Origin of the sequence: Butyrivibrio sp. AD3002 (assembly GCF_000420905.1) — a bacterium.
GTDB lineage: Bacteria > Bacillota > Clostridia > Lachnospirales > Lachnospiraceae > Butyrivibrio.
In genome coordinates, this window is the sequence record NZ_ATVV01000015.1 from 1 (window position 1) to 111,195 (window position 111,195).

The 111,195-nt window shown below is 39.7% G+C and carries 128 protein-coding genes, 10 tRNA genes and 7 pseudogenes; 130 read left to right on the top strand and 15 right to left on the bottom strand.

Annotated features, from left to right (window positions below):
• The first annotated feature begins 475 nt into the window (after positions 1-475).
• Together G596_RS24830 and G596_RS0111275 are read left to right on the top strand one after the other, a co-directional pair.
• Entirely contained in the window at positions 476-637 is a 162-nt protein-coding gene (locus G596_RS24830; RefSeq protein WP_022761954.1) for a hypothetical protein, read from the top strand.
• A 123-nt stretch (positions 638-760) separates the two neighbouring features.
• On the top strand, positions 761-1,321 hold the full coding sequence (locus G596_RS0111275) for an NUDIX hydrolase (RefSeq protein WP_022761955.1): 561 nt from the start codon (positions 761-763) through the stop codon (positions 1,319-1,321).
• Here the strand turns inward: G596_RS0111275 and G596_RS0111280 are convergent.
• Entirely contained in the window at positions 1,312-1,506 is a 195-nt protein-coding gene (locus tag G596_RS0111280; RefSeq protein WP_022761956.1) for a (2Fe-2S)-binding protein, read from the bottom strand. The genes G596_RS0111275 and G596_RS0111280 overlap by 10 nt on opposite strands.
• Before the next feature lie 97 nt (positions 1,507-1,603).
• On the opposite strand from G596_RS0111280, the gene G596_RS24835 reads away from it, so the two are divergent.
• The 3 genes from G596_RS24835 to G596_RS0111295 are packed head-to-tail and all read left to right on the top strand — an operon-like array spanning position 1,604 to position 2,554.
• The gene (locus tag G596_RS24835) at positions 1,604-1,747 is read left to right on the top strand and encodes a hypothetical protein (RefSeq protein WP_022761957.1); all 144 of its coding nucleotides are present in this window, start codon (positions 1,604-1,606) and stop codon (positions 1,745-1,747) included.
• Positions 1,747-2,292, top strand: a complete 546-nt coding sequence (locus tag G596_RS0111290; RefSeq protein ID WP_022761958.1) for an SF0329 family protein — start codon at positions 1,747-1,749, stop codon at positions 2,290-2,292. The genes G596_RS24835 and G596_RS0111290 overlap by 1 nt, the downstream gene beginning before the upstream one ends.
• A gap of 1 nt (position 2,293) precedes the next feature.
• Entirely contained in the window at positions 2,294-2,554 is a 261-nt protein-coding gene (locus G596_RS0111295; protein ID WP_022761959.1) for a hypothetical protein, read from the top strand.
• Positions 2,555-2,676: 122 nt separating this feature from the next.
• Here G596_RS0111295 and G596_RS21875 read toward each other — a convergent pair whose 3' ends face one another.
• Complete coding sequence (locus G596_RS21875; RefSeq protein WP_022761960.1) at positions 2,677-3,105, bottom strand: GNAT family N-acetyltransferase; 429 nt, start codon at positions 3,103-3,105, stop codon at positions 2,677-2,679.
• 259 nt (positions 3,106-3,364) lie between these two features.
• Between G596_RS21875 and G596_RS0111305 the strand changes: the two genes are divergently transcribed.
• Genes G596_RS0111305 through G596_RS0111335 form a run of 7 tightly spaced genes read left to right on the top strand, consistent with a single transcriptional unit; the run spans position 3,365 to position 11,316 of the window.
• Positions 3,365-6,103 (top strand): zinc-ribbon domain-containing protein, encoded by a 2,739-nt coding sequence (locus G596_RS0111305; RefSeq protein WP_022761961.1) that lies wholly within the window; start codon positions 3,365-3,367, stop codon positions 6,101-6,103.
• 46 nt (positions 6,104-6,149) lie between these two features.
• Complete coding sequence (locus G596_RS0111310; RefSeq protein ID WP_022761962.1) at positions 6,150-7,154, top strand: zinc ribbon domain-containing protein; 1,005 nt, start codon at positions 6,150-6,152, stop codon at positions 7,152-7,154.
• A 10-nt stretch (positions 7,155-7,164) separates the two neighbouring features.
• Complete coding sequence (locus G596_RS0111315) at positions 7,165-7,743, top strand: zinc ribbon domain-containing protein (protein WP_022761963.1); 579 nt, start codon at positions 7,165-7,167, stop codon at positions 7,741-7,743.
• A 19-nt stretch (positions 7,744-7,762) separates the two neighbouring features.
• Complete coding sequence (locus tag G596_RS0111320) at positions 7,763-8,455, top strand: hypothetical protein (protein WP_155829254.1); 693 nt, start codon at positions 7,763-7,765, stop codon at positions 8,453-8,455.
• A gap of 28 nt (positions 8,456-8,483) precedes the next feature.
• Complete coding sequence (locus G596_RS0111325) at positions 8,484-8,792, top strand: ribosomal protein L7/L12 (protein ID WP_022761965.1); 309 nt, start codon at positions 8,484-8,486, stop codon at positions 8,790-8,792.
• Between the two features lie 53 nt (positions 8,793-8,845).
• Positions 8,846-10,057: a zinc ribbon domain-containing protein gene (locus tag G596_RS0111330; protein ID WP_022761966.1), complete on the top strand. Its 1,212-nt coding sequence runs from the start codon at positions 8,846-8,848 to the stop codon at positions 10,055-10,057.
• Between the two features lie 32 nt (positions 10,058-10,089).
• Positions 10,090-11,316, top strand: coding sequence for a zinc ribbon domain-containing protein (locus G596_RS0111335; protein ID WP_022761967.1), 1,227 nt, complete (start codon positions 10,090-10,092; stop codon positions 11,314-11,316).
• A gap of 167 nt (positions 11,317-11,483) precedes the next feature.
• Here G596_RS0111335 and G596_RS0111340 read toward each other — a convergent pair whose 3' ends face one another.
• The 4 genes from G596_RS0111340 to G596_RS0111355 form a co-directional block, all read right to left on the bottom strand.
• Entirely contained in the window at positions 11,484-11,756 is a 273-nt protein-coding gene (locus G596_RS0111340; RefSeq protein ID WP_022761968.1) for a hypothetical protein, read from the bottom strand.
• Between the two features lie 337 nt (positions 11,757-12,093).
• Positions 12,094-12,804, bottom strand: coding sequence for a YbjQ family protein (locus tag G596_RS0111345; RefSeq protein WP_022761969.1), 711 nt, complete (start codon positions 12,802-12,804; stop codon positions 12,094-12,096).
• A 53-nt stretch (positions 12,805-12,857) separates the two neighbouring features.
• A complete protein-coding gene (locus G596_RS0111350; RefSeq protein WP_022761970.1) occupies positions 12,858-13,466 on the bottom strand; it encodes a hypothetical protein in 609 nt (202 codons plus the stop codon).
• A gap of 32 nt (positions 13,467-13,498) precedes the next feature.
• A complete protein-coding gene (locus tag G596_RS0111355; RefSeq protein ID WP_022761971.1) occupies positions 13,499-15,238 on the bottom strand; it encodes a hypothetical protein in 1,740 nt (579 codons plus the stop codon).
• A 196-nt stretch (positions 15,239-15,434) separates the two neighbouring features.
• Between G596_RS0111355 and G596_RS24840 the strand changes: the two genes are divergently transcribed.
• The 14 genes from G596_RS24840 to G596_RS0111420 all read left to right on the top strand — a co-directional run bounded on the left by G596_RS24840 (position 15,435) and on the right by G596_RS0111420 (position 20,333).
• Positions 15,435-15,513 (top strand) — tRNA-Tyr (locus G596_RS24840).
• Positions 15,514-15,626: 113 nt separating this feature from the next.
• The gene (locus G596_RS25755; RefSeq protein WP_022761972.1) at positions 15,627-15,755 is read left to right on the top strand and encodes a hypothetical protein; all 129 of its coding nucleotides are present in this window, start codon (positions 15,627-15,629) and stop codon (positions 15,753-15,755) included.
• 106 nt (positions 15,756-15,861) lie between these two features.
• Positions 15,862-16,083 (top strand): helix-turn-helix domain-containing protein, encoded by a 222-nt coding sequence (locus G596_RS0111365; RefSeq protein WP_022761973.1) that lies wholly within the window; start codon positions 15,862-15,864, stop codon positions 16,081-16,083.
• Between the two features lie 84 nt (positions 16,084-16,167).
• Positions 16,168-16,239 (top strand) — tRNA-Cys (locus G596_RS0111370).
• A gap of 6 nt (positions 16,240-16,245) precedes the next feature.
• Positions 16,246-16,317 (top strand) — tRNA-Phe (locus G596_RS0111375).
• Between the two features lie 4 nt (positions 16,318-16,321).
• Positions 16,322-16,393, top strand: a tRNA-Lys gene (locus tag G596_RS0111380).
• Positions 16,394-16,397: 4 nt separating this feature from the next.
• A tRNA-Lys gene (locus tag G596_RS0111385) sits at positions 16,398-16,470 on the top strand.
• 4 nt (positions 16,471-16,474) lie between these two features.
• A tRNA-Gln gene (locus tag G596_RS0111390) sits at positions 16,475-16,547 on the top strand.
• Between the two features lie 4 nt (positions 16,548-16,551).
• Positions 16,552-16,624: transfer RNA gene (locus tag G596_RS0111395), tRNA-Asn, on the top strand.
• A 4-nt stretch (positions 16,625-16,628) separates the two neighbouring features.
• A tRNA-Met gene (locus tag G596_RS0111400) sits at positions 16,629-16,702 on the top strand.
• Between the two features lie 292 nt (positions 16,703-16,994).
• A tRNA-Ile gene (locus G596_RS0111405) sits at positions 16,995-17,062 on the top strand.
• Positions 17,063-17,113: 51 nt separating this feature from the next.
• Positions 17,114-17,178 (top strand) — tRNA-Ile (locus G596_RS0111410).
• 235 nt (positions 17,179-17,413) lie between these two features.
• Entirely contained in the window at positions 17,414-17,581 is a 168-nt protein-coding gene (locus tag G596_RS0111415; RefSeq protein WP_022761974.1) for a hypothetical protein, read from the top strand.
• A 64-nt stretch (positions 17,582-17,645) separates the two neighbouring features.
• Positions 17,646-20,333, top strand: a complete 2,688-nt coding sequence (locus G596_RS0111420; RefSeq protein WP_022761975.1) for a hypothetical protein — start codon at positions 17,646-17,648, stop codon at positions 20,331-20,333.
• A gap of 136 nt (positions 20,334-20,469) precedes the next feature.
• On the opposite strand, the gene ftsZ is transcribed toward G596_RS0111420, so the two are convergent.
• Positions 20,470-21,675, bottom strand: a complete 1,206-nt coding sequence (gene ftsZ / locus G596_RS0111425) for a cell division protein FtsZ (RefSeq protein ID WP_022761976.1) — start codon at positions 21,673-21,675, stop codon at positions 20,470-20,472.
• Positions 21,676-21,847: 172 nt separating this feature from the next.
• On the opposite strand from ftsZ, the gene G596_RS23840 reads away from it, so the two are divergent.
• The 23 genes from G596_RS23840 to G596_RS0111540 all read left to right on the top strand — a co-directional run bounded on the left by G596_RS23840 (position 21,848) and on the right by G596_RS0111540 (position 48,223).
• The gene (locus G596_RS23840; RefSeq protein ID WP_022761977.1) at positions 21,848-22,291 is read left to right on the top strand and encodes a helix-turn-helix domain-containing protein; all 444 of its coding nucleotides are present in this window, start codon (positions 21,848-21,850) and stop codon (positions 22,289-22,291) included.
• Positions 22,269-22,694 (top strand): ImmA/IrrE family metallo-endopeptidase, encoded by a 426-nt coding sequence (locus G596_RS0111435; protein WP_022761978.1) that lies wholly within the window; start codon positions 22,269-22,271, stop codon positions 22,692-22,694. Before G596_RS23840 ends, G596_RS0111435 begins: the two co-directional genes overlap by 23 nt.
• A gap of 70 nt (positions 22,695-22,764) precedes the next feature.
• A complete protein-coding gene (locus G596_RS0111440) occupies positions 22,765-25,383 on the top strand; it encodes a PD-(D/E)XK nuclease family protein (RefSeq protein ID WP_022761979.1) in 2,619 nt (872 codons plus the stop codon).
• Complete coding sequence (locus G596_RS0111445) at positions 25,384-28,791, top strand: UvrD-helicase domain-containing protein (protein ID WP_022761980.1); 3,408 nt, start codon at positions 25,384-25,386, stop codon at positions 28,789-28,791.
• Positions 28,792-29,003: 212 nt separating this feature from the next.
• Positions 29,004-30,122, top strand: coding sequence for an HNH endonuclease (locus tag G596_RS23845; RefSeq protein WP_022761981.1), 1,119 nt, complete (start codon positions 29,004-29,006; stop codon positions 30,120-30,122).
• Between the two features lie 50 nt (positions 30,123-30,172).
• Positions 30,173-33,169: an AAA family ATPase gene (locus G596_RS25535; RefSeq protein ID WP_022761982.1), complete on the top strand. Its 2,997-nt coding sequence runs from the start codon at positions 30,173-30,175 to the stop codon at positions 33,167-33,169.
• A 13-nt stretch (positions 33,170-33,182) separates the two neighbouring features.
• Complete coding sequence (locus tag G596_RS0111460) at positions 33,183-34,505, top strand: McrC family protein (protein WP_022761983.1); 1,323 nt, start codon at positions 33,183-33,185, stop codon at positions 34,503-34,505.
• A 33-nt stretch (positions 34,506-34,538) separates the two neighbouring features.
• The gene (locus G596_RS0111465) at positions 34,539-35,525 is read left to right on the top strand and encodes a helix-turn-helix transcriptional regulator (RefSeq protein ID WP_022761984.1); all 987 of its coding nucleotides are present in this window, start codon (positions 34,539-34,541) and stop codon (positions 35,523-35,525) included.
• 215 nt (positions 35,526-35,740) lie between these two features.
• Entirely contained in the window at positions 35,741-36,049 is a 309-nt protein-coding gene (locus G596_RS0111470) for a hypothetical protein (RefSeq protein ID WP_022761985.1), read from the top strand.
• 51 nt (positions 36,050-36,100) lie between these two features.
• Positions 36,101-36,400: an HIRAN domain-containing protein gene (locus G596_RS0111475; protein WP_022761986.1), complete on the top strand. Its 300-nt coding sequence runs from the start codon at positions 36,101-36,103 to the stop codon at positions 36,398-36,400.
• A 340-nt stretch (positions 36,401-36,740) separates the two neighbouring features.
• Positions 36,741-38,849 (top strand): hypothetical protein, encoded by a 2,109-nt coding sequence (locus G596_RS21900; protein ID WP_022761987.1) that lies wholly within the window; start codon positions 36,741-36,743, stop codon positions 38,847-38,849.
• Positions 38,846-40,132 (top strand): HNH/ENDO VII family nuclease, encoded by a 1,287-nt coding sequence (locus G596_RS23855; RefSeq protein ID WP_022761988.1) that lies wholly within the window; start codon positions 38,846-38,848, stop codon positions 40,130-40,132. The genes G596_RS21900 and G596_RS23855 overlap by 4 nt, the downstream gene beginning before the upstream one ends.
• Before the next feature lie 11 nt (positions 40,133-40,143).
• Positions 40,144-40,518, top strand: coding sequence for an SMI1/KNR4 family protein (locus G596_RS21910; RefSeq protein ID WP_022761989.1), 375 nt, complete (start codon positions 40,144-40,146; stop codon positions 40,516-40,518).
• 149 nt (positions 40,519-40,667) lie between these two features.
• Positions 40,668-41,504, top strand: a complete 837-nt coding sequence (locus G596_RS0111495) for an EFR1 family ferrodoxin (RefSeq protein ID WP_196805219.1) — start codon at positions 40,668-40,670, stop codon at positions 41,502-41,504.
• Between the two features lie 251 nt (positions 41,505-41,755).
• The gene (locus G596_RS0111500) at positions 41,756-42,802 is read left to right on the top strand and encodes an outer membrane protein assembly factor BamB family protein (protein ID WP_022761991.1); all 1,047 of its coding nucleotides are present in this window, start codon (positions 41,756-41,758) and stop codon (positions 42,800-42,802) included.
• Positions 42,768-43,415, top strand: coding sequence for an HAD-IA family hydrolase (locus G596_RS0111505; protein ID WP_155829882.1), 648 nt, complete (start codon positions 42,768-42,770; stop codon positions 43,413-43,415). Before G596_RS0111500 ends, G596_RS0111505 begins: the two co-directional genes overlap by 35 nt.
• Positions 43,416-43,784: 369 nt before the next feature.
• Positions 43,785-44,147, top strand: a complete 363-nt coding sequence (locus G596_RS0111510; protein ID WP_022761993.1) for a hypothetical protein — start codon at positions 43,785-43,787, stop codon at positions 44,145-44,147.
• A gap of 70 nt (positions 44,148-44,217) precedes the next feature.
• Positions 44,218-44,832 carry a hypothetical protein gene (locus G596_RS0111515; RefSeq protein WP_022761994.1) on the top strand — a complete coding sequence of 205 codons (615 nt, stop codon included), beginning with the start codon at positions 44,218-44,220 and terminating at the stop codon, positions 44,830-44,832.
• Positions 44,833-44,982: 150 nt separating this feature from the next.
• Positions 44,983-45,195: a hypothetical protein gene (locus G596_RS0111520; RefSeq protein WP_022761995.1), complete on the top strand. Its 213-nt coding sequence runs from the start codon at positions 44,983-44,985 to the stop codon at positions 45,193-45,195.
• A 368-nt stretch (positions 45,196-45,563) separates the two neighbouring features.
• Positions 45,564-45,923 (top strand): helix-turn-helix domain-containing protein, encoded by a 360-nt coding sequence (locus G596_RS21915; RefSeq protein WP_022761996.1) that lies wholly within the window; start codon positions 45,564-45,566, stop codon positions 45,921-45,923.
• 159 nt (positions 45,924-46,082) lie between these two features.
• Positions 46,083-46,637: a hypothetical protein gene (locus G596_RS0111530; protein ID WP_022761997.1), complete on the top strand. Its 555-nt coding sequence runs from the start codon at positions 46,083-46,085 to the stop codon at positions 46,635-46,637.
• A gap of 14 nt (positions 46,638-46,651) precedes the next feature.
• Positions 46,652-46,855: a DUF6462 family protein gene (locus G596_RS0111535; RefSeq protein WP_022761998.1), complete on the top strand. Its 204-nt coding sequence runs from the start codon at positions 46,652-46,654 to the stop codon at positions 46,853-46,855.
• 129 nt (positions 46,856-46,984) lie between these two features.
• Positions 46,985-48,223 carry a site-specific integrase gene (locus tag G596_RS0111540; protein WP_022761999.1) on the top strand — a complete coding sequence of 413 codons (1,239 nt, stop codon included), beginning with the start codon at positions 46,985-46,987 and terminating at the stop codon, positions 48,221-48,223.
• Positions 48,224-49,099: 876 nt separating this feature from the next.
• On the opposite strand, the gene G596_RS0111555 is transcribed toward G596_RS0111540, so the two are convergent.
• Entirely contained in the window at positions 49,100-49,993 is an 894-nt protein-coding gene (locus G596_RS0111555) for a LysR family transcriptional regulator (protein WP_022762002.1), read from the bottom strand.
• Between the two features lie 127 nt (positions 49,994-50,120).
• Here G596_RS0111555 and G596_RS0111560 point away from each other — a divergent pair, with 127 nt between their 5' ends.
• The 10 genes from G596_RS0111560 to G596_RS0111605 all read left to right on the top strand — a co-directional run bounded on the left by G596_RS0111560 (position 50,121) and on the right by G596_RS0111605 (position 56,808).
• Positions 50,121-51,158 carry a YeiH family protein gene (locus tag G596_RS0111560; protein ID WP_022762003.1) on the top strand — a complete coding sequence of 346 codons (1,038 nt, stop codon included), beginning with the start codon at positions 50,121-50,123 and terminating at the stop codon, positions 51,156-51,158.
• Positions 51,159-51,342: 184 nt separating this feature from the next.
• Positions 51,343-51,993 (top strand): deoxyribose-phosphate aldolase, encoded by a 651-nt coding sequence (gene deoC, locus G596_RS0111565; protein WP_022762004.1) that lies wholly within the window; start codon positions 51,343-51,345, stop codon positions 51,991-51,993.
• 44 nt (positions 51,994-52,037) lie between these two features.
• Positions 52,038-52,805: an HD domain-containing protein gene (locus tag G596_RS0111570; RefSeq protein WP_022762005.1), complete on the top strand. Its 768-nt coding sequence runs from the start codon at positions 52,038-52,040 to the stop codon at positions 52,803-52,805.
• Positions 52,806-52,840: 35 nt separating this feature from the next.
• On the top strand, positions 52,841-53,203 hold the full coding sequence (locus G596_RS0111575; RefSeq protein WP_022762006.1) for a heavy-metal-associated domain-containing protein: 363 nt from the start codon (positions 52,841-52,843) through the stop codon (positions 53,201-53,203).
• A 53-nt stretch (positions 53,204-53,256) separates the two neighbouring features.
• A complete protein-coding gene (locus tag G596_RS0111580; protein ID WP_022762007.1) occupies positions 53,257-53,541 on the top strand; it encodes a metal-sensing transcriptional repressor in 285 nt (94 codons plus the stop codon).
• Positions 53,542-53,595: 54 nt separating this feature from the next.
• Positions 53,596-54,237, top strand: coding sequence for a YoaK family protein (locus G596_RS0111585; protein WP_022762008.1), 642 nt, complete (start codon positions 53,596-53,598; stop codon positions 54,235-54,237).
• A gap of 60 nt (positions 54,238-54,297) precedes the next feature.
• A complete protein-coding gene (locus G596_RS21920; protein ID WP_022762009.1) occupies positions 54,298-54,642 on the top strand; it encodes a hypothetical protein in 345 nt (114 codons plus the stop codon).
• A 134-nt stretch (positions 54,643-54,776) separates the two neighbouring features.
• Entirely contained in the window at positions 54,777-55,214 is a 438-nt protein-coding gene (locus tag G596_RS0111595) for a radical SAM mobile pair system MarR family transcriptional regulator (RefSeq protein WP_022762010.1), read from the top strand.
• Complete coding sequence (locus G596_RS0111600) at positions 55,211-55,909, top strand: radical SAM mobile pair protein A (protein WP_022762011.1); 699 nt, start codon at positions 55,211-55,213, stop codon at positions 55,907-55,909. The genes G596_RS0111595 and G596_RS0111600 overlap by 4 nt, the downstream gene beginning before the upstream one ends.
• Positions 55,885-56,808: a radical SAM mobile pair protein B gene (locus tag G596_RS0111605; protein ID WP_022762012.1), complete on the top strand. Its 924-nt coding sequence runs from the start codon at positions 55,885-55,887 to the stop codon at positions 56,806-56,808. Before G596_RS0111600 ends, G596_RS0111605 begins: the two co-directional genes overlap by 25 nt.
• 308 nt (positions 56,809-57,116) lie before the next feature.
• Here the strand turns inward: G596_RS0111605 and G596_RS0111615 are convergent, their stop codons facing one another.
• A complete protein-coding gene (locus G596_RS0111615) occupies positions 57,117-58,304 on the bottom strand; it encodes a cation:proton antiporter (RefSeq protein WP_022762014.1) in 1,188 nt (395 codons plus the stop codon).
• A 180-nt stretch (positions 58,305-58,484) separates the two neighbouring features.
• On the opposite strand from G596_RS0111615, the gene G596_RS0111620 reads away from it, so the two are divergent.
• The 7 genes from G596_RS0111620 to G596_RS0111650 are packed head-to-tail and all read left to right on the top strand — an operon-like array spanning position 58,485 to position 64,843.
• Positions 58,485-60,080, top strand: coding sequence for an ABC transporter substrate-binding protein (locus tag G596_RS0111620; RefSeq protein WP_022762015.1), 1,596 nt, complete (start codon positions 58,485-58,487; stop codon positions 60,078-60,080).
• On the top strand, positions 60,073-60,996 hold the full coding sequence (locus tag G596_RS0111625; protein ID WP_022762016.1) for an ABC transporter permease: 924 nt from the start codon (positions 60,073-60,075) through the stop codon (positions 60,994-60,996). Before G596_RS0111620 ends, G596_RS0111625 begins: the two co-directional genes overlap by 8 nt.
• A complete protein-coding gene (locus tag G596_RS0111630) occupies positions 60,996-61,814 on the top strand; it encodes an ABC transporter permease (protein WP_022762017.1) in 819 nt (272 codons plus the stop codon). The genes G596_RS0111625 and G596_RS0111630 overlap by 1 nt, the downstream gene beginning before the upstream one ends.
• Positions 61,815-61,817: 3 nt before the next feature.
• Positions 61,818-62,540: an ATP-binding cassette domain-containing protein gene (locus G596_RS0111635; protein ID WP_022762018.1), complete on the top strand. Its 723-nt coding sequence runs from the start codon at positions 61,818-61,820 to the stop codon at positions 62,538-62,540.
• A 1-nt stretch (position 62,541) separates the two neighbouring features.
• Positions 62,542-63,282, top strand: coding sequence for an ABC transporter ATP-binding protein (locus G596_RS0111640; protein ID WP_022762019.1), 741 nt, complete (start codon positions 62,542-62,544; stop codon positions 63,280-63,282).
• A gap of 38 nt (positions 63,283-63,320) precedes the next feature.
• Entirely contained in the window at positions 63,321-64,082 is a 762-nt protein-coding gene (locus G596_RS0111645; protein ID WP_022762020.1) for a class I SAM-dependent methyltransferase, read from the top strand.
• Between the two features lie 20 nt (positions 64,083-64,102).
• Positions 64,103-64,843, top strand: coding sequence for a DUF4198 domain-containing protein (locus tag G596_RS0111650; RefSeq protein WP_022762021.1), 741 nt, complete (start codon positions 64,103-64,105; stop codon positions 64,841-64,843).
• Positions 64,844-64,861: 18 nt separating this feature from the next.
• On the opposite strand, the gene G596_RS0111655 is transcribed toward G596_RS0111650, so the two are convergent.
• Positions 64,862-65,818 (bottom strand): succinylglutamate desuccinylase/aspartoacylase family protein, encoded by a 957-nt coding sequence (locus G596_RS0111655; RefSeq protein ID WP_022762022.1) that lies wholly within the window; start codon positions 65,816-65,818, stop codon positions 64,862-64,864.
• 584 nt (positions 65,819-66,402) lie between these two features.
• On the opposite strand from G596_RS0111655, the pseudogene G596_RS26085 reads away from it, so the two are divergent.
• The 15 genes and pseudogenes from G596_RS26085 to G596_RS0111740 form a co-directional block, all read left to right on the top strand.
• A pseudogene (locus tag G596_RS26085) lies at positions 66,403-66,486 on the top strand (type IV secretory system conjugative DNA transfer family protein); the annotation flags it as partial.
• A 435-nt stretch (positions 66,487-66,921) separates the two neighbouring features.
• Positions 66,922-67,062 (top strand): annotated as a pseudogene (locus G596_RS24430) (reverse transcriptase domain-containing protein); the annotation flags it as partial.
• A 25-nt stretch (positions 67,063-67,087) separates the two neighbouring features.
• A pseudogene (locus tag G596_RS24435) lies at positions 67,088-68,503 on the top strand (EcsC family protein); the annotation flags it as partial.
• Between the two features lie 235 nt (positions 68,504-68,738).
• Positions 68,739-69,281 carry a hypothetical protein gene (locus G596_RS0111675; protein WP_022762026.1) on the top strand — a complete coding sequence of 181 codons (543 nt, stop codon included), beginning with the start codon at positions 68,739-68,741 and terminating at the stop codon, positions 69,279-69,281.
• Position 69,282: 1 nt separating this feature from the next.
• Complete coding sequence (locus G596_RS0111680; protein WP_022762027.1) at positions 69,283-69,501, top strand: hypothetical protein; 219 nt, start codon at positions 69,283-69,285, stop codon at positions 69,499-69,501.
• Positions 69,502-69,765: 264 nt separating this feature from the next.
• Positions 69,766-69,936, top strand: a pseudogene (locus tag G596_RS0111685) (sugar O-acetyltransferase); the annotation flags it as partial.
• Between the two features lie 258 nt (positions 69,937-70,194).
• On the top strand, positions 70,195-72,519 hold the full coding sequence (locus G596_RS21930) for a glycoside hydrolase family 31 protein (protein WP_022762029.1): 2,325 nt from the start codon (positions 70,195-70,197) through the stop codon (positions 72,517-72,519).
• 238 nt (positions 72,520-72,757) lie between these two features.
• The gene (locus tag G596_RS0111700) at positions 72,758-73,723 is read left to right on the top strand and encodes a MarR family transcriptional regulator (RefSeq protein ID WP_081646732.1); all 966 of its coding nucleotides are present in this window, start codon (positions 72,758-72,760) and stop codon (positions 73,721-73,723) included.
• 349 nt (positions 73,724-74,072) lie between these two features.
• Positions 74,073-75,002, top strand: coding sequence for a substrate-binding domain-containing protein (locus tag G596_RS0111710; RefSeq protein WP_242829187.1), 930 nt, complete (start codon positions 74,073-74,075; stop codon positions 75,000-75,002).
• 60 nt (positions 75,003-75,062) lie between these two features.
• Positions 75,063-76,418, top strand: coding sequence for a sensor histidine kinase (locus G596_RS25545; protein ID WP_022762034.1), 1,356 nt, complete (start codon positions 75,063-75,065; stop codon positions 76,416-76,418).
• Complete coding sequence (locus G596_RS0111720) at positions 76,396-77,082, top strand: response regulator transcription factor (protein ID WP_022762035.1); 687 nt, start codon at positions 76,396-76,398, stop codon at positions 77,080-77,082. The genes G596_RS25545 and G596_RS0111720 overlap by 23 nt, the downstream gene beginning before the upstream one ends.
• Positions 77,083-77,085: 3 nt before the next feature.
• The gene (locus G596_RS0111725) at positions 77,086-78,420 is read left to right on the top strand and encodes an ABC transporter substrate-binding protein (protein WP_022762036.1); all 1,335 of its coding nucleotides are present in this window, start codon (positions 77,086-77,088) and stop codon (positions 78,418-78,420) included.
• 181 nt (positions 78,421-78,601) lie between these two features.
• Positions 78,602-79,561 (top strand): ABC transporter permease, encoded by a 960-nt coding sequence (locus G596_RS0111730; protein ID WP_022762037.1) that lies wholly within the window; start codon positions 78,602-78,604, stop codon positions 79,559-79,561.
• Positions 79,562-79,687: 126 nt separating this feature from the next.
• Positions 79,688-80,785, top strand: coding sequence for a substrate-binding domain-containing protein (locus G596_RS21940; protein ID WP_022762038.1), 1,098 nt, complete (start codon positions 79,688-79,690; stop codon positions 80,783-80,785).
• 34 nt (positions 80,786-80,819) lie between these two features.
• Entirely contained in the window at positions 80,820-82,286 is a 1,467-nt protein-coding gene (locus G596_RS0111740) for a sugar ABC transporter ATP-binding protein (protein ID WP_242829186.1), read from the top strand.
• A gap of 117 nt (positions 82,287-82,403) precedes the next feature.
• Here G596_RS0111740 and G596_RS24440 read toward each other — a convergent pair whose 3' ends face one another.
• Positions 82,404-82,526, bottom strand: coding sequence for a bacteriocin (locus tag G596_RS24440; RefSeq protein ID WP_196805220.1), 123 nt, complete (start codon positions 82,524-82,526; stop codon positions 82,404-82,406).
• A gap of 395 nt (positions 82,527-82,921) precedes the next feature.
• Positions 82,922-83,086: a hypothetical protein gene (locus G596_RS24860; protein ID WP_022762041.1), complete on the bottom strand. Its 165-nt coding sequence runs from the start codon at positions 83,084-83,086 to the stop codon at positions 82,922-82,924.
• Positions 83,087-83,478: 392 nt separating this feature from the next.
• On the opposite strand from G596_RS24860, the gene G596_RS25865 reads away from it, so the two are divergent.
• From G596_RS25865 to G596_RS24870, 15 genes and pseudogenes are all read left to right on the top strand, one after another.
• Complete coding sequence (locus tag G596_RS25865; protein WP_022762042.1) at positions 83,479-83,793, top strand: PspC domain-containing protein; 315 nt, start codon at positions 83,479-83,481, stop codon at positions 83,791-83,793.
• Between the two features lie 49 nt (positions 83,794-83,842).
• On the top strand, positions 83,843-84,082 hold the full coding sequence (locus tag G596_RS0111765) for a hypothetical protein (RefSeq protein WP_022762043.1): 240 nt from the start codon (positions 83,843-83,845) through the stop codon (positions 84,080-84,082).
• A gap of 66 nt (positions 84,083-84,148) precedes the next feature.
• Complete coding sequence (locus G596_RS0111770; RefSeq protein ID WP_022762044.1) at positions 84,149-84,538, top strand: DUF4342 domain-containing protein; 390 nt, start codon at positions 84,149-84,151, stop codon at positions 84,536-84,538.
• A 495-nt stretch (positions 84,539-85,033) separates the two neighbouring features.
• Entirely contained in the window at positions 85,034-85,645 is a 612-nt protein-coding gene (locus G596_RS0111775; RefSeq protein WP_022762045.1) for a DNA-3-methyladenine glycosylase I, read from the top strand.
• Positions 85,646-85,704: 59 nt separating this feature from the next.
• Positions 85,705-86,034, top strand: coding sequence for a flavodoxin (locus tag G596_RS21950; RefSeq protein ID WP_022762046.1), 330 nt, complete (start codon positions 85,705-85,707; stop codon positions 86,032-86,034).
• Positions 86,035-86,043: 9 nt separating this feature from the next.
• A complete protein-coding gene (locus G596_RS25255) occupies positions 86,044-86,631 on the top strand; it encodes a hypothetical protein (protein WP_022762047.1) in 588 nt (195 codons plus the stop codon).
• Positions 86,628-86,810 (top strand): hypothetical protein, encoded by a 183-nt coding sequence (locus G596_RS0111790; RefSeq protein WP_022762048.1) that lies wholly within the window; start codon positions 86,628-86,630, stop codon positions 86,808-86,810. The genes G596_RS25255 and G596_RS0111790 overlap by 4 nt, the downstream gene beginning before the upstream one ends.
• A pseudogene (locus G596_RS25960) lies at positions 86,771-86,887 on the top strand (arsenate reductase family protein); the annotation flags it as partial. The gene G596_RS0111790 and the pseudogene G596_RS25960, both read left to right, overlap by 40 nt.
• Positions 86,888-86,890: 3 nt before the next feature.
• Positions 86,891-87,478 carry an HD domain-containing protein gene (locus G596_RS0111795; RefSeq protein ID WP_022762049.1) on the top strand — a complete coding sequence of 196 codons (588 nt, stop codon included), beginning with the start codon at positions 86,891-86,893 and terminating at the stop codon, positions 87,476-87,478.
• 37 nt (positions 87,479-87,515) lie between these two features.
• Positions 87,516-87,764 (top strand): hypothetical protein, encoded by a 249-nt coding sequence (locus tag G596_RS0111800; protein ID WP_026671305.1) that lies wholly within the window; start codon positions 87,516-87,518, stop codon positions 87,762-87,764.
• A gap of 323 nt (positions 87,765-88,087) precedes the next feature.
• Positions 88,088-88,459 (top strand): hypothetical protein, encoded by a 372-nt coding sequence (locus G596_RS0111805; RefSeq protein ID WP_022762051.1) that lies wholly within the window; start codon positions 88,088-88,090, stop codon positions 88,457-88,459.
• Entirely contained in the window at positions 88,446-89,012 is a 567-nt protein-coding gene (locus tag G596_RS0111810; protein ID WP_022762052.1) for an NUDIX hydrolase, read from the top strand. Before G596_RS0111805 ends, G596_RS0111810 begins: the two co-directional genes overlap by 14 nt.
• Entirely contained in the window at positions 89,009-89,485 is a 477-nt protein-coding gene (locus tag G596_RS0111815) for a hypothetical protein (protein WP_022762053.1), read from the top strand. Before G596_RS0111810 ends, G596_RS0111815 begins: the two co-directional genes overlap by 4 nt.
• Positions 89,486-89,605: 120 nt before the next feature.
• Complete coding sequence (locus tag G596_RS0111820; protein WP_022762054.1) at positions 89,606-90,664, top strand: amidohydrolase family protein; 1,059 nt, start codon at positions 89,606-89,608, stop codon at positions 90,662-90,664.
• Positions 90,665-90,730: 66 nt separating this feature from the next.
• Positions 90,731-90,874 carry a hypothetical protein gene (locus G596_RS24870; RefSeq protein WP_022762055.1) on the top strand — a complete coding sequence of 48 codons (144 nt, stop codon included), beginning with the start codon at positions 90,731-90,733 and terminating at the stop codon, positions 90,872-90,874.
• Between the two features lie 21 nt (positions 90,875-90,895).
• Here the strand turns inward: G596_RS24870 and G596_RS0111830 are convergent, their stop codons facing one another.
• Both G596_RS0111830 and G596_RS0111835 read right to left on the bottom strand, forming a co-directional pair.
• Complete coding sequence (locus tag G596_RS0111830; protein WP_022762056.1) at positions 90,896-91,309, bottom strand: hypothetical protein; 414 nt, start codon at positions 91,307-91,309, stop codon at positions 90,896-90,898.
• Between the two features lie 12 nt (positions 91,310-91,321).
• On the bottom strand, positions 91,322-92,176 hold the full coding sequence (locus G596_RS0111835) for a Cof-type HAD-IIB family hydrolase (RefSeq protein ID WP_022762057.1): 855 nt from the start codon (positions 92,174-92,176) through the stop codon (positions 91,322-91,324).
• Between the two features lie 458 nt (positions 92,177-92,634).
• Between G596_RS0111835 and G596_RS24875 the strand changes: the two genes are divergently transcribed.
• The 9 genes from G596_RS24875 (at position 92,635) to G596_RS26090 (ending at position 97,147) form a co-directional block, all read left to right on the top strand.
• Positions 92,635-92,796 (top strand): hypothetical protein, encoded by a 162-nt coding sequence (locus G596_RS24875; RefSeq protein WP_022762058.1) that lies wholly within the window; start codon positions 92,635-92,637, stop codon positions 92,794-92,796.
• A gap of 71 nt (positions 92,797-92,867) precedes the next feature.
• Complete coding sequence (locus G596_RS21960; RefSeq protein WP_022762059.1) at positions 92,868-93,293, top strand: flavodoxin family protein; 426 nt, start codon at positions 92,868-92,870, stop codon at positions 93,291-93,293.
• A 125-nt stretch (positions 93,294-93,418) separates the two neighbouring features.
• Complete coding sequence (locus tag G596_RS0111850; RefSeq protein ID WP_026498964.1) at positions 93,419-93,976, top strand: GNAT family N-acetyltransferase; 558 nt, start codon at positions 93,419-93,421, stop codon at positions 93,974-93,976.
• Between the two features lie 27 nt (positions 93,977-94,003).
• Entirely contained in the window at positions 94,004-94,525 is a 522-nt protein-coding gene (locus G596_RS0111855) for a GNAT family N-acetyltransferase (protein ID WP_022762061.1), read from the top strand.
• Positions 94,526-94,635: 110 nt separating this feature from the next.
• Positions 94,636-94,893, top strand: a complete 258-nt coding sequence (locus tag G596_RS0111860; protein ID WP_022762062.1) for a hypothetical protein — start codon at positions 94,636-94,638, stop codon at positions 94,891-94,893.
• Between the two features lie 110 nt (positions 94,894-95,003).
• Complete coding sequence (locus G596_RS0111865) at positions 95,004-95,726, top strand: DUF554 domain-containing protein (protein ID WP_022762063.1); 723 nt, start codon at positions 95,004-95,006, stop codon at positions 95,724-95,726.
• A 57-nt stretch (positions 95,727-95,783) separates the two neighbouring features.
• Positions 95,784-96,530 carry a peroxide stress protein YaaA gene (gene yaaA / locus G596_RS0111870; protein ID WP_022762064.1) on the top strand — a complete coding sequence of 249 codons (747 nt, stop codon included), beginning with the start codon at positions 95,784-95,786 and terminating at the stop codon, positions 96,528-96,530.
• Positions 96,531-96,542: 12 nt separating this feature from the next.
• Positions 96,543-96,773, top strand: a complete 231-nt coding sequence (locus G596_RS0111875) for a hypothetical protein (RefSeq protein ID WP_022762065.1) — start codon at positions 96,543-96,545, stop codon at positions 96,771-96,773.
• Positions 96,774-96,895: 122 nt separating this feature from the next.
• Positions 96,896-97,147: a hypothetical protein gene (locus G596_RS26090; RefSeq protein WP_022762066.1), complete on the top strand. Its 252-nt coding sequence runs from the start codon at positions 96,896-96,898 to the stop codon at positions 97,145-97,147.
• On the opposite strand, the gene G596_RS0111885 is transcribed toward G596_RS26090, so the two are convergent.
• Complete coding sequence (locus G596_RS0111885; RefSeq protein WP_022762067.1) at positions 97,113-98,201, bottom strand: AraC family transcriptional regulator; 1,089 nt, start codon at positions 98,199-98,201, stop codon at positions 97,113-97,115. The two genes, G596_RS26090 and G596_RS0111885, sit on opposite strands and share 35 nt — an antisense overlap.
• 127 nt (positions 98,202-98,328) lie before the next feature.
• Here G596_RS0111885 and G596_RS25555 point away from each other — a divergent pair, with 127 nt between their 5' ends.
• The 25 genes and pseudogenes from G596_RS25555 to G596_RS24915 all read left to right on the top strand — a co-directional run bounded on the left by G596_RS25555 (position 98,329) and on the right by G596_RS24915 (position 110,579).
• Positions 98,329-99,108: an MFS transporter gene (locus tag G596_RS25555; protein WP_022762068.1), complete on the top strand. Its 780-nt coding sequence runs from the start codon at positions 98,329-98,331 to the stop codon at positions 99,106-99,108.
• Positions 99,024-99,635 carry a bifunctional 4-hydroxy-2-oxoglutarate aldolase/2-dehydro-3-deoxy-phosphogluconate aldolase gene (eda, locus tag G596_RS0111895; RefSeq protein ID WP_026498958.1) on the top strand — a complete coding sequence of 204 codons (612 nt, stop codon included), beginning with the start codon at positions 99,024-99,026 and terminating at the stop codon, positions 99,633-99,635. Before G596_RS25555 ends, eda begins: the two co-directional genes overlap by 85 nt.
• Before the next feature lie 227 nt (positions 99,636-99,862).
• Positions 99,863-100,480, top strand: a complete 618-nt coding sequence (locus G596_RS0111905; RefSeq protein WP_022762071.1) for a TetR family transcriptional regulator — start codon at positions 99,863-99,865, stop codon at positions 100,478-100,480.
• Between the two features lie 205 nt (positions 100,481-100,685).
• Positions 100,686-100,988: an aldo/keto reductase gene (locus G596_RS0111915; protein ID WP_022762073.1), complete on the top strand. Its 303-nt coding sequence runs from the start codon at positions 100,686-100,688 to the stop codon at positions 100,986-100,988.
• Position 100,989: 1 nt separating this feature from the next.
• Entirely contained in the window at positions 100,990-101,532 is a 543-nt protein-coding gene (locus G596_RS0111920) for a flavin reductase family protein (protein WP_022762074.1), read from the top strand.
• A gap of 63 nt (positions 101,533-101,595) precedes the next feature.
• Complete coding sequence (locus tag G596_RS24880; RefSeq protein ID WP_022762075.1) at positions 101,596-101,760, top strand: hypothetical protein; 165 nt, start codon at positions 101,596-101,598, stop codon at positions 101,758-101,760.
• Positions 101,761-101,778: 18 nt separating this feature from the next.
• The gene (locus tag G596_RS0111930) at positions 101,779-102,825 is read left to right on the top strand and encodes an aldo/keto reductase (protein ID WP_022762076.1); all 1,047 of its coding nucleotides are present in this window, start codon (positions 101,779-101,781) and stop codon (positions 102,823-102,825) included.
• A gap of 11 nt (positions 102,826-102,836) precedes the next feature.
• Positions 102,837-103,157: pseudogene (locus G596_RS0111935) on the top strand (carboxymuconolactone decarboxylase family protein); the annotation flags it as partial.
• Positions 103,158-103,181: 24 nt separating this feature from the next.
• Entirely contained in the window at positions 103,182-103,907 is a 726-nt protein-coding gene (locus G596_RS0111940; RefSeq protein WP_022762078.1) for a flavodoxin, read from the top strand.
• Between the two features lie 29 nt (positions 103,908-103,936).
• Positions 103,937-104,740, top strand: a complete 804-nt coding sequence (locus tag G596_RS21975) for a DUF4405 domain-containing protein (RefSeq protein WP_022762079.1) — start codon at positions 103,937-103,939, stop codon at positions 104,738-104,740.
• Positions 104,716-104,856 carry a hypothetical protein gene (locus G596_RS24885; protein ID WP_155829258.1) on the top strand — a complete coding sequence of 47 codons (141 nt, stop codon included), beginning with the start codon at positions 104,716-104,718 and terminating at the stop codon, positions 104,854-104,856. Before G596_RS21975 ends, G596_RS24885 begins: the two co-directional genes overlap by 25 nt.
• A gap of 18 nt (positions 104,857-104,874) precedes the next feature.
• Positions 104,875-105,408 (top strand): flavodoxin family protein, encoded by a 534-nt coding sequence (locus G596_RS0111955; protein WP_022762080.1) that lies wholly within the window; start codon positions 104,875-104,877, stop codon positions 105,406-105,408.
• A gap of 3 nt (positions 105,409-105,411) precedes the next feature.
• Positions 105,412-105,567, top strand: a complete 156-nt coding sequence (locus tag G596_RS25965) for an NAD(P)H-dependent oxidoreductase (protein WP_022762081.1) — start codon at positions 105,412-105,414, stop codon at positions 105,565-105,567.
• Positions 105,568-105,598: 31 nt separating this feature from the next.
• Positions 105,599-105,742, top strand: coding sequence for a hypothetical protein (locus G596_RS24895; protein WP_022762082.1), 144 nt, complete (start codon positions 105,599-105,601; stop codon positions 105,740-105,742).
• A gap of 40 nt (positions 105,743-105,782) precedes the next feature.
• Complete coding sequence (locus G596_RS21980) at positions 105,783-106,379, top strand: DUF1643 domain-containing protein (RefSeq protein ID WP_022762083.1); 597 nt, start codon at positions 105,783-105,785, stop codon at positions 106,377-106,379.
• The gene (locus tag G596_RS0111975) at positions 106,379-106,699 is read left to right on the top strand and encodes a hypothetical protein (protein WP_330361229.1); all 321 of its coding nucleotides are present in this window, start codon (positions 106,379-106,381) and stop codon (positions 106,697-106,699) included. Before G596_RS21980 ends, G596_RS0111975 begins: the two co-directional genes overlap by 1 nt.
• Before the next feature lie 45 nt (positions 106,700-106,744).
• Positions 106,745-106,972: pseudogene (locus tag G596_RS25970) on the top strand (DUF4298 domain-containing protein); the annotation flags it as partial.
• 27 nt (positions 106,973-106,999) lie between these two features.
• Entirely contained in the window at positions 107,000-107,302 is a 303-nt protein-coding gene (locus G596_RS25975) for a Dabb family protein (protein WP_026499182.1), read from the top strand.
• Position 107,303: 1 nt separating this feature from the next.
• The gene (locus tag G596_RS0111985) at positions 107,304-108,161 is read left to right on the top strand and encodes an AAA family ATPase (RefSeq protein ID WP_022762084.1); all 858 of its coding nucleotides are present in this window, start codon (positions 107,304-107,306) and stop codon (positions 108,159-108,161) included.
• 198 nt (positions 108,162-108,359) lie between these two features.
• Positions 108,360-108,497, top strand: coding sequence for a hypothetical protein (locus G596_RS24910; RefSeq protein WP_155829260.1), 138 nt, complete (start codon positions 108,360-108,362; stop codon positions 108,495-108,497).
• Between the two features lie 6 nt (positions 108,498-108,503).
• Complete coding sequence (locus G596_RS0111995) at positions 108,504-109,064, top strand: DUF5714 domain-containing protein (RefSeq protein ID WP_022762086.1); 561 nt, start codon at positions 108,504-108,506, stop codon at positions 109,062-109,064.
• A 23-nt stretch (positions 109,065-109,087) separates the two neighbouring features.
• Positions 109,088-109,531, top strand: a complete 444-nt coding sequence (locus tag G596_RS21985) for a GNAT family N-acetyltransferase (protein WP_022762087.1) — start codon at positions 109,088-109,090, stop codon at positions 109,529-109,531.
• Complete coding sequence (locus G596_RS0112005) at positions 109,528-109,893, top strand: hypothetical protein (protein ID WP_022762088.1); 366 nt, start codon at positions 109,528-109,530, stop codon at positions 109,891-109,893. Before G596_RS21985 ends, G596_RS0112005 begins: the two co-directional genes overlap by 4 nt.
• Positions 109,890-110,378 (top strand): hypothetical protein, encoded by a 489-nt coding sequence (locus G596_RS0112010; RefSeq protein ID WP_022762089.1) that lies wholly within the window; start codon positions 109,890-109,892, stop codon positions 110,376-110,378. The genes G596_RS0112005 and G596_RS0112010 overlap by 4 nt, the downstream gene beginning before the upstream one ends.
• A 39-nt stretch (positions 110,379-110,417) precedes the next feature.
• On the top strand, positions 110,418-110,579 hold the full coding sequence (locus G596_RS24915) for a DUF6462 family protein (RefSeq protein ID WP_044928545.1): 162 nt from the start codon (positions 110,418-110,420) through the stop codon (positions 110,577-110,579).
• Positions 110,580-111,195 lie beyond the last annotated feature (616 nt).

Sequence of the window (111,195 nt, forward strand, 5' to 3'; positions counted from 1 at the left end):
ATACTTTAAAACACCCTACAGCTGTATAATGAAAAAGGCTGTATCGTGGCAGTAAGGGCCTGGCTTATCGCTAATGCGAGTTCACCTCACCCTCTGACGGTACAGCTTTTTGATTGCCGGATAATCCTCTGGCTTATTTGTCATGGCTATATGTTAAATACCTGTTTCGGTTTGTCAAAAATACAAGCTGTCTACTGAAAGTTTATAACTGTCTTATGGAATTCCATATCTGTCATAATTGGTATATCAATTGTCTAATTTGATTCCACCAATTCCATAAATCTGTCTACAAAAAGTCCTTGATTTTTGAACCGGTTTATAATTACAGAGAGGACAACAAAACGAATAGATAGAAAAAGCGATGAATATTGTGTTTAAAAAACCTGGGAAATAATATCATAAGCTCAGAAAGAGAAAAGCAACAGCCAAACGGCTACACTAACATATACCACAACCAAGAAAGGGGTAAAATACTATGAGATTTAACGATGTTCAGGATACAAGAAAAGCAGAAGTTAAGAGAGAGCAGAGAAACGAAGCATTCCGCAAAATGTATGATGATTGCCTTGAGAAGCTTTCAGCATTCTACAATAAAGAGAAAATGACAGTTGCATTCGGAGCTACTCTCACACTGTGATTCTTCAAAATTAATAAATGTATAAAGGAAATAATCCCTGGAGTAGTAGATCGATTTTGGTCAATGCTCTGGGGATTTTTACGTTATAATATTGATACATTATGAAGCGAGGGGGATATTTTCGTGGAAGAGATTTTTGATGTAACAGATGATAATGGATTTCCTGTAGGCAAGACGATCACAAGATCAGAAGCACATGATAAGGGGATTTCTCATAGAACTGCCCATACATGGATAGTCCGTAAGGCTGGTGATTCATACCAGGTGCTGCTGCAGAAGAGAAGCGCTAATAAGGAATCGTTTCCTTCAATGTATGATACTTCTTCAGCCGGACACATCCAGGCAGGTGATGATCCGCTGGAATCAGCTCAGAGAGAATTGTTCGAGGAGCTGGGAATAAAAGCTCATGAGGGAGATTTTACCTTTGCAGGTAAGTTCCATATTAAATATGAGATGGAATTCCATGGCAAGATGTTTAGAGACAACGAGGTTGCTTTCGTATATGTCTATGAAAAGCCAGTGGATGAGACGAAGCTTGTTCTTCAGACCGAGGAAGTTGAAAGAGTTAAGTGGTTCGATATAGATGAAGTGCTTGAAGGCTGCAAACATCGTGACGGAACGTTCTGTGTTCCGATGGAAGGGCTTGAGACTGTTATGAAATATCTGGGATATGATCATGCGTAATCTTCGGGAAACATAATGATATCGCGGATCATTGTAGTGATGAAGTCACGGCATTTTCCGCAGCCGGTACCACATCCGGTTACTTCCTGGACTTTTTCATATGTATCTGCACCGTTTTTGACAGCATCGAGGATTTTGCCATAATTAACGTTTTTGCAGGAGCATGCGATTTTATCTCTTTTCATATCAGATATCCTTCCGAAGATTGATTGTGACAGTATAGATATCGGCAGTTGTTTGAAGGGATATTACGTGTATTATCAAAAAAGGTAGGGGTTATTGTTGCAAATAAGAGAATTAACAGAGGCTGAGCGAGAGGCCTACGATGAAATGACTAAGAACGCAAAACAGCTCACGATCTTCGGAACGGAAGAGGAGCTGGATGCAATGGACTATATATTTGAAAGAGAAGAAGGAGACGAGTGATGCCACAGTCTTGGAGCAGTATAAGGAAAAAACTTGAGCAGGATCTTTTATGTGAGACCTTAAAAAACAGAGTTCAGTATTTCAGGACAAATTATCATGGAGCACCGGATGATTACGGAAGATTTGCTGTAAGGATAGATGGGAAGGAAGTTTTTCAGGCAAATCCATATAATGAAATGGCAATATTCAGGTATGGAGCTGAAGTTAAAAGAGAGCAGAACATTCCTGGACGAGAGTGGACTGATGATGGGGAAATAATCAATCAGGAAGTAAATCTAGCTGCAGAAGAAGAGGGTAGGATCAGAGCAGCAGAAGATGGTATCGTTGATTCTTGTTTAGTTCCTTATTCCATAAAAAAGTATCTTAATCAGGATATAAAGGATAGCATTGCCGATGAGGATCCGGTTATAAGAATGCTGGCGATTTTTGATAGGAGAGTTGGAAAAAGAACTCTAAGGGATATTTCTAAGACAGTGCAGGAACAGCCTGAATGGTTGCAGGAGTTTTACAGATTGAGACTTGATGCTGAAGGGATAGTGTATTGATATGTCAGAAAAAATAAATGCGGAGATAAAAAGATTATTTGTAATTCGTGTGGGTTTATGGATTGTGGCTTTTGCTTCTACTGCCTACTGGATCTATTTTTCAATAAAATTGCATATGGATGGAATTTTTGAGGAAACGGAATATGCCACACTTCTCAGACCAGTTCTGTATACATGTCTGATTATTGCAGTTGCGGCAATCTGCATCAGTTTTGTGTTGTATCGTCGGAGTCAGAAGCTAAAAAAAGAGAATCCTGTTTAAAGGATCCTCCGGGGTGACTATTTAATTTACCAAAGAATCACCTGTGTCACAATGGCCACGGTGATTCTTTTATTTATAAGATCATTTTGATTTCTGTTGCACCAAGACTTTTGAGATCTTTTTCACTTCCATCTTTTTTTGAATCCATATTTCTCGTAAAAACGTATGGCTCTGGGGTTATCTTTTAGAACCCAAAGTTCTTTATGCGAATAATTTTTTAGTTTTTCTAAACCAACATCCATTAGCTTTTGAGCAACTCCTGTTCCATAGTATTCCGACAAAATATATATAGCGTTTATCTCGCCTACATCTGGATCATCATCGCCTTTCCCGAAGTAGCAGACAAATCCTATAACTGTGTCGTTGTCTAATGCAACATATGTATTTTCTGGCCATTGAAATGCCCATTCTTCACATTTTTCAGGCGTCAGTTTTTCTAAATAATCATGGCTGACAATCCCCTGGTAAGCTTCATGCCAAGATTGCCAATGAACATGTGCTTTTCCTCTTTTTTCATCATCCGTTTCCATAGGCTTGATTATGATCCCCATATCTCTTCTCCATCTGTAGGTAAGTTTTATTATGCAATTACTCTGCTATTATGCTGCTGAAACGTGCTTGCTAAAAACAATTACGTAAATTAGATTATTTTTATCTGTGCTTAAGATAATTTTAACTAATTTTTGTAATAATAAAAATAGCCGTATTATGCGCTGCTATGTACTTTTTTTGACTATATACATCTATTATATGTGAGGTTGAACATAATATTTTTACGATTTTCTTCAACTCATATGAACGGAGAAGAATATGCCACTTGTAAAATGTCCTGATTGTTTTAAGAGAGTTTCATCCAGAGCCCCACAATGCCCTTTTTGCGGCTGTCCTGCTGAATTTTTTGAGCCTTTGGATAATATAGAGACAGAAAATGATAGTTTGCGTGAAATGTCTATAAAGAATACTTCAACTGAAGAGCCAAATAATGACATAATTTCTCAAGTATCCGAATCTCCACATGTAGAACAGAACATATTTGTACCCTCTTCAGAGCCAGCTAAAACTCTATCGGTAGATACAAACATCAAAACACAGGTAAGTACTGAGATTATGTTTGGATTCCCAGATGAGCAATATCCTAATCCTGATAAATATTCTTTTATTGTCATACAGGATCCGGATAGGGAAAGTGATCATCATTCTACTGGTAAGACTCATGTTGCCTTTAAGTTAGCTGAAAACAAGTACGTTAAAGTCGCGAAAGCAGATTTGTTCTATTCACCTATTCTCGCAGATATACAAGATGTATTGGGCGATAATGCTGTAGAGTTTTCTTTATATCTCACAAAAGAGGCTGTTAGTTTAAACGATATCACAGATGGCGCAGATAGATTTGCTGCGCGGAAAATTGGAGAATACTGTACCTATTTAGTTAATAAACTAGTGTCATTTAAGATTTATGGATATGATTTTGATAATTTTGCCAGGGAATGCGGTTCAGGAATAATTTTACATAACCAGGATGCATATAAGCGCATTATGCAGCAAATAGGTCGTGTCGATGATTATGCAGACCAATTATCATATCAACGAAATGTTGAAAGAGCTTCTAGATCCTCATGGGAAGGTGGTGGATTTGGTTTACCAGGTGCTATAAAAGGAGCTATAACAGCAAGCGCATTAAATGCTGCAACTAACGCATGGAGAAGTGTTGGCGATAGCATTACAGATTCTGGAGACCAGAATGATATTAAATCAAAATACTCAGAAATAGTAAACAATGATAACAAAGCTGACCTCATAATGGCCTTTTATACTTGCCTTTCAATAGCTAAATATACCTTTATTGACATATTGGGAAAGAAAACTGGCTGGAATACAGCGGGGGTATTAGGTGAACATGATAGAGAAAGCAATGCAAAACTTAAGAACCTGGAATACATAAATGACATTAAAGAAAAAGAAAAAATTTTGTTGGAAATACTATCTGACTCACCGCTTAATGCAGATGTAATAAAATATGCGCTTCAAAACTACGAGCTTTACGACATCAATTTTGAAGATCTGATACATTTCGTACGCAGAGTTAATCAAAGTGCCCTTAATATTTGGTTAAATGAATCATTAAGCAACTCTCTTGAGGCTATTGAAAACAAGTTTTTCCAAAGCGGAGCAGACCGAATAAATGAAATAGTTGATTATGGAACAGCACTAGAACTTATTAACGATGATTACAGCCTTTCAGATGCTCGGTATGGACAGGAAGTCATTTTCAGCTTAATCCGGGCAGAGATGGAAAACTATGGTTTCTCAGTTAATAATCCGGATCTGATAAAAATGCCATTAGACCAGGTTGAAAGGTATGTTAGCAACTTATTTGATATCTGCGGAAAATATCGCGTATTAGAAGTATCAGCAAACACAACACAGATAATCTTTACCGAAATATACTACTCAAATGAAAAGTTCGCAGCTTTTCAAAAGATTATAAATAAAGAATTGGATCAGATATGTACTGTACGGAATTATCGTTGTAAGTCCATATCAGAAGCAAAAGTTTTATCAGAAGAATGGCAAACATTTGACTCCATTTATGTGGAATACAATTCATATGCAGACTATTTTTCAACTGAGATGGAGCGAGTTATTTCTGAACTTGAAAAATGTTCTTTCACAAGCACACATCTAAAGGATTTAATATACGGAAATGGAGGCTTAGTTGAGCGTAAGAATAGGCTAAAGGAAAGAGAATCCTCCGAAGATTTTAAGCGAGCAAAGATTATAATACAAAAAATGGCAAAATCAAGCAGTAGTTGCTTGTATATTTGGGGATCAAACAATTTTCTTTCAAAAGCTAAAGATATTCGGCAGCTAGATCTTATTAGAAAGACAGAAGTGGATCCATATCCATTAGTTATTTATGATGTTTCTGAGGGTAAGGGCTTTAAAGGGTACATCGTTACAGACAACTATTTTTATAATTTTAATTCCATGTTGGGAATAGGTTTTGGAGATAAAGCAATCCCACTTAAGGATGTAACTGAAATAACTGCAGTAGGTAAGAGCTGGTGGTTCAAACAGCTTACAGGGAAAACAGATAAAATTAAGATACTCGGAATGGACGCTGAAATAATTGAAACTTTGACCGAGGCATATAACTGGATAGATAGTTCGGCTAAAAAACCTTCCACCACAAGTATTCCGCAGCTACCGGTTAATGATTATACATCACAATCAAATACAACCAACCAGGTAATGTATTGTAACCAATGTGGCGCTAAAATAGCAGCTGATTCTGTATTTTGCAATCAATGCGGTGCAACTATATCAAACAGTATTCCAGTTTCGGAAGAACATGTATCAAGCACAATAGATGCAACTCCAATTTTTAAGGATGAGAGCTCTCCTGTAAGCATCAATGGACACAGATCATCAACTCTTGATGTAGAAAACAAGATCTATTGTAACCAATGTGGTGCAGAAATACGCAGAGATCTGCCTTATTGCAACCAATGCGGAGCTGCAAATTCCTCAAAGCTTATAATACGTTAACTTAGTTTTATTTTGAGAAAACAGTTTTTGTAATAGGAGATATCTTATGTATTGTACAAATTGTGGAAAGGACATTCCAGATAATTCTGTTTTTTGCCCCTGCTGTGGTGAAAAAATACTTAAGATAGATGCTGATTCTATTGAGAAAACTCCGCAGGAAGTTAATACTGCCCCAATAACCCCTACTAACATTCAAAATAGTGATGGCGCCAAAGGCAGTATAAAGAAAAAAATCATTATTATTGGTGCAATAACTGCCCTTGCCATTCTAATTGGCTTTATTGGTTTCATTATATGGAATAAAGACAATCCTATAATATTGGGAGAGCATAATATAGTCGATAATATAGATACCTTAAATTTCCCCCAAAGTATTCCTGATGACATAAGTATTTTGGATTTGGGAAAAGAGGATTTTGGCAATTATTATCTTATAGATACTTTTTACTTATCTCAATTAACTAATTGTAGAAATGGCTATACATCCATGTGCGTTAAGGACCCTGCTGTTTTTTATACTGTATTTACTTGTGTTAAGGATGAAACTCCTGAAAAAGCATTGCATTCTTTAAAGAATAATGAGCATGTGCTCCTCAAGGTACAGTATATAGGAATGGATGTTTATAACATAATTTCGCCTAGTGAAAAACACATATATCATCTGTTTCGGGCAGTAGAGAGTTACGGTGTTTTACGAGAAGAAGATTTGGTATACATCGAAAAAGAGGCCACGGGCATGGATCCTATTGATGTAGTAAAAAATTCCACATTTTTTAACTCATCAACATCCATTATAGAATTTGCAGATATGATCTTTTCAAATTATGAGTGGAGCATTAGTGATGACGAAAATTTGCCCGACAAATATTATGTATCTCTTAAAGGACATATTTCTGAGGACAAAGATGATGTTCAAATAGATTTTTACTGCAATACCGAAGAAAGCGATTACCGTATCACAATTAACAAACTGACTTATCTAGATAGTAATAAAAGTACATCAAATATTTATAGTATAAAGGATTTCTTTACTATTCATGATTATCAATAAGGAGCCAGATATGAGTATTGCAAGCATTATTACACTGATACTAGGAATAACGATATGGCTTATATTTAATTCCATGGTCACTCGATGGTATTTTGGCACTTCATGCCTTGGTATGATTGCCTCAATTATCGGAGAAATGATTGTATGCATTATGATAGCTGGATTTATAGTTGAGCTTGTAGGGCAATGGTTAGGTGGTGTTTTTGTATTTGTCGGTGGTCTTCTTGCATTTCTGATAAAGACTGCACTAATAATAATTGGCATATCTGCTTTTATAGGTGTTATTTATTTTATTTATTGCAAAGTAAAAGGCATAGATTTTAACCCTGAAGAAGTAAAGTCCAAAATAATAGATGGCGCGCAATCAATTTCTCATAAAGAAATCCACCAAAACACACAAAGCTCTTCTGGTAGTAATACAAATGTACCTTCAGTGGATGATGTGGCTTATAGACAACTACCAAATAATAACTCAGTTACTTCAACATCAACTGATTCTGACTATATTTTCTGTTCAAAATGCGGAAAAAAAATAGTAAAAGAATCAAAATTTTGTCCGTATTGCGGCAAAGATGTAATTCATCTATGACTATCTTGGAGGAAGCGAAATGTCATCATTAAGGTGCCCAGTATGTAAAAAAATCATTTCTATTGACGAACCTGCTTGCCCTATCTGCGGTTGTCCTCGAGAATTTTTAATTCTTGTCCAAGATAGCGCTACTACTCAGATAATAGAAAGCAATAGTCGCGTTCAATCTTCTTCAGAAGCAACATCGATTAATGAAAATCTATTTTGTAACCAATGCGGATCTCGAATGAAAAGGAACTTTGCTTTTTGTGTAAAATGCGGTACCCCCAATCCGTTCTATGATGAATCTGCAGAAGAAACATTTATCAATAAAAAAGATATTTCCGGAAGTTGGAAAGCTACTTATGCTAAAGCAGATTCCTGTTCTCTATTGGTAAGAGCAAATAATAATGATACCACTGATTTTGTAATACAAGTCACCACTGAAAACCTTGGAATTATGTTAGTTGCACGTTGCGTAAAGGAATCACTTGACGAAGGCGACAAATATCCTTACAGGCAAGGGACTCTATACTACTACGATTATGAAAAGCAAGATATAGACACAAGCAAAACAAAGACGGAACAATCCGGTTATTTCTATTTTTGTAATGGATCCTTACTATGGCATTACGACAATTTCGATGAAAATGAAGGAAATATAGCTTTCGAAAACGCTGATAGCTCATATGAGCACCTTTTAAACCTGATGCCTCCAATGGATCAGGAATGATTATTCGGATAAATATGGAGGAACATCTATGGCTTCAATACGTATAAAAGAAATTGGTCCAAATAAATCACATGTAATAAGGGTAGTGCGAGAGCTTTCTGGACTTGATTTAAGCGGTGCTAAAGATCTTGTTGATAATAAAGACACTGATGGAATCATCACTTTTGAGCTTTTACCTGGCATCACCATCATTCAGGCAACGGATATGTTGCATGAGTCAGGAGCATTATTAGACGATGATAATAGTTTCTATGCCAAATATTTATCAGATAATGTTTCACCAAAAGTAACATCTGATGTAGCGGCTGAAATAATAAGACTCGCAAAGGGACAGTAGTCTATATGTTAAGAATAAATCAACATAGTTATTACTAATATAAGGAGGATACTATGTTTTGTAATAATTGCGGAAAGGAAATCCCAGATAATTCAGTATTCTGTCCATTATGTGGAAACAAGATAAATCTCATTGCTGATAATAATATTGGGGGTGTTTCACAAAGTGTTTCTACTTCGAGTAACTCTTCTCCGAATGCTATGCCAATCAATCTTCCAGGAAGGGAATCACAACAAAATGGTAACTCACGGAAATTAGTAAGTATTATTGCCGCCGTTTGTGTCATCGTGATAGGACTCCTTGTTGTATTGGGAATAACCAATATGAATAATAGCGGTAAAAAAGTCGAAATTGACCAGGAGACTATGAATAATCCTATATATTTAGGTGTTGATGCAAGTATTCATAATCTATCTGATAGTGATATTGGAAAAGTGTATTTTATCGATGCCAGCTTTTGGTCCAAAACTGAATTCAAAGATTATCCTTATTTGTGTTTTGTTAAAGAGATTGGCGATGAATATGTAACCAATATTTACGTGAATTATTCCGCTGATGACAATATATTGGAAGCATGTAATAGAGATGATTTGTTATTTTTTAAGGCTGTATACAAGAAAAAGGCAAAAATCTCTGAAAATACACAAAATGAACATACCGCTTATTATTTTGATGTTTTATCCTGTGAAACTTACGATAATACCACGACAGATTATTTGGATGAGCCATCTATTGAAGAGGAAACAGTTGGTGAAAATACTGATACTATAGATGAACGAGCTATTACTGGACCAAGTTCTGAAATGACAGAGCCTGAAACAACAATGCCAGAGGAATCCACGGTTGATTCTTCAAACGAGGAAGTGGCTATATATAAAGCTGATAGTTATTTTTTAGGCAGTTGGGATGGTGATATGTTAGAATCCTGCGAATTATATGTTTATAAAGATAAGAATGGAGTAACAAGCTTCATTTTTGATAATGGTTCAGGAGATTCTTCAACAATACTTATAGCAAAAACAGATTTTGTAACAACCTATGGGCTACATTACTATACTGGTGAATTGTACAGCTATTATTATGAAGGCGATGAATATACATTATTGGACAATACGTTGGGAGGTTATTTTTGTATTTCTGAGGATGGAACCGAATTGGAATGGTTTGAACCTGATTTAGACAGCTCAATAGATTACTATTCTGAGGGTCATTTCAAAAAATCAAGTAATGACTATTCCTACCTGTTACAAATCACTGGAGAATAAATAAGAACACATTATAACCGGGAGGTAGCTTTATGATTTGCCCTAACTGTAAAGAAAATATACCGGATAACTCAGTATTCTGTCCTAAGTGTGGTTGCAAAATAGACGGAAATGTCACTGGTCCAATAATAGAAATCGGAAGAAACAATACCTCTCAACAAAACCGAAACGGTTTCCCAAAAGTCGCTTTAATACTATGTGCTATTGTTGTGCTTGCTGTTATTGCCATAATTATAATTAAATCAAAAAAAATATCTTCCCCATTAAAGGAGGAAGGTGATTATCCAGCTACTGCCCACGAAATAACAGCAGAGTATACTGATGAAGAAGCACCAGAACCAGCACGTTCAGGAGAAAGCACTAATGAAGCAGCCTCTCTTAAGGATACTGCTGCTCCGTCTGATGATACTCCATCTGTGGGTACTCATTCTGATGATACTCATTCTAAAATCACTATTGACGCAAGTTCATCATTATCAGAAGATTACAACGGAAAATATGTTGGTACGGTAGTCATTGATGGAGCCGATAGCGATAATCCAATAATGATGACTCTTGATGTAAAACCTGGGACCTATGAATATGACGATATATGTGGAACAATATCAATAGAAAGATCTGGTGTTGGGACATACTCTTATGATTTGTATTATGGAGGAGCTGACATAGAAGGCAACCTTAAATATGACACGACTTTTCATTTTTATCAAGACAATGCGCCTTTATTTATCGGTGCATATACGGAATCTTCTACCCACAAAATAGATTATCTTATTTTAACAGATGATTACAAAGGCTACTATACTATCGCAGTTCTCTCAATACAGAATAATGCCGCACCTCCAATTGAATATAATGAATATGGTAATCCGAAAATCTCTGGAAGTTGGACTGCTGTAAATGGTACATGGGAAAACTGTGAATGCTATATAAGGGAAGTTGATGATAATGTATGTGATTTTGTAGTTCATGCTACACAAGGAACCCAAGGAATAATGCTAGTAGTTAGAGCTAAGTGGGAAGAAGATTTCCAAGGCGATTTATACGCATATAAAGATGGTGTTTTATATTATTACGATTATGAAAAACAGGAATATGATAAAAACAAAACTCTAACTGGACAATCTGGATATTTTGCGTATGACCTATCAAGCCTAAAATGGTCATATGATAATTTTGATGGCAATTCTGGCATCGTATACTTTTCTAGATCCGATATATCCAATGAATACTTAGAAGTGTTAATGCCTGATAAATAATGAAAAGTTCCTATTAGCACATAAAGAGAGGTTTCAAGATGAATTCTGATAGAAAGTTTTTTATAAAAAGAGTTTTAGTACAAGAGAACTGATTATTCTTAATGATGCATGGAAGAAAAAGCTGTCACCTGACAAAATGGTGGCAGCCTTGTCAAACACTATATTTTTTATTCTTTTACGACATTGGCAGGCTTGCAGATATTATCAGAATAATCTGATTCGATGTATTCAAGGTATTCACTGAGCTCCCTAAGCTCTCTCTCCATTATTTCTGCAGTGAACATAAGAGCATTACTGGCCTGATTATTTTCACTTAGGGCCAATCCATCTGATAAGAGCTGTAAATTGTTATTAAGACACATAAGCGTATGCATCTTGCGAGATACCTCCTGAAAACATCTTTTACAATCGCAATTCTCTATGCCTGTGATACTATGCATTTATTGTTGCCTCCTACGAAAATTATCCATCAGAAGATAAGATTTTATTTGGCTCCTCAACAACACTTTTATTCCCCATCGAGATCTCGTAAACTCGATTTTAGCAAAATCACTGTCGCATAAAAATGGCATATCATATTGTATAATAATACTTTTAACAAATGATTATGATAAGAGAAGGAAGTGAAGATTGAGAATGAAAAATACAGAAGTTAGCAAGTTTATCAGTCTCATACTGAGGCATAAACCTGAAACAATAGGCATATCTTTGGATGAGCATCCATTTATGTATGAACTGTAAAAAAACGAGGCAGCCCTTGCCCAAGGCTGCCTCTGCTTATAGTCTTTCTATAACCACTGCGGTTCCATTTATCTGAACTTTTACATAATCGGACCCCACAGTGCTTTCCATGTCCATGCCAATTACTGCATTCCCACCGCATTTTATAACCTTTTCTCTAAACAAATCGAATCCGTATTCTTTACCGTTTTCCAACAAATCCATTACTCCGGTCATTACCTGGGCTTTAAAACTGAGCATTCTTCCGAGATCCTCTAACCCCTTTGCCAGGCTGTCTTTTAGAGAATTCTTATAGACTACATCAACGCTTTGAAATCCCTTATACTCAACAATGCGATAACCTTCAATGGAATGGCCGCTAGTCATAATCATATTAGACTTTGCCTGAGAAAGCTCATGTTCCTGCTGCTTTATGACCGCCATGTTATGAGCGTCCACTTTTTCCTGAATATCGTTAATTCCGGAGATCTCAGCATCAACTTCTTCTTTGCTTTTTCCATTTGAATTGAAATATATATCAAAGAAAGCTCGTAATTGAGGATCTTCAATTGTATCCAGATTAATGCGCTCTTTTAATTTGAAAATAGCGCCAGAAACATCACTTTTATAATGATTATCACGGATGTTTTCAAACAAAAGTCCACATTCCTTGCACAGATCATATTGCTGCGCACCAATATTTATACGTGTAGAATACTCAAAAGAGGTTTGTGTTCCATGACATCCGCAGCATTCTATAACTCCCATAATTAATCCTTTCTATGACAATCAGTTCTTTTCCTTATGTTACGTGACAAGATTTATTTAGAAACATTCAGAACTGTTTCAACATCTACTTCTTTTATGAAATCCCAATATTTCATAGTTGCAACATCGCCTGCGTACATATTATCCGAATCAAAATATATCCATTCTTTATTAGTGTTATCTCCATTAGGGTAATAAATATATGTATACATTGCAGCCCCAACAGCTGATCCACCCACTTCGTTATCAGCAGCAAATTCTATATGTACATGTTTTGCTATATTTATATCATCGTTTGTCTGTTCACCATACTCTATGCTTCGGATTTCCATGCTATTCGGATGCTTCAACTGTTCCTTAATCATTTCTATTGCCCTGACAGAACGTTGAATAGACTCGTCATTGGAAGCAGCCTTTTGATAATCAGAAATCTTTTTTTCTATTTTGTCGAAATCTTTTACCTGTTCCTGTTCAGCAATAAGTAATTCATCATAATCATTTACAATCTCAGTTAAATCTGCGTATGACGGATTACTTTCAAGCGCCTTATCAATCTTATGTTGAACGGCTTTAACCATTTCAGATGTTTCTGTTTTACCACAACCAATAAAGGCAATCGCTAAAACAACACTTACTACAAATATGCTTAACTTTTTTTTCATTTCAGCACAACACCTCATCTTTGATAAATTATTTACTCTTTCTTGGAATAGTAGTATTTTGCATCATTCCATAAATCAATATCAATTTCATTGACCAACACTCCAGTTTCCAGATCGAATGTAAGATGGCATTGCATCCCTCCTTTCTGGTTATAAGAAAAAATATTTCCTTCTACTACTCCTTGAAGCTCTCTATCCTTTTCATTGTTAGTGTTTCCCCAAATCAAAACAAATTCTGCTTCTCTTGTTTTTATGTTCATAAAGGGACAAAACTCTGCTTCAGCTACCCCTTTGGGCAGTTCTTCTTCATACGGCATCCATTTATTACTAACATTGCTCAAATACTCTGACTTAGTAGCAATCCATTTTCCGGCATAAGGTTTGTACTTTTGATAAAAAGAGTAGATCTCATTTGCATCTTCTGTCGGATTAGTAATCTGATCTAATAATTCGTATCCGGCTATATAATTATGTAATGCAAACTTTAAATTGGCTTCTGTTAAGAGATACATCTGATTGGCCTTTTCATAATAGCTGTCAGCGTCTTTGTATCCATTTGCTTTTGAAGCATAATCCATCGCTTCTTTATATTGTGCATTTTTATATTGCTCAACTGCAAGGGTATAGGATAAGGCTTTAATCTTTGACTCTGAATCAGAATACCCCCTCGCTAATTCGTATTTTTCAATTGCTGTAGCATAATCTCCCTTGGCCGACAGCTCTTCAGCAATTTTATAGCTATTTTGTCGATCTATCTTGGGTTTAATTACCGTCATGACAAAAATTACCAGAATACTCACTATAAAAAATGCGATAAGAACCTTTAATACATTACTCTTTGCTAACTTTTCCTTTTTTGCTATAGATTCTTTTACGTTCTTGAACTCCACCTCAGAATTTTTTACTTCTTCTGGGGTTCCAATACTAACAATCTTATCCCATGCTTTATTGGCAGCCTCAGCAGTATACGCTCCTCGTAACTCATTGATTGCATCTGTAACCTCTTTCTGATGCTCTTCAGCCTTCAGAGCAATAATGCGCTCTCGACATTTCTCAATATACATGTCAGAATCTTCAAAAGGCTGTATCGAAATAAATTTTTCCAAAGTTAATTGGTAATTCTCTATAGTCTGGTCATTTTTAAAGCACTCAATTAAGAAATCATATCGTGCCTTTTTTAATACATCCTCAGCATGATCCAGCTTCTTCTGTATTTCAGAATCGCCGTATTTTCTCGCAAAAATAAAGTTTTTCTCTTCCGTAATCTTCGAATTATCTATAACCGCTGCTTCAATAGTTGATTTCTTCTGCTCCGCCAACAACTTGTAGTAATATAGCGCACCATTCGTAGGATCCATATCAAGTGCTTGCTCGCAGTATACCTCAGCCTTTTTCCAAGCACCTTCTTCCAAAAATATCTCTATTCTTGTAATTAGAGACTCTACAGAGGCATTTGAATTAATAGAAATAGAAGCTGCTGCTACCGCTTGCTGTTGTTCTTTACAATAAGCTATCCAATCAAGGTCACTTAATGACGTAAGGTTAGTAGAATGGCAATTGGGACAGTGATCATAATCTACAATTTTCTTGCTTTCACGATCAGTCTTTGCATCCAGCGCATATGCGTCTAACCTGGTTCCCCCAAAGACAGCTGCTATCGTGCCCACAGCTGAAATGGCAGTCATGGCTCTAGCGGTGCTATTATTCTTTAAGTCTTGATCCGTGTAGCAGAACACCTTTCCACACACGTTACATTTTTTCCTGTACTCCATAAGTCACCCCTTAAAAATATGCAAAAAAATAGAGGACCCCCTTGGTCCCCATAGACACGAATGTTATCATATTGAGATTATATTTGCAACTTCGATGATGCGTGCTTCGGCACGTCCATCCATTTTGCGACGTGCGTTGTCAGAATTAGCATTACGTTTTAAAGCTATTACGGCATCAATACCACCATCTCTATAAAGCTTTGTTAGTGGCGAAGGCAGGGGTCTGTAAAACCCTGACATCAGAAACAGCGTGAGTTCGAGTCTCACCCTGCCCACTATAGTGTCATACGATGACACTGTACAAACTGATCCGCTAAGACGATAATATGATCAGAACAAAACAAGAGAGCAGCAATAGGCTGCAGAAAGTTAAGAGGTTTTATTAAGAATGTACTACGTAACTATCAACAAGCAGTTTAATAACAAACAGTTCATGCAGTTCTGCAAAAATCAGAAGTGCTTTGTTAGTTATGCAAATTGCAAGTTGGTGGAAAGTGGTTCAGGATCAATAGAATGACGGATGATCCGAAGCATTGAAAATACAGAGAAGTCTCAGTACCACTTAGCTTGCAAAAGAGTTAGGTGGTTTTTTAATGCTTATTTTTCGAAGGAGATTAGGAAAAATGGATTATCCGGTAATAGATATTGAAGGAACAGGAATACACATCAGAGATCTGATAAGGGAAAGTGGACATACAGTAACAGAGGTTTCAGAATACCTTGGGACAAGCACATCCCTTGTATACAGATATATCAGAGGAGAAGTGCTTCCGAGCATCGACAGAATAGTAGCACTCTCTGTTTATCTTGAGGTTTCTATTGATGACATAATAGCAGTCGAGTGAGACTGCACCTTGCGGTATGGGGAATGGTAGCCCACAGGATTTTGGTTCCAGTAATCTTGGTTCGACTCCAAGTACCGTAGCTAAGACGTAGTAGCCAAGCTGGAAAGGCAACGGACTGCAACTCCGTGATCGTGAGTTCGAATCTCACTTGCGTCTCTATAAGGACTTGTAGCTCAAAAGGTAGAGCAGGGGACTGAAAATCCCCGAGAGGCGGTTCGATACCGTCCGAGTCCATTATGCTTCCTTGGCAGAGCGGATATGCACCGGCCTTTTAAGCCGAGAGATGCGGGTTCAACCCCCGTGGGGAGCACTAAGCTGTCGTAGCTCAGCTGGCAGAGCAGCGGTCTCTTAAACCGAAGGTCGTGGGTTCGATTCTCACCGGCAGCATTGATGCGGTATAGCTCAATTGGTAGAGCACCTGACTCTGACTCAGGGCGTTGCAGGTTCGAGTCCTGCTACCGTAGCTTCGGACATATAGCTCAATCGGCAGAGCATCCGGTTGTTAACCGGAGGGTTGTGGGTTCAGATCCCTCTATGTCCGCTATACCTGAATAGCTCAGATGGCAAGAGCGTCTGTTTCATACGCAGAGGGGCACTGGTTCGAGTCCAGTTTCAGGTATTAAGAGATTACCGATAAGCACATATAGGAATGCATTAAAGAGAATTGTTCTTCTTTGTGAATTAAGAGGGTCTGCATCATTTATAAGTCTTGCTTTTGTATCATTAGAAAGATAGATTATTTTTTAATACATCTCTCAATTGGGGTTGCAAATATAATTATATATAACGCAAATAAAAGATATATAACATTATATTGGGGTTATAACATTGAAATAATCTGCATCTTTTTATCTCCAGTGTGTAGGGCTATGATTAAATCACAACAAAGACACAGGCAGCAACCAGTACAGGATCGCTTAATGGTCAAGCAACAGACTAATAATCTGTCATTTGTGGGTTCGAATCCCATTCCGGCCCATTTGGGTGTATGTGTCTTGAACAAAAAGATACCAACAGCAAATAACTCCACGGTTAGCTCATTGGGAAGCGCCTGGCTTATACCCAGGAGATCGGAGAGTTCAAATCTCTCTACCGAATAAGGAAGGTATCTTGAAAAAGGTGCATACAGCAAACAAGAAGGATGACGGTAAATCATTACGACTGGGCTGATGCCCAGTGCACCTTGCTGAAGGAGAAAAGTGTTGAGGTGATGAAAACTATATATGATTTTAAGACTTCGTCTTAAGTGTCGAGGTGTTAAAATAGAATAAGAGCAACGCATAGCTACCCTATATTATTAGGAGCTTGACTCCGGAAAGGAGGTAGCGTTATGAACTTTACACTCTTGATTGATTGGAAGTTTGTTGTTGCTCTTGGCGGATCTGCCATGGGAATCATTTTCGCTGCGAAGATGGAACCTGATGCAGTGGAGCGAGTATCAGTCCATTTGGCTGATGCTTGTAAGGAGTACGCGGTTGCCGGAAACGGCAACCGCTGATATTTAAATTAATTATATGCTTTGTTAACTGCTATTTAGAAGAGACATATGTGAGGTGAATAGTATGAATATGGAAAGGGATAATGTAAATAGAAGACTATATATGGGAGAGTTTTCTATTGAGCATTTGCTTCCGTGTGAAAATAAGTGTATAAAGCCGTTTTATGATGAAAAAAAAGCTTCAAAAGGTATAGAGCTCTTGAAAAGTGAACCCATGCTTTTTGATTCATTATTTGTAATGTTTACTAAAGGAGCTAAAAGATTAGACTTACTTGACGATTTAGATGTTTTTGTTCAAGAAGTTAATGCAGTTATTAATACCGGATATTTTGCAGATGAGATAAACTTGGCAGACGGTATTGCTAATAAGGCCATAGAATTAATACCATTTATTTCAAAAATTGATAGGGTTTTTTGGTATGCCATAGCTTTGTATTATTGTGAAGTGAACTATAGACAGGAAATGGATAATAGAGACCAAATGGAAGAAATGTTATTCGCATGGATAGCATTATTAAGGCAGGTGGAAGAAAAGGAAAAAAAGTATGGCTATACATTAAATATAGATAAAATCCGTTCCTCTAATCAAATATTTGAAATGATAACAGGAGATTGGAGTAGTTTAGACAAGATTTTTTTGGACGAATTAACCACTCATGTGAAAGATCAATTTGCTGAACTGTTCGAGAAAAGATATAGCATTTTTGAACAACTAAAGAATGATTTTGAAAGGCAATCTATAATAGCCAAAAAAACAGAGAATAAATGGGAATTATTTCTTGAAATAGTGAATGATTTATCCGATAGAGAGAAACAGGTTATAGATATTATCAATTTCGAAGCTTCAACTAGGGAAAAAATACGTGCCATTGATGAATATAACAAAATAATTGATTGGATTAATAAAGGTCATTATGAAATAAATGATAATAATGTTGATTTATTAGAACTGTTTGAAACGATTAATGAAAGGTTTAAACATGCTCCACAATATTGTTTGGCCAGAACAAAAAAATCGGAGCCATTTATGCTTAGCCCTGCTATAGCTATTATGGCTATGGACCCAAGGACTTATAATTATTTATTTATGACGTTTCATCAGTTCAGGCTGAAGCCCAATAAAGAGTCAGCAAAGCGTTTTCTAGAACTTGCATTATTGAGTATCAGAAGGAATCTAGGGGAACGCAACGCAAGAGAATCAACTATTGATGATATTGTGGATGCATTTACGGTGTGCGTAAGTAACTATGTTAAAAAACATAAGCAGGTTCTTGATACTATTAAGTTTAATAATATACAGGACGATGCAGTAGTTTTAGGTGGCTCATCGTTTCATTTTTTGAATGCAGAGATATATCAACGGGATATGAATAAGTGGCTAGATGAGTATGAAAAAAGTGAGAAGTATTATGATGATATAGAAAATGCTTTGCTGGGCAAAGAAAGTGCTTTTAGTCAAGAAGAAGTAAGGGCTCAGGCAAAAAAGATGGAATCGTTATTTAGAGGGTCAGATGATGAAGTAAAAGCATACAGAATTGTAATATCACTCAATATAATATATATGTTTTGTGATGCTTTGAGAATAATGCTTACGAATAAACATGCAAATATAAAAATCAAGAAAGATCAGGGAGAAGCATGCAGAAGAGAATTACTAAATATTGATGATATGTTAGTTCATAAGATATATTCTAGACTTGATGAAAGAGAAATCGGAATGCTTGAATACAGAGAGCGTGCGGGAGTGATAACTAATTCAATGTCTGAAATTGAACAAGAAGAAGAGTGCTATAGAAATGCAGTTTTTTCGCAAATTTTAAAAGGTTCAGTTAGTGAAATCGTTAAGAATGTTGAACTTCAGAATGTTGAACAATTATTTGAATGTAAGGGTAGAATTAGGCGAGAGATATTACTGTTTCCAGATTGTGATGAGAAAGATCAGTATTCAGAATGGTTAGATAGTATTAGTGATCAATTATCTGATGCGTTAATAAGCCTTTGCAAGCAGAATAAGGATGAATTTTCAGAATTTAGGGAAGCAATCATCCATAATCTTGGAGAGAAAAGTGTTATTTTGCCTGCATCATCAATAGATTCGTTAGCAACGGCAGAGATGTTATTTAAAAGATATGGAGTTCCTGAATACGCTGAAAAAGGGTTTGACTATAGTTGTATTTCTGCATTATATTATCAGGCATTTGAGGATGCATATAACTATCTTATTTGGGAAGGATATTCATATATGCTTAACAGTTTGACCATAAATGGGCAAAGCTTCACATCAATAATGGAGTTATACAAAAATAAATGGGTCAAGGATAAAGATGCAGTAGGATATCTTGATCCGAATCCTAAGCAAAGGAGCTATTATATTGAGTATGCTAATAGTTCAAGATCAACATCGGTGGTGAAAAGATGTATGTATAAAAGCTTTGAAATTTTAATGGAGAATATTGCAAGTGGTTCCAAGGTGGAAAAGTTTTGTGACTATTTTGCTGGAATCGTAGGATTTTCTTCCTCAAATGAGATGCTTTGCAATAATGATTACATGAAAATATGCCAAGAGTTTATTGATATGATAGATAATTCTGTAGACAGTAGAAATAACGCTTCGCATGGAGGGACAGTAATAAGCATTAAACAGTGTGAAGAAGATAGAAAAACTGTACTATATGATAATGAATCACTCAAGAATGGGGAAATAGGGTTGATTCAGAAAATTCTAATTGTAATGAAAGAATACAGTAAATAGAATGATTAAAGAGTTACTATTTTGACTACATCTTTGGGATGTACTTAATTGTAGTGATGACGTAGTTCAGAGAGTGAGGTAAAAACCTCGCTCTCTTTGTACATAAAAATGTACATTCATTATGGTATTTTTTAAATTAAGAATTCCTGTTTTTTAAGAACGGAGGAATTTCAAGTGTTAATGGACGGACTTGTGAACGTATTTCCCTTTGGGGTTGAGGTTGTACATCGGTAACAGTATTAACTCTTTTAAGAATATCCAGATTCACTTCTGTTTCAGAAACTGCTTTTTGAGTTGCTGGCTTCGGAGCTGGAAGTGGTTCTGATTTAGGCGGCTGAGGAATAGTTTTCTCTGTCTGAGGTACTGGCTGCTTTGGTACAGTGGGAGATTTAACTTGCTTCATACCGGTTGCAATAAGTGTTACTACAACTTCAGACGAAGAGGAATCACTGCCGACAGTGCCCCAGAAGATATTCACATTTTCTCCTGCTTGGTCGCGGATATAAGCAACGGCCTTATTTAAAGCAACGATATCAATCTTTCCGCTTGTGTTTAGAAGGATATTGGAAGCACCGGTAATGTTTGTTTCCAAAAGCGGAGAGCACATAGCTTTTTCAACTGCATCGATGATGGTTTCTTCTTCCTTGGCAATACCAATGCCGAAGAGACCATAGCCTTTATCCTTCAGAGTTGACTTCAGATCGTTGAAATCAAGGTTGATGGTGCCGTGGTTGAAGATGATGTTGGTCATTCCTTCGATTGTATATTTAAGCACAGAATCAGCGAGGGTAAATGCTTCGTCCATATAGAAGGGTTTATCAGTAATGGTGAGCAGTTTGTCGTTAGGGATTACAAGCAGGGTATCAACATTCTGCTCAAGCTTTTTCAGTCCGGTCTGAGCGGCTAAGACTCTGGGCTGGCTTTCAAAAGAGAAGGGCATGGTCACGACTGCGACTGTGAGGATATTAAGACTTTTGCATATCTGAGCTACAACAGGGATGGCTCCGGTGCCGGTTCCGCCACCCATTCCGCAGGTGAGGATTACCATATTTGCATCCTGAACCAGATTGGAAATCTCTTCTTCGCTTTCTTTTGCAGAGGATTCACCAATAACGGGATCCCCGCCAGCGCCATAACCCTGCGTGAGTTTTGAACCAAGCTGCAGACGTTTATTAGCAGGGCACCTGTCGAGTGTCATGGAATCAGTATTGAGTGCGGCATATTCAACATATTCAGATGCATCGGATACCATACGTGTCACAGCGTTATTTCCGCCTCCTCCGATACCGATTACCATTACCTTGGGCATATTCTCTTTGCCTTTTGCTTTTACTTCTAACATACTTTTACCTCCGATATTTGCATCTGTGCAAGAATACTGAAAATAATATTTGCATTTATGCAAGTAATTCTATGAATCACAATATAGCGTTTATGCAAATAGATGTCAATACAAAATTTGCATTTATGCAAGTAGAGGTGTAATATATGTTACATAGGCGAGGTATACGAATATGCAAATTGGAGAAAGACTAAAAAAGAGAAGAAAAGAACTGGGAATCTCTGCAGAGAGTATAGCAGAACAGCTAGGTGTATCTTATACAACTGTATACAGATATGAGGCATCCAGTATTACAAAGATCCCGGTTGAGACATTTGATAAATTATGTAAGATACTGGGAGTCACTCCTGCGGAACTAATGGGGAATTCCGAAGAAGTGCCTGAAGAGGATGACGAGCTTTCGAAGCTGCCCAACCACTTTGAGAATCCCCAGGAGGCAATAGAATTTATTTTGAAAACTCCAACTTTGGCCGCTTTTGGAGGATATGACCCTGATCAGATGGATGAGGATACTATTGTGGAGTTTGCCAATGAATTACTTGGACATCTTAAGGTCATGAGTCACAGATATCAGAAAAAGGGGGCATCGGGGGATGAGAAAAGAAGAAATAGTTGAGTTTGCTACAGGACTGAAGAGGACGTATCACACTTCGGACCCGTATGAACTTGCTAAGATTTTTGGGATAAGGGTAGAAGAAAATATTCCATGCATGAAATGGTTCAAGGCACAGGCTGTTAAGTTTAAGGGGTATGCTCCATACATTGTAATAAACAGAGATTATGACGAGCGCTCCAGGAAAATCATGTGTGCTCACGAGCTGGGACATATCTTTTTACATGATGATACATTGAACAATTTTGCTAATGTCGGTGGCAAGATCAACATGGAAGCAGAGTATGAGGCGAATCTTTTCGTGCTTGCACTATTTGAAGATCAGGAAAACCTGAACATGAACATGGCAGATATTCCGTCGTATCTGGTACATTCAATCATCGAAAAGAGCGTGGAACGAAAATAAAGTGAATGCTAAGAGCTGGTTTATTACCGGCTCTTTTTGCTAGGAATTACTTATTCGAAGGGGAGACTAAATGAGAGAGAAGATATTTTTAACGCCGGGTGTAAATAGCAATGAGCTTTTAAACAGTCTTGCTATGCATGGTAAGAATACGATAAACATGCGTATTTGTAATTCCGGAGAAATGGCAAGGGTGGCATTTATGCGATCCGGTATACATATTACAGAGGATTTTCTGGATTCCGCAGAGGAAGAGGCAGTAATAGCAAAGGCAGTCGAGGGAGAAGAATATTTTGGTAATGCCACATATTCTGACATTCAGGAGATAACCAGAGCTATAAGAAGGATGCGCTTCCTTGTGGCAGATGATAATGAGGAGAAGGCTCTTGAGGATATCCTTAACAGGGGTATTTTTCAGGAAAAAAACAAGGCACTTTTCAGTGTTTATAAAAAGTATGTGGAGATATTAGCATCGGAGAAGGTTATTGATGCAGTGGCACTGGTGCGAAAGGCTATCGCTGAGTGTAGCAATATTTCTGCAGACTTTTATATTTTAGAGGAATATCCTCTAAGTCCTCTGGAGAAGAAGCTAGTTGAGAAGCTTTCCGATGGAAAATATAAGACGATTAGTATCTGTGAGCTGTACGGAACAATAGGAGAAGCAACAAAGATCTCAGGGTATAAGAATTGTTATGGTGCCCCAAATGAAGTAGAGAGTGTGCTCGAACAGATTTATAAGGAGAAGAAGGCTGATCAGTGTACTGTAGCTGTGACGGATCCGGCTACTTATGGACAGCTTTTTTATGACTATGCGCTGTTATATGACCTGCCGATTACCTTTGGGACTGGGATTCCGATTATAAACTCCAATCCGGCACGCTTGCTTTCACTATACTATGCATGGACTACATCTGGATTCTTTGGAGCGGATGCTGTTAACGCTATGCTAAGTAATGGGGCCTTTGATAAGACTAAGCTTTATGACCAGTTCCCTGAGAGGGATGATGATTTTAGATGGAGCGTTTTTTATGAAGTGCTTGGAGGTTTGAGATTTACTACAGACGAGCAGACGAATAAGCAAAGGCTTCAGGAATTCAAGAAGGCAGTTGAGGAAGAACTGGCAAATCTTGGTGAGAGTGAGGGTAAGAATTATAAGTCTGTTTATCAGAGATACCTTTGTGTTCCTTGCCTTGAGGTAATGGCTAAGGAACTTGCACTTCCTACGGAAACATTTATCTCCAAGTATTCCTATATCAGAAAAGGTTCAGACACTAACAGGGATAGGCTTGTCATGAATCTTGATATCGCTGCAAAGAGTAGTATTTATGAAGATTTGAAAGTCATCAGGGAATCAGGAATTGTACAGGATACAGACAGCATCATATTGAATATTCTAAAGAGTAACGTATGCATACAGAGAAGCGAGCCTGGTAAGATTCATGTAACTTCAATTGATGGGGCAATTACATGTATCAGGGATAACCTTTTTATCATGGGGCTATCAGCTTCAAAATATCCGGGATCACCCAAAGAGAATTATCTCCTTTTGGATGAGGACCTGAAACTTTTCGGAAATGGTGCAGCGTATCTTACATCTGATGCAAAGATTCTGAGGAAAAGGGAACAGCTTCTGAAGCTGGCAAAACTGGCAACATCCCTTGGCTCAAATATTTATGTATCATACGCTGGACTCAACGTATCTGAACTGAAAAAAGATAATGCGTCTTCCATGATATTCGAGCTGTTCAGAGAGGCAAATGGCAAGACTGCAACAGCGAAGGATCTGGATAACAGCATTGAAAAAGTGGATTATTTCAAGCCTTCAATATCATTAACAAGGCTTATTGGTGATGCATACAACCAAGGAAAACTCATCAAAAATGATATGACAGATAGTTCTGGTGAGGACAATATGGGATGGAATCTCGATAAAGAGTATTCACCGACTGCGCTGGAGTCATTCTTTGGTTGTCCGAGAAAATTCTGGCTTAGTTATATCCTGGGAATACCTGAGCCGGAAGAGAAGGATCCTTTTGAGATTATATCTGCTAGTGCAAGTGGAACAATGGCACACGAGCTCATGGAAGAGACAGGTGGAACGGATATCGGAGAAGATGATTTCTTGAAAATGTCAGGTGAGTATTTTGACAGATACATCAAGGAGAATCCTCCGCTTATTGGAGAAAACGTGGAGGCTGTCAAAGAGCAGTTTATGGAGATGATGGAAACAGCATATGAGATGGATCCTCACAGGGAGATTGCGCTTAAGGAGGAAGATATCCATTTTGCGCATGAAAGTGGAGTGAAGCTGAGAGGATTTCCTGATCGTGTTGAGAAGCTTGATGATGGAACATACTTAATAGTTGATTTCAAGACAGCCAGGTCAGTCTCTCATGTTGAAGATGATATAGATACGTGCCTGCAGATAGTTATATATGCATATCTTATGGAGCAGAAAGGATACAAAGTATCCGGGGGAGAGTACCGTTATCTGAGGCTCGGAGATACTGTTAGATGTAAGTACGATGATGAGATGAAAAATAAGCTTTCAGAGAAACTGAACATATTTAAGGAAGCTATGCTTAGAGGTGAATTCCCTATACCGGTAATAGATAAAGAAAACAATCCGTGCAAGTACTGTAAGTATGGTTCTATATGCGGAAAACAGAAAGAGGAAGGAGTGGAGATCTAAATGAGTAATATGAATAATGCACTCGAAAAGGATACAGAATCTCGCAATAAGATCATATCCGAGATAAACACTAACTTCTTTGTTGAAGCCGGAGCGGGTTCCGGTAAGACCACAATGCTCGTCAGCAGGATGGTGGCAATGGTCGAGGCAGGGATCGATATAAGTAAGATCTGTGCCATTACTTTCACCAAGGCAGCAGCTGGTGAGTTTTATGAAAGGTTTCAGAAGCTCCTTATAGAGAGGAGTAATCCTGATTATAAATGGGAGGATAAAGGTTACGCAGGGCAGTTACCCGAGCCCACTGAAGAAACAAGGAAGCTCTGCGAAACTGCCTTGCAGAATATAGATTTATGTTTCATGGGTACGATTGATTCTTTCTGTAGCATGATATTGTCTGAGCATCCTTCAGAAGCTGGGATTCCTTCAGATTCGCAGATAGTGTCGGATGCAGATGTGGATACCATATTTAAGCAGGAGTATGTAAAGATTTGTGATGGTGAGTATGGACCTGCATTAGCTGAAGCTTCAAGGGCTTTCAGGGCTGTGAATAGAAATGCTCAAATTGTGTTTGTTCAGGGCTTATCTCTATTTATGAACAATCGAAATGTTCATTTCAATTACGATGACATGAAATTCATGGATTTTGATAAAGCCATGATGGGAATCAGGGAAGACATTATAAGAGCGTTAAAATGTCTTTGCGAACATCCGGAGTTAGCTTACGAGGGAAATAAGGAAAGTAGAGAAGCATGGGAGAATGTAGGCAGTATAAATAAGATTCTCAAAGGTCGATGGGCAAATGATTTTTCAGGGGTGGTTTATGCTATAAAGCAACTTGAAAATATCAGATTGATACCGGAGGCGTTGGAAAAATATGGAGCATCTTTAGGTGGCTTGTTTGTTCAACACGAAGGTAGAGGGAACTGGCTTGATTTTAAGACTGATAAGGATGAAGCATTATCTGAAAATATGCAGAGAATTCAATATAATATCTCTATGTCATTTTTGAATCTTTGTGTGCCAATTATTGAAGCTGCGATGCTTGAAAAAGGCAATCTTACATTTTTTGATTATCTGTATTATTTGAGAAATATGCTAAGGAAGGATGCAAGCAAAGAGGGGAAACTGATTAATTATATTTACAACAGGCATAGTTATTTTCTTATTGATGAATTTCAGGACACCAATCCTATGCAGGCAGAAGTGTTCTTTTATCTTGCTGCAGAAAGACCTTTGGAAAATTGGAGAGAGTGTGTTCCAAAGCCCGGATCATTGTTTATTGTTGGTGATCCAAAACAGTCTATCTATCGTTTCAGGAGTGCAGATGTTGCTTCGTTCTTGAATGTGAAGAAGCTGTTTGAAAAGAATAATGGAACAATTGCCTATCTAACAAGGAATTTCAGATCAACACTTCCTGTATGTGGGTATTTCAATCGAGTTTTTGGCTCGATGCTTTCAAAGGAAACAGAGAATCAGAGTAAGTATGAAGAGATACCGTTAACGGATGTTCCAAACGAGGATGTGTTCCAGGGTATATATACATACAAGGCATATGCAGGAAAAGATCTTGGAGAATTTGCTGATGAAGCTGACCCTATTAAGATTGCGGATATTATAGAGAGTCTGGTGGGGAGAGAAGATTACAAACTAAAGAGCAGCAGTGATAAAGAACCAAGGCCAATAAAGTATAGTGATTTTATGGTCATAACTGCTAATAAGGCAGACCTGGCTCCGATAATGACAGAGCTTGATTCAAGAGAGATTCCAGCAAAGGTTGAAGGTAACGTTCCATTTGAAGAGAATGAAGCTTTACAGGAAATGTGCAAGCTTTATGCTACTATTGCAGATCCCGAGGATAAGATTGCACTATATGGTGCCCTGAATGGAAAGATATTGGGACTTAGTAAAGCTGCTATCACCAAATTTAAGGCCGAAGGTGGTTATATATCTGCAGGAAAAATTGATAAGGATAGTTTCAGTGATGCTGCCAGGGAAGTTGCTGAAAAATTATCACAAATTGGAGAATTACAGAAAGCGGCTAAGAGACTGTCACCGGCTGCACTTTTTTCAAGAATAATGGATGATTTTAAATTATTCAATAATGTTGAAGCTGAAAATCTTGAAGTTATATACTATACGTTGGAACTAATTAGAAATGCAGAAAAGGATGGAATAATCGTTACGCTTGAGGACGGGGCAAAGTACCTTGCAAAAGTTTCTTCTGGGGAATCTGAGGAGGAAAGATGCCTTAGCCTTAATGAAGGACTTGATTGTGTTCATATGGCTAATCTTCATAAAGTAAAAGGATTGGAAGCACCGATAGTTATATTAGCTGCAGCATCAGCACATAGTAATCCCCCTACCAGACGAATTGTTCATAAAGAAACAGGGGCAGAAGGATATGTGTTTTCGCTCAAGGGGGAGAAGAGCGCAGACGGTAATAGCTATCCACTTTTTGGAACAAGTAGTTTTAAAGATGAAAAAGCTGCTGAAACGGAAGCATCAAAAGCAGAGACGCAACGTCTTATATATGTTGCTGCTACCAGAGCGAGGAATGTTCTTATCATATGCAATAGTGTGAGACTATGGGGTGGCAAGGAAAGATCTGACTGCAAATGGAAGCCAATTATTGAACCTAGTACTCCGGATATATTTGAGACAATAACAAAAGCACCTGCAAAGAAAAAGGAAAAAGTGGAGGAGACTCCTGCTGTAAAGCTTTATGAGATGGCACAAGAAAACTGTGCTCTTAACGATAGAAATGCTGAAAGTATGACGTATTCCGTAGAGTCTCCAAGCAAACTTGTTCTTAAATCAAAGCTGTCAGATATTGATGCGATTGATGCAAATAATGTAGTTCCTACAGATAGCAAGGAGGCAGCAGGCGACAATAATAAGGAGGCCGAGAAGGAAAAGGTTCCTGCAGCACTACTTGGAACAATGGCACATAAATTCATGGAAATGCTGGTTTCGTCAAGGAATCATATGGATGTGTCTGAGGCTATATCTGAGATCATTAAGGAATACAGAACTCATGAAAATGAGCGCTATGAAAAGACTATAGCTGACAGGCTTGGCAAAATGGCATCAGATATCCAGAATGGTGGTTATGAGCAGACTAATGGTGCTCCCAATGATATCCTTGGTACGTTGCTGTCTGCAGATGAGGTATATTGTGAGGTCCCGTTCTGTTATAAGGACAATAATGATGGGACGACCATCTGGAACGGAGTCATGGACGCAATCTATAATAAGGATGGTAACTGGCATATTGTGGATTACAAGACCAATGCAGATGGTAATGAGCTGGATGAGAAGTACAGCGCTCAGCTGAATGCTTATGTTAAGGCGTTTAAAGAGATTACCGGAGAGGATGCTGATGCATTGACGTATCATTTGGGTGTGTGAAAAAGGGATAATAGTATTTGAAATGGCAGGGGAAACCCTGCTATTTCTGTGTTCAGAAAAATGTACATGCTTTTATGTAAACTGTTGGTATAAGTGGGATGAATAATTTATAAACATATAATAAGCAGTTAAAAGAATTGATACAAAGCCGTGCTAAAATTACAATGTGTAAAATCGAGATTAGATTTTATGAATGTAGCCGGAGGGAAAAGATGAATGTTATAGAGCAATTTAAAAAAGAACGGGTGGCTGAAGACATTAAGAGAAGTGATGAAGCGTATAAGCTTATTTATGACTTTCAGAAGGATTTTCCATTAGAGAATATTAAAGCTTTGGCATTGGATGATTATTTATATGTACCATATGACGAGTATAATCCATCACAATCATTTTGCTCACGGATATGGAGAGATATGAATAGCGTTTCCAGCAAGGGAAATGTTAGACCAAATATGTTCGGAATTTATACCTTGAATAATAAGATAGAGATATTTGGTAAATATCTTGAACCATTTGGAGATGATGTTGATGCTGCCTTTACATATCTTAAAAAAGAAATGTATAACATGCTTGTTGAAGTAGGGAAGGACAATTATGAAGCGGTTAAGGCTTGTGAAATCAACAGAGCATTTAGATATAAATTGCTTGAAATATATTATCCAGACAAGTTTATTCATGTTCATACAGAAAAGACCTTGAATGAATATTGCGATAGGATTGGAATATCATATGATCCTAAAGAGGAGCAAGTATATAGGAATCTTGCCTTAAAAGAATGGAAAGATTCTGTCCCGGAATTTTCAGGATGGAACAATTCTTTGTTTATGAGTTTTTGTGTTTGGTTATGCCATAACAATATTAAATTTGATGGCAGTAGTTATGTTGTTAAGGATAATGCAAGTAAAGCCAAGAAGATTGACGAAGAAATATGTGAGACATCATCTATTGGAGAGGTCAAAGAAGCTATTGTAAAAGTAAGAGTGAATCAGGGGATATTTAGAGATTTGCTATTAAGAAAATCTGAAAAATGTTGCCTCTGTGGTGTATCCAATAAAAACCTCCTGATTGCCAGTCATATAAAACCATGGAGTGATAGTACACCGGAGGAAAAGCTACATGTTGAAAACGGTTTGCTGATGTGCCCAAATCATGACAAGCTGTTTGACCAGGGATGGATTTCCTTTGATGATGAAGGCAAAATTATTATTTCTGAACAATTAGGTGATGTTGACAGAATGTATATGAATGTTAATCCTAATTTTGTGATTGAGATGACGGATTCAAAAAAGAAGTATATGCAATACCATAGGGAAAATGTATTTAAAGGATGATGTACTTCTATAGTTTGCTGTAAGCATGTTGAGATGGAGAACAAAATAGTATGACAGAGTGGTTTATTTCGGGAAATCCAAAGAAATTTGACTTGTTTAATGCGTTTCATGATCTGGGTAAGGTTGATTGGAAGCAATCAGCTAACATTGAAGCTGGTGATATAGTTTACATTTATGTGTCTGCTGATCATCAGAAGATACAGTTTAAATGCAAAGTTAATAAAGTGAATTTGCCTAGTGTAGAGATAACTGACAATAAATATAACCTGTCTGGAGAATATGACGGTACTTATGGTAGATATATGGAACTGGAACCGATTGCAGAATTTGACACGGATTTATTTAGCCGTCTTGAGATGGAAAAGCATGGTTTTTCGACTCCGCAAAGTCCTGTTAGGGTTATACCTAAGGTTAAAGTGTACATGGACATTGTGCAGTTTCTCTTAAATGCAGATGAAATGGATCCAGATGAACATGATGGCAGTTATGAATTGGCACGTGAAACAGTACGTGCCTATAAGAACATGGGTGATTTAAGTGGAATTGACTATAAAGATTTGAATCTCTTGTATCATATGGTGATTGGAACTTGGAAGATGAGAATAGAACAGAAAAAGGTTTCTGTAGATAATTCAAATCTGCCTGAGGATGAAAAGAAACGACTAAAAGAATTATTAGATGCCGTATGGGAAAGAGCTAAGGCACATAAATATAAAAATCAAGAAGATGATGAGATTTCTGTTGGGATGTTTGGTACGGGGTTTTATTCATTTGATTCCAAGGATGAAGGCAAGGCTGCAAGAGTATTAATTGGATTGTGCACTGAAATTTTTGATCTCACGGATGATGATGCTATCTATGATATAACAGAAAAGTATTTAGTTGAAGATTTAAAGGGGGTAAAGGCTGCTTCTGCTTCAGTTATGCTACATTGTCTAAAGCCGTTCACGTTCCCGATTTTAAATACAAATTATGGAAACCGTACTATTTATGAATACTTTGGAATTGATCTTACAAAGATGAAGCTCCTGACAACATACGCTGGTAATTGTAGAAAAATTAAGGAGTTTAGAGACAAGTATTTTGGAGTTAAAAATTATAGGATATATGATATTGCAGCTAGAATGGCAAATGTAAAAGATAGTAATTATTTAACAGATGAAACAGAAAATGAGGCATATTGGCCAAGTAAGGAAGAATATGATCCTGGAATTACGACAGAGCAATGGATTGAACTACTTGAAGATTCTGAGGTTACTACAGATAATAACTTGCAAATGTTTGCCATGATGCTAGCTTTTGGTAGGCCTGCAACATGTACCCAGTATGCTGAAAGGTTTGGACAAACAAAGAATTTCTTCAGTTCAGGATCGACTTCTCTTGCAAAAAGGGTGGCAAATAAAACGGGATGTCCTCTTCCGCCTGAGAGGATAAGTGAAAATGCCAGATGGTGGCCAGTCCTTTATATTGGCAGGCAAGCTTCTGGAGAAGAAAAGGGGAGTTATGTTTGGAAACTAAGGGATGAATTAAAGGATGCGCTAGGTGAAGTAGAACTTCCAGAAGTGATGGAGGAAACCATGATGGATTCAGATGCAAAGTTTAGCTTGAATACAATTTTATATGGACCGCCTGGAACGGGCAAAACATATAATACTGTTAAATATGCAGTGGCTATTTGTGAGGGAAAAGACATATCAGATTATGAGGATATGGATTATTCTGAAATACTTGAAAAATATGATTGGTATAAGTCTCAGGGACGCATAGCTTTTACTACATTTCATCAATCCTATGGCTATGAAGAGTTTATAGAGGGCATCAAACCGGTGCTTGGAGCAGATGAGGATTTGGATGAGATAAAGGATATTAAATATGATGTGATTCCAGGAGTATTTAAGGCATTTTGCAAAGAGGCTTCCAGGAAGTGGGTTACTTATGAAAATAATGTTTTTAAGACAGATGAAAATATATGGAAGGTAACTATCCGCCCAAATGTAAAAAAGGATTGCTTTAGTAAAAATCGTATACGAATAGATTTTGGAATGGATGATAAATATGCATCTGGGTTTATAAATGATATTGAGCCTGGAGACATTGTTATAACAACTGACGGATCAAGAACGCGGATTAATGGTATTGCAAAAGTTGAGAGTGAGCAAGCATTTGAATTAGAGGATGAATCAGATAGATTGACCAGAAATGTAAAATGGCTGGCAAAGGATATTGATGTAAATATTCTTGAAATCAATGCGAACAAAATGCTTCATAGAATGACTGTTGCCAGGGTTCCGCATATGAGTTTTGAAGATTTGTTATCGATTATCGAATCTGAGAATGACAAGTTAGCAGGGACATTGAATAAAGAAGATAATCCCTATGTATTTATAATCGATGAGATAAATCGTGGAAATATATCAAAAATATTTGGCGAATTAATTACTCTGATAGAAGATACTAAGCGTGCAGGAGCAGATGAGGCTATGGAAGCGATCCTGCCATACTCCAATGAACTATTTAGTGTACCTAATAATGTATATATACTTGGCACAATGAACACAGCAGATAGGTCGATCGCGTTGATGGATACTGCCCTTAGGCGTAGATTTCAGTTTAAAGAAATGATGCCAAATGCTGACGTTCTTCGGAATATTGGCGCCAATATGGTGGAAGATCTTGATGTAGCAGCCATGCTCGAGAAGATAAATGAACGCATTACATTTCTTTTTGATAGGGAACACACCATAGGACATGCTTTTTTTACAGGACTCAAAGATGAACCTACTGTTGAAAAGCTGGCCAGCATCTTCTCTAGATCCGTTATCCCTTTACTGCAGGAATATTTTTATGAGGATTATCAGAAGATTCAATTTGTCTTGGGAGACAATGCAAAATCGGATGATAGATATAAGTTTATAAAAGATATACCGGTTGTGGCTAAGGATATTTTCAAGGGAAGTGTAGATGATATCATCGATCTTCCTGAAAAGAAATATGTGATTAATACAGAAGCATTTAACGAACTTCAGAGCTATAAAGAAATTATGTGAGAGTGGTGACTTAATGGATAAGCTATTAGAAGTGAGGGAGTTTGACTCCATCATAGGTAATGAGAATTATAAGGACTATGATAACTATAAGTACCTTGATAAGAAGGCATTTGAAGGACTTGTTGGCTTTATCCATGAGTATGTAGGAGATGATGAGAATTCCGATGCGCTGGAATTTATGCGGATAGGTTATAAGCGTAATGTTGGTGATGTTGTTACTATAAAGAATTACGTTGGACTTATCCAAATGAAAAATGGATTCCAGATTCAGGTACTACCAAAAATTGATTTTGGAGGTGCTGAAGATAATGCAGCAATGACAAAGAAAGTCTTCCTTAAGATGCTTCGCAGTATGAAAGACTTCCCGAGTAAGGTGTTTAATGAGGCTTCTCTGAAAGTTGATCGCATGAATTTGTATGAGATATTCATTAATATGTATCTTCAGGAAGTGCGTCAATTAGTGAAGCGTAGTCTAAGATCAAACTATGTTCGTCAGGAAGATAATCTCAGATATTATAAGGGAAAGCTGATGATTAGCCAGCATATCAAGGCAAATCTTGCTCACAAGGAACGGTTTTATGTGGAATTTGATGAGTTTCATCCAAATTGCGCTGAAAATAGGATTGTGAAAGCAACCCTATTGAAGCTGCAGACGCTGACAAGCAGCGCTGAGAATTCAAAAGAGATTCGGCAACTTCTTACAGCATTTGAAATGGTGGAAGCTTCGACCAATTATGAGAAAGATTTCTCTATGATAGTAATAAACAGAAGTACCAAGAAATATGAAATGCTTATCAAGTGGTCTAAAGTATTTCTGATGAATAAGAGTTTTGCAACATTTACAGGGAGTACAAACTCCAGATCACTATTATTTCCAATGGAATCTGTTTATGAAAGTTATGTTGCGCAGCAGATGAAAAAGGTGTTTGGTCCTGATGGATGGGATGTTTCCAGTCAGGATAAAGGGCATTATTTATTCATGCAGCCTAGAAAGCAGTTTGCATTAAGACCGGATATTGTAATCAGAAAAGGTGAGTGCACCGTTATTTTGGATACAAAATGGAAACGCCTCTATAACAATGAGCGTATAAATTATGGAATATCTCAGTCAGATATGTATCAAATGTACGCGTACTCCAAAAAGTATAACACTCCGGATATCTGGTTATTGTATCCCATAAATGAGGATATGCGAGATCATCCACCAATAGAGTTTTACAGCGGAGACAATACATATGTAAGGTTGTTCTTCGTTGATGTGGCGAATATAGAAAAGAGCTTAGATGATTTAAAAAATAGGATTGAGTTGATTGTTCATGAAAAGCAAGCAATTTAAAATTGTCGCTATGCATGATTGGAGGAAATGACGATGTTTGCAACAGGAAATAAGAAGATGCTCAACATGCTCATCCTTGAGGTTCTGAGGACTTATACAGATGATAATCATTCTCTCACGCAGCAAGAAATCATAAGGCTTTTAGATAAGAATTATGGGATGCCCTGCGATAGAAGATCTGTGAAGGCTAATGTCTTGTCCTTGAAGGAGATGGGATACGATATTGATATGGAAGACGGGTATCGCTTGATTTCAAGGGAGTTTGATGATTCTGAGTTACGCATCCTTATAGACAGTGTATTGTTTTCGAAATCAATCTCAACCAAGCAGGCCAAGGACCTGATTGCAAAGATCCAAGGGATGGCAAGCAGTTTTTTCAATGCAAAGGTTTCACATGTCAGTAATCTTCCGGAGTTGCATCGTACAATAAATAAGCAGGCTATGTATGGCTTGGATACGCTTAACGATGCTATAGCAGCTAAGCACCAGGTAAGCTTTATGTATAACGATGTGGGTACAGACTTTAAGTTGCATCCACGCTGGAATATGCGTTACATAGTCAATCCATATCAGATTGTTGCTTGCAACGGTAGGTTTTATCTGATAGGGAATTATGATAAATACAATGATGTTTCGCATTTTAGAATTGATAAGATGACTGATGTGGAGGAGCTTGAGACCAAGGCAAAGCCCATGAAAAATGTTGAAGGGTTGGAGCATGGACTTAATCTTCCCAAACATATGGCAGAACATGTTTATATGTTTAGCGGACCAACAGTAAGCGTAAAGATGGAAACAACACGAAAAGCTTTCTCAGATATAACTGACTGGTTTGGAACAGATATAAAGATAGTTGAGGAAGATGGCGATAAGCTTGTTCTCAAGGTTAACTGCAACGAAAATGCGATGAGATATTGGGCTTTGCAGTATGGACCGAGTGTTGAGATTTTGGAACCGGAATCCTTGAGAAATCAGATTATTGCTGACATTAAGGGGATGGCGAAAAAATATTGTGATTAATCATATTTGTGTGCCCTTATGTTGGTGAGCTTTTCTGTGTACATAAAAATGAACATCGCTTCTGGTATTGTAAAGATATCAGAGAGCGATGTTTTTTATTTGTTTTTCTGATTGCATAGTGCTGGGGGAATTATCGTACAGTTAAAAGAGTAATATGGTATCAGGATAAAATAGTACATGATTTATGGCAATGATTCATATATAAGGAGGAAAAAATGATTATATTACCAAGCGATTTGCAGGCAAAGGCAAGGATGGTTAAACAGTATGAAATGTATTCTGATGAGTTGAAGGTTGATGCCCCAGATTCAATAAAGAAATTGAATGAGGAAGTTTTGCAATGGAAAAATGCACATAAAAGATTAGTAAGACCTGAAATGCCAAGAAACATCCAAGCAAAAGAAGAGTTAGTTAATCAATATAGAGAATGCTTAGGATTACGAGAGGATGCACCGGATCACATCCGAGAATTCCAGGCAGAAATACAAGCCTTCTATGATAAACATGACGGGAATGTGTTGTAAAAGGATTATTAACAGCTATTTAAGTTGGTAGTTACGAAAAGGAGTGTACCCATGAAAGATATTTATTTTACAATTACCGGTATGAATTATTACTACGGTAGTGATTTCCTTAAGAAGGGTATGAAAGTTAAGCTGGTTAAAGAACCAGATAATGAATATGACAAGGAAGCAATCCGGGTTGAGCTTAAGGGACTTGGGAAGATCGGTTATGTTGCAAACAGTCCTCACACTGTTATTGGAGAAAGCAAGAGCGCAGGTCGTATGTATGATCTGATGAAAAAGAAGGCAAAAGCAAAGATTGTTATTGTGACTTCAAAAGGCGCTCTTTGTGAGCTGAAGTCAGATATATAAATGGAATAACGCTATAAGAAGGATAGCGATGAATTTTAGCCTTTCAAAGGAAGTAGCATATGAGTGATGGCATATTTTATGAATACAAAAAATGTTTATGAAAATTTCACTATTTAAAAATACAGATTATATCAAGAATTCCGCTCTGTGAGTGGATTTGCGACGATTATAATGTGGTAGAAATAAACGAATGGCGGTATAATTATAATCGCAGTATGAATAATTTTACCATTAAAGATTTTTGTATATCTGAAAGATAAGGCTATGGGGAAGCCTCCTATTAGCTTTGTCTTTTTTTATATGCTAATGATTCGAAATAAAGCTTTGGAGGAAGCGACATATGAAGAAAAATCTTGGACTAATTCTAATAGTAATGATAGTAAGTGGGATGCTAAGTGGAGCTGTCACGATAAAATCATATGCTGCTGAGACTAAGGAAGTTAAAAAGGAAACAATTGTTGGAAAAACATATGATCTTGGTGAAAAGGATGCATATGATATAAGTAAGGCTCAAGAAGTAAAGGATTCCGCAAAACGTTTATATGTGGAAGGAGATATTTCAGAAGTATCCACGCAAAATGGATTTTTGTGTTATGCAGTTAAATCGGATAATCTGAAGATTTTTGTTGATGATAAGTTTGGGAAGGATCTATTTGAACAGAAGGATAGTAAAAAATGGCATGTAATTACTGACAAGTCCAAAACGGTTGATAGTGCTAAGCTTTCAGAAAATATCGGAAGTGGAGCTATTATTGTGCAGACCTCTAAGGATGGAAAAACATGGGTGAATATGGACTCAGAGGTTGATATTTACAATAAGGCAGACAGTATAAATAAGAGAGTTGTAGCGGGTGAAGAAATAGAAGCTTTCTATAAGGCAACAAACGTTCAACTTACTAATGGATGCTATTACAGATTTATAGTTGCATATAAGCTAGAGCGAGAGGTGGAACCGTCCAAGGTTTTGTTTGTGGATGTTAAAAAGACTGAGGAAAAGGAGCGGATAGAAGTATATCAGTTTTATGCATATGATCCTTCAGTTGATAAGAAAGAGCAGTTGAATAAAAAGGATGCATATGAGTTTAGTGATGTTAAGCGTGTAGAGAGTAAGGATGGCTTTAAAAATGCGGAAGATATCTCAAGTGATGATCCACATAATGATTGGATTATGGGGAGATTTTATGTAAGTGGTTATACTTCTGTGAAAAAGGATGATAAAGATATCCCTGTATTCTTAAAGGTACCAGGCGATAGAGCAGCTTTGTGGTTTGATTTGGAACAGCAAATAGATAAGTGCAATGGACAATCCGATATAAAGGTAGATGTTATTTCCGATGGATCTGATATTCATTTTGGTACTCCGACTATAAAAAATGTCGGAAGAGGAATGCTTATTATTCGTAAAATTAATAAAAATAATAAAAAAGAGCGGCAGATTTATACAAATTATCTTGAAGCATCAGCAACTTCTGGTGCGAATACTAGAGTAGACCTTTTTGAGGAAGGTGATTATGAAGTTGCTTTAGACTATCAGCTTCATTATGATAAGCCATTTGTATTTAAAACGACAACGACAAAGACGCTGGCATATAGAGTATATTTTGAATTTAAAATAAGAAATGGTAATATTGACAAGTTTATTAGACGGGTAGATGACAATAGTTTTGTCAGCAACTCAGGAATAGCAGAGAATGGATTCTATATCGATGTAGCAAATTCACAATATCTTGATATACATATTAAGAGGGAAATCCTTACAGATAGTATGGATGGCATTGTGGAAGATAACAAGTTCTCAGGAATGGGAAAGGAAGGAAGGAATTATACTGACGAGGGAATATATACAGTTACTATAAGTAATTCAGCAACTGGAGATAGTGAATCGCAAAGAGTTTATGTCGGCAAAAAGGACATTATGCGGGTTCATATGAAGACAGGAATGCCTATAAATGAAATAAATGAGTTACTTAAAGAAGAAGGTGCTTATATCGAAAATGATCAGATAATTATTCCTGAGCCTGAGCCTGAGCCAGAACCAGAGCCAGAACCAGAAATTGAAATTCAAAATGATTCAGAGAGCGTGGGTGAAGAAAATACGGATGGAAATGGCAACGGGGCTGAAGAAAAGAAGAATAAGACAGAAAATGTAGACGAAGCAAAGGCAAATGCTGCAGAAGCTAAAGAAACAACAGATAGTAAAAAAGACATAGCAACCCAAAACAAAACAAAGGAAAAGAAATCTGATAAGTCTGATGATAAAACAAATTCTAAGGTTACACAGACAAGTAATGAGCAAAAAAATTTGGATGAAGAAAATCAGACTAAAAAATCTCCAAGTGGAGTAGTTTTTTTTGCAATCATTATAGTAGTAGGCGTTGCTTTAGTAGTGGCTTATAAAAACAAGGAAAGAATCAATTCAATGATTAAGAAGGGAGGAGATGACAAATGAAAAAGCTTATGGCAATATTTTTGAGTTTGGCTTTACTAACAGCTTCTTGTGCATCTCCTACGGATGCTAATAGTTTTACTGATTCGTCATTGGAAGTTAAAGAGAGTGAGCAAGAAGAGAACTCTACCCAGATTGAATCAGGAAGCAACACAGTAGATATTAATTATTCTTCAAGTATTTCCTCTGATAGTGATTCCGTAGAAAAAAAGGATAACCTTGATATAAAGGTCAAGGGCCTCGATGATGAAAAACTACTTACTTATGTTGAGGATAATATTTATTTAAACCTTGTTGAGCAATTAGGGAGTGAGGATTATTTCGTTGAGAATGTTGAAGCGATATACTATCCCAAAGAATATATAGAAGCTTTATCTTCAAATTCTCAGGCTAATGTTTATTTTGGATATACGGCTGCAGAATTAGATGATGCTTTTAAAGGAACAAAGTATGTTTTTACTTTAGGCGAAGATGGGCAAACTGTAGTTGTGCCAATGGAGACGGTATCGGATGATATTTATGTAAAGGCAATGGAAGATGTACTAATAGGTAGTGGTGTAATATTAGTATGTGTTACTGTTTCGATGGTATCAGCTCCAGCTTTGCCAGCTGTTAGCGTGATTATGGCAGCATCTGCGTCTACAGGAACAACATTTGCTCTTAGCTCAGGAGGGCTGGCTTTTGTTGCTGCAGCAATTACAAAGGGATATGAAACGGAAAGCTTTGATCAGGCAATGAAGGCTGGTATCGTAGCTTCAGGAGATGGTTTCAAGTGGGGAGCAATTACAGGAGCTGTTTTAGGAGGTGGTGGTAAAGCCATAGCTTTGAAAGGAGCGACAGTAAATGGGCTCACTATGAATGAAGTAGCGAAAATCCAAAGAGAATCAAAGTATCCACTTGAGGTGATAAAGCAGTTCAAGAGTTATAAAGAATATGAGGTATACAAAAAAGCAGGATTGTATACAAAAATGGTCAATGGAAAGTTAGCGTTGGTAAGAGATATTGATCTTGAGTTTGTTTCGGAATTGCCTAATGGAGAGAAAGTGACTAATTTGGTAAGGATGAAAAAGGGATATGCACCAATAGATCCAGCAACTGGTAAAGCATATCAACTGCATCATATAAATCAAAATCCTAATGGGACTCTTGCGATTTTGACTGAGTCAGAACATCAAGGCAATTCGGCTATTCTTAATCTTTTTGGCAAAGAATCAGAAATAGATAGGGCAGCATTTGATAAAATAAGAAAAGAATTTTGGATGAAGTATGCTGCAAATCTATTATAAGGAGACAATAAATGAATATTCAGGATATTCTTAATGAGAAAGAAGATGTTATAACTGGCAAAGGGGCTTCTTTAGAGCTGATTGAAAAAGCTGAATCAGAGTTAGGAATTTCTTTTTCAGCTGATTATAAGGATTACCTTAAAACAGTGGGATTGGTGATGTGTAATGGCCATGAGCTGACAGGGCTTGGTAATAGTGAAAGAACAAATGTTGTTGATGTAACTAAACATATGAGAGAATTAAGAAAAGATATACCGGATGATTGGTATGTTATTGAAAATATGAATATAGATGGGGCATGTATGTGGCAAAATTCGTTAGGAGAAGTATACTTTAATAAGAAGAAGGAGGCAGACTCTTTTTATAGCTACTTAAGAGACTTGTAATCCTTTTGGTCTTAAAAAAGACGGATCTATGTTACTATTCACAGATAAATGGAAGTGAAGAATGAAGCTCACATCAGTGGGCTTTATTTTTATTGTTGAAACGGTTAGAATCTTTGTATTAAGCAAATCGGAGTTTATGGATGAGTGGGATGAAAAAAGTAATATACTATTACAGCGGAACAGGAAATAGTTTAAGGGCAGCCATCACGATTGCAGAGTCACTTGATGGAGCTGTTTTATACAGCGTAAGAAATGATTCACAAAAGGTCTCAGCCAATGACGCTGATGTTATAGGATTTGTGTGTCCTGTATATGAATGGGATGTTCCTGGTACCTTTAAATCCTTTATCGAAAATATTGATATAAATCCAAACGCATATATATTTATGGTTGCAACCTATATTGCTGTTCATGGTCGTTGTTTTGAAACAGTCGAAGATATTCTTTCAAAGAAGAATGCGCATCTTTCCTACGGACGAGCTTTACGCTGTGTAGCAAGCCAGTGTACTGCCTATCCTCCATTCCCTCCAGAAAAACTCATGCTACCATATATGGAACGACAAACAAAAAAGATTTGTAGTGAAATTGTCGCAAGAAAGAACGTGCCATATCCGCATATGTCGGCACTAACAAGAAGACGTTATCAAAATACCATGGGACCATATATTGCAATAGAACATGAGTATGATAAAGGGTTTTATACAGATGATAGATGCATAGGATGCAGCACTTGTGAAAAGGTTTGTCCAAATCAAAACATAACAATGTCAGAAAGACGCCCGGTATGGAATCATCATTGTCATGGATGTAATGCTTGCGTTGTATATTGCCCGACTAAAGCTATTCAGTTCAAGACACCAAAGGCTTATCAGGAGCTTGGTACTTTCATATCCAAGATCTTAAGGTTGCCAGAAAAGCGCAAACGATATCATCATCCACTTATTAAAGCTGGCGATTTAATGAAAGATATAATACACATTGAATAATGGTTGTATAAGCTAATTTATATATTTAAATTCAAGTTTGTCGGGATGAACGTTGGAACATAAAACCGGAATTAAATGTGGTTATAGCCAATTCTGTAATTAAATACTGCAGAAGTGGCTATTTTATTGCCTTTAATGTGTTTCATAAAACAAATGTTTTTCGCTACATCTTTTGGTTTATGTATAATAGGGATTGAAGGGAATATGGAAACAAAAGTGTGAACAATTAATACATAGGCTGGAGGTTAGCTTTGAAACTGTATAGAAAGATAGAGACGGGCGCGAGAACTTACAATTATTTCTGCCCTGTTTTTGTCGGTGACAGACTAATATATTTTGTTTTGAATAATGATTCCGCATTCATCAGGTGCGAGGACGTAGTCGAAGGCGATGTTGTCTGGGAGTATTTTGTTAATGATGCTTTTACGAGCAGGTGCGTCAAGCAGCTGTACGGTGGAATTGTGTGGCAGAATAGAATTATATTTGCAACCGAGCGGATGATTTTGTCGCTTGATCTTGAGACCGGCACTGAACAATCAGAAATGAAAGTTTTGACAGATAAACCAGACCTATCTGTTGTGGGAAACAATCTTTTCGTTACAAGTGGTAATGAGATAATCAAGATTGACCTTATTAAGGGCAAAATAATAAAAAGGAAGAAATATAGGGTCAAGTGGCTTGTGGGACCGGTTCTGGAAGATGACGGAAAGCTGTATGTTGCCACGTCGAATTCCAAGATTCTCAGAATCAGCAACGACGATTTAACGGAGACGCTTAATTATAAGTACCCCGGAACTTGGAGCGTGGGCGTGCCTGCGGGAATAGTTGGTGACAGAATCGTGGGCTCTTCATATTCGCAGTATGTGATTTGCTTTGATAAGAATACAGGTGAACCATTATGGCAAAAGAAAAAGAAGGCCGGTTCGGAACCCTCTCAAGTGATTGATGCCGATAAGGGAATCATCTATAGTTGCGAAAATATTAACAACAAACATATTACTGCTTTGCGGATCAGTGACGGTAAGAAGCTGTGGGATAAAGAAACCGAAATATGGGAAATTACCGATATTGATTCCAAATCTATGGCTGGATTCCTAAAGTCCGATAACGGTGATTATGAATTTGTACAGATAGATAAAATGACTGGAGAACTCATTGCGGCCCAAGACATTCCCAAAATGCACAAGAGCTTGGAAGAACCGTTTCGCAGTTATAGTATGCCTATGGAAATAGTGCACTCAGACCGATTTGTGGCCTTTGTCTGTGGGACAGGTGACATCTATCAAATACAATGGTGAAAGATTGGATATGGATAAACAACAAATGATAAAAGGACTATTCTTCGATTTTGATGGTGTTATCACAATGGAGAAGCAAGGATCTCCAACGATAATATCTTATATTTCTAAAGTAACCAATATTCCATATGAAATGGTAAATAATGCTTATTGCAAGCATAATCATGACTTGCTATATGGAAGTATTACGCATAAAGACATATGGAAGCAGTTTTGTGAAGATATAGGTTATTCGTTGGATTATCAAGTGTTGGAAAGCGCATTTATGAATATTACTATCGACAAGAAGATGCTTCAGTATATAAAGGATAGGCATGACCATTACCTAATTGGAATGATAACCGACAATAAAGCTGATAGAATAAAAACCATTGTAAGCAACACCGAACTTAAGGAATTGTTTAATGTGATAATAATTTCGGCAGATGTTCATAGTAGAAAATCTGAGAGAAAAATATTTGAAGAAGCCTTAAAACAGTCCGGTCTTAAGGCAGAAGAGTGCATATTTATTGATAATACAGCGTCAAATTTGAAGATACCTTCTGAAATGGGATTTACTACAATATATTTTGACGATGAAAAAAGAGATTATAGTAGTTTGTATTGTTTTTGATTTATCTAAATTACAGGATAAAACTCTTTTCCCTAGGGAAAGAGAACGTTATATTTGAAGATTATTTCGTAACAAGTGAAGAAGTAGTACTGGGGCATAAATTAGTGGATCTATGAATGGTGTACAAAATAATGAACATCGCTTCTGATATCATGGTGGTATCCGGAAGCGATGTTTTTATTTGTAGTAATGAGAATGAAAATGTTTGAAACAATATGTCGGAAAGAAACTGAATATGCTATTTTGTGAGAGACCTCTTCGGAGGTCTTTTTATTTTGCTATGGGATTATAATCGCACAAATATGAGATTGTAATCTCATGGATTGGGGTCTTGTGTATTGCTAAACTTTTTTATGGAGGGTTAAATAAATGGCAGATCGCAATATTGTTGAGACCGTTGACTTTTTCATAGAAATATTGGATGAAAGAGACTTGAATATTGGTTTTCTGGTAGAGAATACAAATCTAAACAGAAAGACAATAACAAACTTTTTAGGAAAAAAGTGGAAGTCATGCCCTAAGTATGACACAGCTGAGGAGATAGCACATGCCCTTGGATATGAGCTGTCAGAGGTTTTGAGGAAGGATGATTCGGAGTTAGTTGCGCTGGATCCCGTTGAGATAGAGAGACGAAGGAAGTTCCAGTGTCTCAGTCCTGAAAGACAAAAGCTGATAGATGAAATGCTGAACCAATGTTATGAAAATGAGATAAATAGCATAAATAAGAAGTAAGAAACCGGACATATTAGTTTTAATGTGATCCGGTTTTGTTATTTTTTCATTTATGTGGAGGTGGAATTAAATGTGTAAGACAAGCAGGAAATCAGAGGACTATAGGGCTGCAGCAAGGATGTGCAGAGATGAGGGGCATTCAGAGGACAGGGTTCTGGCCATATGCGGGATGCTGTGCAATGGCTATCGTGAAAAATTTCAGGGTGCCAACAATACTCCCCATAAGAAGATGACAGACGGACAGACTAAAGAAAGCAAACTTGGATGCCGTGATACATTTTTGTATGCCTTTGAGAAATCTGTTGAGGAATCCATGAAAGTTCATTCGGAGCTGATAGACAATCTTATTGAACTTGCCTGGTTCAAGCCGCAGATTGATAAGATCCTTGATAGGGTAAAGGACTTCAGATGGAAGGATCATGGTTACGTATACAAGCGTATTCTGGAGCTTACATATTTTGATGAGGAATACCGTCCGAACAATGTGATTTACGACATGATCGGGATTGGAAAAACGGAATATTATGCCAAGAGAGATATTGCCATTATTGTATTTGGAATGCAGATGTGGATCTATTGCAAAAAGCGTCAGATCGAGGATATGGATAAGGGAAGGATTCCATGGAAAGATATTCCTAAAGGATATGATGATTTGACTAAACTTGTTCCTATAGAGGAACTTTAATCATAAGTTTTCTGAATTGTTATGGAATTCGCAAAGAAGTTGCGCAATTACCGAACTCCGTCCGAACCACGGATTTATGATCTGGTGTTACAATGATTTTGTTTTTGGGAACAAAATAGAAAAATCATTTATGAAGGAGGAGATTTACAATTGAATAAGGAAACTGCACAGACTTTGCGTGTGGCTTGTTGTACCTACGACGGGGTGCCGATGCATGAGGGCTATGTCACTGATGGATGGATGAGATGTCCTGAGTGCGGGCGTCTTTACAGGGTTATCATCAACGATGAAAAAGTTGTCGTGATCGAGGATAAGAAGCTTGTGGGAAGACACAGGGCAATCCTTCGCTGGCCGGCAAACTGACATGCCTAGATGCGGTTTAGCGAATGATAAAGTTGGGGTTTGATCTATATTAATATAGTACATTCGTTACACAGTTTTCTTATTTGAGGGGAGATAAATAAAATTAAATACTTTGAGGAGCATTGCATTTGAGTGCAAAACAGCATCCCCTTCAGGGATTTGACTGACCTGCCCATGCATGCTCCAAGAGTTTGCCTAGTGCTTGGATGCTGAAATTACGCAGGGGAAGTCTGCAAAACGGAAAATGAAACCATATTTATTTATGGTCTGTTTTCATTAACGTTTTGCAGGCTTCTCTTTTTGTTGCCAAAACATACAGCACTGGGCAGGTGGAGTTTTCCGTTTTCAGACTCCGGAAAAGGAGAGATATGAAAACAAAGGAAATGGAAACGATTGGAGGAAGACTCAGGAAGTTGAGAGAGGATGCTGGTATAGGACAGAAGGAGCTTGCAGCGGAATTCTATCTGTCAAATAAGACAGTAGTATCTGCCTATGAAAGAAACATGAGGGCTATACCGGTTGAAGTGATTGTGATGTATTCGGATAAGTTTAAGGTTACGACGGATTGGATATTAAAGGGAAAACCAGAATCACTTATTGACTGGAAACAGCTAAATGATGTTCTTGGAAATTCAGAAATGATTGAGCTATATGAGAGCCTTGCTGATCCGGAAATAAAAAGAGTCGCAAGGGAACAAATGCGAGCCTTGACCATGCTTAGAAAATAGCAGGAGTTTGGTTATAAGGGTGAGAGTGTTTTTCGGTATACAAATACGATACCGAGTATACAGCAAATTGCTGGTGAGGTGCAGGTTCCCGGGCTTATGATTTAAGAGTCTTAAGACAATATGAATATTCAACAAGCATCATTTCAAAGGAGGGGGACGATGGCAAAAGAGAACGTTGTTATGACTTACAGCAAGAAATCTGCAGCGAAGAGGGTGGATTTTATTATGGACAACTATTCAGTCTTTGAGCAGATGATCGAAGGCGAAGAAGAATGTCTGTATGTGAAGATCCGCAGAGAGCAGCAAGAGCTCAGAAGAAAGCGTGATGATCTTGGAGTGAGAGTACAGACTTCAAACATCTGTGATATTACCGGAGACACTGCTACAGCTAATGCAGATGTGAGTATGGGAATCAAAAATGGTGATTGGAAGCTGGCAGCGAAAGGAACTAAGCACTGCGCCACGTACCGACATGCCATTGAGACGCTCCAACTCATGAAAGATGATTACAGCATTGTCAGATCGCAGCTCAAGGGAATCAAGGATGAGGACAATCTTTTTCACAGATATCTCAATGGTGAGATGAAAAATGATGAGCTGGCTGACACCGCAAACATTACAACAAATGCTTTAAGGGCCAGAATTTGTAGGTTTAGGTCAGAGCTAAGAAACAGAGCACTTAATTTCATAGAAGATGAAGCGATGTGCGCATAAGGAGGATATGAAATATGGCAACACCAAAGAGACAAAAATATGAAGGGTTACCGGAATATATCAGAAGGGAAGATGCTTCCTATTTTTTCCAGATAGGTGACGACACGATAGACAAGTTGGCGGAGGAATGTGGAGCCAAAAGAAAAGTGAGATCAATGGTTCTCATAAACAGAAAGATTTTCAGTGAGTACATTGAAAGCTTTCAGTATGTGAAATAAGAATATGAAAAATGAATAAGACACGGCATGATTAGAATATTATTGATGGGGACAGAATAATCCTTCATAATAAAAGAGGATGATTCCTTGCAGTTCTAAGCATGTCGTGTTCTACGTAAAGGAGATAACATGGCAAGTAGTAGAAAAGACAGCAGGGGACGAATGTTGAAAACAGGTGAGTTCGTCAGAAAGAGTGATGGGCGATATGTGTACAGTTACACTGATCCATTGGGTAGAAGAAAGTTTATTTATGATCAAGATCTGCCCGGGCTTAGGAAGAAGGAAGCACTCCTTTTGAGAGATCAGCTTGATGGACTGGATACTATAGCAAGAGCTCAGGCAACACTTAATTCAACATTCGATCGTTACATTTCATTGAAGTGTAACTTACGCGGTACAACCAAAAGCGGTTATATATACACCTATGATCATTTTGTGCGAGATACCTTTGGTATGAAAAGGATTGCAGAGATTAAGTATTCAGATGTACTTCAGTTTTACCTTCATCTTGTAACTGAAAGGAAGCTGGCTATCGGTACACTTGATTCAGTTCACAGTGTTTTGCATCCTACATTTCAGCTTGCAGTACGAGATGACATTCTGAGAAATAATCCTTCTGATGGTGTTGTTGCTGAAGTGACCAAGCTTACTGATAAGCACAGAGGATCCAGGCACGCTCTTACAGAAGAACAGCAGAAGTCATTCATGGGATATATAGCTAACCATCCGATATTTTGTCATTGGTGGCCGTTGTTTACAGTGCTTCTTGGGACAGGCGGAAGAATTGGAGAAATACTTGGACTTCGTTGGGAAGATGTAGATTTTGAGGGAAAGACAATCTCAATAAATCATTCGCTGGTTTACTATAAAGACGAAGAGACTGGAAAGTTTTCTTTCAGAATTCACCTTCCAAAGACTGAGAGTGGAATAAGAATTATTCCGATGCTTGATGTGGTAAGTGAAGCTCTGGCGATGGCAAAGGATGAGCAGAAATATGAAGGAGTCGAGCAGCCGGTTGTTGATGGGATGACAGGATTTGTTTTCCTTAACAAGTTTGGTGATGTGCTCGGACAGGGTTCAGTGAACCGCGCGATAAAGAGAATCCTCGATTACTATAATTATGAGGAAGATCTTCAGGCTTCCAAGGAAGGCAGAGATCCTGTATTGCTTCCGCATTTTTCATGTCACGTTCTGAGACACACATTTGCAACGCGTCTCTGTCGTGCATGCACCAACCTCAAGGTCATCCAATATATCATGGGTCACAAGTCTATAGAGACTACGATGGATGTCTACGCTGAGGCAACCGGTGATAAGAATAAGGAAGTATTTGAAATGCTTTCGGAGGCTCTTGCGGATTTGTTTTAATGAGTATAATATAGAAGAAACAATTCTCGCAGAAAAGATATTGGAAAGAATGACTCATTTTTTATGAGAATTCTAAGACAGTATCATTTGACAGCAAGAAAATCGAAATGACAGTATTCTGACATCAAAAGCTATCCAAAAGGAGTACTATCGTAGGACTTTGACGGGGACAGGCATCTGATTAGAGGGTATGTATAAGACCGAAATCGGATGAGGTAGGGGAAATGCGTAAAGCGATCCCGACACTAAAATCAAGCAAATGACACACAGCTTCGCGTATTTACCACGTTTCTCCGTGGAGAACCCGCTGAATCCAAAAATGCATTGGATTTACAACGATTCCATTGGACATCATAGTATGTCAGTGGATGAGTACGTACAGATTGCCAGCATGAAACAGGGCTTCCATGGATGAATATGTAGACATAAAAAAGTCCGAAAAATGGTCCAAAAACGACTTGAACGGGATAAAGATTTTGAGAAAAGTCTTTATCCCGGGGCAAATGTCTCGAGGAATAAGCGGTTCATATCTTTTTGAATCCAAAGAAGCTTAATTCTAATCCACATTTCTCTCTATCAAAAAGAAGAAATGTGGTTTTTTTATTTCTAAAAATCTCAATTCTTTTTTCTTAAATCACATCCTGTAACACCAAAAAACGGAGGTTACAGATGAATCGTTCAAAATCCCCACCGCCAGTTGATCTGGAAAAGTATCTGGAAGGTAAGAAACATCGCTACTGCACCTACGCCCAGGGAGCGAGGCTCTATCACATATCCGATTCAGATTTTTGTAGGAAGTAGCTTGATTCTTTTTCTGTCCCGGATGATTTTCATGAGACGGCAGGATAACAAGCTTTATGAAAAAGAACATGAACTTCATGCAGAATGAGTTATAGGTTGTATTTCCTCACATATTGCACGGATCTCTTCACTGAAAACAGTATCTTTGGGCCAGATGAAGGTAAAATCATGTTTTACCCTAAAGTCGTCAAGGGGGATTGTTTTCAGATATCCGGACTGCAGTCCTGATGCAACCGCTGCTTTATATAAAAAGGTGATGCCACAATCTTTTTCAATAAGGCTTATTATGGCATGCATGTTCTCCACCTGGGTAAAATTCCTAAAATCACTTGTGGAGTAATTGTTCAGGGCAAGAGCTCTTTCCAATATATTGCGCGTTCCTGAACCGGGTTCTCTTATAAGAATTCGCTCGGGAAAGAGATCTTTTATCACGCGTGGCTTCTGATTGAAAGAGTGCTTTGCCGAACAGACAGGAACGAACTCTTCTTTGCTAAAAAGCAGCGTTTCATAATCATTTTCAGGGAAATATCCTTCTACAAGTGCAAAATCTATAACACCGTCGGAGAGTTTTTTAAGAAGCTCCGATGTGTTGCCAAATGTAATCTTAAGATTAGTATCCGGGTGATTTTTTATGTAATCACTGATCGGATCAGCAATTATGTATTCTCCTATGGTCATGGTGACACCAAAAGAGATGTCTTTTAAGCCATGGTTATTCTTTGAAAGTATTTCTTTGAGACTTTCATCATCATTTTTTATCTGATTCATTTTTTTATACAGGAGTTTTCCGTTATCAGTTAGAAAAAGTTTTTTTCCATCCTGAGTAAACAGCTTTGTCCCGTATTCATTTTCAAGATGATGTATGTGCTGAGAAACAGCGGGCTGAGTAATATTCAGCTCCTTAGACGCCTTGGTGAAATTGAGGTGCCTGCAAACACATAGAAAGGTATCTATCCTGAAATCCAGCATAATCAGTCCTCCCTAACGATAAGAAATGTTTATGGATATATAATAATATATAATTTTATCTTTTTCAAAAGACAGAATAGAATAAGACCTGCGAAAGAACAGATTAAAAAGAGAGAGAGGTCTTGAGATGGATTTTTTGAAAAAGAATTACATGGGAGTAATAGTATGCTTCACTATTGCAGTTCCTTCATGGCTCCTGGGAAAGCGCTTCCCTGTCGTTGGCGGAGCGGTGATTGCAATCATTCTGGGCATGATAATAGCCCTGTTCTGGAATGACAAGGGGAAGGCGGCTGATGGAATAAAGTTTACATCAAAGATAATTCTGCAGGAGGCTGTTGTCCTCCTTGGATTTGGTATGAATCTTTCGGTCGTTCTTCAGACCGGGAAACAGTCACTTCCTATAATTATCTGCACGATTTCAACATCGCTTATCCTATCATGGATTCTTCATAAGGTTATGAATATCAAAGGAAACACAGCTACTCTTATCGGAGTTGGCTCATCAATATGCGGCGGCTCAGCAATAGCAGCTACGGCTCCTGTCATTGATGCGGATGATGATGAAGTGGCACAGGCAATTTCTGTGATATTTTTCTTTAACGTGTTGGCAGCACTTCTTTTTCCTTCGCTGGGAAAGCTTATAGGTTTTGATATCACAACAGGAGAGGCTTTCGGTATTTTTGCGGGAACTGCAGTTAATGATACTTCTTCCGTCACCGCAGCTGCATCAACCTGGGATAGTATGTGGAACCTGGGGAATCAGACTCTTGATAAGGCAGTTACGGTCAAGCTTACAAGAACACTGGCTATCATACCTATTACACTGGTACTTGCGTATCTGAGGGCAAGGGAAGCAAAAAAGGATGGAAGTTCGACAAATGGCTTTAGCTTTAGAAGAGCATTTCCGATGTTCATAGTCTTCTTTGTGATTGCTTCAATTATCACAACTATTTGCTTGAGAGCAGGTGTCCCTTCTTATGTTTTTAAGCCACTTAAGGAACTTAGCAAGTTCTTTATAATAATGGCCATGGCTGCTATTGGCTTGAACAGTAACATAATCAAACTAATTAAATCAGGTGGGAAGCCGATTTTGCTTGGCGGCTGTTGCTGGATCGGAATAACAGTTGTCAGCCTTTTGATGCAGCATGTAATGGGAATATGGTAAAAGAAAAATAGGCGTTGACAAATACTCCCCCCTAGTATATATTGCAAATGGTAGGGGGGACTATTTTGTCGTCCCGTATTTATTGTCAAATTATGAACCAAAAAGACTATGAAATTTTTGGATGGACCTAAGGAATCCACCGCAAGCGGTACCACCCTTAGGTCGAAGAATGGAGGATACTCGAATGAAACTTGAAGAAATATTAAAGATGGTTGATCACACACTGCTTGCTCAGGGAAGCACATGGGATGAGATAAAAGAGATATGCGACGATGGTATGAAGTACCATACGGCTTCCGTATGCATTCCTCCATATTATGTGAAGAAAGCCCGTGAGTATATGGGCCCTGATATGCCTATAACAACAGTAATCGGATTCCCGAATGGAAATACAACAACTGCATCCAAGGTTTTTGAGACAAAGGATGCGCTTGCAAACGGAGCAACAGAGATCGACATTGTTATAAACATAGGGGAGCTGAAAGCTAAGAATTATAAGTTTGTTCTTGATGAGATCAATGAACTCAAAGAAGCCTGTGGCGACCATACCATGAAGGTTATCATTGAGTGCTGCCTTCTTACAGAAGAGGAGAAGATCAAGATGTGTGAGATTGTTACGCAGTCAAAGGCAGACTATATCAAGACTTCAACAGGTTTCTCAACAGGCGGTGCAACCTTTGAAGATATAGAACTCTTTGCAAAACACTGTGGTCCAAATATCAAGATCAAGGCATCAGGCGGTATTGCATCAATTGAAGATGCTGAGAAATTTATTGAACTTGGAGCACACAGACTTGGCACAAGCAGGCTGGTAAAGATTGCTAAAAGTATGTGATTTAGAAAAACTATAAAACACTGGAAATGGAATAATCAGTACATATGGACAGAAATAATATTTTGACTGAGTTTAAAAAATATACGGATCAATATAATCCGGAAGATGTGAAAGTAAAGCTGAAGATAGATCATACGTATCGCGTAGCTGATTTATGCGAAATAATCGCCAGAAGCCTTCTGCTTCCGGAGGAGGACTGCGAATTCGCGTGGCTGTCAGGAATACTTCATGATATAGGCCGTTTTGAGCAGCTTAGAAGGTATCATACATTTCAGGATCGAATATCAGTTAATCACGCGGAACTGTCTGCAGACCTGCTATTTAAGGACGAACAGCTGATAGACAGGTTTGATCCGGATAGAAAGATGGACAGAGAAATGATGGAAAAAGTCATCCGTTACCACAATGTATATATTCTTCCTGATGGTCAGACGGACAGGGAGCGGATGTTCTGTGAAATTTTGCGTGATGCAGATAAGATTGACATTATACGTGTTAATTGCGAGACACCGCGAACAGAGATTTACGATCTGCCGGAAAAAGCCTTTACGGATTCGTACATAACTGATGAAGTTTATGAAGACATTATGGGATCCGGAAATATAGACAGAACATACTCGAAAACCGGAATCGATTATATCCTTGGGCATATTTCTTTTGTATATGGACTTGTATTCCCTGAGAGTATCAGGCAGGTCAAAAGTCAGGGATATATATACAGACTGCTCGGATTTAAGAGCAATAATCCGGATACAGTTAAAAAGATGCAGTTTATAAGGGAAAAGATAATTAACTACTTGGAATGCGCTTAAACAATAGTTGTAAAGAGAAATAGAGAGGTGAAGAAATGGCTTCTAATATCATTATCATTGCTATACTTGTTGTTATCCTGCTTGTTGCGCTAAGAGGTTCTATAAAACACTTTAAAGGCGAAGGTGGATGCTGTGGCGGAGGCAGTTCCAGTGTAAAAGAACCGGATAAAAAGCTTTCAGGAACTGTAATCAAAACTAAGGTGTTCATGATTGACGGGATGCACTGTGAAAACTGCACCAATCGTGTTAAGCGTGCTATCAACAGAATTGATGGCGTATCTGCAAAACTGAACCTCAAAAAGAAGCAAGCTGTTGTGAAGTACGAAAAAGAGGTAGAGGATGACACCTTGATAAAGGAGATAGAAGATCTTGGCTATAAGGTTGTTTCTGTACAATAAATAGCCGGGATATGATACTATTAGTCAACATATGAATAATAGGGAGATTACTTATGGCACATAAAAAGACAGTCAGAACAGCAGCACAGAAAAAGGCTCTGACCAACCGGTTGAAACGTCTGGAAGGGCAGATACGTGGCCTGGAAAAAATGATCGAGGATGACGTATATTGCAACGACATCCTTCAACAGTCCATGTCTGCAGCCTCAGCAATAGACGGCTTTAATCAGGAACTTCTTGGATATCACCTGAAAGGATGCGTTACGGACGGCATAAAAAATGACGATGAAGAAATCGTGGACGAATTATTGAAGACGATCCGTAAACTCATGAAATAAAAGAATTACATTCATGAGTAACTATTCCGCGATAATAAAATATGTAGGAGAAATATGCAGACATCTGAGAGTTTTCGATTAAGTGCATTATTATCCTTTTCAGGAGGATTACAGGATGCGTATACATATAATATGAGGGATAAAGTCTTTGCCAATGCACAGACCGGCAATGTTGTTTTAATGAGTCAGAACCTGATGCAGGGTAATTTTATGCAGGGGTTACACTATATGTGTCCGCTTTTTTCGTTTGCTGCTGGGATTTTTATAGCAGAGAGAATTGAAAACGAGTATAAATGTGCTGAAAAAATCCACTGGAGACAGATTATCATAATAATTGAAATGATTGCGCTTAGCATTGTCGGACTTCTCCCCATGGATATGAATATGATAGCAAATATGATTGTGTCATTTTCATGTGCCATGCAGGTGCAAACATTTAGAAAAGTACATGGATATGGATATGCAAGTACCATGTGCATTGGAAATCTGAGAAGTGGAACAGAGAGCCTTTCTAAATACCTTAGAGACAAAAACAAACAATCTTTGTACAAATCATTTCACTTCTTTGGAATCATTCTGATATTTGCTATAGGAGCAGGATTTGGCGGAGTAATATCCGGAATCATTGGGATAAAAACCATATGGATTTCGGTAGTCATACTGCTTATAGTTATCAATATGATGGTAAAAGAATGAGGAGCCGACGGGACAGGCGAAGATCACACCGGGATTCAATCTTTAGAGCAGGCGGAGGTAATGAGTCTTGCATCTCCAATGTTCTTCAACAACATTAGTGGCCCATTACAATCAGCAATAAGTAGAATTTACGCAATGGGTAAGCCGGAAAAACTTAAAAAGTGCGCCATGCTTCTAAGTAGCAGAATCGATGGGATTTATGAAGGTATTATGGAAATCCATAAAATCACAACAAAAATCATGGGGGTAGAAGATATCGGGGTGATTACTTCTGTTGGAGAGCAAAATTCTATTCTCGAAAGAAGAAAAGAAATGATTGAACATGGTTTTGTGTCTGAAAAGTTAAATGTAGGTGTAATAAAGGAAAAACTTGATGAAATTAGGGAGTTTGGTAGAAGACTATAGCAGATGGAACACGTTATCAGATTCAGGTTTTTCGAGATGAATGATAGAACATAAAATCCGAAGTTATGATATGTGTGCTTGACAAAAATACTCCTATATCGTAGTATAAAACTACGATATAGGAGTATTTAATTATGAAGACAAATGGTGGATTTCTTGTTACAAAAATAAAACAGCTGGGTGATCGTATATTTGAAAGGATACTGGCAGAAAAAAACATTGATGCATTTAACGGAGCTCAGGGAAGGATTCTTTATGTCTTATGGCAGGAAGATGGTGTTCCTATTAAAATTATTTCCGAGAAAAGCGGACTTGCAATTACTTCACTTACGACCATGCTTGAGCGGATGGAAAAAAACGGACTGATAAGCCGCAAAACTGATGAAGCTGATAAGAGAAAAACTCTTCTGTTCCTCACAGATAAAGCCAAAGAACTTAAAGAAGCTTATGACTCCGTATCCAATGAGATGGGGAGTATTTATTATCGTGATTTTACGGATAAAGAGATTCTTCAGTTTGAAGAGTATCTTAACCGCATCAGGGTAAACCTTGAGGAATGGAGTGACAAATGAGTATCTGTATTAAAGATCAGATTCAGAACATGAATCTTGTTATAGGGTGCACTGTTGGATGTCCGTACTGCTATGCCAGAAACAATACGAGGCGTTATCACATCATAGATGATTTTGAAAAGCCACAGTTTTTTCAAGGAAAGCTTCGTATGATGGAAAAGAAAAAGCCGCAGAATTTTCTGCTGACCGGCATGAGCGATCTCTCGGGCTGGCATGAGGAATGGAGAGAGGAAGTCTTTAAAAAGATAGCAGAGAATCCTCAGCACCAGTTTCTTTTTCTTACCAAACGACCGGATCTTCTGTCTTTTGAAACAGATCTTGATAATGCATGGTTTGGCGTTACAGTTACGAGAAAGTCTGAGTTATGGCGTATTGATGCACTGCGGAGCAATGTGAAGGCAAAAAAATATCATGTTACCTTTGAGCCTTTGTTCGATGATCCGGGTAAGGTTGATCTTACAGGTATTGACTGGATTGTGGTGGGAACCATGACAGGTGCAAAGAGCAGGACTGTTAAAACAGATCCCGGGTGGGCTTATTCATTGACAGAACAGGCTCATGAACTGAACATTCCTGTATTCTGGAAAGAAGATCTTGTTCCGATTATGGGAGAAGAAATGATACAGGAAATGCCGGATGCTTTTAACAAAGTGCTGGAGGAACAGAGAATATGGAACAACCAGAAATCAAAGTAAATCATATAGAAACAAAAAGTGTAATGACAAAATCGAATACTCCTATTGGAGGATATTCGGTGAATCCCTATGTGGGGTGTCCCCATGCCTGTAAATACTGCTACGCATCTTTTATGAAACGCTTTACAGGGCATACGGAGGAATGGGGAACCTTCATGGATGTGAAAGACTGGCCTGAAATAAAGAATCCAAAGAAGTATGCCGGCCAGAAGGTGATCATTGGAACAGTTACGGATGGTTATAATCCGCTAGAGGAAACATATAAAAATACAAGAAGACTTCTGGAAGAACTAAAGGACAGTGGTGCGGACATACTTATCTGCACAAAGTCAGACCTTGTACTAAGAGATCTGGATCTGCTAAAAGATATCAATGAACATAGCAGACTTACAGTATCATGGTCAATCAATACTCTCGATGAAGAGTTTAAAGATGATATGGATGCGGCAGTAAGCATAGAAAGAAGGCTTGCCGCAATGAAAGAGGTATATGCGGCAGGCATTCGTACAATTTGCTTCATTTCACCCGTTTTCCCGGGGATTACGGATATAGAAGCAATCATAGACAGGACAAAAGATCAGTGTGACCTTGTATGGCTTGAGAATCTGAATCTTCGCGGAGGTTTTAAGGCAGATATCATGAAATACATTTCCGATAAACATCCGGATCTGGTGCCGCTGTATGACGAAATTTATAACAAAAAGAACCGCAGCTATTTTGAAGCGCTGGAAAAGAAAGCAGAAGAGCTGGCTAAAAAGTATGATTGCAGGTTTGTTGATAATGAAACTCCGTATGAGAGAGTAGAGAAAGGACATCCAACAATCGTAGATTACTTTTACCACGAAGAAGTAAGAGGAACTGCCAATAGTGGAAAGAGAAATGTAATACATAATCCTTGATGGAAGAATAAACCGGAATTTAAAGATTCGATAGCATTACAATAAATACCATTTTGCATTTGGTAAATCATTGGATTGAAGGTAAGGACAAGTAATATGGCTTTTCGTAGGACCCTTAGTGATCTTATTCGGCTGTATGCTGATGAGATTGCTGATATGGATGTAGATATTTGCCAGTATGATAAAAGATATGATGTGTGGGGATGCTTTTAGCATTGCTTGTTAAAACTGAAATTAAACGGCCCGTTTTCTTAATAGAAAGCGGACCTTTTTATTTTAGTACAATATCAGTTCTACAGTCGATTAACTCAGGCAGGAGAATTAGCTTTGTCATCTGAGGCATATATAGCCTTCAATATTATAGGTGTCAGAATTGAGCTTAATATTATCAACAGGATTACTGCGGTAAAGTATCTGCTGTCAACGATATCAGCTTTTAAACCTCTTTGAGCTACGATAAGTGCAACTTCGCCTCTGGTCATCATACCCACACCAATCTTTAACGAGTCAGAGGTGTTGTACTTAAGGAGCTTTGCAACGATGCCACAGCCTACAACCTTTCCGAGGAGTCCAACGACAACAAATGCTGCCGAGAATGCAAGGATTGTCATGTCGACAGACCTTAGGTTTGTCTGAAGGCCTACACTTGCAAAGAATACGGGGCCGAATAACATATATGAATTTATGTCCATCTTTCTGTCTATATACTCGGAGTTGTCCAGAGAGCTGAGAATAATACCTGCAACATAGGCACCGGTGATATCAGCTACTCCAAAGTACTTATCGGCAACATAAGACATTGCAAAGGCAAGTGCCAGACCCATGATCGGGATTCTTCTGGTATGAGGCCATTTCGCTTCTGCTTTTGACATTATCTTAAAGATGATAATTCCCACAACAACCGAAAGCGCAAAGAAGGCTACGGTCTTTAAGCAAACAGCTGCAAGATTGGCATTTGGATCTTTCAGACCAAGAACAGCTGTAAGAACCACGATTCCTATTACGTCATCGATGATTGCGGCGCTCATGATTGTTGTTCCCACTTCTGTGGAAATCTTTCCAAGTTCCTTTAGAACCTGAACTGTTATGCTCACGGAAGTAGCTGTAAGAATAGTTCCTATAAAGAGTGCTTTTATGAACTCGGTTGATCCGGGAGCTGCAAAGCCATAGAAGGCCATGTACAGGAGCGTTCCAAGAACAAGCGGAACTCCAACACCTGTGCATGCAAGGATTGTTGCCTTCAGGCCGGATTTTTTGAGTTTGTCGATATCTGTTTCCAGTCCGGCGCTGAACATCAGAAGAATCACACCGATTTCGGCCATGCCCGACAGGAAATCACTGGGATTAACAAGATTAAGCAGTGTTGGACCTATGAGAAGACCTGCGATGATCTCACCGGCAACCTGTGGCGCATGAAGTCTTCTGGCTATCAGTCCGAATAACTTTGCCATGACGATTATGATAAAAAGATCTCTGAGTATTTGAATTGTATCCATATATATACCTCCTTGTTAATAACGCTAAGAAATGAGTATGATGCTTTTTCGTCTCAAAATCAAGTTAAAAAACTATAACCAACGTAGTAATAACCCCCCAGGGGGCTTGTGGAGCGGATTTCACAATGCTATCCTTTCCATTGTGTGAGGTAATTCAGGCACAATGGAGGATACTATATTATGAAGAAAAAGTTTTTAGCGGCACTACTTGCTGCAACCATGGCATTATCAATGGTAGCTTGTGGTTCAGGTGCAGACACACAGACAACAGAAACGCAGACACCTGCTGATACACAGGCAGCAACATCTGAGAATCAGACAACTGACGAAAGTCAGTCTGCAGCTACAGGTGAGAAGATTCTTCACACTGCAGCATCTTTTGCTTATCCAAGTCTTGATGTACATAAGGAGTACTACGGATGGTACACATCAATTTATGGAGTTTCAGAGGCACTGTTTAAGCTCGACGAGACCATGAGTGCTGTTCCATGCCTTGCTAAGGACGCAGTTGCAGATGGCAGCACATGGACTGTTACACTTAATGATGGAGTTCAGTTCTCGAACGGAAACCCTCTGACAGCTGATATGGTAATCAGAAACCTTCAGCGTCTTGCTGCAGAGAACAGCAGATTTGCTTATCTCGGCGATTTTGAAATGACTGCTACAGATGACAAGACAATCGTTATCGATACTAAGGAAGTTTACCCTACTCTTAAGAACGACCTTGCAAGCCCTGAGTGCGGAATGATCGATCTTGATGCAACAACAGATTTTGACAACGCACCTGTATGCACAGGCCCGTTTGTTGTTACAGAGTTTATCCCTGAGGGAGATGTTACAGTAGCAAAGAACGAAAACTACTGGGGCGGAAATGTTAAGCTTGACGGCGCTGTATTCTACTACATGCAGGAGGATGATCCCAAGCTCCTTGCTATGCAGAGCGGCGAGATCGACTGCTACAACAGCGTTTCATCAGCAGCTCTTGAGGTCTATAACCAGAGCCCTGATCTGTACGATGTAGTTTCAATTCCCGGTGCACGTCTCCAGTTCTACATTCTCAATGAGAATACACTTGATGATTCTGTGAGAGAAGCAATCAATCTCACTGTTGATAAGGACAAGATTGCAGAGTACCTTTCAGGTACAGTATCTGCAGCAGTCGGACCATTCTCAACATCAGCTGCTTATGGTAAGGTAAATGTTCCTGCAGTAGATACTGCCAAGGCAAAAGAGCTTTTGGAGGCCGATGGTTATACACTTGGGGCTGACGGCATCTACGAGAAGGATGGTAATAAGCTCAGCATCAGCATTGCATACTATGCAGCAAGATCTCTTGATACTCTTGCAATCCTGATCCAGGAGCAGCTTAAGGCTGTTGGTATTGATTCAACACTTAGAGTTGAGGAAGATCCGGATGCTACTTACATTGCAAACGCTGACTTTGATCTTGCTCTTTACTGCATGATCGCTGATAAGTCAGGTGATCCTCTTTACTTCATCGACTCAACTCTTGCAGACGGAGCTTACTACAATGTAGGTGGATTTGAGAGTGCTGAATGCCAGAGCATGATTGAGCAGCTCAGAATTGAGACAGATACTGCAAAGAGAGCAGAGCTTGCCAACAAGATCGTTCAGATTGCTATAGATGACAATGCATTTGGATATGTTGGACTTTTCAATAACACTACAGTTCTTCGTAAGGGCGTAAGCGGATTTGCTGAGTATGTTCCTTTCGATTTCTATGGAGTAGACGCAGAGACTGACATTAATGGCTAAACAAATACTTAAAAGGATTCTGGGACTTGTCATGATACTTTTAGTGCTGAGCTTTCTTGTGTTTGGCATAATGTATCTGGCTCCCGGTGATCCTGCGGAAAAGAGACTCACCTCCCAGGGTGTGGTGGTCACAAAAGAAATACTGCAAGCGGAGCGGGAGAGGCTTGGCCTCCTCCGCCCCTTTATCGTTAGGTACGCGGAGTGGCTTTCGAATGTTCTTAGAGGAGATTTTGGTGTTTCCTTTAAGGATGATCTTCCCGTTGCGCCAAAACTGATAAAAGGGCTTAAGAACACATGTGGGCTGGCTTTAACCAGTCTGCTTTTGGCGCTTATAATCTCTTTTCCACTGGGAATATGGTCAGCGGTCAAAAAGGGAAAATTGGTAGACCATATCGTCAGGCTCTTTTCATTTATAGGTAATTCTCTTCCGAATTTCCTGATATCAGTACTTTTGATGTATCTGTTTTGCATACATATCAAGGTCTTTCCTGTAATTGCAGATGGAAGCATCAAAGGACTTATGCTGCCTGCACTTTCTCTGGCAATACCCATGGCGGGAAGGTTTACAAGACAGATAAGGAGCGAGCTCTTGGATCAGCTTGGGGAAGAGTATGTTGTGGGGATGAAGTCCAGAAAGGTAAAGGGCAGATTTATTCTAATCAACAACGTCCTTAGAAACAGTCTTGGACACATACTTACGATAATCGGTCTTCAGATCGGAACCCTGATGGGAGGCAGCGTTGTTATTGAGAATATTTTCAGATGGCCGGGTATCGGCAAACTTGTGATGGATTCCATAACAGCCAGGGACTACCCTGTGATCATGGGCTTTGTGCTTATTATGGGAACAATCTATGTTGTTATAAATCTGATAGTTGATATTACCTACAGGCTTTTGGATCCGAGGTCTTTTTAATGAACCATAAACGGAAAAAGATTAACAGAATAAAAGTAATTGTATCTGCAGGTGTTGCACTTCTTTTGGTGCTTATAGCTCTTTTCGCAAGCGTTATTGCACCAAACGACCCATATGCTACAAGCGCATCAGCCATAAGGTCAGCTCCGTCCGGGGAATTTCTGTTTGGAACAGACAACCTGGGAAGATGCGTGTTTTCAAGAGTTTTATATGGAGCAAGGACAACTATAGCAGCTACATTTATATTGGTTGCGATTTCTTTCATCCTTGGAAGCTTTATCGGAGTACTTAGCGGATATTATGGCGGAATATTGGATGAAATTATGATGAGGATTGCCGATATTATGCTGGCATTTCCTCAGATGGTAGTAGCCATCGCGGTTGCGGGCATTCTTGGAGGAGGACTTTCAAGCGCCATGATCGCGCTGGGAATAACTATGTGGACCGGGTTTGCCAGACTTGCACGGAGTCATACTTTTGCCATAAAGAATTGCCCCTACGTGCAGGCTGCAAAACTGGCGGGAAAGAGTGGGCCGGCTATAATGATGGCCCACATACTTCCCAATATAATAGCACCACTTCTTACAAATGCCCTTACGCAGATAGGAACCACAATGATAGGTATCTCGGGCCTGTCCTTTTTGGGGCTTGGAGTTGTGCCACCCACTGCTGAGTGGGGATCAATGATCAATGAATCCAGGGCGTATATACAGATTGCACCTTGGGCTGTGCTGTATCCGGCAATTGCCACCATAGTCACCATCATAGTATTTAACTATCTTGGGGACTGCGTCATGGAATACAGAGATGAGGACTAATGCATGGATACAATACTTAGGATAAGCAATCTCTCTGCCGGCTATGGCGATGAGAATGTTATAAATGATATCTCTTTTGAGGTGGAAGCAGGTAAAAGAGTCTGCATCGTCGGCGAGAGCGGAAGCGGTAAATCTACGCTTCTGAAGGCTATTCATGGCTTTGGAGGTGTGACTGTAACAAACGGCAGTATAGAGACCCCAAAAGACATTTTGCTTGGCGTTGTGCCTCAGAATCCTGGGGGATCTTTTAATCCCATAAGGACTTACAAGGCACAGATCATGGAGGCGCTAAAGAGCAATAACATTGATTTTAAAATAGATGAAGTTGAGAAGACGCTCCGGATCCTGGGACTTAATGATGCTAAAAGAGCGCTTGCATCAAGGCCTTATGAGCTTTCAGGAGGCATGAACCAGCGTATGGCCATTGCCACAACAATGCTCCTGGAACCGGGGATTTTATTGTGCGATGAAGTTACAAGCGCCCTGGATGTTAAAACTGCAGGGATGGTTGTGGAGCAGCTTCTTGAGATCAACAAACTAAAGGGCACTACTATTCTGATGGTTACCCACCATTTGGGTATTGCATCTAAAATGGCTGATTACATTGGAATCATGAAAAATGGCAGGATGCTTGAGTATGGCCCTGCAAAAGAGATCCTGGAGAATCCGCAAAACGATTACACAAAGAATCTCTTGAAGGCCGTACCAAGACTGAAGGTGAGCTGATATGCCGGATTCAGATATAATTTTAGAAGGAAAAAATCTAAATAAAAGTTACGTTGATAAAGGCAAAAAATTACAGGCCTTAAAGGATGTGAGTTTCTTCCTGAAAAATGGAGAGATCCTTGGAATCGTAGGCGAGAGCGGAAGCGGAAAGAGTACTCTTCTTCGTCACGTCAGCTGTCTGGAAAAGCCTGATAGTGGAAATCTTTATTATAAGGGAACAGAGTATACAGGTAAGTCGCCGGCCTTTGCCGGAACTTTTCTGCAGATGATATTTCAGGATGCCCAGATGTCTTTTGACCCAAGAATGAAGATGAAAAAAGCCGTTGTGGAAGCTACAAAGGGCTGTGGCCATGAAAAACTGTCACGAATCCTTGAGGCTGTTGGGCTTGATGAGAGTCTTTTGGAGAAAAAGGCAGGAAGCATGTCCGGAGGACAGTGCCAGCGAATGTCAATTGCAAGGGCACTGTGTTCTGATGCAGGGATTCTTTTGTGCGACGAGGCAACAAGTGCTCTGGATGTTACAACTCAGGCCCAGGTAGTAGCTCTTTTGCAGCAGCTGAGGGAAAAAGAAGGGGTGTCGATCATATTTGTCTCCCACGACATTGCTCTGGTGAGCATGCTGTGCGACAGGATAATGGTAATGAAAAACGGCGAGTGTGTGGAAGAGGGTGAGACCGGCAGAGTCCTTGGAAATCCGCAACATGAGTACACAAAAGAACTGCTTGATAATCTTATTGAGTAACAAACTTTTAGAAAGATAATTGGGGTATACGTAGTAATATGACTAAACTTATGCAGATTCCTTTTGAGGAGGAAGCTGAAGATATCAAAGATAAAGTTGTGACCTACTGGTCCAAGAGAGCGGAGAGCTTTAGTGAGCACAAACACGAGGAGATACACAGCAGGAAAAAACAGCTGTGGCAGGCGGAGTTTTTAAGACACTTTTCAGCTGATGATAAGCTGTCTGTTCTGGATGTTGGATGCGGAGCCGGTTTTTTTGAAATGGTGTTGTCGGATTTCGGGTTTGAGGTGACGGGCGTGGATCTTACGCCTGAGATGATAGAGAAGGGAAAAGAGCTGCTTTCACGCCATGGAGCAAAGGCGCGCCTTATGGTTATGGACGCCGAGAAGCTGGATTTTGACGATAGCTCTTTTGATCTGGTGATAAATAGAAATCTTGTATGGACACTTCCGCATCCGGTGGAAGCCTACATGGAGTGGCACAGAGTGTTAAAGCCGGGAGGAATGCTGCTTGTGTATGATGCGGAGTATGCAAAGGGATTTCATCACTATGATCAGATGCAGAACCTTGCCCACAAAAATGTGACCGACGCCATGGTAGAGGAGTGCCATGATATTTACCACATGTTATCTATCAGCACTTTGGACAGACCGGAGTGGGACAAAGCTGCGCTTGAAAAAATCGGTTATGAAAATATAGTTACTGATCTTGGGGCAGGAGATAGACTCTATAGCGAGAAAGACCAGTTTTATATGCCTGACAGGATGTTTCTGGTAAAGGCTCAGAAAGCAATAGTCTAATAATATGAATGGAGTTTGAGATGAGAAGAGGAATTGATACTACAGATATGATGGTATATGGCCACGAAGCCTGGATAATCACTGATAAGAGTGTATATGAGCCGGGGGAAGAAGTCTGCGGAATAATGAGATGGGGACATCACATGAGACCTGACGGATTCTTTCGCCTTGATGAGATAAGAGCCTTTGCCACAGATGAAAAAGGCAACAGAATATCAATAACACCTGTAAAGGGCCCGGGCGATGAGCAGGGAGACTACTATGAGCTTCGCTTTACGCCAGTTTCTGAGGGCATTTACACCCTTATGTGTATCTATGACAACAATTATGTAAGAGATGAAAAAGACGTGTATTATGAGGGCGACAGAAGGACATATCCTGATATTCTTGATGCCAAGAACTATCCTCAGATATATGTGACAAACATAACTGTTGGAGATAAGAAGGGGACTCCCGAATTTATCCATGAGTCCAGAGTAAGCTTCGTTCCCGATCCTTGGGAAGCAGACACCGATGTGCTTCATTTAAAGCTTATTCACGACAAATTCCCGCTTAAGGGATCCACGGTAGATGTTGTGTTCTATGATGGAAAAGAGTATTTTGAGAGAATCCTGAACACAGATGAGGAAGGCAGGATATTCTTCTCAGTGGAGAAAAAGGGTGTGTATATGGCCGTTACAAGAACTCCGCTGGCGGAAGGAATTCCCGGAATCTATGACAGCAAAGAGATAGCTTCAACATTCACATACGTTAAAAGGTAATACAAAAACAGGATGCGTTTAACATGCATCCTGTTTTTGTATTACTCCGTAGGTCACCATGGGACCATTCTTTATTATGCTAAGAGATGAGCACTGGTGGATCAGAACTCCGTCAGTATCGGCAATGGCTGTGTGAAGGGGCCTTCCAAAGTAATCCCTTATCTCACCAAATTTATCACCTTTTGAGAATCTGTCTCCCACCTTTTTCTCAGGATACCAGCAGCCGGTGAATGGGGCGTCATCACTGAATTCTCTGAGTTCTGTCTTGGGATATGTCTTGTACTCTCCTTCAATAAGACCAAGGAATTTCAAAATGTTCAGCACATCCTCTTTGTCTGCCTGTACCTCATCCTTTGGAAGCAGGCTTAACTGACCGCGCTCTATGAGAACACTGGGGATTCCGGCCATGGATGCTGTGTTGTAGGCGCCTTCGGTGGTACAGGTACTCTTTACGCAGTAGGAGGCGTTGACGCAGTCTACCATCTTTTTTGCAATATCGCTGGCAGGAGAAGCTCCCACGTAGTATGCGTAGGGGATAAGAGTCTCATATCCATCTCCGCTATGCAGGTCAATGTAAGCATCAGCGTTTTTAATAAAAACATCAAACAGAAGGCTTGCCAGGCGATCCGCGGCTGAACCATCCTTGTCTCCCGGGAAGACCCTGTTGAGATTCTTGCCATCCTCATAAACAAGGGACATGGTTCTGTTTTCAAAACCTGACCTGTTGGCTAAGGGGATGATGATAAGATTTCCTGAAAGGTCTTTGGGAGAAATCTCATTAGAGAGCTCAATAGCTGCCTGAATGCCGACATATTCTGCGTTATGAATGCCGGCTGTGACAAGAACGGTTTTGCCCGGCTTTTCTCCGCAGATGATGATGTGGGGAATGTGTATCTCAGTTCCGCCGACATGTATATGATCTTTTATCGTCTTGCCGGAGGTAAGTTCGTGTCCGGCTATATTTATTTTCTCCATAGTTTTTAAACCTCACTTCAGAGCCAAGGTTATCATGTTAGGACCGGGACTTTCAAGCCCCCTAGGGGGTTACATAGCTCCCGCGTACACAAAAAACCATAAACATCAGTACCATATCTAATGAACCTCAGCCTTAGGACGATTGCTAAGTGCTGAGGTTTTTTTTGTAGGAATTCGGTGTCAAAAACCAAATTTGAATGATAACGATATGATAACGTTCTGAAACGCTGTGATAATGTTTTGGAACAAATTGATAATGCCGTGATAATTGAAAGGCTTTTTAGGGCATGATATTATTATGATGGACAAGGGAGCAGGCAAGAGCCAAATGCTTCCTTGTTTTTTCTTGGCCAAGAGAATAAAGACATGAACCGGGCATCAGCTCATGAGTGCGTAAGTGCATTTGTGGGACTGGTGCTTTTTTCATGCTGTAAGGCCTGGCGGCGAAAACCGCAGGGCAGCAACCAACAACGGCTCGATTATACAGAAAGAGGTGTATGAATGGATTTCGATACATTCAAAGAGGACCTTGCCAAAGCGGTGAAGGACAGACTCGAGTTGATCTTCGATAGGAAGTATTCAGTTCCGGCTCCGGTAAGACGAGATTTTTTATCAAGCCTAACCTTCTTCAGATGCACTCATCCTATGTAGTAACAGATCCCAAGGGACGTGCGGCACGTTCCGTAATGAAAAGTTACGGCACAGCGGTCGCCTGATTGAAAACTTAATAGTTATAAATCAGTTCGCTGGAGAACTGAACACACGATATGTCGAATGATAGGGTAACGCCTTGAAAGGCATCCTTAATCCTCCGACTTGCACCAAGGCTAGTAGAAGCCAAAGTGTAAGAAGCTCGGTGAAGTCGGCAGAAGTTGACCTAAACTCACGAAATCTCAAAAGTAGTGTTGGTACAAAAGTGGCCAGAGCCCGCCCGCATGAAAGAGAGAGTAAGGGGCATGGGATGCGATATGCCGGAGGTCTATAAGATAACAAGCAGTGGAGGGAAGGCCTCTAGTCATGCAAATATACGCAAATCAAATCGAAATGGTATAGGTTCGAGTAAGACTAAGAGATATGTTCACTCCGTATGGAGGACATAGACTATGCCGAAGAAACCCAAGCTGCGATACAACGAGTATTACAACATGCAAGGCGTGTTTGATTCACTGTATGCAGCAAGCAAAAACGGTAACAACTTTTACAAGTTGATTGAGATTATAGGCTCAGAAGAAAACATCCGTCTACGATGATGCTAGATCTGCAGCTAAGGAATTAGCAAAATACCAGATTGCAAAGTGCGGAACTTCAGGATTCCTTACAGGGCTTGGTGGTATCATTACTCTTCCGGTAGCAATACCTGCCAATGTTGGTAGTGTCCTTTATGTGCAATTAAGGATGATTGCAGCAATAGCCCAAATGGGAGGATTTGACATTCGCTCAGATCAGGTTCAAACAATGGCATACGCATGTCTGACAGGTACAGCTGTGGCAGATATAATTAAGCAAACAGGTATAAAAATCGGAGAGAAAATATCTGAAGCAGCCATAGCAAAAATACCGGGAAAGGTTCTAACTGCTATAAACCAAAAAGTTGGCTTTAGGATGATAACGAAATTTGGAAGTAAAGGAGCAGTTAATCTTGTTGAATTAATCCCTGTAGCAGGTGGCGTTATTGGTGGAACAATTGACGTTGCTTCAACAAAGATCATAGCAGAGAATGCCATAACTATCTTCATTGATAAAGAAGTCCCGGAAGAACGGAAGTCTATGGGAGAACAGGTTGGTGAAGCGGCGAAAACCATAAAAGATACTGTTGCGCCTATGGCTGAAAAAGGTGCGGATAAGCTAGGAAGAGCTACAGCGTTCCTGGGTGAAAAAGCAAAACCGATTGCTAATAATTCCATTTCCGGACTTGTTGCAGCAAAAGACAAGGTTTCAGGAGGTATAACAAATCTTTCATCTACACTTAAATCTAAACGTGATGAAATACAAGCGGATAGATCACGAGTAAAAATGACAGTTCAAGAGGTTATTCCCGATAAGATTAATCCGGGCATGCTTTGCCATGTTATTACAGCTCCAAAGAAAATACTTTTGAGTTGGGATTACTTTGTTGATGATCATGGAAATCATTACCTAATTGATGATGCAGTAGATTCCCCTTCACATGATAAGAAGAATGCAATTGTTTACTATGTTGAGTTTAAAGATCAAAGTATTTCCTTTCCGAAGGGGACAATACTGTTTGCGGGAGAAGATAAATGGAGAAAATCGCTTCCGGACAGTGATATAGCAAGTGTTTCACTTTACGTAGCGAACATATCATTAAGCGAAATGGTATGTGATAACAGGACTATCTCACCGGAGACTGCAGAAGTAACAGTTAACTTGGGAAAAGAAGGTGGACTTTCAGTTGATAGGAAGGAAACTGCAGGCACTACTCTTAAATATGACCTAGGAAAGAAAAACGTCAAAAAGGTTTTTGAGGAATTAAAAAATTGTATTTCCGCTGGGGATAGCCGACCATTTGAGCCGGATGATACTTTATCTAGGCTTTTGGTTTTACGTTTTGATAATGGTGAAGAGGTGGAATATGAAGAGGTGAGAGGTCCTGAGAATGGTCCATCTACAAAGGATGTGATTTCAAACTTGCTAAAGGCTCAGGGGCTAAATATAGAAGTGTAGTAGTCGATATTGGTGAGAATGAAAGGAGATAAGAATCATGGCAAAACGGTTAACTGCATAGAGAGACCGGATGTGAGACAGGTGGCACTCAGGCAGCTGCGGGCTCTGACTATGATAGGCAGATAACGGAAGGATTAGACCAGGACAGACGCAGTAAACATGGCAATTTATGGATGCTTGTCTTATAAATTGCCGGATGATAAAATTATAGGCAACACAGAAAGACAGGGTTAATATGAAAACGGTTTTTGACGAATATAATGAAAACAAGGATGCCATAGCAAATGTTCTTCATGAAGTGGAACAGGAAAAGATGCAGCTAGATATAGAAGTGGGAACTACCATCAATTGTCAGGGCGTGATTGTGGATGTTACCTATGGAGATAAGCATTCAGTTTTCCCACCGCAGGAACTTCTAAAGGACAGAATTTTTACTCATAATCATCCCACCGGAAGATGTTTTTCCAGGCAGGATATAAAGAGTGCAGTATTGGACGGATTGCTTGAGTGCAGGGTTTCTACACCGCAGGGCACGTATTTTTCATTAAAGAGAAAAAGTGATGCAGCTGTGAGCCTGTCATTCATAAATAATGCGTGGAACGCAACAGGTTCTGATGCACTTAGCAACAGGATCATGGAATTGATAAAGTCAGGTGAGATTTTTCCTACAGACCTTACCTGGGACGTAAGAGCCAGAATTGAAAATGATATGATGATCGCATTTCTCAGGGAACATGCATCAGAATATGGATTCATCTATTCTGAAGGAGGTATTTGATATGAGCGGATTTGACGACAGAAGCTTTGATATTGGAGCTGATTTTTATAACAAGCTGGCAAAACAGTATGCAGACCATGGGATATCAGATGAAGAGTTCATGCGTATCAGTAAGGAAATGGGCAACATCATCGAACTTTGTTCAAATGGTGATATTACCGAAGCGGAGTGCAATGAGAGGCTGGATAAGCTTTGCCCCGGCGTCCCAGTTCATGCATGATGTGTCAATTTCATAAGTCTGTGATGTCAGAGGATTCCGAGAATTATTCGGAGTCCTCTTTTTTGATGCCTTGGATCTCTTTATGTGGGGATTGAAATGATGATATCTTTGGAATAGATGTGGCAATATCACAAATCCTGATAAAGTATCACATAATGGGGAATCTTTTTCTGTGTCATAAAAAGTACAATAAAAATGTTCCGGAATAAAGCAATTTTTATAAGAGACTATTTTCATGAAGGGGGAGTGCGATGGGCAGAAAAAGTATTGTTAGGCAACAATGTTGTTATCGGTGCGGGAAGCGTTGTTACAAAAAATCTTCCGAATAATGTTATCGCTGTGGGGAATCCATGCAGGATAGTCAGGGAAATCACTGAAGATGACAGGGATTATTATTTCAAAGACAGAAAATTTGATGTGGATGACTATAAGTGATTCGTATGAAAACAATTACCAATTGGATAAGAAAAACACCAATATTAAAGAGTTCTTCGATGTTATTGATTGGTAAAACAAGGCGCTGTTTAGCAGTACTAATTGCTGTTAAGCGGCGTCTCTTTTTGATATATTAGAAATAGTTTGTTGGAAATAGTTAAAGGTAACCGATTGGGAGATAAAGCGTCTCAAAGAGCAGAGCTTTGAAAAGAAAGAACGGATCGTAGAAGTAAATGGGGAAGAGAAGGAAATAAGCCTATGATGAACGTGATTCCTCCGAAAAGGAGGAACATTACAGAAGTAAGAAAAACAGAAAACGCTGTATTTCTGCATTCGGAATATGGCGTGCTGCGGGTAATGCCTCAGGTGGGCGGTATCGTCCGGATTTCTTTTTCGGAGGACGATACCTTTGCAGGAGAGCAGGGTAGTTTTTTTCAGGATTTTGCAGGTAGCCTCCCTTTTATCGTTACAGAGAGCGGGGATGAGATTGGGATCTGTACGGCGGAAGGCACCGTCACAGTAAGCAGAGCCGGCGGTGCAGTAACCTTTCTGGATTCCATGGGACGGAGCCTTCTTCGGGAAGCGCAGGATTTGCCCAGAGAACTGGAAAAGATCACGCTGTATCGCACGATCCCCACGAAGGACCTGCAGGTAGAAGAGATCCAGACCGCCGATGGGGTTAAAAAGAAGGTGAAGGCGGTGGAAAAGGAAGCCTATGGGGAGGCTTACCGCACCCGGACGTATTTCTCCTTTGCAGAGTCTGAAAGGCTATTTGGTCTCGGACAGGGCGAACACGGAGAATGGGATCTCAGGCATGTATCCTATTATGTCCATCAGGGGAACCGGAAGATCGGTATGCCTCTTTTGGTATCCACAGGCGGATACGGTATCCTGCTGAGCACGGAATCGCCGGCACTGTTTTCGGAGAACCATGGAAAAGCCTTTCTGCAGACGGAGGCAGACGCCTATCTGGATTATTATTTCCTCTTTGGAGAGGATCTGTTTCAGGTGGTAAAAAACTATCGGAGGCTTACGGGAAAGGCATCTATGCTGCCACTGTGGGCCTATGGATATATGCAGTCCAAGGAGAGGTACGAAAGCCAGGAACAGATCCTGGATACGGCGGGAGAATTCCGGAACCGGAAGATCGGAGTGGACACTTTGATCCTGGACTGGCTTAGCTGGGAGGATGGACAGTGGGGACAAAAAAGCTTTGACCCCGTGCGATTCCCGGATCCTGCCGGCATGGTGGAGCGTCTTCATGAGCAGGGCATACACTTTATGATGTCCATTTGGCCCAATATGAGCCCTAATACAGAGAATAACCGGGAGTTTCGGGAGCGGGGAATGCTTCTGCACGGAACCGATATTTACAATGCGTTTTCCGAAGAAGCCAGAAAGCTGTACTGGGAGCAGGTAGTAAGAGGGCTGGCACCTGCAGGCGTGGATGCCTGGTGGTGCGATTCCAGCGAGCCGATCTCTCCGGAATGGGAACACATCATGGAACCCTCCGACGGAGAAAAATACGTAGCCTTCAAAGAGGATGCTGCGGCGATCATGCCACTGGAAAAAGCTAATGCCTACGGAAGATACCATGCTATGACCATTTGGGAAGGGATGCGCAGCACCTATCCCGACAAACGAGTGGTAAACCTGACCCGAAGCGGCTGGGCAGGAAGCCAGAAATACGGTACCATCCTGTGGTCCGGTGACACAGCGGCTTCCTGGGAGTGCCTGAGGCAGCAGATCCGGTGCGGTCTGCAGATGGCAGCAAGCGGCATGCCCTACTGGACCATGGATACCGGCGCTTTTTTTGTCAAAGAAGGACCCTTCTGGTACTGGAAGGGGAAGTATCCGCAAGGGATCGATGATGCATACAAAAAACTGTATGTGCGCTGGCTGGAATGGGCGGCGTATCTGCCGATCTTTCGTGCCCATGGCACCGATGTGGAACGGGAACCCTGGGCCTTTGGAGATAAAGGAGATCCGGTGTACGAAGCGATCTGCGAGACCATTCGTGGTCGCTATCGCTTGATCCCCTATCTGTATTCCGTCGGCGCTGCCACCTCCATGGAGGATGGTATGATCATACGGCCACTGTTCTTCGACTTTCCGGAGGATGAACGGGTGTCCGAAATCTGGGATCAGTATATGCTGGGAGATAGCCTTATGATCTGCCCTGTTACAGGAGAAGACGACCAGCGGAGCATCTATCTGCCGAAGGGCTGCGGCTGGTATGAGATGCAAACGGAACAGTATTACAACGGAGGCCAAAGGATTGAGCTTTCCTGCGAGCTGGCGCGCATTCCGGTGTTTGTAAAAGAGGGATCGCTGATCCCTGCAAAAGAGGCTGCCGTCTGCACAAACGCCCAGAAGAATACGGTAACGGAGGTGATCGTTTATCCAGGAAGAGATGCCACCTTCCGCCTGTATGAAGATGCCGGAGACGGATACGGCTATAAACAGGGACAGTACTGCATTACCCAATTAAAATGGGATGATCGGAAAAAAGAATTCACTACCGAAACCACCGGAGATGAGCGCTTCCGGGTTGGAGAGATCCGGTACCGGGTGGTCGGATAAGGAAAACGAGTGAGGTGTGCAATGAAGAGTGATGATTATTCCATATCAAAAAATACTATAAATATGATGGATGCAGCTATTTCTAATCTCAAAGATGGACATGTGTCGGACCGGATTCTCTAAATTGACAGTGGTGTGGTAACAATAGGTAATAGTTGAAATCAGGGCATTCTAGATTTATAATTACATATATATAAACTATTACAATAACTATGTAAAGAATTATATAGGTGTAATTATGATGATTGAGAAAGAATTAGAAAATGCATTTGGTTTATCTTTTGCAATATCTGAGAAGACTGAAAAGAATGGTCTGCCAAGATACCTGACTACGGGCAGAACCATATATACAGCGCAACATGAACAGTTTTCTTTTTTCATAGTAAAGCTTCAATCTGCAATTGACAGCAGAATACTTTATAAAGAAAAGATGCTATACGAAGATAAACTTGGTGTACCGGTCGCATTCTGGTTTGAGACTCTTACAAAGAATAACAGGAATGCATACGTAAAGCATCACATTCCTTTCATAATGGTTCCGACTCAGATTTATTTGCCGTTTTTAGGAATACTTTTCAGTAGGAAGTTTTCAGGGAACCAAGGAAACAGCTTACTAAAGCTAACATCAAATGCTCAGATGATTCTTCTTTATCTGGCGTATAATGTAAAAGCTGATTTTACAAAAAAAGAGTTGTCTGAAAGGTTGGGGCTCAATCCTGTTTACGTAACAAGGAGCACAAAAGAACTTGTCTCCAGGGGATTTATCGAAGAGAAAAGAAATGGGCGTAGTGTCGAAGTGGGACGAGTGATTGATTCAAAAGAACTGTTTGAGCTCGCAAGCGCTTCTTTTACCAGTCCTGTCAGTGATGTTATCTATGTGAGAAAAACAGAAGATGTTACAAGACTTCCTAAGGCTTCTGATTATGCATTGTCTGAAATCAGTATGATAAACCCACCGGAAATAAGTGTATATGCATGTTTTAAGAAAGATAGGATTGTAGATGGTTTTGAAATCGTTGATGGACCGGAATGGGAAAATCCTTCTGCGATATGCAAGGTCGAATTGTGGAATTATGATCCGCTGAAGCTATGCGATAACGGAATAGTGGACAAGTTATCCCTTTATTACTCGTTGAAGGATACAAAAGATCCCAGGGTCCAGAGAGAAATAGAAAATGTTTTGGAGGAGATTAAGTGGCAGTAATAGGTTTAGATGAATTTGCCAGGTATTTTGCCGGTTATGAGGACTGCTATACAAGGATTACAAATAGGCTCATTATATGAGAATAAGCTTAATATTCAAAGATTTGCGCGCATGCTGGAGTCTCCGACGCAAAGTTATAAGTTTTATTGGTTGGAGGCAATTTTAACATTGTTGCCGGAAAATGATGAATTATCATTTCGAGATGGCTTATGAGCTGCAAAATGGAATAAAAGTCTCGCTGTATAGAGAACGAAAAAAGTGATTATGTGGGGATCTGAATTTGGGCGTTATTAATAATTTCAAGAAGAAAGAAAAATACCAAAAGGTATACTGCCTTGCTTTGGCAGTAGTGTATCTTGCTCTGTTCTCAGTAGGAATTCTGATATCTATTAAATCTATTGATCTATCCAAAAATCAGAAGGAAGGCTCCAGACTAATAGGCGCAAGCTATATGACCATGAACAATGAATTTTTCAGGATAATTCATGAGCAGGTCAGAGTTAGAGTTGAGGCCGAGGGTGACAAAGTGATATTGCGTGATCCCGGTATGAATGTGAAGAGACAGAAGGAACAGATAAGGGAGATGCTGAAAATGGGCATTGATGCTCTGATCCTAACTCCGGTGGACCCGGACGGCCTTGTGGATGTGCTGATCGAAGCCAGGGCAAAAGGCGTATTTGTAATTGTTGTGGATTCAAATGTAAGTACGGAGAATCTTATCAACTGCACTATTGTTTCGGACAATTACAATGCGGGGTGTCTTGACGGAGAATATATGTTACAGACGCAAAAAAGCGGCAAAATTGTGGTCATGACTCACACCAGTGCAGTATCCGGAAGGCAGCGTGTGGCAGGTTTTCTGAATACAGTTTCAAGGAATCCTGACTATACGGTGGAGTGCCAGATTGATTGCAACGGTCAGTATGAAAAGGCACTTCAACGGATGAGCGAATACCTTAAGGGAGGACATGATTTTGACACGGTATTTTGCTTAAACGACCCTGCTGCTGAAGGCGTAGTGGCAGCCCTTCAGGAAAAGGGGCTGTCAGGGAGCGTTAACGTATACGCTGTGGATGCTTCCCCTGATGCCAAGGCCCTGATATCTGCCGGAATGATGAAGGCTTCGGTGGTGCAGTTTCCCACGAAAATAGGTGAGAAAGCAGCAGATGTTCTATACGACCTGATTGCAGGTAATGAGATAGAAAAAAGTATCACGGTGCCAGTCGATATCGTGACACAGGATAACATCAGTCAATTTGAAAAAGACAGATGGCAGTAACCATAAAACAAATAGCAACAAGACAAAATGCATTAGAATAATAAATTACAATAAAGCAATATGAAGAACACAGATGGCAATAACACAATAATAGAAAAAGATTACAGACTTCCGGATCTGTTGGTGAATCTCATGATGCACCTTAATTTCTGGATGCTGCTGTTTATAGTATTTATCATGTATCATGCCCTTTGGGGATACGTTCATGAAGGCTCTGCGCTGTCATTTCTCATGAATTCCAGGCATATTCCTGCGCGTCCTTTTGAGTCGATACTTTCATCGGGACTTCTTTATGCATGTCTGCTGTTGCTGCTCACAACGGAGACAGACCCGGGGATACATTTTTTATTGAAACTCATAGCAGAGACAATAATCGTTATTGTACTATCAGGAATTATGAGCTTTTGCTACATGGGTATGTTCCTCATGATAATCGCCAATCTGATAAGGCGTCCCATTGGCAGATGGAACCGAAACATAACCTTTGTGCTGGTTGGAGTATGTTATTTTTTGCTGGAGAGTCAGATACTATCCATCTGGATTCCGGTAACAGATTTTTCGGATTACCTGAATTACTACGGAAGCGATTATGCGAAAATATTCCAGGGGATAATAAATGTTGGAAGGCTTTTTAATGTATTTCTGTTCATGTGCTATATGTTCCTCATCGTCAGAATTCAGATGAGTGAAAATGAACGCATCTTGTCACTGAACGAACAGCTAAGGGATGCAAATGCCAAGCTTGAGGAGTACTCCGAAAAGTCGGCACTTATGGCACAGACTAGTGAGAGAAACCGCCTGGCCAGAGAGATTCACGATACGATAGGGCATTCACTTACAGGAATTGTAACAGGAATAGAAGCTTGCATCATGCTGTTCGACACTAACAGAGAGCTTGTAAAGGAACAGCTAATGGCTATCTCAGAGGTCGCTCACCGAGGGATGGAGGATGTACGCAGATCGGTGAGAGCCTTAAAACCCGATGGCCTTGAAAGCATGCCCCTTGATCTTGCGATTGAGCAGATGATAGATGAAATGCGCAGGTCCACCGGTATTCGTTTTCACTATAACTGCGTTGTGGATTTGAGGGATGCTTTTGGCGAAGATGAAGCGGAAGCACTCTATAGAACCGTTCAGGAAGGGATCACTAATTCTGTAAGGCACGGAAAACCTCAGGATATCTGGATCATGATAAACAAGATTGATGATGTGATCAACATTATCATAAGGGATAATGGCTGCGGATGTCCGGATCTTAATAAGGGCTTTGGACTTAGCCATATGGAGGAGCGTTTGCAGATGCTCGACGGAAAATTATATTGTGATGGAAATAACGGATTTTTGCTTCGCGCAGAGATACCGATTCGCTGGGGAACGGAGGTAAACTGGAACCATGATCAAAATACTGATAGCTGATGATCAGGAGCTGATGCGTCAGAGTCTTAAAATGATACTGGGAGGAGTTGAAGATTTTGAGGTAACCGATGCTGTATCAAACGGAACGGACGTCATAAGGAGCATCAGAGAAAATAAGCCCGATGTGATCCTGATGGACGTGCGCATGCCCAAGATGGATGGGGTTGTGTGCACCAGGATAATCAAGGAAAACGAACCTGATATCAAAATAATAATACTTACAACTTTTGACGATGATGAATATGTCTTCAATGCGATTAAAAACGGAGCCAGCGGATATCTGTTAAAGGGCGTTTCCTTTGAGGAGCTCATTGAAGCAATCAGAAAAGTCCACAGCGGCATGGCTATTATGAATGATGATATCACCAATAAAGTACTAAAGCTCTTTTCAGAGATGGCTAAATCAAAGGACTCAGTTGAGGTTGACGAGCAGAGTATAAATGAGATAAAGGAAAACGAATGGGCTATCATCGAAGGCATTGTTGAAGGTCTGTCAAATAAGGAGATTGCTACAAAGCTCAATTTCTCCGAAGGAACAATAAGGAATAACCTCAGCAATATATTAAATAAGCTGGGGCTTAAGAACAGAACTCAGCTTGCAATCTGGGCTGTGCAGTCAGATGCAATGAGCAGGATGAACAATAAAAACAACGAACGGAATTAAAAGATGACAGAGCGTGATAATAAAAAAATTAAATATTGGCTCTCCCTTTTTATTCTGATAATTGTTATCTTCCTTACAACGGACTGGTGGAGATCGATTCCTTTTCATCAAAAAAATGTTTTGACGGTGGGCGTTTTTTCGGACAGCTACTGGAACCAGCAAAACGGAAATCAGCACAAATTCATAGACAGCGTGATTGAAAAATATGAGGAACAAAATCCTAATATAAAGGTTGTTTATGAAAAGGGAATCCTGAAGGATGACTATTCTGAGTGGCTGGCAGAGCAGATAATACAGGGGACTGCACCGGATGTTTTTATTGTTATTCCCGAAGATTTCAATATGCTTCGCGACATAGGGGCACTTAAAAATCTGGATAGAATGATACAAAAAGACGAAGACTTTGATGCCGGAGCTTTTTATGAGGCTGCATATTCAGCCGGAGAAGCTGATGGCGTAAGGTATTCACTTCCAGTGGAATGTGCACCGGACCTGATGTTTGTAAATCGTACAATCCTGCAAAATGAAGGAATAGAACTGCCTTCCTCAAAGTGGACCTGGGAAGATTTCTACGACATATGTAGAAAGGTCACTAAGGACACAGACGGCAACGGAACGATCGATCAGGTAGGCGTAGCTGATTATTCCTGGGAGGAGGCATTTGCCTCAAACAACGTGACTTTATTCAACAAGGAGGGAACGGAGAGCAACTTTACTGATGAGAAAGTGTACAATGCACTTATGTTCCTTGACCAGTTGGATGTTCTGTACTCAGGAAGCGGTAGTGCCGACATATCTTTTGAGCACGGTAATGTCGCCTTTTGGCCCATGAATTTTTCAAGCTACAGAACATATTTGAACAATCCCGTTCATGCAAGCCGATATGCGGATTTTGACTGGGATTATCTTACAATGCCGGCAGGGCCTGATGGTCATAATGCATCTATTCTTGATCTGATATCAATTGCCATGTATTCGGGAACTCCAATGCAGAATGAAGCCTGGGAATTTATGAAGCTGCTCACCTGTGATGAAGATATTCAGGCAGGGATATTTGAGTTCTCTGAAGGAATATCCGTATGCAGGGATGTGACGGAGGCTGAACTTGTAAAGGAAAATGAGATGCTCCCCGGAATGGATGAGAGTCCCAATATAGAGACCTTGGAATATACCATGCAGAATGCTATTTTTACCCACAGATTTTCAGGGTTTAATGAAGCTGTTAATGCGGTGGATACGGGAGTTAGTGAGTTACTCAAAAGTGATGCAAATATCCGCATGGAGCAGGTTATCCAGGCCAGAAGCATCAACAATTTTCTCAAAACCATTCATAACTAAAAACGGCAAATGTGATTTTTGCAAGTGACATTTGTCATTAAAAAATATGATATTTGTTTACAAATAGTAATGACGTTTGGTACTTATACCGGCGTCATTTTTTTTATATTCTAAAGCAGTCAAATACAAAGAACCGGGCTGAAAAGAAAAAAGATTTACATAAAGGTATGGGAGGATTGTTATGAACTCAGCAAAAAAAGAGAAGTCTTCAAAAAAATGGATTTCTGAAATGGGGACCTTGTGGGCACTGATAACGCTGTGCATAGTAGGAGCCTTTGTAAGTCCCAGCTTTTTAAAAGGAGCAAATATCATAAATGTCATGAGACAGATTTCCATAAACGGAATCATTGCTCTGGGAATGACATTTGTTTGTCTGACAGGCGGCGTTGATCTATCGGTAGGATCACAGGTCGCGGTATACGGAATCATGATCGCACAGATGCTCAAGAATAATATTAGTCCTTTTATAGCAATACCGATCACGCTTGCAACTGCGATACTCATAGGATTTTTAAACGGACTTGGAATTGCAAAAGGTAAGCTTGCTCCTTTCATCATGACACTTGGTTCCATGACAGCGCTTAGAGGATTGTCGAAATACATTTCAAACGGCTCACCACAGAACTGGAGAGCAACCGGAATTGATATCAAGTTCATCGGTCAGGGATATGTTGGATTCGTTCCCGTACCTGTGATCATTTTCCTGATAATGTTCTTTATAGGATTTTACATCCTTAAATACACCTGGTTTGGAAGAAGTGTATACGCTATAGGCGATAACCGAGAGGCAGCACGACTTAACGGAATAAATGTTGAAAAGACGCAGCTCATCTGCTTTATAATTACAGCTTTTGTTAGCTTCATGTCAGCTCTTGTTCTCACTTCAAAGCTGTCCTCCTGTGATCCCACAGCAGGTGAAGGCTACGAGCTGGATGCTCTCTCAATGTGCTACATAGGCGGAATATCCACCATGGGAGGTGTCGGCAAAATATCGGGAACTCTTATTGGAGCATGCCTTCTTACAGTTTTATCAAACATTATGAATCTGGTTGGAATAAACTCCTACATGCAGAATATCGTACAGGGTCTGATAGTCATCTTTGCAGTACTTATTGGTGGTATCTCTGCGAAAAAGAAATAATTACAAATGATTTTACTTTCGGGAAGTAGATAATTGCCCTCACTTTTCCCGATGTGAAATAGAACTGACGAAGAGAGAATTCGTCGCAACTTACATGTATCTTTTTATAAGATAAGGAGGAAGAAAATGAATAAGAAAGTATTGTCTGCATTATTAACAGGTGTGATGGTAGTATCGCTCTCAGGCTGCGGATCTGCTCCTGCCGAGACAAAGACAGAGGAGCCTGCAAAAGAAGAGGCTGTAGCAGAAGAGACGACAGAAGTGGCAGAAGAGGCTGCAGAGGAAGTTACAGAAGAGGCTTCGACAGAAGAGATAAAAGACGAGGCAACAGCCACAGCAGATGAACCCGGCGGAGACGAAACTTTTACAATAGGATATGCACAGAGAGCAACTGATGCTGCATATACAATCGCAATCAAGGAGAGAAATCAGGAATACGCAAAGGAGCATTATCCGAATCTGCAGTGGGTTGAAACGGATGCACAGGGCGACGTTGCAACTCAGGCTGCAAATATTGAGGACCTTATATCAAGAGGCGTTGACCTTATCATGGTATCACCTCTTACATCAGACGGTCTGACAGATGCTGTTGCGGAGGCAATGGATGCAGGTATTCCTGTTGTAACAATGGACCGTGAAGTAGATACACCTGTTACTGTAAAGGTTGTAGCTGATAATAAGGAAATGGGAGTTATGGCTGCAGATAAGCTTGCAGAGATGATGGGCGGCAAAGGTAATGTCATAGAAGTATGCGGAACTACCGGATCATCTGCTGCAATCGATCGTCAGGCAGGTTTCGAAGAGACAATAGCTTCCAAGTATCCTGATATCAAAATCGTAGATTCACAGGATTGTGATTTCAATTCTGCAAAGGCTGCTTCCTACATGGAAGATATGCTTCAGAAGTATGGTGAAGGCGAAATCCAGGCAATATATTGCCACAACGATCCCATGGCAGAAGCTGTTGCTGAGACAGTAGTTGCTGCAGGACGTGATAACGAGGGCATTCTCATCACAGGTATGGACGGCGAAGAAGCAGCATTCCAGATGGTTGAGAACGGACAGATGGCATTCACGATCATCTATCCTACAATGTCCCCCGAGGCTATGATCGCTGCATACAATGTACTTACAAAGCAGCCCCAGGATGAAGTAGTAAACTGTATTCCCACTCTTGTATCAAAAGAGAACGTTGCTGAGCACCTTGGAACAGGTCTTCAGTAATAAAAAGTGAAGGAAGAAAACGCTCATGTTAAAGATGAATCATATTTCAAAGTCTTTTCCGGGTGTCAAGGCACTGGACGATCTGTCAATAGAGCTGTGCGACGGAGATATACTGGGATTAGTTGGAGAAAATGGTGCAGGAAAATCCACACTGATGAAAATTCTGTCAGGAGCTTATACCCTCGATGAGGGAGAAATCATCATTGATGGTGAAAAGATAGAACACCCGACACCTGCTTTGATGATAGAAAAGGGAGTCGCTGTTATCTATCAGGAACTCATGCTCCTGCCTCATTTTACCGTGGCAGAAAACATATATCAGAACAGGTATCCGACGGACAAATTTGGGAAAATTGACTTCGCTAAGATGAAAGCTGATGCAAAGGAGGTTCTGGACCGTGTAAATCTGCCTGTGGATCCCGGCGAATTCGTAGGTAACTTAAGTGTGGCTAAGAGGCAGATGGTTGAAATCGCCAAGGCTCTGTCCAAGAATGCTAAGATAATAGTTCTTGATGAACCTACAGCAGTACTGGCTGATGAGGAGCTAAAGACACTTTTCGAACTGGTGAAATCTCTCTCTGATCAGGGAATATCCTTTGTCTACATCTCACACAGGCTCAAGGAAATTTTCGAGTTGTGTAATAAGGTAACCATCATGAAGGACGGCCAGCTGGTTGAGAATGGCATGACGAAGGATTACGATACGGATAAGCTTGTTGAAAAGATGGTTGGCAGACAGATGAGCGATATCTATCCTTCAAGAGATGTGAAAATAGGAGATGTAGTCCTTAAGGTTGATGGTCTGACAAGACAAGGTGTTTTGGATAATGTGTCACTGGAGCTTCATAAGGGAGAAGTGCTGGGTCTGGCGGGCCTTGCCGGAGCAGGAAGAACAGAGACACTGAGAGCCATCATAGGTGCAGATAAAATTGATAGTGGGAAGATCACACTCTTTGGGAAGGAGTGTAAGTTTGATAATATCAAACAGGCTCTGGAAGCAGGATTTGGCATAGTTCCGGAGGAGAGAAAGGTAGAAGGACTTCAGCTGAATAACAGCCTGGTATTTAATGTATCCCTTCCTGCATTACCGCTATATAGCAACAAGTTTGGCAAGATAATCAGGAAAAAGGAAACGGATGCGGCTGATAAATATATCAAGCTATTCAATATCAGAACACCGGGGAGAGATGCAAACGTAAAGAACCTGTCCGGTGGCAATCAGCAGAAGGTTGTTCTGGGAAAATGGATTGCTGCAGACTGCAAGATACTTCTGGTAGATGAACCGACAAGAGGTGTCGATGTAGGATCAAAGCGTGAAATCTACACTATTCTGAATTCCCTTCTGGAACAGGGACTATCCATCATCATGGTCAGTTCAGAACTGCCTGAGCTCATAGGCACCTGTGACAGGATCTGCGTCATGAATGAAGGCAGAATAACAGGAGAACTTCAAAAGGATGAATTCTCGGAAGAAACTATAATGAGATACGCGACAATGTAAAAATATAAAGGCTACAGGAAAATCAAAAATCATCAGTTCCTGTAGCCTTATTTTATTATTGTATATTTTGGTCAGGATTCAAATTTAGCTTTTTCTTCTTTTCACATTTATTTCCTATCAAAACCTGACCGGCCGGGCAGGTTTTTTAACTCCTCCGGCAACCTTTTCCAGCTCTTTATCTGTCAACTCTTCAACCTTTTTAGCAATTTCATTGATATCGTTATTTATTACCTTAGCCATATCATTTACAAGAGGCATGTAAAAATCGAGCGTCAGAAATGGTTTGGCTGTGCGTGCTGCCCTCCCAATATTGCAAGACTCTTATCGTCAATCGGTGGCTATGCCTACGAGGCGAATACAGATGTCATATATGAGATGTTTTGGGAAGCATGGTATTCTGTTGTACTCTATCATTTGCATTTGTATTGGTTTACAAGTACCGCGGCATTGTTTTTGAAGTTGCCCGGAACTGCGCTGTCCCGGGCGTGTTGTTATGAAGAATTGTATGAAAAAAGTTTCTTTGCTATTTCCAGAAGATTTTCATCTCCCGATGGATGTATATTAGCATCCGAAACTTAAGTGAACATAAAAAAAGAAGATCCCTTTTGGAATCTTCCGTTAGTGTTATATATGGATTACCAAACGAAGGTTACTGCGTTAGCAATATCTTCTGTGATAGTGTTATCTTTTACAAGCTTTCTAAGCCATTTCTCAAGGTTATCTGCCTTGTGGTTTGTCTGGATAAAGTGAATGCTCTTGCCTTCTACATCATTTGAAAGAAACAGTTCGTACATATACATAAGAGAAACCTCCATTTAATCATCTTATTTTTGTTTCATTCGTATTGGCCATTTGAATGTTTTTTGTCGCTTACAGGAAATATATCGATGGGTGAGAGAAATAACTTTAGAGGAAATTATAATGTTTTAAAAATACTTTTTTGGGTGGCATATTTGAAATTTTTATTCATGAAAAATAAATGAGTTCCGTGTAAATTCGGCCATAATCAGTGTAGGTTGGCCTGAAGGTTTTGTACTGGTGATACCATACGGTCAGGATAAGGATGTAAAAAACTCTGTAAAAGAAGAATAGACATGCCATTTTTGCGAGGAAGAACATTTATCTGAAGATATTTCAATTTTACAATCGTTATATAAACAGATGGTGCTTCTCAGAAAGTGAGGAAGTTGTTATGAATGGAAAGAAATTGTACAAGAGTGCAGATAAAAAGGTTTGTGGCGTGTGCGGAGGCATAGCAGAATATTTTGGCATAGATCCGACAGTGATAAGACTTGTATATGTGTTACTTGTCTTGTTTACAGGCGTTGGTATCCTGCCATACATAATTGCAGCGATAATCATGGATGAAAATCCTGAAAATGTTGTAACCGTTAAGAGAATCGAAGAAAACAGTTACTCGGAAGAAAATGTCTATGAATCAGCTGAGCCGGTAGGTTTCAAGCCTGATTCTGACGACAATGGTGAAATTAAAGGATTTAACCTTTGATCAGATGCCCTGGGATGAACTATCCCGGAGTTTTTATGAGGAGGACGGCATGAACAGCAGATTAAAGAAATACGCAGGTGTTTTAGCAATTATCGTTGGTATGCTTCTTGCATGGGAAGCAGCCAGTGAGGCAAATACGATGTTCATGATAGAGAGCATCTGTCTTGCTGTCATTGGAATGTGCTATGTACTTCCTGTCAGGGATGTCATTAAGCGGCTGATGGGGGAAGCAGTAAAAGCGAAAGAAAAGCAGAAACAGCCGGAAACGGAATTGTTCCTTATCCGCTGATAATATAGATCAAAGTAGCAATTACAATAAGTTTTGTAGTCAAGGAAGCTTAAAGAGGAGGATTTTATGGACATCACACTTGAAGCAATTGAAAAGGTAATGAATCAGACAGGAGTCGACTACGCAGCAGCCAAGGAAGCGCTGCAGCAGACAAATGGCGATGCAGATGAGGCAATAAAGCTCCTTCAGCCCAAGGCATGTGAGCTGGAAGAAGACGTAAAGAAGCTTATTGATAAGCTTAAGAAGATCGTTGAGGATGGCAATGTCGACAGAATTCAGGTGAAGAAGGGCGATGAGATTGTTCTCAGTGTCCCTGTAAATGTCGGGATCATCGGCGGAGTTCTTGGACTTGCAGCAGCACCCTGGGCACTTATAGCAGGATCTGTAGCAGCATTCGGACTTGGATGCAAGCTGGTGGTGGTTAAGAAGGACGGCTCCACTGACGAAGTGAAGTAAAACTGAATACAGGATTTACATATGCCTCGGGGATTAATCCTTATTCCCGGGGCATTTTAGAAATCTATTTCCTATATTTTACCACTTATGGGGAATATGGTTATCGATATTGCAACTATGAATATGTATTCTTATGAGGGGTTCCAAGAGGTTTGTTCCTCTTGTTGTTATTACTATACATTTCCAACCTAAAGCAAAACAAAAAGCCATGTAAACAGATTATGAACGTTATGGGGATATTATTCACATTATGTTCAAAGGAATTTTAAGATGAGTTAAGTTTTCGAATGTATCATAAAGCTATCAAGAGGACAGAAACTCTTGTTAATATTGATAAAATACTTTTTCATAACCGCTGTTTGGTGAAGAACCAGACAGCATCCTCCCTAAAACAATAGCTGCCTTGATGGGCGGCTTTTTCTATTGTATGACTATAATGAAGGTTGCATCTGGGATATAATCTATAGTGGACATAAAATATAAGAAGGTGACAGCATGGGTTATTGCGGGTGGGCTGATTTCAACGAACGAAATAAGACATACCATGATAATGAATGGGGAATTCCGGTGCATGACGATCGAAAGATGTTTGAGCATCTGATGCTGGAATGCATGCAGTGCGGCCTTTCCTGGGATTTGATGCTTAAAAAGCGCGAGATTTTCAGGTCATGTTTTGATGGATTTGATTATGACAAGATCGCTGCCTATGATGATGCAGATGTTCAGAGGATCCTTGATACGGAAGACATGATAAAGTCTCCCCGGAAGATAGCTGCAGTAATAAACAATGCGAAGTGTTTTCAGAAGGTGCGGGAAGAATTCGGGAGCTTCTGCAACTACATGTGGTCGTACTCGGATAACAAGGTCATTTTATATAATGGACACAGCAAGCTTGGGGGCAAGATTCCTGTCAGTAATGGGCTGTCAAAGACTATCAGCAAAGATCTGAAGAAACGTGGATTCAAGTATGTTGGTGAAGTGACGATTTATTCTCACCTGCAGGCTTGCGGTATTATCAACGACCATGATGAAACCTGTCCATGTTTTTCGAAGATAAATTCGGAGAATGAGACAGTAAACAAACGCAGGGATAAAGAGGTTTATTAGTTATAACATGCAAATCAGGGAACTGACTGAGGCTGAAAAACAGTCTTATGATGAAATGATTGAGGGAGCAAAGCAAGTCAATATCTTCAGGTATCTATGCTGCGCAGTTCCATCAGCAGGTTAAGAATTTTGCACAGGCTAATCTTCCTCAGAATAAGAAGATATTTTTCATAATGACAAGTGCCATGAATAAGGATTTTTCAAAATCAATGGCAGAGTCCATAAAGGGTAAGAATGCTGAGATTGTAGGGAAATTCACTTGTCCTGGCTTCAATACTTTCGGCCCCTTTAAGCTGATAGGTGGTACCGCTAAGGGACGTCCTGATGAGAATGATCTTAAGGATGCAGTGGAGTTTTACAGAACACTTGTAAGAGTAGGAAGGCAATAAGACATATAGATGATACAGTGGAAAATCAAGCAGATTTTTGATGGAGACTATGGATGTGAAGAATTGAAGCCTGGAGAAAAGCCAATGGTTTCGGTCACACTTGTAGATGATGATGGAAATGAAAAGTATGTCTCTGTAGAGGATAAGTGGCTAACAGAGAATGAACTTGAAGTTGGGGACAGATGGCCTATTATACATGTCAGATATGGTGTAATAGTTGCTAATAAAAGAAGTGAGCGGTACATTATAGCAGCGTCAGATGTAGCGGAATATCCAATCGTGATCTCGCGTATTGCCGATGAGGATGATTCTTTTGATGATGGCGGTTATTATGGCCTTTATGATGGTGTTAAGGTTGAGCAGGCTAATGATATTCTGGATCTTCTCAGGGATAATGAGAAAACAAAAGCCAGGACAAAATTGAGAAAGACACTTGAACAATTGGGCCCGTACGTGGATGGTGTAGGGCCGATAGTGTTGGATGATCTTATTCCAGACGAATGGTATGATGCCTGGAAAGATATGGAAGGTATTGTGACAGCAGAAAAGCATATTGATGGATACTGGGACAAAATTATTATGGAGATAGGACTGTGAAATTTAGTATGTCACTTTCGAAAGCAGAAAAGATTATGGCATTCTTCAATCAATTGGATCCTGAAGGAACATATAAAGCTTCACAGGATTACAGGGTCTATTCTTATGAAGCAGATACAATAGCTCAGGGTATAAAATCAAAGATAAGCTGGAAAAACTGCTTGAGAATCAGCAGATAATAAAGACGCCGGTAGTGAGAAATGGTAAGCAGTCTACACTGGGATATCAGCCATATGTGTGGAAGAAATGGGAATAAGTAATGGATGACAGACTGAGAAAGCAAATGGAGTTTGCCTTGGAGATAGATAAAGAAAAGAATGTATTCAGGCAGACTCATCTATCAGGAAAAGGCAGAAATGAAAATGATGCGGAGCACGCCTGGCATATGGCTATTATGGCGTATCTGCTTAAGGAATACTCGAATAAGGATATTGATATTTCAAGGGTCATGATAATGTGCCTTATTCATGACATAGTTGAGATTGATGCCGGTGATACATATGCATACGACAAAGAGGGGCTTGCTACCCAAAAGGAACGCGAGGATGCAGCCAAGGAAAGGATATTCTCGATTTTACCGGAGGATCAGAAAAAGGAACTGACAGCTCTTTTTGATGAGTTTGAGGAAAATAAGACTCCTGAATCGAAGTTTGCGCATGCAATGGATAACCTCCAGCCACTTATGCTGAACAACAGTAACGGTGGAGGTGACTGGAGAGAGCATGGGGTTACCAAGGAACAGGTATATGGCAGGCAGTCAAAGACAAGAGAAGGTTCGGAAAAGCTATATGAGCTTACAGATCAGATAATAAGGGAACATATCAGTAAAGGAAACATAAAGGAATGAAGTTGAAAGGCAATACTATCTGTACCGCGCAGCAATAGTGCTGAATGATTTAGAAAGCGCAGAGAGATTCAAAAGATATGTGATGGATAATGCCGGAACTACATGGTATGGACAGGCTGTTAGGGAGAACTTTGTTCCGGAAAACAAACCGGTAAACTATCCCGGATATATTATTAGAACGGAAATGATAAACAGCCCAAGTAAAGTGGATAACAGCAGACTGAAATATATGTTACTGGGAGTGCTGATTGTTCTGTTGTTCTATATTGTACCCAGGTTGTTATAAGAGGCGGCAAGGAATTATAAGATGGGCAGCTGTGGAGTTAAAAATCCGCAGCTGTTTTTATATGGAGCAACATTCACTATCTGATAAATGCCGATAAAGATGGCATGAAGCTGAAATAATAAATATAAGATAAGGTGGACATCGCTGAAGTGACTGTCCACCTTTTTAACGGCATATCTTTGTGTTTTATGAAAATCTATACGGACGCAAAGGTCAGAATAGTTTCTCTCATGTCATCAAAAGTAAGTTTTTGTAATGATAGCAATGGTGTAAAATGGTAGAGATATATTTTGTTAAAGAATAATTGTTGGCGGAGGAAAAAAGTGAAGTTCTTGAAGTGGTTAAATCTAATTCCCCTTGTAATGTTTGTGATTAGGGATATGCTCGGAATGGCTGATATTAATCCCATATGGATGATAGTTATTGCGGCATTTGTCATAATGAATGTTTTTATGGCTAAAAGCATGAAGGAGTATCTCCTGTCTTCGTTATTATTGCTGATATCATGCGTTGCCGGAATGATACTAAGTACATATTATTACTACTATTTTGTTAGTTCTGATTTTGAGACACCTATTGTCGGAGCTTTCATTGCGATGGTCTATGGAATATTCGTGCTTGTACTGGCGGGAGTTGGTACAGCTGTTTTTGCCATCAGGAACAGAAAAGAGGCAGTGAAAAATGGAGATATTTGATATAACTGACGATAACGGCTTTCCGACCGGGGAGACTGTAAGCAGAAGTGATGCACATGACAATGGGATTCCTCACAGGACAGCGCATATATGGATCGTGAGAAAAGAGGGAGGAAAATATCAGGTCCTTCTTCAGAAGAGGAGTGCTGAAAAAGAGTCTTTTCCCGGGATGTATGATACATCATCGGCAGGACATATCCAGGCTGGTGATGAGCCACTTGAGTCTGCACAGAGAGAACTGTTTGAGGAACTTGGAATAAAGACTGTTGCCGGAGATCTTACTTTTGCCGGGAAGTTTCATATTAAGTATGAGATGGAATTCCATGGAAAAATGTTTAAGGACAATGAAGTTGCTTTTGTTTACGTGTATGAAAAGCCTGTGGATATATCCAAGCTGAAGCTTCAGACAGAGGAAGTGGAAGAAGTCAGGTGGTTTGATATCGATAAAGTCCATGAGGGATGCATACACAGGGATGGCACGTTTTGTGTTCCGATGGAAGGGCTTGAGATAGTAATGAAGTATCTTAAGGAAAAAGAAGAGAGACTAAGATGAAGAAAATAGTAGTGACAGCGTTTGTGCTGATAATGGTAATAGGAACAGTAGGATGTGGTGCGAAAAAAGAAGATGCAGCGATAATCGGTGGAGCTGACGGTCCAACATCTATTTTTCTGGCATCAAAAGTGAGTGATCCTGTGGTATCAGGAACCTGGCAGACAGCATCCATAGGCTATGAGGCTGATGGAGATATGCAGCCTGAATACTATGTGCAGTTTGGCGATGCAGAGATAATCTATGGTCATATGGAAAATAATGATTTTGTTCCGGATCATTTTGATAGTATATCGCTATTCGAGGAACTGGAGACTGGAGGATACAAGATTAAGGCAGAGTCTGATAACGGAGTACAGTACACGTATCAGTCTTCTGAAGAAGATGCGGATATCCTGGAATACTATGAGACATGGAACGAGGATGAGTTTTCAGAGAAGTACAGTGGCGGCGCTTCTCTTAGCAGATGTGATTAAACTTTAGTCTATAGCTTGTTTTGAACAGTGAGTAATGAGGGAAACATGAAAAGACGAGTAGTATTATTTCGAGAATATAACTTGCGGTTTAATTGAGAAAACCAAACGGGACTTGTGGAGATGAAATACTGTAGAGAAAAAATAAAAATACTAGAAGAGAATCCAGAATTGCAATTATGCGACAATGGTGATTTTAAGATAGATGTTGATTTAGTTGATAACTATGAAATTATTGATATGCATTGTCATTTATTTGCAGGCTTATCTCAGCTTTTTCCTTCTTTTTTACAGAAAGAAAAATGGAATAAAGAAAAATCATTAATGGATATGAGTTGCTTTCCATTTTCCATGAAACTGTTTGATTTAGATGAAATATATTTCACAAAATGTCCGACTACATTATTATCTTCAGATGGAATTAAGTCTCGGATAAAACTTTTTTCAGGTGCTTTGGTTTTGAATTATGCAACCGAAGAACGAATTATAATGGATATGAATTCTAATCATATTTCTAAATCGGTTGTTCAACAAATTAATCCGGCAAATAAAAGTTGTGCATCAACTATGAACGAGATGGTAGCGCGTAATAATCGCCTGCTTACATTTGCGTCGATTCACCCTTTTGATGAAAATATTCTATCCAAAATTGATGACTATATGAAGCTAGATATTAAGGGGTGGAAACTGAATCCTCATATTTGGAATGTACCAATCGATTGCGATAAAACAATTGAACTTCTTAAAGAGTTAGAAAAAACTGGACTTCCTATTTTGAGCTGCAGCGGTAAGGGATTACCCAAAGAAATGCTTGATTCATCAATACCAACAAAACAAACTAAAAAGGAAGTGACTACCCAGTCACTGGAGAAATTCAAAAAAGTACTAGCGTGTATTCCAAATGCAACATTTATCTTAGCTCACAGTGGATGCTTTGACTTTGATTATATGACAAGTATTTTAAAAGAGTTTCCAAACACATACACTGATATAAGTGTTCAGCCTTCAAAGAATATTAGGAAGCTTATTGATAGTGTTGGAAGTAGTAGACTTCTGTTTGGTACAGATTACCCATTTGTTTCACAGGCATTTTCTATTGTGTCAGTTTTACGAGCGACTGAACTAGAGCAAGATCGAAATAATATATTTAGTAACAATGCCAAACAATTACTTAAAATATAGTTTTTAGGATTTGGAAAAATGTGTTTGCTGAGGTGAATAATTGGATGTTATCGAAAGATAAAGAGTATGTATACTAGATACTGTTCAGATCTTTTCACTGATGAATATGGTGATATCATAGATTTTACACATGTTTATAAAGATGAGGATGCCTGGTTTGACAAGATCACATGGATTCCTGAGGAACCTGCAGTATTATTGCAGGACTGATTATAAAAGCATGGATGCAATTTATAGCAGGAAGTTTTCAGCGTAATACTCGTTTGTAAGCTCTTTTATAAAGCCCTCAGGTGCTCTGACAACGGTACTTTCACATATGTTCCGGATGATGAGCGGATACTTGGGGGCTTTTGTGTTAAATCCGAGAAGGGCATATTTGTTGCCGTCGAGACCAACGAAGATCCTTTTATACATGCCTTTCCCAAGACCAAGGTGGGCATACTTCCATACATCACGGTCAAATTCCCTTTGAGCGATATCATCCTTGTCATGACCGTTATTTACGGTAAGTTTGCTGGTGAAGTCATTTTCGGAATATGAGATGCTGCCAAGAGAGATGGTCACACCATATTTTTCTTCAAGGCTTGCGACAGCTTCTTTAAAGTCTCTACGGAACTCAGTTAGAGTATTCTTGTTTATTTCCATTGTTATCTCCAATTAAAGATCAAAATAGTCTCTGATAGCAAAGCCAACACCGTTATGGTCGCTGTCCTTTGTAATATAGTTTGCAAGCTTCTTTATATCACTGCGTGCATTCATCATGACGACAGAAATTCCTGCGGTGCTTAACATATCGCGGTCATTGTCGGCATCTCCGATAGCCATTGTTTCTTCTATGGAGATATCCAGGAGAGAAGACAGAGTCTTAAGGGCGGTACCTTTTGATACTCCCTCAGCATTCATTTCAAGGCTTGTTTCTTCTGCAAGTGCAAATGTAAGGGGGAGATCTTTTAATTCCTCATAACCGCGGTGACGGTCTTCCTGATTCCGGAAGTATATGTTTATCTTGGTGATGAAATTGTGCTTTCGGCTTTCAGCAGCCATGTCATCAACCTGTCTGGTTACTTTAAGGTACATGGGTTGGTAAACTCCCATATGGAAATCGTCCATGTGGTTGATATCAGCTGAAGATACAATGGATTCTTTTTCTGTGAGGAAAGCGAGCATTCCGTTGTATTTATCGGCTACTTCAACTATCTTTTCAAAGCAGGCAGAAGGTACTTCTTTTCTGTAAATGACCTTCTTGGCCATGCAGTCATATATTATTGCGCCACTGTAGCAGATGGCATAGCGGATCATGGGAGTTATCTCAAAGTACTCCTTCATTTCAACAAGCGCTCTGCCGGTTGCGTAAGAGAGATGTACTCCTTTATCAGCTACCAATGAAAGATCATCAAGCGTCTCAGGGAGAATCTTTTTATCCGATGTAAGAAGGGTGCCATCCATATCCATTGCGATCAAGCTATAGGGTAAGAAGCCTTCTTTGTTGTTAGCTTTATTTGAAATAGGCATAATTACGTCCTTTTGCAATCTTTTGTTCATCCATGCAAATTATACATGATTTTGAAGAAATGCCAAGGTGCGGCATATAATTTCAGACTGACTACTTGAATTCCATAACTGTCTTATGAAAGTCCATTTCTGTCATAATTGGTACATCAACTGTCTATTTAGATTCCATTAAATCCTGAAATCTTGATAAATACTCCCTTATTCTTTTTTTAGTCATCCTTAGTAACAATGAGCCAATCAAAAAATACATGATAATAATTATAAAAATCCAATGAAATTGATATGTGGATATTGCTGGGTGATGTATAACATATAAGGAATAAATAACCGATAAATAGAAATGAAAACAAATAAATTTGGTGTTCCCATAACCCGGGAAGTAATATTATAAGCTCAGAAAGAGAAAAGAAACAGCCAAACGGCTAACAAATACCACAACAAAGAAAGAGGTAAATATTATGAGATTTAACGATGTTCAGGATACAAGAAAAGCAGAAGTTAAGAGAGAGCAGAGAAACGAAGCATTCCATAAAATGTATGATGATTGCCTTGAGAAGCTTTCAGCATTTTACAATAAAGAGAAGATGACAATAGCTTTTGGAGCAACATTCACTCTCTGATTCTTCAAAGGATAGATGAAACTTAAATGAAACGGAATAGAATAATATATCCCCGGAGACGTTGATCGATTTTGGTCAATGAAGTAGAGGAATACCAGGTTGGCAGAATGAAGATTGCCGGATGCCTTGGCTGTGAGTACTGCCACACAAAGGGTGAGGGTACATGTGTGCAGAAAGATGATCTTGAGAAGATTATGCCAGCATACAAAGAGGCAGATGTCATAGTTTTTGCATCTCCAATCTATTACTTCACCATGACAGCGCAGATGGAGGCTGCTATCCAGAGAGTTTACTGTATTGGCAAGCCTGCAGCAAAGAAGACAGTTCTTCTGCTCAGTTCAGGATCTCCCGGTGTATATGATGCTGCGATTGCCCAATATAAGGCATACATGGGATATGCAGGTATTGAGGCAGCAGGCGTAATTACTGCTAATGGGGACGAGAACAAATCCGAAGCCAAGATGAACGAGATAAGGGAATTTGCAAAAACACTGTAGCAGACTTATAAGACAAGTGGTTTTTAAAATTATCTGAAAAAGCCTTTTGACGGTATTATTTACTGTAAAAAGGCTTTTTTTCTGATATAGTGGAACTATGTTTTGTTGACGGAGGATGTATGAAAATGCGGCATTGCGGGACACAGACAATTGAGACCGAGAGACTGATACTGAGGAAATTCAAAGTTGAAGATGCTGATGCTATGTTCTTGAACTGGGCAAATGATGAAGAAGTCACGAAGTTTCTAACGTGGCCGCCTCATGGAACTGTTGATGTAACAAGGAATCTACTGAGGCAGTGGGTGGATTCATATAAGGATAAAAAGTACTATCAGTGGGCTATTGTCTTGAAAGAAATAGATGAGCCAATAGGCAGTATCTCCGCCGTCGGTATGAAAGAAAACATAAATATGATCCACATTGGTTACTGCATTGGAAGAGCATGGTGGCATCAGGGGATTACATCTGAAGCTTTAAATGCTGTTATAGATTTCTTTTTTGATAAGGTGGAAGCAAATCGTATTGAATCAAGGCATGATGTTAATAACCCTCACTCCGGTATGGTCATGAAGAAATGTGGAATGCAATATGAGGGCACGCTACGCAGCTCAGATATCAACAATCAGGGGATCAATGATTCCAGCTGGTATGCAATTCTTAGATCTGACAGGATTGATGGATAAAGAGAGGAAAGAAGACTGGGAGAATAGATGACAATAAGACAACTTGGCTATGATGAATACAACGGAAAACGATATAAAGTAGAAGTCCGGTCAAACAAGTACCTGTCTATAGAGCCTGCAGATGACGGCTTTTCTGTGGAATGGATAGAAGCGGATAACGAGATTGTGGAGCCGCTTGAAGATGATATGCTGTCGGAATGGCTAGACAATCCGGTAGCTTATGGAGCATTTGAAGGAGATGTTCTTATAGGCTTTGTAGAAGGATTTCTGGAAGCGTGGAATAACAGATACAGAATATCAAATATCTGTGTGTTTGATGTGGGACTTCGTAGCCAAGGTGTAGGGACTGCACTTCTTGAAACAATTTTGAAAGTGGCTGTAGATAGCGGTGCGAGAATGGCTGTCCTGGAAACACAGAGCTACAATTCAAAAGCGATTTTGTTCTATAAAAAGAATGGCTTCGAGCTTATAGGATTTGACAGATATGCCTATTCTAATGAAGGACCGGAAGAGCACAACATGAGAATTGAGATGGGAAAGAGACTATAGATTATGATGGATATTAAGAGGATATTTCACCACTTTTTCTCTGTTTTTTGGAAGGAACCCTGATTATAATCTAGCTTGTAAGGATAACTTAAAGGAGGAGACTTGAAAATATGACACCTAAAATCTGGCTATTCATTGTATTGATCGGAGTACTTGCGCCTGTATACCTTTTGTTTGGTGTAGCAACTTCCAAAAACGTCAAGGAGATGTCGGAAAAGAATAAAGAAGAGCTTGAAAAGAACAGAGCCAGGCACAGATACATGGTACTTGGACAGAGCTGGGGGATGGGTATAGGAGTTGCAGTTGGATGTATAGCAAGTTATAGGAAAAAGGCATCGGAAGAGAAGTTAGATGCATCTAATAGATAATAATAACAAGCGGCAGGATGCAGTTTCCTTTGAATTGTGTCCTGCCTTTTTCATGAGTATAATTATCCATAAAATATCAGGAGAAAAATGAAAAAAGGAAATATAAGAACATGATAATGTTGGGGACAATAATAAACAGTGCAGCTATAGTTGCTGCCGGTTTCCTCGGAAATATAACAGGGAAGTTATTTAAAGAAGATCAGCAGGATGCACTTTGCAAGGTATGTGGTATAAGTACCCTTTTTATAGCAATTTCAGGTGCTATGGAGGGTATGATGAAAGTTGAGAACAATGCACTCGTGGGTGGCAGATCCATGCTTGTGGTTCTATGCCTTGCCATAGGAACAGCTATAGGGGAACTGATTGGAATAGAAAGAGCCTTTGAGCGTTTTGGGGAATGGCTTAAAATAAAAAGTGGTAATGGCAAGGATTCGGAATTTGTAAACGCTTTTGTGACTGCATCGCTTACGGTATGCATAGGGGCTATGGCTATTGTAGGCTCAATACAGGATGGAATCAGCGGAGATTATTCAACGCTTGCTGTAAAGGCTGTGCTGGATTTTATAATAGTAGCCATTATGACAGCATCTATGGGAAAAGGGTGTGCTTTTTCTGTAATACCGGTGTTTTTGCTTGAGGGAACAATAACTTTACTTGCGAGACTGGTATCACCTATCATGACAGATATGGCTGTTTCGTATCTGTCGCTTATCGGAAGCATACTGATCTTCTGTGTTGGTGTTAACCTTGTTTGGGGTAAAAAGGTAAGAGTAGCTAATATGCTGCCAGCTTTAGTGATAGCAGTTATAGCCGCATATATACCAGCTATGTGATGCAAAGTATAAAGCAAAAGCAGACGATGATTCTGAAAAGATGCATGGAGAACTGTGATGAGAATTATTTTATCACCTGCAAAGAAGATGAATGTGGATACGGATAAACTTGAGTGCCAGGGGGTCCCGGTATTCCTTGATCAGACAGAGGAAATACTTGAGTGGCTCCGTAAGAAGGCGCATTCTGAATTACAGAAACTGTGGGGCTGCAATGATACAATTGCTGAGCAGAATTACAAACGCATTAAAGAGATGGATATCCGTAACAGACTGACACCTGCCATATTTTCATATGAAGGGATTGCATTTCAATATATGGCTCCTGCGGTGTTTGAAGACAGAAGCTATGATTATGTGCAGGAGCATCTTCGCATTCTTTCTGGTTTTTATGGTGTGCTGAAACCTATGGACGGAGTTACGCCATACAGGCTTGAGATGCAGGCTAAGGCATCAATTAATGGACATAAGGATTTATATGATCTGTGGGGATCCAGGCTCTATGATGAAGTAAGTGATGGTACCGGTGTTATAATAAATCTTGCATCGAAGGAGTATTCAAAGTGCATTGAAAAATACCTGAAACCGGATGACTGTTACATCACCATCACATTTGGCGAGATGGTAAATGGGAAGCTTGTGACAAAGGGGACATATGCCAAGATGGCCAGAGGAGAGATGGTGAAATACATGGCTGAAAACCAGATTGAAGATCCTAATGAGATAAAGAAGTTTGACCGGCTTGGATATATTTACAGAGATGACCTATCATGTGATACTGAAATCGTTTTTGAAAAGAGAAAGTGACGGGATATATATATGAATGAAATGGAAAAGATAGCCAGAGAGAATCACCGTAACGGAAATAACTGTTCAGCCTCGCTTGCTATGACGTTTGCTGAAAAACTAGGTGTGACACCTGAGGAGGCAAAGAAGAGCGTGCCTGCTCCAAGAAGCATTGACGGTAAATGCGGCGGGTATCTTAGTGTCGTGGCAATGCTTGAGAACCTGCAACGATATTGTCGGAGAAGCGGCAGCCATGCTCGATGAACTGATGAAGAATTCCTGAGGGAGGTCTGTTTCAGATGTCTGACAAACAGCCACCAAGGGATAATCCTTAAAACAGAATAACAGAAATAATTCGAAGCGTTCATAACAGCAGATCATGATTCTTGTGGTCTGCTGTTTTTTTCATTAATTCATATAGAAGAAATGCTCTGCTAAGAGCAGTGTTTCCGCTTGCCAGAATAGAAGAGTATCAGGATGCAGGAGCGTGTGCTGTTAGAAAAGACATATGTATTGATGAGTTTGACATTGCGATAGAGTTAAAATGTACAAGAGATAGCCTTTCCGCTAAAAAGCTTTCAGAGGAAGTAGCATCACTCCCTCCTACTCGATTTGCATTTCCTGCCTATATTTCTTAGGGGTCATCCCATAAATTTTTTGAAAAGAATTATAAAAATAAGTTTCATTTTTAAAGGAAAGCTTTTTGCATATCTCTGAAATCTGCATATCTGTGTGTTCAAGCATTTCAGCAGCCTCTTTCATGGCAATTTGTAGGGCGTATTGCTTTATGCTGTAGCCGGTGTATTTTTTTACAATGCGATTAAGATAAGTAGCATTGTAGGACAATGATTCGTTTAAATCTTCCCTAGTGATTCTACCGTGCTTTGCCAAAATTTGATTTCTGACAGATTCGAAAAGCTGGGCCTCTGCAGAGGTACCTATTGTCAGAGGAACCATTTTATAATGATTCTTTATAGATAACTCATTAAAAATTTGAACGATTATAGCCTTTATAATGTAGGTAGAACCCACTTCTGGATGCACAAGTTGTTTTGTCAGTTTATCAAATAGTTTGTACATGTTTTCTCTCACAGAGGCATCGCTATCTGATGGGATAAAATCTATGTATTCTTTTTTGTTTGTTTTATCTTTTGAAAGACCTAAACTATCGCCCAAAAATCTTTCTAGAACTTGATTTCGATGCTTATTCTCCACCTGAAAGTACATTTTACCCATATCTTCGTATAACTCTTTTATTAATCCTATAGGTAGACGTAAAAATAAAGCTCTATATTCTGTGGAGAACTCTTCCTGATGGCGAACATTGCAGTTCAAAAGGCAAAGACTGCCAGCAGTGTAGAGGTGCCTTTCAGATTCTATCTGTTGATACATTGTGCCGGAAATCAGATATACCAGCTCAAAATAATCGTGGTAATGGAGCTGGTTAAACTTATTTGGGCTGTATTCATCCTCATAAGAAAAAGACGCATTGAAAAAATTGCCCGGCGATATAAAACACCATACGAAATTTTCCTCCATATTATCAGGATGGAGCGTCTCTAAAATAATATCAGGGCTATCTGCAGAACCTTCCGCCAAATTTCTTGAAAGAATGCGAGTATTCTGATTGTCTAATTTGAAATTGAATTGGTATTGAGATGCATTTGTAGTATCTCCAACGTAGCTTGCCAAAATTTTCCCTCACTCAAAAGTTCATTTATGTTAGTATTATAACTTATTACGTTTAAAAGTGCTATTGTTGCAACAAAAATAAACCTGTAAAGTTTATTTATCAATAAACCATTTGGAGGAGGATATTATGGTGGAAAAATCGCAAAAGGTTTCAGTGGGGAGACTGTTGGCTTGGAATATAAGACCAATTTCATTCGGAACAGTAACTATTCTTATGGGGTATCTGAGCATGTTTTGCACAGATAGTTTGAAAATGTCTCCGGTTTTAGTCGGAACATTATTAATGGCAAGCAAAATCTTCGATGGCTTGACTGACTTGATTGCTGGGTGGATTGTAGATAATACAAACACTAAATTGGGCAAAGGACGCCCTTATGAACTGTGTTTGATTGGAACTTGGGTTTGTACATATGCTTTGTTTGCTTCGAATGTTAATTGGAGTACGACAGCAAAATCAATTTGGCTTTTAGTTATGTACACATTAGTATGGTCAATTTTTGGAACAATGATGAATGCAGCTGAGGCACCATATATCATAAGAGCTTTTGGTGATCCTATGGCTATCACAAAGGTATCTGCATATGGTGGTGTATTTATCACTTTAGGCTGCATGGTTGTTTCTATTATTCTTCCAATGCTAATTGGAAAATATGCGCCAGTTCCAGGAGGTTGGCAAAAGATAGTATTAATGCTTGCAGTGCCACTACTGATTCTTGGCTTGCTTAGATTTATTTTTATAAAAGAGGAATTTAATCCAAATGAAAACAGCGAAGAGGAACGAGTTGGATTAAAGGATATCGTAAATGCGTTAAAAACAAACAAATATGTGTGGTTACTTGCAATAGTATCAATGATTCCACAGATGATGCAAAACCTCTTGGAGAGGCACTCGTTAAAGGTGGTTTAAAATGTGCTGAAGTGACATTCAGAACAGCTGCTGCAGCTGATGCAATTAAAATAATGACAGATAATTTTCCGGATATGCTGGTTGGAGCAGGAACTGTTTTATCAACAAAACAGGTGGATGAGGCCATTGAGGCAGGAGCAAAGTTCATTGTTAGCCCGGGATTTGATCCTGAGGTTGTGGATTACTGTCTTGAGAAAGGGTATCCAGTGCTTCCCGGAGTAGCTACTCCTTCAGAGGCAGCGCAGGGCGTAAAAAGAGGCCTCAAGGTTCTTAAATTTTTTCCCGCTGAACAGGCAGGCGGTCTTGCAATGATCAAGGCTATGGCAGCACCTTACACAGGCATTAAGTTCATGCCAACAGGTGGAATCAATGAAAAGAACATGAGAGATTATCTTTCTTATGACAGAATTGCATGTTGTGGTGGTAGCTGGATGGTCAAAGGTGATCTTATTAAATCATGCGCCTTTGATAAGATTGAGGATATGACAAAAGAAGCCGTTAAAGTTGTTAAGGAAATCAGAGGATGAAAGACCCAATACTGATGCACAGAATGATCAGGACAGCGTAAGGGAATCTGTAAATGCATGGATATCCGGGCTCGGATATTTCTAAGATGAATGTTATAACACAGGGCGTATAAACACTAATGTTTATGCGTCCTTTTTTTATTTTTAAAATATATTGACACGGTGTCAGAAAATGATTATAATTCATATTGACACAAAGTCAGAATAAAAAATCAGGAGACAGATATATGCCAAAAGGATCACCGGAAAGAACCGCAGCAAGAAAAGAAGAAATCATAAGTGCCTGCGAGAAGCTGTATCAGACCATGAGCTTTAAAGATATCACCCTTAAAGAGATCGGGAATGAAACATCCTTCTCAAGACCGACAATATATAACTACTACCAGACAAAAGAGGAAATATTTTTGGCCCTTTTTGAGAGGGAGTACATTCGCTGGAATGAAGAATTACAATCTATTCTTCAGGAAAATGAGAAGCTTTCCAAGGAGCAGCTTGCAAACAAGCTTGCATCATCCATAGCAAACAGGCAGCAACTGCTAAAACTTCTCTCCATGAATAACTATGATATGGAGGAAAACAGCAGACCTGAACTTCTTACATCTTTTAAGGTAGCTTATGGCGAGTCTATGAAAAATGTATGCAGGATAATCACAAAGTTCTGTCCGGAGAAATCGGTGCAGGAGATTCAGGATTTTATATATGTATTCTTCCCTTTTATGTTTGGTATTTATCCTTATACCGCAGTAACGGATAAACAGAGGGAAGCCATGAAACAGGCAAATGTGGACTATGTATATCAGTCCATTTTTGAGATAACAAATAACTGCCTGCTGAAGCTTTTATAAAGCGAGGCAGACTAATAAAAACACTAATTTCAAGGAGGAAAACTAAAATGGCAAGTTTACCTAAGATCGCTCTTGGTGCATGGGCATGGGGCAACGACGGAACATTTGGAAACAATCTTACAGCAGAGAGCCTTAAGCCTATTTTTGACACGGCAATTGAAAATTGACTTAACCTTTGGGATACAGCCTATGCTTATGGCATCCTATGCCGGAAGGCTCTGCAAGGGCAGAGATCTATAATCCTGTACTTGATAAGCTGGAGATCCTTAATGAAGAGCTTAAGAAACTTGCAGACAAATATGGTGTAGGAATAGCTCAGATCCCGGTTGCATGGGCAATAGCAAAGGGAACCCTTCCTATTATCGGTGTGACAAAAGAAAACCAGGTGCTTGATGCAGTGAAGGCTGCAAATATCACCCTTACAGATGAGGAAGTATCCTCACTTGAAAATGTAGCTGATAGTCTGGAACTTAATGTGATCCGCTTTTGGGAAAAGGAGATGAAATAATATGGCAAAGAAAAATATTGGAGCAACACTTGCGTTATATCCATGTCCTGTGATCGTGGTTGGAGCAATGGTAAATGATAAACCCACATGGACTCTTGTTGCACATGCAGGAACTGTGGCACACAGTCATCTGATGGTATCCCTGGTACAGGCACACTATATCAATAAGGGAATCCGTGAGAATAAAAAGCTTTCCGTAAATGTGGTAGATGAATCATGGCTTTCAAAAGCGGATAAGATGGGAACAATCAGCGGAAATAAAGAAGATAAGTCTGAGGCTTTTGCATGGACAATGGGCGAAAACGGAGCACCTCTTATTGATGAAGCCAAGGTTTCCATTGAATGTGAAGTTGATGGGAACTATGAACTTGAAAACTTCGACCACTTTATCTGCAAGATCCTTGCCACCTATGCTGATGAAGCAGTTTTAAACGAGCAGGGCAAGATCAACTATCATACCTTTAAGCCGGTATTGTTTGAATTCCCGACCTATGAGTATTTCGTTACCGGAGAAAAGGCCGGAAACTGTGGAAAGATGAACTGATTTTTCAAGTCTCTGACCTTTTATGGTCAGAGGCTTGTTTTATATAAGAAGAAAGGACAAAAAATGACAGGAAAAACTTTAGTGGCTGTTTTTTCAGCAAGCGGTGTAGGAAGAAGCGACGAAGAACTTCATAAGAATGTAAAGGGTGATGTGAAGTGGGAAAAAGGCACACAGATCAATCGCTCGGATGAAGCTGTGATTAAAAAGTGGCTTGATGAAGTACTTTAAACGGAAAGGAGTCAGATAATGAAATATACAAAGCTTGGAAATTCAGATTTAAATGTATCCCGTATATGCATGGGCTGCATGGGGTTTGGCGATGCAACGAGAGGGCAGCATAGCTGGACGATTGACGAAGAGCATTCTAGGGAAATCATAAAAAGAGGGCTTGATCTTGGAGTTAATTTCTATGATACGGCGATAGCATATCAGAGCGGAACCAGTGAGCAGTACGTAGGACGTGCACTTAGAGATTTTGCAAAGCGCGAGGATGTGGTTGTTGCGACTAAATTTCTTCCAAGGACGCCGGAAGAGATTGAAAAAGGAGTTAGTGGTCAGCAGCATATTGAAAACATGATAAATACGAGCCTTCAAAATCTTGGGATGGACTATGTGGATCTGTATATCTATCACATGTGGGACTGGAATACGGATATTTACGATATCATGGATGGACTGAACCGTATCGTGAAAGCAGGCAAGGCAAGATATATTGGCATTTCAAACTGCTTCGCATGGCAGATTGCAAAGGCTAATGCTCTGGCGGAAAAAGAGGACTTTGCAAAGTTTGTTTCGATCCAGGGGCATTATAATCTGATCTTCCGTGAAGAAGAGCGTGAGATGGTGCCTTATTGTGAAGAAGAGAATATCGCACTGACTCCTTATAGCGCATTGGCAAGCGGAAGGCTTTCCAGAAAGGCGGGCGAAGGGGATACCAAAAGAGCTGTTGAGGATGTATATGCGAAGTTTAAGTATGATGCTACAGCGGATCAGGATGCTGTGATAATAAACCGTGTGGCAGAACTTGCCGAGAAACATGGTGTGACCATGACAGAGGTATCCCTTGCATGGCTCCTTACCAGGGTGACGTCTCCTGTGGTAGGTGCGACCAAGCTGCATCATATAGAAGGGGCAGCAAAGGCTGTGGACATTGAACTTACGGATGATGAACTGAAGTATCTCGAAGAGCCATATGTGCCACATCCGCTTGCAGGTGTTATGGCACAGAATAAGAGAAGTGATGCTTCAAAGAAACATGTATGGTCTACCGGAGACCAGAAAATTGGAAAGTGAGGTAAAACGCAATGAGCGAGAAAATTGTACAGACAGCAGGAAGAGATCAGCTTGGTGAGTTTGCTCCGATGTTTGCACACTTAAATGATGATGTACTCTTTGGTGAAGTGTGGAATGAGGAAGCGATTGATGTTAAGACCAAATGCATTATTACAGTGGTTTCACTTATGGCATCAGGCATCACAGACTCATCGCTTTCATATCACCTTCAGAATGCGAAGGATCACGGAGTCACAAAGGAAGAGATTGCAGCCATCATAACCCATGCCACCATGTATGTAGGATGGCCAAAGGGATGGGCGGTATTTCGTCTTGCAAAGGAAGTATGGCAAACTGAAATAGAAAGGTGACGCAAAATGAAGAAAAAGATGGCAGTACTTGCAGCTGTTTTGTTAGCTATTGGTCTTACGGCATGTGGGAATAGCGAGGGTCAGGCGGCGAGTGATACAGCTCAGACTATACAGGCTGAGAGTTCACAGGAAACAGAAACTGCGAATAATACTGAAGAGGAAGCACAGCAGGTCGTGACAAGTGAAGCTGCTTCAAACACAAATGATGAAAGTGCGGATGATACTTCTTCGGAAGAGACTGGTAGCTCCAAGGAAAACAGTGGTGTTCTTGTAGTATATTTCTCAGCAACCGGAACCACAAAGGGTGTTGCGGAAAAGATTGCAGGAATCACAGATGCAGATACCTATGAGATAAAGGCTGCACAGGAATATACAGATGCAGATCTAAACTGGAACGATTCAAACAGCCGCTCAACTAAGGAACAGAATGATTCAGCGGCAAGACCTGAGATTGGAAGTGATGCAGTATCGCTGGATGGATATACAACAATCTATATTGGATACCCTATCTGGTGGGGAGAAGAGCCGCGCATCATGGATACATTTGTGGAGAGCTACAGCTTTGATGGCATTACAATGATACCTTTCTGCACCTCAAGCAGCAGTGGAATAGGAAGAAGTGGTCAGAATCTTGCAGATAATGCAGGAAGTGGTACATGGATTGATGGAAAGCGTTTTGGCGCAGGAGCATCTGAGGATGAGATCAGATCCTGGATAGATGGCATGCAGTAAAGAAAGAGTGAGGAAGTGAGGACGGGAACATGCAGAGAAAACAAAATATCATGTTAAAAAGAATAGTGGATGTCTGTATGACCGTCCTCTTATTATGTCTGATGGCTTATCAGGTTACAGGCGAAGCATTGCATGAGTGGATCGGAATTGGCATGACTGCACTCGTCATTATCCATCAGCTCCTTAACAGGAAGTGGTATGGTGCGTTATTCAAAGGTAAATACAATCCATACAGAATAATAACGACAGTAGTGAACATAGCCCTTCTTTTATCCTTTGCCTTGACTGCTTTCTGTGGTATGTCCATGAGTGGTCATGCAGTACCTTTTCTGTATGGAATGACGAAGGTTTCCTTTGCCAGAAGGATGCATCTGTCCATGTCACACTGGGCATTTGTACTTATGGGACTGCATCTTGGAATGCATATTCCGGTAATGTTTGCAAGGCTACACCTTACAGACAAACTGAAGACGGTGATATCTGCAGCATTATGTGTTGTGGCTGGCATTGGATTGTTTTTATTCATTAGGAACGGAATGCCGGATTATCTTTTTTTCCGTGTTCCCTTTGCTTTCCTTGATTATGAGAAGGCAGGAATATTGGTATTTGTTGAAAATGTCCTAATGCTTTTATTCTGGGGATTTATTGGAACCGAAGCTGCGGTCTTATGTAGAAACTCTCAGATGAAAACAGAAGATAAAAAGAATCCGCTATTGCCTGTGGTATTCATTATGGGGGCAATAATCATAGGACTTGTGATCAATATGATATCTGGCAGCACATCCGGGCAGAATTTTGACGAAGATGGATGGAACAGAGCCTTACGGCGATAGCAAAGCTTGAGCCTGATGCAGACATGGGCGAAGGATTATCGGTACACTATTCAGGTGGCTCTACTCTCTCGGATGATATTCAGAAGTGGTTGGAAGTTAATGGTATCAACAAATAAGAAGGTAGGGTGATTTTTATGAAGATAACTATACTTATGGGAAGCCCAAACAGAAAAGGATCAACAAGTATTCTTGTGGATGAATTTAATAGAGGAGCAGAGGAGGCAGGTCATACATGTGAAGTCATAGATGTGTGCCATGCCAATATACATCCCTGCATTGGATGTGTAGCCTGCGGTTATGAAGGACCCTGTGTACAGAAAGATGATGTTGAAGATATTAAGGAAAAGCTTCTGTCATCAGATATGGTAGTGTTTGCAACTCCTCTATATTACTATGGCATGAGTGCGCAGTTAAAAACTGTAGTGGACAGGTTCTGTGCTTATAACAGCAGCTTAAACAGCAGGCATTTAAAATCAGCACTTCTTACAGTGGCATGGAATGCGGATGACTGGACTTTTGAAGCCCTGGTATCGCACTATAAAACTCTTGTCCGCTATATCAATTTCGAGGATAAAGGGATGATTCTGGGATATGGATGTGGCACTCCATCTATGACAAAAAGAAGCAGATATCCGGAGGATGCATACAGGCTGGGAAGGAACTTGTGAACAATGAAAAATGTATTGATATTATCTGCAAGTCCAAGAAAAGAGGGTAATTCGGATATCCTTTGCCGGCAGTTTGAAAAAGGTGCCAAAGAGGCGGGACATAAAACAGAGATGATAGCGACTCATATAGCGCTAGATTCCTTTTTTCTATATAATTGAAAGAGTGATTATTTGGGAAAAAGAGGCATATATGGAGACTTCCAGAAAGACAATAAATGTAGTAGCTGCGCTGATTAGAGATGGTAAAAGAGTCTTTGCCACAGCCAGAGGATATGGGAATTATAAAGGCTGGTGGGAATTTCTTGGATATGAGATCAAGAAAAGGATGGCATAAGCTTAACAAGAAGTATTGGGGTAGGGGAGACTGATCATAGATGAGAATAGATAAGAGAATGCTTGAAGATATTCCGGCATGGCTTGCTAGGCAGGATGATATTCCTGGCGGATGGCTATATATTGGAGATGAGAAGGAAAGATATCTTCTGGGGCAACCTGGGAGAAGGAACATGCTTGTGTTTGGCGTTAATCCAAGCACGGCATCAGCGGGAGAAAATAATTTGGATCCCACTATTAAAAGAGTGCGGAAGTTTGTTCAAAAGGATCCTACCTGTGATGGATGGATCATGGCGAATCTTTACCCGCTAAGGGCAACGAACCCCGACGATCTGCCTGCCAAGGCGGACAAAAAACTTATCGAGAAAAATCTCAAAGTTCTGGATGCTCTTCAGAAATCTTACTTCATTGACAAGGTTTGGGCTGCCTGGGGAGATCTCATTGATTCAAGGGATTATCTTGGCAACACGCTTTATGACATTCAGGACATTATAAAAGAGGCTGAGTGGTACCACCTTGGAAGTACGACCAGATGGGGGAATCCCAGACATCCGTTGTATTTGAAAGGAGACTCTGAGTTTCAGTGGTTTCCGGTTTTTGATTATGCCTGCGAATGCAGAGATGGGGATATTTGGTGATGAGCATGGATGTAAATGAAAAAGATTGGAAGCTTTTCAGAAAGAACCTTCCTGACTGGCAGGAAAACTACATGGAAAAGTTGATTAAAGAATATATCGAGTTTCTTAGCGGTGACGGACTTGCATCTGACAAGTTCTGGGAGCTTGAAAAGAAGATCAAAAAAGATAAGAAGAATCCAGGAGTTCTGTTGCAGGATGTCAGAAGATCCAACTTTCATATGCATCTGGCATCATTGGTGGGATATGAGGTTATCTCTATGAAGGACCTCGAGGGAATCAGTGACGAGACTAAAGAAATAGTAGAGCGTATGCTTAGGTGACTCATGATGGATAAGGTTGAGAATGCTATAAAGCGTATAAATGAAATGGAATCTATCTTGGATGAAGCTTTGAGAAGAATGGATAACGCTGAGGAAGCACCACAAGATCTCTTGGAATATCAGACAGAGATCAAGAAACTTGATGAATATTATTCCAGCCAGGATTGGAAAGATGATTATGCCCTGGATGAAGAGGGGCTTTTGCCAAAAGATCTGAAGCGCGGAGTGCTCTCTGAGGATGGAATTTATGATGCGCTTGAGCGGAACAAGGAATTGATGGAAAGGATAAGGGGAACGAGAATGGTTAAACATGTGATTTTATGGACACTTAAGGATGAACTTTCTGCAGAAGAAAAGATGACAATTAAGCAGGGAATCAAGGAAGGCCTTGAAGGATTAAAGGGCAAGATCCCTGGAATCGTTGATATCAAGGTTAATATCAACGGCCTTGAGTCTTCAAATGCAGACCTTATGTTGGATTCAACTTTTGAGAACGTAGAGGCACTTAAGGGATATTCAGTTCATCCTGAGCACGTAGCTGTAGCTGATTCCAAGGTAAGACCTTATACCAAGATCAGAAGCTGCCTGGATTTTGAGGTTTAAAATGAGATATATTGACTCATTTAAGTTTCCAGGAGTGGAAAATGAAGAGCAGTTTGTAAACTATATAAGAAGAACGTGCTATACCTCGTTCTATCCGTTTGGGGTGTTCGCAGAGAATGAGCTGCGGGAGCTGTCTTTTTCTGAAATAACGATTTTGTATGGAAACAATGGCTCAGGAAAGAGCACAGCCCTGAACCTTATGGCAGAGAAAATGAAAGCCGAAAGAGATACATTGTTCAACAGAAGTAGTTTCTTTGGTGATTATATCGGTATGTGTGATTTTGAGATGCCACATGAAGGCAGACCTGAAGAAATCAGGATGATTACAAGTGATGATGTATTTGATTTTATGCTCAACTTAAGAGCACTGAACGATGGCGTTGACCGGAAGAGAGAGCAGGCTTTTGATGAATGGATTGAGAATAAGCATTCAAAGTTTCAGATGAAATCATTGGATGATTATGAGCTGCTCAAGAAAGTTGTGGATGCCAGATCCAAGACACAGTCAAAGTATGTCAGAGATACGATTGGAAATAACATTATAGAGCACAGCAATGGAGAAAGTGCTCTGCAATATTTCTCCGAAAAGATTAAAGATAATGGACTTTATCTGTTGGATGAGCCTGAAAACTCACTCTCGCCTCAGAGGCAGTTGGAATTGCTTGAGTTTATCCAGAATTCAGCAAGGTTCTTTGGATGCCAGTTTATAATAGCAACACATTCCCCATTTTTGTTGGCGTTAAAAGGTGCACTGATTTATGACCTTGATGAAAGGCCAGTAGATATCAAAAAGTGGACGGAGCTTGAGGGAGTAAGGACTTACTTTGAGTTTTTTGAAAAGCATAAAAACGAGTTTTGATGAGGATTTGAACATGAATGAAATGGAAATGAAAGCAAGAGCAAATCACAGAAACGGAAATAACTGTTCTGCATCGCTCGCCATGGCATTTGCAGAGAAGCTAGGAATGTCTGAAGCTGAGGCTAAGAGCTTTGCCCCGGCGCCAAGGAGCATAGATGGAAAGAAAATGATATTCCAACCGAGGCGAATCCAGTTACATTGGCGCTTCTCTACAAAGCGGCACAGGAGGTCGATGAAGCAGGCGACACACAGCAGGCTCTTGACTGTTGCAGGATGGTCTATGACCTGACAGCTGATGAAGAAGTTGGGAAAATTATTAGCAAGATAGTAAGGTGAAAACTGATGAATGAAATGGAAATGAAAGCCCGACTTATTGTTGATGATATAAAGAACGAAGAGGGTACAAGCCCTGTTGTCATTTTTAAGAGAATGGCAAAGAAGGAGTATGTGAGTATCCACGGACCGGAACACCACATACTTGATGGAGCATGTCTTTTGGTGGCATTCAAGAATGCCGGTGGCGACATAGATCTTGATGAAGCCCTTGAAAAGCTGATCAGAGAAGGACTTAGGATGTCTGGAGCAATGTGTGGACTTTGGGGAGTCTGCGGTGCTGTAACATCAATCGGTGCAACTCTTTCCATAATTGATGGAACTGGGCCTTTGTCTGTTGATGGTACCTGGGGAAATCATATGCGGCTCACATCGGCGGCTCTCAGCGACCTTGGGGAGATAAACGGTCCTCGCTGCTGCAAAAGAGACGCCATGATTGCCTTTAAGAATGGCATAAAATATGTGAATGAGCACTATGATGTAAAGCTGGAGTACGAGGAGCAGGAATGCGAATTCTATTCCCGGAATCAGCAATGTATAAGAGAGAAGTGCCCATTTTATCCTGCATAATAAACGAGAGGAGTGTATGAAAAATGTCAGAGTTTAATGTTGGGGTCTGTAACGACAACGAAGTTATAAAAGAGATTTTCAAAGAGTATTCCCAGATAAAAGGTGCGGAGAGCTGCTTTGTCTCTTTTGACAAGGAGCTTGCTGATCTGGATGGATATTACAAAGGTGGAGCACTGCTCCTTGGAAGCGAGGACGGGACTCCTGTTGGAAGCATTGCTATCAGGAAGATTGATGATGTTATCTGTGAAGCCAAGAGATTATTCATCAAGCCTGAGTTTCGCGGTAAAGGCTATGCGAGAGTAATGCTCAATACCATGCTTGATAAGGCAAAAGAGCTTGGATTTAAGGAAGTTACTTTTACTACCAAGCCTGAAGTGATGAAGGTTGGATACGAGCTGTATAAGCGTATGGGCTTCGAAGAGGTTGGAGAGAAAGACGGAATCGTCAGCATGAGGATGGGATTATGAGATATCTGAAATGGCTGAATTTGATACCGCTTATTATGTTCTTCATAGTAGATCAGCTGAGAGGAACACTTATCAGCAGGTATTTACTTATCATAATTGTTGCACTTGGAGTTATGAATATGTTTCTTGCAAAAAGCATGAAGGAGTATGTGATTTCTTCTCTGATGCTTGTTGCATCCACGGTAGTGGGAATGGTTCTTTACACGTATTATTACTACTATTTTGTCAGTGCTAATTCTGAAGCGCCGATTTTTGGTGCGGCTCTCATGATGGTTTATGGCTTTATAGCGTTTGTAGTTGTCGCGGTTGGAACTGTTGTGGTGGTAATAAAAGAGAGAATGGCTGAGAAAAAGAAACAATGAGACGAAAAGAGATTTTTATCGTAGCTATGCTAATGTTTGCCCTTGTGTTTGAGGGCTGCGGAGCTAAAACTGAATCGGATGTGACAATTATCGGTGGTGCGGATGGTCCAACATCTGTTTTTCTTGCTTCGAAGAATGACAAGAATAGTTACACACAGATTGACCAGGAGACGGCGAAGCTAATGATGGAGCTTGACGATGACCATGTGGTCGTGGATGAACAGTACAAACGTGGGAAGATGGACAAGGATACATATTTATCAGAGATGAAGGATGTTACCTCCAAGCTGGAAGAGCTGCGAGGCATTCTTACGGAAATTGAAAAAAGAAAAACGACAGGAGAGTATAACCTGAATGCCAGCATTGAAGTGGAGAAAAAGCTGAAGGCTGTCGTGGATCTTGATTCATTTGATAGTGATACGCTTAAGCTTATTCTGGATAGAGAATTTCCATCAGCCTGCCGGAATGTACCAGACAAACGGTAACAGAGAGAAAAAGAAGCTGGAAGAAAGGCAGGGATGATTATGTTTGGAACAATATGGATGTTCTCAGATCAGATAGATGATGAGGATCTTCTATTTGCTCAGAAGTCATTCATCACTATCACTATGGCAATCGAGTATTACGGAATGAGCTATAAAGCTGTCAATCATGCAGCTGATTGTGCAGGTGCCATATATAAGTAATAGCATTTGGAAATGCAGTTCAATGTACAGGAAAACTTCAGCTCAAAAACGTGAGACAGTTTTATGCATTGATATCAAAGGCTATATCAGGGCTGAGACATCATTACAATGTGATTGTCGAAGATATTAGCGATGAAATATTTGCAGAATTGGAGAAAGTTTAATAGCTGGTACAGCGATAGCATATTACAGCAAGCATCACGGCAATACAAAGAAGGTGCTGGATAGATAAAACAAATTAAAAAGACAGCCGTGTGGCTCGGTTAGGGGATCACATCTAGAATAGATCCCAGGCTCTCGACTGTCTCTGATCACTATAACAGATGCTGACATGTTTGAACATATCATAAAAGATACTAAAACAATTAGACTGGCTTCGGCTGGTCTTTTTGTGTTATGAAAAAGTTTTACTGACATTAAAAAAAATTAGCCCGTATAATGAATTATGATTCAAATGAAGGAGGAAACCATTTATGAAATTTGCTATGTTATGTTGGACCTTTGGGTTCTTGGGGGAATTTCTATATCTGTTATAGGAGTTGTATTAACAAAGCAAAAAAGGAGATTTATAGATGGAATTTAAGACAGTTATAGAATCAAGAGAGTCTGTTCGTAA

What these genes read in the sequence shown, in the direction of transcription:
- G596_RS0111605 (WP_022762012.1), top strand. Translation starts at nt 55,885, where the DNA reads ATGGAACAACCAGAAATCAAAGTAAATCATATAGAAACAAAAAGTGTA.
- G596_RS21915 (WP_022761996.1), top strand. Translation starts at nt 45,564, where the DNA reads ATGAAAACAAAGGAAATGGAAACGATTGGAGGAAGACTCAGGAAGTTG.
- G596_RS0111305 (WP_022761961.1), top strand. Translation starts at nt 3,365, where the DNA reads ATGCCACTTGTAAAATGTCCTGATTGTTTTAAGAGAGTTTCATCCAGA.
- ftsZ (WP_022761976.1), bottom strand. Translation starts at nt 21,675, where the DNA reads ATGTTAGAAGTAAAAGCAAAAGGCAAAGAGAATATGCCCAAGGTAATG.
- G596_RS0111855 (WP_022762061.1), top strand. Translation starts at nt 94,004, where the DNA reads ATGACAATAAGACAACTTGGCTATGATGAATACAACGGAAAACGATAT.
- G596_RS0111975 (WP_330361229.1), top strand. Translation starts at nt 106,379, where the DNA reads ATGAGCATGGATGTAAATGAAAAAGATTGGAAGCTTTTCAGAAAGAAC.
- G596_RS0111865 (WP_022762063.1), top strand. Translation starts at nt 95,004, where the DNA reads ATGATAATGTTGGGGACAATAATAAACAGTGCAGCTATAGTTGCTGCC.
- G596_RS0111740 (WP_242829186.1), top strand. Translation starts at nt 80,820, where the DNA reads ATGAATCATATTTCAAAGTCTTTTCCGGGTGTCAAGGCACTGGACGAT.
- G596_RS0111515 (WP_022761994.1), top strand. Translation starts at nt 44,218, where the DNA reads ATGTGTAAGACAAGCAGGAAATCAGAGGACTATAGGGCTGCAGCAAGG.
- G596_RS0111330 (WP_022761966.1), top strand. Translation starts at nt 8,846, where the DNA reads ATGTTTTGTAATAATTGCGGAAAGGAAATCCCAGATAATTCAGTATTC.
- G596_RS21940 (WP_022762038.1), top strand. Translation starts at nt 79,688, where the DNA reads ATGAATAAGAAAGTATTGTCTGCATTATTAACAGGTGTGATGGTAGTA.
- G596_RS0111775 (WP_022762045.1), top strand. Translation starts at nt 85,034, where the DNA reads ATGGGTTATTGCGGGTGGGCTGATTTCAACGAACGAAATAAGACATAC.
- G596_RS0111575 (WP_022762006.1), top strand. Translation starts at nt 52,841, where the DNA reads ATGGCTTCTAATATCATTATCATTGCTATACTTGTTGTTATCCTGCTT.
- G596_RS0111850 (WP_026498964.1), top strand. Translation starts at nt 93,419, where the DNA reads ATGCGGCATTGCGGGACACAGACAATTGAGACCGAGAGACTGATACTG.
- G596_RS0111465 (WP_022761984.1), top strand. Translation starts at nt 34,539, where the DNA reads ATGTTTGCAACAGGAAATAAGAAGATGCTCAACATGCTCATCCTTGAG.
- G596_RS0111835 (WP_022762057.1), bottom strand. Translation starts at nt 92,176, where the DNA reads ATGCCTATTTCAAATAAAGCTAACAACAAAGAAGGCTTCTTACCCTAT.
- G596_RS0111290 (WP_022761958.1), top strand. Translation starts at nt 1,747, where the DNA reads ATGCCACAGTCTTGGAGCAGTATAAGGAAAAAACTTGAGCAGGATCTT.
- G596_RS24860 (WP_022762041.1), bottom strand. Translation starts at nt 83,086, where the DNA reads ATGTATATGTACGAACTGTTTCTTTCAAATGATGTAGAAGGCAAGAGC.
- G596_RS0111860 (WP_022762062.1), top strand. Translation starts at nt 94,636, where the DNA reads ATGACACCTAAAATCTGGCTATTCATTGTATTGATCGGAGTACTTGCG.
- G596_RS0111460 (WP_022761983.1), top strand. Translation starts at nt 33,183, where the DNA reads ATGGATAAGCTATTAGAAGTGAGGGAGTTTGACTCCATCATAGGTAAT.
- G596_RS0111350 (WP_022761970.1), bottom strand. Translation starts at nt 13,466, where the DNA reads ATGAAAAAAAAGTTAAGCATATTTGTAGTAAGTGTTGTTTTAGCGATT.
- G596_RS0111765 (WP_022762043.1), top strand. Translation starts at nt 83,843, where the DNA reads ATGAACAGCAGATTAAAGAAATACGCAGGTGTTTTAGCAATTATCGTT.
- G596_RS21985 (WP_022762087.1), top strand. Translation starts at nt 109,088, where the DNA reads ATGTCAGAGTTTAATGTTGGGGTCTGTAACGACAACGAAGTTATAAAA.
- G596_RS0111365 (WP_022761973.1), top strand. Translation starts at nt 15,862, where the DNA reads ATGGATTATCCGGTAATAGATATTGAAGGAACAGGAATACACATCAGA.
- G596_RS0111535 (WP_022761998.1), top strand. Translation starts at nt 46,652, where the DNA reads ATGGCAACACCAAAGAGACAAAAATATGAAGGGTTACCGGAATATATC.
- G596_RS0111820 (WP_022762054.1), top strand. Translation starts at nt 89,606, where the DNA reads ATGAAATACTGTAGAGAAAAAATAAAAATACTAGAAGAGAATCCAGAA.
- G596_RS0111510 (WP_022761993.1), top strand. Translation starts at nt 43,785, where the DNA reads ATGGCAGATCGCAATATTGTTGAGACCGTTGACTTTTTCATAGAAATA.
- G596_RS0111955 (WP_022762080.1), top strand. Translation starts at nt 104,875, where the DNA reads ATGAAGATAACTATACTTATGGGAAGCCCAAACAGAAAAGGATCAACA.
- yaaA (WP_022762064.1), top strand. Translation starts at nt 95,784, where the DNA reads ATGAGAATTATTTTATCACCTGCAAAGAAGATGAATGTGGATACGGAT.
- G596_RS24830 (WP_022761954.1), top strand. Translation starts at nt 476, where the DNA reads ATGAGATTTAACGATGTTCAGGATACAAGAAAAGCAGAAGTTAAGAGA.
- G596_RS0111770 (WP_022762044.1), top strand. Translation starts at nt 84,149, where the DNA reads ATGGACATCACACTTGAAGCAATTGAAAAGGTAATGAATCAGACAGGA.
- G596_RS0112005 (WP_022762088.1), top strand. Translation starts at nt 109,528, where the DNA reads ATGAGATATCTGAAATGGCTGAATTTGATACCGCTTATTATGTTCTTC.
- G596_RS0111650 (WP_022762021.1), top strand. Translation starts at nt 64,103, where the DNA reads ATGAGAAGAGGAATTGATACTACAGATATGATGGTATATGGCCACGAA.
- G596_RS0111470 (WP_022761985.1), top strand. Translation starts at nt 35,741, where the DNA reads ATGATTATATTACCAAGCGATTTGCAGGCAAAGGCAAGGATGGTTAAA.
- G596_RS0111615 (WP_022762014.1), bottom strand. Translation starts at nt 58,304, where the DNA reads ATGGATACAATTCAAATACTCAGAGATCTTTTTATCATAATCGTCATG.
- G596_RS0111625 (WP_022762016.1), top strand. Translation starts at nt 60,073, where the DNA reads ATGGCTAAACAAATACTTAAAAGGATTCTGGGACTTGTCATGATACTT.
- G596_RS21980 (WP_022762083.1), top strand. Translation starts at nt 105,783, where the DNA reads ATGAGAATAGATAAGAGAATGCTTGAAGATATTCCGGCATGGCTTGCT.
- G596_RS0111680 (WP_022762027.1), top strand. Translation starts at nt 69,283, where the DNA reads ATGAGCGGATTTGACGACAGAAGCTTTGATATTGGAGCTGATTTTTAT.
- G596_RS23855 (WP_022761988.1), top strand. Translation starts at nt 38,846, where the DNA reads ATGAAAAAGCTTATGGCAATATTTTTGAGTTTGGCTTTACTAACAGCT.
- G596_RS0111645 (WP_022762020.1), top strand. Translation starts at nt 63,321, where the DNA reads ATGACTAAACTTATGCAGATTCCTTTTGAGGAGGAAGCTGAAGATATC.
- G596_RS0111700 (WP_081646732.1), top strand. Translation starts at nt 72,758, where the DNA reads ATGATGATTGAGAAAGAATTAGAAAATGCATTTGGTTTATCTTTTGCA.
- G596_RS21920 (WP_022762009.1), top strand. Translation starts at nt 54,298, where the DNA reads ATGAGTCTTGCATCTCCAATGTTCTTCAACAACATTAGTGGCCCATTA.
- G596_RS0111725 (WP_022762036.1), top strand. Translation starts at nt 77,086, where the DNA reads ATGACAGAGCGTGATAATAAAAAAATTAAATATTGGCTCTCCCTTTTT.
- G596_RS24440 (WP_196805220.1), bottom strand. Translation starts at nt 82,526, where the DNA reads ATGGCTAAGGTAATAAATAACGATATCAATGAAATTGCTAAAAAGGTT.
- G596_RS0111730 (WP_022762037.1), top strand. Translation starts at nt 78,602, where the DNA reads ATGAACTCAGCAAAAAAAGAGAAGTCTTCAAAAAAATGGATTTCTGAA.
- G596_RS25555 (WP_022762068.1), top strand. Translation starts at nt 98,329, where the DNA reads ATGGTGGAAAAATCGCAAAAGGTTTCAGTGGGGAGACTGTTGGCTTGG.
- G596_RS0111635 (WP_022762018.1), top strand. Translation starts at nt 61,818, where the DNA reads ATGGATACAATACTTAGGATAAGCAATCTCTCTGCCGGCTATGGCGAT.
- G596_RS0111540 (WP_022761999.1), top strand. Translation starts at nt 46,985, where the DNA reads ATGGCAAGTAGTAGAAAAGACAGCAGGGGACGAATGTTGAAAACAGGT.
- G596_RS0111920 (WP_022762074.1), top strand. Translation starts at nt 100,990, where the DNA reads ATGGCAAAGAAAAATATTGGAGCAACACTTGCGTTATATCCATGTCCT.
- G596_RS0111915 (WP_022762073.1), top strand. Translation starts at nt 100,686, where the DNA reads ATGCCGGAAGGCTCTGCAAGGGCAGAGATCTATAATCCTGTACTTGAT.
- G596_RS24875 (WP_022762058.1), top strand. Translation starts at nt 92,635, where the DNA reads ATGAGATTTAACGATGTTCAGGATACAAGAAAAGCAGAAGTTAAGAGA.
- G596_RS0111440 (WP_022761979.1), top strand. Translation starts at nt 22,765, where the DNA reads ATGAGAGAGAAGATATTTTTAACGCCGGGTGTAAATAGCAATGAGCTT.
- G596_RS21875 (WP_022761960.1), bottom strand. Translation starts at nt 3,105, where the DNA reads ATGGGGATCATAATCAAGCCTATGGAAACGGATGATGAAAAAAGAGGA.
- G596_RS24870 (WP_022762055.1), top strand. Translation starts at nt 90,731, where the DNA reads ATGTATACTAGATACTGTTCAGATCTTTTCACTGATGAATATGGTGAT.
- G596_RS0111640 (WP_022762019.1), top strand. Translation starts at nt 62,542, where the DNA reads ATGCCGGATTCAGATATAATTTTAGAAGGAAAAAATCTAAATAAAAGT.
- G596_RS0111320 (WP_155829254.1), top strand. Translation starts at nt 7,763, where the DNA reads ATGTCATCATTAAGGTGCCCAGTATGTAAAAAAATCATTTCTATTGAC.
- G596_RS0111530 (WP_022761997.1), top strand. Translation starts at nt 46,083, where the DNA reads ATGGCAAAAGAGAACGTTGTTATGACTTACAGCAAGAAATCTGCAGCG.
- G596_RS0111995 (WP_022762086.1), top strand. Translation starts at nt 108,504, where the DNA reads ATGAATGAAATGGAAATGAAAGCCCGACTTATTGTTGATGATATAAAG.
- G596_RS0111570 (WP_022762005.1), top strand. Translation starts at nt 52,038, where the DNA reads ATGGACAGAAATAATATTTTGACTGAGTTTAAAAAATATACGGATCAA.
- G596_RS21900 (WP_022761987.1), top strand. Translation starts at nt 36,741, where the DNA reads ATGAAGAAAAATCTTGGACTAATTCTAATAGTAATGATAGTAAGTGGG.
- G596_RS0111985 (WP_022762084.1), top strand. Translation starts at nt 107,304, where the DNA reads ATGAGATATATTGACTCATTTAAGTTTCCAGGAGTGGAAAATGAAGAG.
- G596_RS0111340 (WP_022761968.1), bottom strand. Translation starts at nt 11,756, where the DNA reads ATGCATAGTATCACAGGCATAGAGAATTGCGATTGTAAAAGATGTTTT.
- G596_RS0111930 (WP_022762076.1), top strand. Translation starts at nt 101,779, where the DNA reads ATGAAATATACAAAGCTTGGAAATTCAGATTTAAATGTATCCCGTATA.
- G596_RS0111655 (WP_022762022.1), bottom strand. Translation starts at nt 65,818, where the DNA reads ATGGAGAAAATAAATATAGCCGGACACGAACTTACCTCCGGCAAGACG.
- G596_RS0112010 (WP_022762089.1), top strand. Translation starts at nt 109,890, where the DNA reads ATGAGACGAAAAGAGATTTTTATCGTAGCTATGCTAATGTTTGCCCTT.
- G596_RS0111345 (WP_022761969.1), bottom strand. Translation starts at nt 12,804, where the DNA reads ATGGGAGTTATAGAATGCTGCGGATGTCATGGAACACAAACCTCTTTT.
- G596_RS25975 (WP_026499182.1), top strand. Translation starts at nt 107,000, where the DNA reads ATGGTTAAACATGTGATTTTATGGACACTTAAGGATGAACTTTCTGCA.
- G596_RS0111325 (WP_022761965.1), top strand. Translation starts at nt 8,484, where the DNA reads ATGGCTTCAATACGTATAAAAGAAATTGGTCCAAATAAATCACATGTA.
- G596_RS0111445 (WP_022761980.1), top strand. Translation starts at nt 25,384, where the DNA reads ATGAGTAATATGAATAATGCACTCGAAAAGGATACAGAATCTCGCAAT.
- G596_RS25535 (WP_022761982.1), top strand. Translation starts at nt 30,173, where the DNA reads ATGACAGAGTGGTTTATTTCGGGAAATCCAAAGAAATTTGACTTGTTT.
- G596_RS0111335 (WP_022761967.1), top strand. Translation starts at nt 10,090, where the DNA reads ATGATTTGCCCTAACTGTAAAGAAAATATACCGGATAACTCAGTATTC.
- G596_RS0111620 (WP_022762015.1), top strand. Translation starts at nt 58,485, where the DNA reads ATGAAGAAAAAGTTTTTAGCGGCACTACTTGCTGCAACCATGGCATTA.
- G596_RS25255 (WP_022762047.1), top strand. Translation starts at nt 86,044, where the DNA reads ATGATACAGTGGAAAATCAAGCAGATTTTTGATGGAGACTATGGATGT.
- G596_RS25965 (WP_022762081.1), top strand. Translation starts at nt 105,412, where the DNA reads ATGAAAAATGTATTGATATTATCTGCAAGTCCAAGAAAAGAGGGTAAT.
- deoC (WP_022762004.1), top strand. Translation starts at nt 51,343, where the DNA reads ATGAAACTTGAAGAAATATTAAAGATGGTTGATCACACACTGCTTGCT.
- G596_RS0111560 (WP_022762003.1), top strand. Translation starts at nt 50,121, where the DNA reads ATGGATTTTTTGAAAAAGAATTACATGGGAGTAATAGTATGCTTCACT.
- G596_RS21930 (WP_022762029.1), top strand. Translation starts at nt 70,195, where the DNA reads ATGATGAACGTGATTCCTCCGAAAAGGAGGAACATTACAGAAGTAAGA.
- G596_RS0111630 (WP_022762017.1), top strand. Translation starts at nt 60,996, where the DNA reads ATGAACCATAAACGGAAAAAGATTAACAGAATAAAAGTAATTGTATCT.
- G596_RS25545 (WP_022762034.1), top strand. Translation starts at nt 75,063, where the DNA reads ATGAAGAACACAGATGGCAATAACACAATAATAGAAAAAGATTACAGA.
- G596_RS0111280 (WP_022761956.1), bottom strand. Translation starts at nt 1,506, where the DNA reads ATGAAAAGAGATAAAATCGCATGCTCCTGCAAAAACGTTAATTATGGC.
- G596_RS24880 (WP_022762075.1), top strand. Translation starts at nt 101,596, where the DNA reads ATGACAGGAAAAACTTTAGTGGCTGTTTTTTCAGCAAGCGGTGTAGGA.
- G596_RS0111675 (WP_022762026.1), top strand. Translation starts at nt 68,739, where the DNA reads ATGAAAACGGTTTTTGACGAATATAATGAAAACAAGGATGCCATAGCA.
- G596_RS0111355 (WP_022761971.1), bottom strand. Translation starts at nt 15,238, where the DNA reads ATGGAGTACAGGAAAAAATGTAACGTGTGTGGAAAGGTGTTCTGCTAC.
- G596_RS0111875 (WP_022762065.1), top strand. Translation starts at nt 96,543, where the DNA reads ATGAATGAAATGGAAAAGATAGCCAGAGAGAATCACCGTAACGGAAAT.
- G596_RS24895 (WP_022762082.1), top strand. Translation starts at nt 105,599, where the DNA reads ATGGAGACTTCCAGAAAGACAATAAATGTAGTAGCTGCGCTGATTAGA.
- G596_RS0111295 (WP_022761959.1), top strand. Translation starts at nt 2,294, where the DNA reads ATGTCAGAAAAAATAAATGCGGAGATAAAAAGATTATTTGTAATTCGT.
- G596_RS0111595 (WP_022762010.1), top strand. Translation starts at nt 54,777, where the DNA reads ATGAAGACAAATGGTGGATTTCTTGTTACAAAAATAAAACAGCTGGGT.
- G596_RS0111600 (WP_022762011.1), top strand. Translation starts at nt 55,211, where the DNA reads ATGAGTATCTGTATTAAAGATCAGATTCAGAACATGAATCTTGTTATA.
- G596_RS0111420 (WP_022761975.1), top strand. Translation starts at nt 17,646, where the DNA reads ATGAATATGGAAAGGGATAATGTAAATAGAAGACTATATATGGGAGAG.
- G596_RS0111555 (WP_022762002.1), bottom strand. Translation starts at nt 49,993, where the DNA reads ATGCTGGATTTCAGGATAGATACCTTTCTATGTGTTTGCAGGCACCTC.
- G596_RS0111435 (WP_022761978.1), top strand. Translation starts at nt 22,269, where the DNA reads ATGAGAAAAGAAGAAATAGTTGAGTTTGCTACAGGACTGAAGAGGACG.
- G596_RS0111580 (WP_022762007.1), top strand. Translation starts at nt 53,257, where the DNA reads ATGGCACATAAAAAGACAGTCAGAACAGCAGCACAGAAAAAGGCTCTG.
- G596_RS24915 (WP_044928545.1), top strand. Translation starts at nt 110,418, where the DNA reads ATGTTTGGAACAATATGGATGTTCTCAGATCAGATAGATGATGAGGAT.
- G596_RS25865 (WP_022762042.1), top strand. Translation starts at nt 83,479, where the DNA reads ATGAATGGAAAGAAATTGTACAAGAGTGCAGATAAAAAGGTTTGTGGC.
- G596_RS0111495 (WP_196805219.1), top strand. Translation starts at nt 40,668, where the DNA reads ATGAAAAAAGTAATATACTATTACAGCGGAACAGGAAATAGTTTAAGG.
- G596_RS0111415 (WP_022761974.1), top strand. Translation starts at nt 17,414, where the DNA reads ATGAACTTTACACTCTTGATTGATTGGAAGTTTGTTGTTGCTCTTGGC.
- G596_RS0111830 (WP_022762056.1), bottom strand. Translation starts at nt 91,309, where the DNA reads ATGGAAATAAACAAGAATACTCTAACTGAGTTCCGTAGAGACTTTAAA.
- G596_RS25755 (WP_022761972.1), top strand. Translation starts at nt 15,627, where the DNA reads ATGTACTACGTAACTATCAACAAGCAGTTTAATAACAAACAGTTCATG.
- G596_RS0111905 (WP_022762071.1), top strand. Translation starts at nt 99,863, where the DNA reads ATGCCAAAAGGATCACCGGAAAGAACCGCAGCAAGAAAAGAAGAAATC.
- G596_RS0111585 (WP_022762008.1), top strand. Translation starts at nt 53,596, where the DNA reads ATGCAGACATCTGAGAGTTTTCGATTAAGTGCATTATTATCCTTTTCA.
- G596_RS0111475 (WP_022761986.1), top strand. Translation starts at nt 36,101, where the DNA reads ATGAAAGATATTTATTTTACAATTACCGGTATGAATTATTACTACGGT.
- G596_RS0111940 (WP_022762078.1), top strand. Translation starts at nt 103,182, where the DNA reads ATGAAGAAAAAGATGGCAGTACTTGCAGCTGTTTTGTTAGCTATTGGT.
- G596_RS0111815 (WP_022762053.1), top strand. Translation starts at nt 89,009, where the DNA reads ATGAAGAAAATAGTAGTGACAGCGTTTGTGCTGATAATGGTAATAGGA.
- G596_RS23840 (WP_022761977.1), top strand. Translation starts at nt 21,848, where the DNA reads ATGCAAATTGGAGAAAGACTAAAAAAGAGAAGAAAAGAACTGGGAATC.
- G596_RS0111310 (WP_022761962.1), top strand. Translation starts at nt 6,150, where the DNA reads ATGTATTGTACAAATTGTGGAAAGGACATTCCAGATAATTCTGTTTTT.
- G596_RS0111720 (WP_022762035.1), top strand. Translation starts at nt 76,396, where the DNA reads ATGATCAAAATACTGATAGCTGATGATCAGGAGCTGATGCGTCAGAGT.
- G596_RS21975 (WP_022762079.1), top strand. Translation starts at nt 103,937, where the DNA reads ATGCAGAGAAAACAAAATATCATGTTAAAAAGAATAGTGGATGTCTGT.
- G596_RS21910 (WP_022761989.1), top strand. Translation starts at nt 40,144, where the DNA reads ATGAATATTCAGGATATTCTTAATGAGAAAGAAGATGTTATAACTGGC.
- G596_RS24885 (WP_155829258.1), top strand. Translation starts at nt 104,716, where the DNA reads ATGGAACAGAGCCTTACGGCGATAGCAAAGCTTGAGCCTGATGCAGAC.
- G596_RS0111315 (WP_022761963.1), top strand. Translation starts at nt 7,165, where the DNA reads ATGAGTATTGCAAGCATTATTACACTGATACTAGGAATAACGATATGG.
- G596_RS0111810 (WP_022762052.1), top strand. Translation starts at nt 88,446, where the DNA reads ATGGAGATATTTGATATAACTGACGATAACGGCTTTCCGACCGGGGAG.
- G596_RS23845 (WP_022761981.1), top strand. Translation starts at nt 29,004, where the DNA reads ATGAATGTTATAGAGCAATTTAAAAAAGAACGGGTGGCTGAAGACATT.
- G596_RS0111795 (WP_022762049.1), top strand. Translation starts at nt 86,891, where the DNA reads ATGGATGACAGACTGAGAAAGCAAATGGAGTTTGCCTTGGAGATAGAT.